The following is a 110,280-nucleotide window of genomic DNA, read 5'->3' as shown; positions in this document are numbered from 1 at the left end:
TCAGCGTTCGGGAAGGCCATCGGCAGCAGCTGCGCGAATGTCGGGGTGAGCGAGTCGGTTCCGACACGTTTGACTGTGGCGGCCCCGGGTAGCGCCTTGAGCACGTCGACGAGCGTCATCGGGTTCCACGCCAGCCCGTAGAGGTGATCGTGGGGGATCTCGTCGGGGATGCCTTCGTCCCAGGTGCTGTTCAGGTAGATCTCCCCGGTCGACCGGATGACCTCGCAGATCGGCCCGAACGGGCGGGTGCCCGCGACCCACAGCTGGGGGGCGCCGGTCACGTACCGCACGTTCGCCTGCCGGCCGAGCACCAGGATGTCGATGTCACCTGCCTCCATTTGAGCCAGCGCGCGCTCGCGGCGGCCCCTGCGCAGATCGGCTGCGTCGGGAAGGATTTGGAGTGCCATCAGTTCCGTCCGTATGGGGTGTAGGGGTAATCGGTGATCGACTGGTACCCGTCGTCGGTGACGACGATGATCTCCTCGCTTCGATAACCGCCGGTGCCGTCCTCCCACACCACCGGTTCGAGCACCAGCAGCATGCCGGCCGGGAACTCAAAGTTGTCGTCGAACTCCTCGCCGAGATCTGTTCCGATCATCGGCATCTCGGCGGCGTTGGTGCCGATGCCATGGCCGAGGTAGAAGTGCGGCAGCCAGGGTTTGTTGCCCCCGTTGGCCGCGATGGCAGCGCGGGCGAGGTCGCCCGACGTCGCACCCGCCTTGGTGACGGCCAGCACCGCGGACAGGATCTCCTTCCACTTGTCGAACTGCGCCTGCTGGCGCTCGGACACCTCGCCACCGACCACCCAGGTGCGGCCGAAGTCGGAGCAGTAGCCCTTGTAGGTGATGCTCATGTCCGTCCACAGCACGTCGCCGCGTTCGAGTCGGCGTTCGGTGGTCAGCAGCGGCAGCGCGAGATCGCCGGTGGTGGTCCAGACCGCACCGCTGGTCCTCGTCGTCGGCATCACCTGCCAGATCGCCTCGAGCATGTTGGTCGTCGCGCCGAGCTCGAAGGCACGCCGGACGAACGCCGCGGACAGGTCGACCTGCCGCACCCCGGGAGCGAGTGCCTGCTGCACGTCGACCATCGCTTCCTCGGTGATGCGGCAGGCTTTCCGCAGGCACGAGATCTGGTCGACGGTCTTGACCAGCTTGGCCGGCCCGACCACCTGGGCAGCGTCCGAGGGCGTGCCCGCGGGGAAGAGCTTGCCCGAGGCGCGGCGCATCGCGCCGGTCAACTCGTCGACCCCGACGGCTCCGCCTGCCGGCAGTAGCTCGGCGAGCACGTCTGCCAATCCCGCAACACCTTCGTCGAATTCGAGGTAGAGCGGGCCGTGCACGTGATCGGCCGGAACCTCGTATTCGGCCGCCGACCCCTCACGCTGGGGCATGTACAGGTGCGGGTGCGGATCGTCGGCGAGCACGATCGCCACCGGCCGCTCGACGTGCGAGAGGCCCGCGTCGAGCAGCGGCCAGCTGACGCCGGTGGCATAGACCACGTTGCCGTTGCCGATCAGGACCAGGGCGTCGACGCCCTTCTCCTTCATCGAGTCGCGCAGTCGGGCACCGCATTCGCGGTACATCCGGGCCCGGTCGGGCAGGTCGGGAATGTCGAGCGTCGACCGGGGCGACGACGGAGCAGTCACGGTCACGAGATCCCCAGGAACTTCTTTACGTTGGTGCTGACGATCTTCGTGGCGGCCTCCTGCCCGACCGCGTCGACGACGGTCTTCAACGACTTCTCCGAGTACCCGAACGTGGACTCGTTGTGCGGGTAGTCCGAGGACCACATCACGTTGTCGACGCCGATCTTGTCGATCAGCTCGAGACCGAGCGGGTCGACCATGAACGAGGCACTCATGTGGTGGTCCCAGTAGTGGCGCACCGGATGCTCGAGCTGATGGTTGAGCATGTGGCGGTAGGAGGCGAGCATGTGCTCGGCGTCCTGCAGAGCCGTTGGCACCCAGGCGATCCCGCCTTCGAACCAGCCGACCTTGAGTTTCGGGTGCCGGTCCAGGATGCCGGAGAAGACGTACTTGGCGAACTGCTCGCGGAACGAGTCGACGTTGACCATCATGCCGACCACGACGCTGTTGTTCTGGCACGGCGTCTTGGGCGGCGTCTCGCCGATGTGGTGGCTGACCGGCAGGCCGGCCTCCTCGATCTCGTCCCAGACCGCATCCATGTCGGTGCTGCCGTAGTCGTAGATGTTGCCGTCGTCGTCCTTGCCCGGATTCAGCGGCAGCAGGAATGTCTTGAGTCCGAGCGACTTCAGTTCCTCAAGGGTACTGCGAGTGCCTTTGGGGTCCCACCAGTTGATCAGCCCGACACCGTAGAAGTGGCCGTGACTGCGCTCCTGGAGGTCGGCCATGAACTCGTTGTAGATGCGGAACACTCGCTCGCGCAACGCCTTGTCCGGGTAGTGGAACAGCGCCAGCACCGCGTTCGGGAACGCCAGTTCTCTGTCGATGCCGTCCTCCTTGAGTTCCCGGATGCGCGCCTCGATGTCGTTCGACGACGCACCCGCCATGTCGTCGTACTGCATCAACACCCGGCCGAAGTCGCCACCTGTCCAGGCCTTGCCCTTCATGCCGACCATGTAGGCGCCGTCCTCGTACCAGATCCGCGGCGCGGCACCCTTGAGGTCCTCAGGGAAGCGCTCGAAGAAGATATCCTCGGCGACCGAGATGTGGTTGTCGGCGGAGAAGATCTCGGTGCCTTTAGGAAGTCCGGTCAAGCCTTCCTCCGTGGCGTGACCATGCCGGTATTTGGGCGCGCCGAAGCCTTCGGGCGGATACAGGACGGTCGGGGGGTGGGCGGGAGACGTTGAAGTTGGGGTGGACATCGTTGGTACTCCAATCGGGCTGTCGGACGGGCGACCTGGCGGCTACCAGGCCACCGGAAGTTCGTAGACGCCGTAGGCCAGGCGATCGTGCTTGAACGGCACGTCCTCGATCGGCACGGCGAGACGCAGCGTGGGGATGCGCCTGAGCAGGGTGTGGAACACGATCTGCAGCTCGGCGCGGGCCAGCTGCTGGCCGACGCACTGGTGGCGCCCGTAGCCGAAGCCCAGCTCCTGGCTGGCGTCGCGGGCCAGGTCCAGCTTGTCCGGTTCGGGATATACGGTCGCGTCCCAGTTCGCTGGCGCGAGGTCGATGATGATGCCCTCGCCCGCGCGGATGGTCTCGCCGGCGATTTCGATGTCCTCGATCGCGACGCGGCGCTGACCGTTCTGGATGATGGACAGATAGCGCATCAGCTCTTCGACCGCGTTGGCGATAAACTTCGGATCGTCGGAGTCACGCAGTGCCGCAGCCTGTTCGGGGTTCTCGAGCAGCGCGCAGACACCAATTCCGATCATGTTGGCGGTGGTCTCGTGGCCCGCGATCAGCAGGCCGGTGCCCAACTGCGCGGCCTCCTTGACGCTGATCTCTCCGGCGTTCACCCGCTCGGCGAGATCGGACACCGCGTCCTCTGGGCCTTCCCCGGGGGGAATCTCCATCTTCTTCTTGACGAGGTCGATCAGGTAGCCGGCCAGCCCCATCGCGCCCTTCTGCCCGTCCTCTGCGGTGGCGTAGCGCGCGAGCCCGACGTTGGCGTGGTGCTGGAAGAACTCGTGGTCCTCGTAAGGGACGCCGAGCATTTCGCTGATCACCCGGGTGGGCACCGGCAGTGCCAGCTTCGAAACGATATCGGCGGGTTGTGGCCCGGCCAGGATCGCATCGATGCACTCGTCGGTGACTTCCTGGATGGCCGGACGCAGCCCCTCGACTCTCTTGAACGTGAACGGCTTCGACAACATCCGGCGGAACCGGGTGTGCTCCTCGGCATCCGAGGTGAACACCGACCGCGGCCGCTTGTTCACGGTGGACAACATGTGCTCGTTCCAGTGCGGGAAGCCTTCGCGCCGGTCGTCGACGCTGACCCGGGAGTCGGCGAACAACTCGCGCGCCACAGCGTGGCCGGTGATCAGCCACGGTGTGCTGCCGTTCCAGATCCGCACGCGCGACAGCGGTTTGACCTCGCCCATCTTGAGCATCTGCGGCGGCGGGGCGAACGGGCAACGCGCGTCGCGCTCCATCGGGTATTCGGGGATGTCCTCGGCGACGTCGGGAGCAGTTGTGGTCAGAGTGTCGGACATGTGCCTCTTTCTCATTCCTCGATGTGGATGGCGAGCGCGGGACAGGCTGCCGCCGCCTTCCGGGCGTCATCGGCACGGCCGTTCGCCGGGCTGTCGTCGAGCAGGACGACGACACCGTCGTCGTCACGTTGATCGAACACGTCGCCGGCATTGAGTACGCACTGTCCGGACGACACGCACTTGTCTTGGTCGACGGTTACTTTCATCTCAGGGTTGCTCCGTCACGGGCGCCCGCCACATCCCGACGATCGCGTCGATCAGGCTGGTGCCCACCGCGCTCCAGGTCATCCTGGGCATCGCCGAGCCCGCGGCGAAGGCGCGTTCGAAGTCGGCGCAGGTGTGCACCATCAGGTTGCGGGCCATGATGTTGCGTTCGGTGACCACCGCGGGTGGCAGATCGGGAAGGCACCGGGTGATGCCGTCGACGACACGTTGCACCGACGGCGACTCGAGCGCGCCCTTGACGACGATCTTGTGGTACTCGGGATCGGCCAGCGCCTGCGCGGCGAAGCGCGCGTACCAGGTGGGGTTGCCGAGCTGGGCGAGGTGCTCAGTGAGTGAGCACACCAGGCAGGCGACCCAGTCACGCAGATCGGTCGAGTCCCCGATCTCGGTCACCATCCGCGACAGCAGGCGCTCGGTCGAGACGCGGTGCTTCTGCTCGATCGCCCGCACCAGATCGGCCTTGGTGCCGAAGTGGTAGCCCACCGCGGCGTTGTTGCCCTGTCCGGCGGCCTCGCTGACCTGGCGGTTCGAGACGGCATAGACGCCGTGCTCGGCGAACAGTCGTTCGGCCGCGGCCAGGATCGCTTCGCGCGTGATGCTGGCGCGCTCGGTGCGCACCGTCCGACTGGCTGTCGTCACAGGATCAGTGAACCCCGTCATACCCGCTTAAGTCAAGCGACTGAATTAAAGCCCGATCGTGTTGGGTCCGCATCTATACGGTCGTATAGCATTGCCGCACGGGCCACTAACGCTCAGGAGGTAGACGAATGTTCGATGACAAGCCTGTCGCCGTCGTCACCGGCGCCAGCCGGGGTGCGGGAGCAGGGATCGCTCACGCACTGGGTAGCCATGGCTGCACCGTCTATGTCACCGGGCGGACGGAAAAGGCTGGAGAGGCCGCGCTGTCGGGAACCATTCACGAGACCGCCGAGCGGGTCACGGCCGCCGGCGGCAACGGCATCGCCGTGCGCGTCGACCACAGCGATGACGAACAGGTGAAGGGACTGTTCGACCGCATCGGTCGAGAGCGGGGCCACATCGACATTCTCGTCAACAACGCCGCTGTCATCCGCGACGAGATGATGGGCCGAACCAAGTTCTGGGAAGAACCCATCAACGTCATCGACACCCTCGACGTGGGGTTGCGCAGCAGCTATGTCGCCACCGTCTACGCCGCGCCGCTGATGCTCCCCCAGCGCCGTGGTCTGGTGGTCTTCACGTCGTCCTCGGGCGCCGTGCACTACGCGTTCGGACCCGCCTACGGCGTCCCGAAGGCCGGTGCCGACAAGATGGCCGCCGACATGGCACGAGATTTCCAAGAGTTCGGCATCGCCGCGGTGTCGATCTGGATGGGTTCTCTGCTGACGCAACGGGTTCGCGACATCATCGCCAGCAACCCCACGAAGTTCGGGCACATCCTTAATACCGCCGAGACGCCCGAACTCACCGGTCACGTCGTCTGGGCGCTCTTCAACGACCCGGACCTGACGCGGCTCAGCGGCCAGACGCTCATCGGCGCGGAATTGGCCGCCGAGTACGGCATCAAGGACGAAGGCGACCGCCAGCCGCCGTCCTACCGTGACCTTTTCGACGTGCACCCGCACCAGCAGTATGCGCACACCATGCGCTAGGCCCGGCCTAGCGGTTGGCGGGCCACGTTGAGCAGGCTGTCGGGGCCCGGTACGTCGGCGAATTCCATTGTCCAAGCCGGTTTCCCGTGTTGAACCACCCAACATGACCCGGTGGTCTCGATGGGCGACGTGGCCGCGGCGACGATGGCGTCGGCGATCGAGTCGGGCTCCATCACCGGCACACCGATGCGCTCGACCAGCGGACGCCGGTTGCCCAGCGCGGCCGTTTCGGTGATCCCCGGGCAGATGGTGTGCACCGCGATCGCCTCCGGCGCGAGGTTGGGCGCGATGGCCCGCATGAAGCCGACCACGCCGTGCTTGCCCAGCGAGTAGACGGGGTCGGGGTGCCAGGGCACCAGCCCAGCGATGGATGCCGTCGCCAGGATGGCGCCCCCACCACTGGGGTCTCGGGACCGCATCGTCTGCACGGCCGCACGGGCGCCGAATACCACCCCGTCGAGATTGACGCTCACCGATCGGCGGTATTCACCCACGTCGAGTGAGCCGATGTCACCGGTCCATCGGATCGTGATGCCGGCGTTAAGCAGGGCGAGGTCGACGCTCCCGAGTTCCTCTGCACAACGGGCGAATACGGAATCCACCTGCCGGGAGTCGGACACGTCACACGCCAGCCCTAGTCCATCGAGCGATGCTGCCACCGCCGCGGCCGCGTCGCCGTCGATGTCGACGACGCAGACTCGCATGCCGTCCGCGGCGAACCGTCGCGCGGCCGCCCAGCCGATGCCGGAGGCGCCGCCGGTGACCAGCGCCACGCGCCCGCGCAGCCTCACGGATTCACCACCGCTCGACCGGTTCGCTCTCCAACGTAAGCGGCCGGACATAGGACGCGTCGGTGCGGTCCCACTTGCCCTTGATGAAGCCCTTGACCGCGCCCGACGCCAGAATCGACGAGTCGCCGCTCATCATCCACTCCACGGTGCAGCGGCGCAGAGCGATCTTCCACACTCCGTCGCGGCGCTCGAGGCGGTCGAGGTAGCGCCCGCCCATCAGAGACACCACCTTGCCGCCCTTGGCCCGCATTGCGCCGATCACGTAACTCTCGCAGTGGGCCTCGTCTCCGTCGATCTCGCAGGTGTGCGTCGTGATGTTGTGCAGGTGGTCCTCGAAAACCGCGCTGTGCACCGCGTTGGCCCAATCGCCGTAGTCGGGGCCGGATTTGACCGTCGGTCCGTGCTCGTCGACGCCGTCCTCGAAGTACACGCTGCCCATCAGTTCCGCGTCGTGCCGGTCGTGGCCGCGGGCCTGCTTCATGACGCAGTCGAGGATCGCCATCCGGTCTTCGACGTACTGCAGGCGCTGGCGCAGCTGTTCGAGTTCATCGATGTCCGTCACGGGAGGTCCTTTCGCATGGGTGTTGTACAAATGTATAGCACAGGTGTCATCCGACGATGACGGGCATCCTGTCCCAGCCCCGCACCGTCGCCGTCGGTGCGCGCACCGCGTTGTCGATGTCGACCGTCCAGTCGGGCCAGCGTTTGAGAATCTCTTCGACGGCGACGCGTCCCTCCAGGCGGGCCAGCGACGCGCCCAGGCAGAAATGAGTCCCGCGCCCGAAGGACAGGTGGTTGGCGTTACGGCGAATGTCGAACCGCTCGGGATCGTCGAACTTCCGTTCGTCGCGGTTCGCCGACCCGGCCATGAGCAGCAGCGCGCTCCCAGCGGGAACCGTCTGCCCGTGATACACAACGTCGTTGGCGACGTATCGGGCGATGTGGTGCACCGGCGGCTCGTAGCGCAGCACCTCCTCGACCGCACCGGGGATCAACGACGGGTCTTCTACCAGCTCCCGTCGCTGATCCGGGTCCTCACCGAGCAACTTACCGAGCCAGCCGAACAACCGTCCCACCGTCTCCGTCCCGGCGTTGGCTATGACGCCGAGGAAGACCAGCAGTTCGTCGGTGCTCAACTTCCGCACGGTGCCCGAGACGTCCTCGAATTCGACGTTCAACAGCTCGGTGACCAGATCGTCGGAGGGGTTGTGCTCGCGCCACGCGACGTAGTCTCGAAACATGTTGCCGTTGAAGTAGTTGTCCTTGCTGACCGGGAGAGGTTCACCGGGCTTGTTGCGCAGCCGACGGCCGGCCACCTTGCGAACCGAGCGCTGCAGTGAGTCCGGGATGCCGACCAGCATGCCGACGACCCGCATCGGCATCTCGGCGCCGAGGTCGAGCGTGAAGTCGAAGTGGTCGCCGTCGGTCAGCGGGTCCAGGCACGCTGCGCAGAACGCTCGCACCTGGTGTTCGATGGCCTTCATCTTCCTGGGCGTGAAGGCCCGCGACACCAGCAGTCGGTGCACGGTGTGCAGCGGCGGATCCTCGTTGATGAAGACTCCCAGCGGCATGACCGGTTCGGCCTTCACCACCTCGAGGATGTCACCCTTGGCCGAGCTGAGATTTTCGACGTCCCGCAGAGCGGCTTCGACGTCGGCGAAGCGGCTCAGACCCCAGAAGTCGAACTTCTCGTTGTAGTACAAAGGCTGCTCGTCTCGGAGCCGCGTGTACACCGGATAAGGCTCGAGGTCGATTTCGACGTCGTACGGGTCGTAGTAAAGCTGGGCTCCCTGCAGTCGGTGCATCCCTCTTCCTCACTCCGTCAATCATGCAGTACGATCGTACAGCACCGGCTTCGTCCCGAAGGAGTATTGATGCACTTGGGATTCGTCTCGTTGAACACCACGCGAGACATCACCCCCGACGTGCTTGCCCCGGAACTCGAAGCACGAGGGTTCGAGTCGATATGGGTCGGCGAGCATCCGCAGATTCCGTTGGCGGCCAAGGATCACTTCCCCGGCGGCTTGCTCGGCGCGCAGAAGCGAATTCGAGACCCGTTCCTGTCGCTGCTGGCGGCGACTCAGGCCACCACTGCGCTTCGCATCGGCACTGCGGTGGCGCTGCCCCTGGAGCGCGAATTATTCACCTTCGCAAAGGAAGTAGCGACGCTCGACCAGTTCAGCGGCGGCCGACTGCGGCTCGGGGTCGGGGTTGGGATGCGCGCCGAGCTGGAGGTGTCAAGTCGCGTCGCCTGGCCCGACCGTTATCGGGCGCTCAGCGACATGGTTGCGGCACTACGTGTGCTGTGGGCCGACGACGAGGCCGAACACCACGGCGAGTTCTATGACTTTGACCCGGTGTGGTCCTACCCAAAACCACACCAGCGCCCGCACCCGCCGGTGCTGGTCGCCGCCACCGGGCCCATTGCAACGCGCGATTGCGCGGCCTGGGCCGACGGCTGGCTGCCCGGGGATGCGGCACTGCGCGACGTGGCGGGCGCGCTGGCCGAGTTCCGCCGAACCGCCGAGGAAGCCGGCCGCGACCCCGCAGCCCTCGACCTGACCATCATGGCGTGGGGCGACCCGTCGGCGAAGCGGCTGGCGACCTACCGCGACCTCGGTTTCCACCGCGTCGTGGTCGGCGGCGGACGCCGCGAGAGCGGCGATCCGTCGACCACGCTGCCGTTCCTCGACCGATACGCAGCGATGGTCGGCGAGCTTCGGTGACAACATGCTATACAGACGTACTGCATCGCGAGAAAGGAAGTGGTTCCGTGTCTGACAGGTTCTCGATGGAGGGCAGGGTCGCTGTCGTCACCGGTGGCGGGACCGGTATCGGCCGAGCGGCGGCAGTAGTGCTGGCCGAGCACGGGGCCGACATCGTGCTCGCCGGGCGGCGGGTGGAACCGCTGAAGTCGACGGTGAACGATATCGAGGCCCTTGGGCGCCGTGCGCTCGCCGTGCCGACCGACGTCACCGGCGCCGACGAGTGCCGGGCATTGGTCGACACGACGCTCGCCGAGTTCGGCCGCCTCGACGTGCTGGTCAACAACGCCGGTGGGGGAGAGACCAAATCGATCATGAAGTGGACCGACGAGGAATGGCAGCAGGTCCTCGACCTGAACCTGTCGAGCGCCTGGTATCTGTCGCGGGCCGCGGCCCAACCGATGATCAAGCAGGGCAAGGGGGCAATCGTCAACATCTCCTCCGGCGCCAGCCTGCTGGCCATGCCCCAGGCCGCGGCCTATGCCGCCGCGAAGGCGGGCCTCAACAACCTGACGGGTTCGATGGCGGCGGCCTGGACCCGCAAGGGGGTGCGGGTGAACTGCATCGCATGCGGCGCCATACGCACCCCGGGTCTCGAATCCGACGCGCAGCGACAGGGTTTCGAAATCGACATGATCGGGCAGACCAACGCCTCGGGGCGCGTCGGGGAGCCCGACGAGATCGGTTATGGGGTTTTGTTTTTCGCCTCTGACGCGTCGAGCTTCTGCTCTGGGCAGACGCTGTACATGCACGGTGGACCCGGACCGGCAGGAGTGTGAGCGTGGACGTCAGTCACGTCGGGCTGCGCGTCCGCGACCTCGACGCCTCGTTACGGTTCTACGGGGCTCTCGGGTTCACCGAGGCGAAGCGGTTGACGCTGCCCGACGAGGTGGCCGGTGGATTGCTCGGCCTCGCTCCTCCCATCGGGTTCGAGGCCGTCTACCTGCGGAACGACGCTTTCGTGCTGCAGTTGCTCACGTTCTCCGGGTATCCCGCGCCTGAGGAACCCGAGCGCGACATGGTCGGCGCGGGACTTACCCACCTCTCGATCGCCGTCGACGACATGGCTGCGGCGCAAGCGGCGGCCACGGCCGCGGGTGGCGCCGTCGTCGCCGATCCGGGCGGGGGATTCGCGTGCTTGCTCCGCGACCCCGGCGGGCAGTTGATCGAGCTGGTGCATTCGACGGTGCGGCCCGCCCCGCCCATCCGCTGAATCTGCGCCGAAACTGCATCCACGCAGTAGAAGTGCGAGTAGCGGCCTGCATGAATGCAGTCTGACGACACCTCGCTACCATTCCGACATCTCGGGCGTAAGGAGTTGACCACACAGATGCCGCATCCCACCGACGATGTCTGGGAGGTGCTGTCCACCGCCCGCTCGATCCGCCGGTTCACCGACGACCCGGTCGACGACGAGACCCTCGACCGCTGCCTCGAAGCTGCGACGTGGGCGCCGAACGGTGCCAATGCCCAACTTTGGCGCTTCATCGTGCTCGACGCACCAGAGCAGCGGGCGGCGGTCGCCGAGGCGGCGCGGCTGGCGCTGCGCATGATCGAGTCGATCTACGGGATGGTCAGGCCGCCGGACGACGACCACAGCCGCGCCGCGCGCAACAACCGCGCCACCTACGAGTTCCACGACCGCGCAGGCGATCACCCCTCGGTGTTGTTCACCGCGTTCAAGAACGAATACGCCTCCGAGTACCTGCAGGGCGGCTCGATCTACCCGGCGATGCAGAACTTCTACCTCGCGGCACGCGCCCAGGGATTGGGCGCATGCTTCACCAGCTGGGCCTCCTACGACGGCGAACAGGTGCTGCGAGACTCCGTCGGCATCCCCAATGAGTGGTTCCTGGCCGGACACGTCGTCGTCGGCTGGCCGCGCGGACACCACGGCCCCTTGCGCCGGCGCCCGATCTCTGACGTGGTGTTCCGCAACCGCTGGGATCCCGACCACGCCGACATCGCCTACGGCGCGGGCGCCCGGCCGAAACGCCGCTGACGCCCGAGACGCCCACACATCCGCATCAGGCACTGATCCAGACGTCCCCGTCGGCTCCTCTTGAACGGGTCGGACACCGCTGATGCATCTCGTGGGTGATGCCGAGGAACGTGTCGCGATAGTCGGCAGCAGGGCGATCGAAGTGGTCATGCGGGGCCGCGATGGAATCGTCCGGAAGAGCGCTCATGTCGCTGCTCCTGTCGGGTCATTGACGATCACGGCGATGGTCTGCTCAGGGCAGGAATCCGCTGCTTCCAGTACCTGTTGACGGAAAACATCGGGCATCTCGCCGATGACCGGGTGCGCATTACCGTCGACGTCATCCAGTTCGAACAACCAAGGGGGATCATGGTGCAGAGCGTGTGGCCTTAGAGCGTGAGGGATCAACCCGGACGTGCACAGTTCCTCCTGAAAGTTGTTGCAGGGGATCTCAGACGACAGCCCCTCCGTTGACACCGATCACCTGTCCGTTGACATAGCCGGCGGCGTCCGAACACAGGAAGGAACACACCGCGGCCACGTCCTCGCCGGCGCCGAGGTGGCCGGCCGGAATGGCCTGCGTGAGAAGTTCCGTGGGAGCCAATTTGCCTTCGGCCTGCTGCTGGCGAAGCATCGGCGAGTCGATCACGAACGGCGGCACCGTGTTGGCCGTGATGCCCTTGCGCGCGTAGTCAAGCGCGAGCGTCTTGGTCATCGCGATGACTCCGCCCTTGCTGGCCGAGTAATGGCCTTGGGCGGGAGCGCCCTGTTGTCCAGCGGCAGACGAGATGGTGACGATGCGCCCCCATTTCGCAGCCACCATGTCCGGCAGCGCGGCGCGGACACACAGGAAGGTCCCGGTGAGGTTGACTGCCAGATACCGATTCCACTCGTCGAGGGTGATCTTGTCGAAGCGAGTGAAGCCGGCGATCGCCGCGCTCGTCACGAGGATCTCGACCGGACCGAAGGTGCCACGGACGGAGGCGAATCCCGCCTCGACGGAGTCCTCGTCCGAGACGTCGACGCCGACGGCCAACGCTTTGCCGCCCGAGGCAGCAAGCTCGGCGGCAACCTTCTCGGCCGCTTCTGCGTTGACGTCCATGACGGCGACGCGGTGGCCGTCGTCGGCGAGCTTGGCGCATATCGACCGACCCACCCCGGATCCTCCGCCGGTCACCACCGCTGTTCGGCCCATCACACCACTCCTCCGCTTGCAGGCATCGCCACCGCATGCTGTACATATGTATAGCTGATGTCGGTGTGCCGCACAACCAAGCTGGTTGCCCGGCGATCACCTATTCTATACAGTCGTACAGCAGACAACCGCTGCCGAGGAGCCGACGTTGACGGATCTCTACTACGACCCATGGGACTTCGACATCGATCTCGATCCCTACCCCACCTACCGTCGTCTGCGCGACGAGTGCCCCGTCTACTACAACGAGCGGCACGACTTCTGGGGTATCAGCCGCTACGACGACGTCGACGCGGCCCTGAAAGACACGGCGCGACTGAGTTCGGCCAAGGGCGACATCCTCGAAGTCGTGATGACCGATCCGGTGATGCCGCCGGGGATCTTCATCAACGAGGACCCGCCGCTGCACACCATTCACCGCGCGATCGTGTCCCGAGCCTTCACGCCGAAGAAGATGCGGGCAATCGAGGACAAGATTCGCGCCTTCTGCGTCGCATGCCTTGATCCGCTTGTCGGCGGAGACCGATTCGACTTCGTCGAAGACCTGGGAGCCGAGCTTCCGATGCGCACCATCGGCATGCTGGCCGGCATTCCCGACGCCGAACAGCCTGCAGTGCGTGAGCACGCCAACCAGGTGCTGCGCAACGAGCCAGGCAAGCCGATGGAAATCAAGAAAGACCGCTACTTCACCGGAGAAATGTTCGGCGACTACGTCCAATGGCGCGAGAAGAACCCCTCCGGCGACCTGATCACCGAGCTGCTCAACGTCGAGTTCGAAGACGAAACCGGATCCACGCGAAAGCTGACCAAACCGGAGCTCATCGTGTTTCTGGCGGTGGTGGCCGGCGCCGGGGTCGAGACGACCGGTCGACTGTTCGGCTGGATGGGCAAGGTCTTGGCCGAACATCCCGACCAGCGCAAGGAATTGGCCGAAGACCATGCGCTGATCCCGTCGGCGATCGAGGAACTGCTGCGCTACGAGCCGCCCGGCCCGCACGTGGCACGTTACGTCGCCACCGACGACGTCAGCTTCCAGGGCCAGGTCATTCCGGCGGGCAAGCCCCTGCTGCTCATGCTGGCATCGGCCAATCGCGATGAGCGTCATTTCGACGAGCCGGACAAGTTCGATATTCACCGCAGGCCCGGCGGCCACCTCACCTTCGGCCGCGGGGCGCACTTCTGCGTCGGCTCGCCACTGGCACGCTTAGAAGGCCGGGTGGCGCTGGAAGAGGTTCTGAAGCGGTGGCCGGAGTGGGAGATCGACATGTCCGGGGCACGGCGCTCGCGCACCTCCACAGTGCGCGGCTGGGACAGAATGCCCGCAATCGTCGGCTGACGCGATTGCCGGCTTACCTGCCGTGCAGGATGAATCCGCGGCGCGCCAGGCCATTGCCATGATCGGGCCGTTGAGGTTACCGGCCACCATGGTGGGCATCACCGAGCAGTCGACTACCCGTAGCCGCTCGATCCCTCGGACACGCAACTGATCGTCGACGACATCGTCGTCGCTCGGCCCCATGGCGCAGCTTCCGGCGGCGCGACACCCGCAATACCCTCCGTCGAGAAAGGTTTCGTGACTGATCCGCTCGGCGATCGGCGACTGTTCGAACACGGCCCGCATCGTGCGCACCAATTTCGCACTGGTCTCACGGTCGTAAGCGGTGCCGAGATAGTTGAGATTGATACGCACCGGTGCAGCCGCATCGGCGGAAGTGATCTCGACCCACCCCTCGGAGGTGGGCCGAAGCACCATGCCCAGGCACGACACCCCGGCCTGGCGCTCGATCGCCACCGGCTCGCCGACGTTGTAGGGCGGAATAGTCCACGGGCCCAGCATGATCTGGCCATCCGGTCGCCCCGTGTCAGGAGCGGCCCGAACGGCGTTGTGGTGTAGTGCCACATGTGCTTCTCGCTGTCGAACAGCTTGCCGACCCCTTCGGGATGCGGAACAACGGGCTGCGATCCGGGCCACCCTCCTCCAGGAGTAGAACGCGCACGTTGGGGTCCTCGGAAAGCCGATTCGCCAACACGCATCCAGCCGACCCCGCTCCGGCGATGACATAGTCGTACTCGCTCTTCTCACTGTCCCTTTTCACACGTCACCGCAGCGCCAACGCGCTGTACGTGCGTATAGTACGCGACGGCAGCTATCGAGCAGAAGTCGACTGCCAGTTTAGGATCGGCGGAACGCCTTTGGTGTCCAGACCGTCTTCGACCTGAAGGTCCCAGCTGTTGAACGCCGTCGCCAGCACATATCGGCGCCGACGATGAACGGGAGTGCGACCAGTTGCCGCTCGTCGAGATGCTCGCGTAGCCGTTTTCAGGACTGGTCGTGGATGCGGTAGTCGTCGAGCAGCTGGTCGGTGGCGGCGACCAAGTCGCGTTCGACTTCGTCCACCGGTCGCGGACGGCGGTATCACGCCGTTCGGATAGTCGCCACTAGCACCTATTCGCATCCGATCGCATCGATCAGGACACCGACTGCGTCGCGCGCGCCGGCAACCAGGTAGCCGTGTTCCCGCGGCGGTTTTCCGTCCAGCGACTTCAGCGGTACCGACAGTTGAACGGTGTCGATCACCGAGGCTCCGGCGATCGCGAACGACTTGCGAGCCTCGTCGTGTGCCCAGACGCCACCGTAGGCCCCCCGGGAGATGCCGACCACCGCCAGCGGTTTTCCCTTCAGCGCACCGCTTCCGTAGGGCCGCGATAGCCAGTCGATTGCGTTCTTGATGACCCCTGGGATGCTGCCGTTGTATTCCGGCGTGACGACCAAAGTCGCATCCGCTCGGGCGGCCGCTTGCCGCAACGCGCTTACCGGCTCGGGCACCGTCTCGTTGTCGATGTCCTCGTTGTAGAACGGCAGTTCACCGAGTCGATCGAACATGATGAGCTGAGCACCGTAGGGCGCGAGATCGACAACGAGTTCGGCGAGCTGGCGGTTGACCGAGGCCGCGCGCAGGCTGCCGAGGAGAACGAGAATGTTGATCATACCGCGCTGAACATGCCGCGGTAGCCGAATGCCGGGTGCCGCGAGCTGATATCGGCGGCGTCGGTGTCGAACAGCTTCTGCCGCAACGTCCCCGGCCGGTACTCCTTCTGCATCAAACCCTTGTCCTGCAGTACGGGAACGACGTGTTCGAAGAACTCGTCATAGCTCTCCGGCATGAAGACGTTCATGACTTGCACACCGTCTACGCCGGCGGCCTGGTACTCGACCAGACGCGTCGCGATGGTCTCCGGCGAGCCGACGACCATCTGCGGCAGCGACAGGGTGGTCAGGAAATCATGGACGGTTGGCTTCGAGCCCGAGGGCCAGGCGTTGATCACCGACCGGAAAGCGCCCTGAATGCCGGGGATTTCGTCGACAAGGTCCTCGAGCGGAGTCTGCGGATCGTAGCGGCCGAGATCAGTGCCGGACAGGCCGGCGAAGTAGGCGATCTGCCCCTCTTGGCTGCGGTACTCCTCGAGTTCCTGCCACTTGCGGTAGGCCTCTTCGTCGGTGGAGCCGACCACGAACATCAGGCCCTGCAGGAACAAGATGTCACCGTCGCGACGACCGTGTTCACGCGCCTTCGTGCGCACGGCGCCGACCTGTGCGGCGATGGTCTCCGGCGAGTAGGCCGACAGGAACATCAGTTCGGCGTGGCGCGCCGCGAAGTCCAGACCGGCCGGTGAACCGCCGGCCTGCGCCAGCACCGGCGTGCGTTGCGGCGAGGGCTCCATGAGGTTGAATCCCTCGACGCGGTACCGGTCCCCTTCATGGTGGATGTCGTGGATCTTGGTCGGATCGATGTACACCCCTCGCGCTGAATCGTCGACGACAGCACCCTCGTCCCAGGAGCCTTCCAACAGCTTGTACACGACATCGACATACTCCTTGGCCCAGGCATAGCGCTCCTCGTGAGTAGGGTTCTCGGGAACTCCCAGGTTGCGAAAGGCCCGTTCGTTAGCCGATGTGACGATGTTCCAGCCGACCCGTCCGCCGCTGAGGTGATCCAGTGTGGACAACTGTCGAGCGAACACGAACGGGTGATGCTGAATAACCGAACTCGTGTACATGAGGCCGATGTCGGAGGTCGCGTGGGCAAGTGCGGGCAGCAGCATGGTGCAGTCGCCGATGGGCACGTTGACGGCCTGTTCGAAGACGACGTCCCGCGACCGGCCGTACTCGCCCTGGATGCCCAGCACGTCGGTGAAGAAGAACGCGTCGATCTTGGCCTGCTCCGCTTTCTTGGCGAGATCCACCCATAGGTCGAATTTCTTGAACTCGCGGTTACGGGCACGCGGATGGCGCCAGCTGCCCTGGAAGTTGTGTCCGACCGCGTCCATCACCAGAAGGGTGAAGATCATACGTTTGCTCACGGAGTCGCGTCTCCTTCACTGTCTCGCCAGGAGTAGGTACGACCATATAGCATGTGCTGTACGGACGTACAGGGGATACTGGGAAACGGACTCGGCGGCACTCTACGTGCGTCCAGCCCGCGGCGGATGCGAAGATCTCAGTAGTCCGACAGTGAGGTGAAAATGGCCGCATCGCCCCGCCGCGTAGGCGCAGAAACGTCGAAGACGCGCGATAGCCTGCTCGACTCCGTCGAAACGATGATGCTCGAGGAGGGGTATGCCAGCGTCACCTACCGGGCGCTGGCGACCAGGGCCAAGGTGACCCCGAGCCTCGTGCAGTACTACTTCCCCTCGCTCGACGACATCTTTCTCGCGGCGATTCGCCGCTACTCCGAACGCAATCTGGAGTTGCTGCGCAGCGCATTGCAGAGCAGGACCGACGACCCACTACATGCCATGTGGGAGTACAGCTGGAGCGAAGCGACCGGGGCGCTGGTCACCGAGTTCATGGCGTTGGGTAACCACCGCAAGTCCATCAGCTCCGAAATCGCCGAAGTGACCGAGCGCATGCGCAGGCTGCAGATCGACGTGCTGACCGAAGCCTTCGGCAAAGGCGCGCGCCTGGCCGGTGACCTGTCTCTGGGCGCGGTAGTCCTGCTGATCACGGGGATCCCGAAGTTCCTCAACCTGGAAGAGGGCGTCGGCGTCAAGACCGCGCACACGGATGTGGTCCGTGCGGTCGAGCGCTACCTGGACGCGATCGAACCACGCGGGGCGAAACGAAAACGGACGCCCTCGAAGAGATCGCCGCGACCACGCGGCTGATCGAACCCTACGCCTTCGGCTTACGCACGATGACCTTGCCTGCGGAGGTGCCCCCGTCGATCGGCAGCACGGTCCCGGTGACGTAGCGCGACCGGTCGCCGGCGAAGTACAGCGCGGCCTCGGCGACGTCGTCGACGGTGCCCTCGCGTTTCAGCGGGCGGTCGTTGCGCATCTGCACGCGAATCTTCTCCTCGAACTCCTCGAGCCGCGCCAAGTCCTCCCCCGTCGCGGACTTTCGCACGATCGCGGTGCGGATGTTGCCCGGCGCGATCGCGTTGACCCGGACCTCGTAGTGCGCCAGATCGATCGCCGCGGACTTGGTGAACTGGATGACGGCGGCCTTCGACGCCCGGTACGTCATCACGCCGCCGCCGGCCTGGATGCCGCCGATCGAGGTGAGGTTGATGATCGATCCGCCACCGTGCTCGGACATGTGCCGGGCGGCGTCACGCGTGCCTGCCATCACAGCGAGCACGTTGACCGCCATCACCTGGTGGAAGTCGGCGAGGTCGTCGTCGAGGAACTTGAGGAACATCTTGCCCGACACCCCGGCGTTGTTGACCATCACGTGCAGTCCGCCGAATTCCTCGACCGCCGTCGCCACCAAGCGGCTCACCTGCTCGATCTGCGACACATCGGTTTCGACGAACCGCGCGCCGGCGCCGAGTTCGGCGGCCAGTTCGGCGCCCCTGTCGGCGTCGATGTCGCCGAACAGCACCTTGGCTCCTTCGGCGTGGAACCGCCGCACCAGGCCCTCACCCAGTCCCGATGCGCCACCGGTGACGACCGCGACCTTGCCCTCGAGTTCGCCCGTCATGTCGACACTCCTTCGTGCACGTCGGCCAGGAAGTCCAGCAGTAGCTCGTTGGTCGCCTCGGGCTGCTCGATCTGCGGACAGTGCCCCGCACCCTCGATCACGGCCGAGCGGCCTCCGGAGATTTGGCCGGCGATCTCGGCCGCCCATCCTTTGGGCAGCAGCTTGTCACCGCCGCCCTCGACGACGAGTGTCGGCACGCCGATGCGCTCGTAGGCCCGCTTGCTCGACGGCAACGGCGGCACGTCCGAGCCGGGCCTTCGAAACCGGGCTGCCGCCAATGCTTCCCACGCACCGGGGGCGATGCTGGCCTGGTATCGACGGGCGACGTAGGCTTCATCGGCTGGATAGGCGGGGTCGCAGAACAGCGCCTCGACGATCCGGCGCATGCCCTCGAGTGTCGCGTCGTAGTCGTAGAGAGCCGCCGAGTGCTCGTTGCGCTGAATTTCGCCGCCCCCGCAGATCGTCACCATGCTGCACATCGGCAGTAGGGGCGAGGAGGACGTGGCGTCGACGAACATGTTGACCGCACCCATGGAATTGCCGACGAAGTGGGCGCTCTCGACGCCGAGGGCCGCGCAGAACCGCGCGATGTGCCGGATCCGCATCCCGCGGCCGTCGGTGAAGTCGATGACCTTGGCCGACTCCCCGAAGCCGAGCATGTCGAGCGCCAGCACGCGGTAGTGCGCGGCCAGTGCGGTGATGTTGCGCTCCCAGCCGATCTCGGCACCCGCGCCGAATTCGCCGCCGTGCAACAGCACCACCGGTTCGCCCTCACCCGCTTCGAGATAACCGGTGACAAGGCCGTCGACGTGGACGGACTTGCGCTCGACCTGTGTCACGCCGTTTCCCATGCGGCCCTGGCGAACGTGAGGAGCTGGCTGGCCAGTAGATCCAGCTGGTTCTGCGTCGTGGTGTCGACCAGTTCCCCCGCCTCGTCCCAGATCTTGTCCGCGGAGTTGATCGCCACACCCAGCGGTGTCGGCCACGCGCGCAACGCATGTCCGATCGAGCGCAACTGCCCGAGCGTGCCGACCGCCGCCTGCCAGCCGTAGGCGCAGCTGATGCACCCCCACGGCGTGTTGTCCAGATACACGCGCGGGTCCTCGCGCAGGTCCTCGATGTAGTCGAGCGCGTTCTTCACCAGGCCGGAGATCGCCCCGTGATAGCCCGGCGACCCGACGACGACCGCGTCGGCGTCCCGCAACGCGCCGACCAGTTCGAGCGCCTTGGGCGTGCGCTCGAGCTCGTGCGGTGCGTACATCGGCAGATCGAGCTCGGGCCCGCTGAAGAACCTGGTCCGCCCGCCTTGACGCTCCACCGCCGAAAGGCAGTAGCGCAGCGCGCGTTCCGTCGACGAGTTGGCCCGCAGTGTGCCGCCGAGTCCCACCACCAGCGGCGTGCCGCCCGTTGTCGTGTCTGCCGTCATTGCCTTCACCTACTTGATCGCTATCGGACTGACCGGGGCTCCCACCGCGCCGACGACCTTCAGCGGCGGCGCGATCAGCTGGAACTCGTACACGCCGTCGGCGGCACAGTCGGCCGCGAGTCCGGTGAGATCCCAGTACTCGCCGAACATCAGGCCCATGTCGCGCAGGCAGATCATGTGCATCGGCAGGAAGGTGCCCTCGACGCCGTTGGCCGGGTCGGGGTCCTCGACCATCAGATTGTCCGCGGCGACCGCGGCCACGTCGTGGTCGTGCAGCCATGAGGCGCACGTCCAGTGCAGACCCGAGCCCGGTTCGGCGCCGTCGCCCGTCTCCAGGAACCTGGTCCACCAGCCGGTGTGCACGACGACGATGTCACCGGCGGTGATGGTGACACCCTGCGCCTTGGCGACGTCGTCGAGTTCTTGTGGTGTGACGGGCTTTCCGGGTTCGAGGAAGACGTCGGCGCCTCGGTGCTTGACCACGTCGAGCAGTACGCCGCGCGAGGTGATGCCCTTGGCGTCGACCTTCTCGATGCCGAGGTGAAAGGCGCCGAAGCTGGTCACCGAGTCCGCGGGGAACCCGTTGTAGAGCTTGTCCTCGTAGTAGACGTGCGAGATCGCATCCCACTGCGTCGCGGCTTGCAGGGGCATGACGATCATGTCGTCGTTGAACCGGAACGGGTTGTCGGCGAAGAAGGCACTGACGTCGGCGGCCACCGCGTTGCGCAGCCACTCGGGGCCGTACTGGACCAGCGTCGCTGCGTCGCCGCCGTCGACGGTCATCGTGTGTACGGGGTTCTGCCGGAACCTGAACGCCCCCTGCGGGCCGCCCGAACCGAAGTCACCACCGAGCGAGATCACCGTGCCCTTCTTGACCAGCGACGCGGCCTCGGCGACCTTCTCGGCCGTGATGAAGTTCAGGGTGCCCAACTCGTCGTCGTCGCCCCAGCGGCCCCAGTTGCGCACGTCGTCGGCGACTCGGCGGAAGTCGCTCATCGAAGATGTGTCAGCCATGATTCGCCTCTCCCCGTCATTGCCGCGGCACCACGTCCGCGAGGTCCGTCTCACCCATGGTCCCGCCGTCGACCCAGATCACCTGTCCGGTGAGGTAACTCGCCGCCCGGCTGTTGAGGAAGACCAGCACGCTGGCCTGCTCGTCCGGTGCGGCGGCCCGGCCCAGCGGCGTGCGGAAGGAGTCGAGGAACTCCTGCCCGTACGCGCTTCGCAGCTGATCGAGGATCGGCGTGTCGGTGACGCCGGGTGCGGTGCAGTTGATCCGGATTCCCCTGGCGCCCAGTGCAGCGACACGGGTCATGCCGTAGAGGATGATCGCCTCCTTGGACAGCCGGTAACCGCCGCCCTGGTTCAGCGCGTCCGGGTTGCGCTCACACCAGTCGATCCCTTCGGCGATGGACGTCGTGTTCACCAGCCCCGCGGTGACCGCGGCGTTCTGCCGGTAGGCCGACGCCGCGAGCGACGAGACGTTCGCGATCGCCGACCCGGCAACCATTTTCGGCACCAGCGCCTCGGTGAACGTGCGGGTGCCGAGGAAGTTGATCCTCACCACCCGCATCGGGTCGCCGATTCCCGACGACACGCCCGCGACGTTGAACAGCGCGTCGACCCGGTCGCCGACCGACTCGGCCGCCCTGTCGATCGACGCCGGGTCGGCCAGGTCGAGCGCGACGAACTCACCGACCTCATCGTCGGGCGGCTTGATGTCGAGGCCGACCACCTCACCGCCGAGGTCGGCGATCTGCCGGGCGACATGGGCGCCGATGCCCGATGCGCATCCCGTGACGACGACACGACGGCCGTCGTAGCGCCACCGCTCCTCAGCTTGGGCCATCGACTACTTCTGGTCGACCGACGTCATTTGGCTCCTTACGTCCGCGGCCGTCATTTGGTGCTCCTCACGTCCGCGGTCGTCATTTGGTGCTCCTCACGTCCGCGGCGGTCATTTGGTGCTCCTCACGTCCGCGGTCGGGTTGCGGCTCGTCCAGCCCTCACCCGACTTCAGTTTCGCGGCCGCCGCCTCGATGCCCTCGGTCATCTCCTCCATCGCCAGCGACACCTCGTTGGCGGTGTAGTTCTCCCGGCCGGTGGGCAGGCCGCCGAACGCGTAGGTCTCGTCGAACAACGGTGCCTGCGACTTCGGCCTGCGCGCTTCGGCCTTCTCGATGACCGGCTCCAGGCGCTTGGCCTTCTCGGCCCGCTGCTTCTCGTCGCGCTCGATGAACTCGGGCAGCACCTCCTTGCCCATCAGCTCGATCGACTCCATCGTCTCCTCGTGGCGACGCGGCGTCAGCAACAGGATCAGCTCGTCGACGCCGCTTTCCTCGTAGCCGCGGAGGAATTCGCGCACGGTGGCCGGGCTGCCGATGGGACCGCGGTCGGGGCCGTAGACGATGCTGGGGTCCTTCTCGATCTCCTCGAGATGCCGCTGCCACACCCCGGTGCGGCCGGGCGTGTGCATACCGGTCATGTAGTAGTGCATGATGCCGAACGCGAAGAACCCGCCGCCCTTGCCGAGGCGTTCGATGGCCTGCTCGTCGGTGGGCGCCACCATCATCGACAGGTCGCCGCCGATCGCCAGGATGTTCGGGTTCATCTGCGGCGTGACGGGCGCACCGTTCTCCTCGAACTCCTTGTAGTAACCGGCCACGCGCTCGGCCAACGGTCCGGGACCGGTGTAGGCGAAGCTCAACGCGCCCAGACCTTTCTGGGCGGCCATCGCCACCGATGCCGGTCGCGTGCAGGCCACCCACACCGGCGGGTGCGGCTTCTGCAGCGGCTTGGGCACGACGTTGCGCGGGGGCATCTCGATGTGCTGGCCCTTGAAGCCGGTGAACGGCTCCTCGGTCATGCATCGGATCGAAACCTCCAGTGCCTCTTCCCACATCGCTCGTTTGTCGGCGGGATCCACACCGAAGCCGCCGAGCTCGCCGACCGATGACGACTCACCGGTGCCGAACTCGACGCGGCCGTTGGAGATCAGGTCGAGCGTGGCGACGCGCTCGGCCACCCGGGCCGGGTGATTGACGACCGGCGGCAGGTGCATGATGCCGAAGCCCAGCCGGATGTTCTGGGTCCGCTGGCTCGCCGCCGACAGGAAGATCTCCGGCGCGGTCGAGTGGCAGTATTCCTCGAGGAAGTGGTGCTCGGTCAACCACACCGTCGAAAAGCCCGCCTTGTCGGCCAACTCGACCTCATCGAGGCCATCCTGGAAGAGCTTGTGCTCGTCGTCTTCGCTCCACGGCCGCGGCAGCGGGAATTCGTAGAACAGCGAGATCTTCATCTGGTTACCTTCCGATGTGTATCGAGTGCCGAATCGGTGTTAGTGCCGGCCTGGCTGTCATGGCCGGACTCATCGGCGATGTGCCTGGCGGCGACATAGCCGAACGTCATTGCGGGCCCGATGGTCGCGCCCGCCCCCGCATAGCTGCGGCCCATCACCGCGGCCGACGTATTGCCCACGGCGTAGAGACCTTTGACGACGGTGTCGTCGCTGCGCAACACGCGGGCGTGCTCGTCGGTGCGCAGGCCGCCCGAGGTGCCGAGATCGCCGAGGATGATCTGGAACGCGTAGTAGGGCGGCTTGCCCAGCGGGTACAGGTTCGGGTTGGGCAGCGTCGGGTCGCCGTAGTAGTTGTCGTAGGCCGAATCGCCGCGGTTGAAGTCGTCGTCGTGGCCCTTGCGGGCCAACTCGTTGAACCGCTCGGCCGTCTGCCGCAGCTGAGCAGGCGGCACGCCGATCTTCGTCGCGAGCTCCTCGAAACTGCCGCCCTCCTGCACCACACTCGATTCCAGCCAGGCCTTCGGCACCTTCCAGCCGGTCGGCACGGGCGCGAACGGCACCTTCGGGATGGGCAGGTGCCCGGCTACGACGTAGCGGTGGAACGACCGGATGTCGGTGATCAGCCAGCACGGGATGTGGGTGACGCCCGCGTTCTGGCCCTCGATCATCGCGTGCGCGAAATCCATGTAGGGCGCGGCCTCGTTGATGAACCGCTTGCCCTGGCCGTTGACGACGAACTGTGAGGGCATCATCCGCTCGTTCAGCATGAACTGCAGCCGGCCGTCGGGCCAGCAGATCGCGGGGAACCACCAGGCCTCGTCGAGCAGCTCGGTCGAGCCGCCGACCTTCTCCCCCGCCCGGATGCCGTCGCCCATGGAGGCGGGATTGCCGAAGCTCCAGTCCTTCTCGAGCACCGGCAGGTGCTGGCGCCGCCATTCCATGTCGTGGTCGAAGCCGCCCGCGGCCAGGATCACCCCGTGCCGCGCACCGATGCGCTGCTGGCGGCCGTCGCGCTCCACGACGGCGCCCGCCACCGTCCCGTCGAGCTCGGTGATGAGCTCGGTCATCGGCGCGTTCAGCCACAGCGGCACCTGCTGTTGTTTGAGCGCCAGCCTCATCCGGGCGGCCAGCGATTGGCCGATGGCGGCCATCCGGTCGCCGAACACCCGGGCCCGCACCATCCGCCAGATCAACTTGAGCAGCACGGCCTTGCCCCGCCAGTTCTGCCGGACCTGGTAGAACAGCCGAAGGTCCTTGGGCGCGAACCAGATTCCCTTGGGCGCGAGCGCCAGCGGCTGCAGCAGGTGCTGCTCCTCGTCGCCAAGCTTGCGCAGGTCGATGGCGGGCACGTTGATGGTGCTGCCGAGCTCCGAGCCGCCCGGCAGCTCGGGGTAGTAATCCGCGTAGCCCGGTTTCCAGACGAACTCGAACCATCCGCTGAGCTCCTCCAGGAACTCCATCATCTCCGGCGCGGCGTCGACGTACTGCCGCAGCCGTGCCTCGCTGACCTGCCCGCCCGTGATCCGGCGCAGGTACTCCACGACGCCGTCGGGATCGGGAACGTGGCCTTCTTTGCGCTGTGCGGGCGCGCCGGGCACCCAGATACCGCCGCCCGACAGCGCGGTGGAACCGCCGAAGTGCGAAGCCTTCTCGACGATCAGCGTGTCGAGGCCGAAAGCGTCGGCGGCGAGCGCCGCGGTCATCCCGCCACCGCCGGAACCGACGACGAGCACGTCCACGGTGTGATCGAACCGATCAGACATCGAGCACCGCCGTCCTGATCGCGAACCCGGCGATCAACTCGGGGGCGGCCCGGTAGAACCGCTGCACGGTCCGGTACCGCCCGTGGGCCGCGAGCGCGGCGAATGCCGCTATCCACGTGCGGATCTCGTGCGCCGAGTGGCCGGCCTCCCGCTCGATCCAGGCGTTCGACCAGCCGTCGACCTCGGCCAGCCGGTTGGTGTCGACCAACTCCAGGAAAGCCGCGTCCCACTCCGGGTTGAGCGGTTGCAGCGGGCTCTCGCCGTGCGCGAACGCCTGCGCCGCGTCGATCACGGCGACCTGGCGGGCCTGGCGCTGCTCCGGCGTCATCGGCACGCCGTGCACGATGCGCTCCAGCGCGGCGGGCGGTGCAGTGGCCAGGGTCGGCACCGGTGGGTCGTGCGACAGACCCCCCGATCCCACGACGAGCACCCGCTTGTCCAGCGTCGCCAGATAGGTGCCCACCGCCGCGCCGAGGGCCCGCACTCGACGCAGGGGCCCCAGCGGCGTGGCCACCGAGTTGACGAAGATCGGGATCACCGGCCGCGCCGTCGCATCACCGAACAGCTTCTGCAGCGGCTGCACGGTGCCGTGGTCGACGTCCATGCTGGCCGAGATCGCGACGTCGATTCCGGACTCGAGAACAGCTCGGGCGCAGTCGGTTGCGGTGTCGGTCGGCACGTCGAGCGGCCCGTCGTGGGTGCCGTAGTCCCCGACGCCCTGGGCACCGGTACCGATGCAGAACGGCGGCATCGTCCGGTAGAAGAACCCGTTGTAGTGGTCCGGCGAGAAAGTGACGACCAGTTCCGGGTCGTAGTCGGCGACGAACTGGCGGGTGAGCGCCAGCGCGGCCTCGACGTCGTCAAGGAGATCCCGTGACGGTCCCGGAAGGTTGAGTAGCGGGCTGTGCGACATGCAGCACAGAGCCAGTTTGCCCATGAGAACCGGAGCCTCCTCCCTGGGTGAGACGGAGAACGTTGAAGAGCGAGTCGCTGGTGTCGGCGGCGCGCTGGGCGATGCAGGCGCCCGCGATGCAGCGGTCGGGACGCAGGAACAGCACGGAATCGGTGTAGACGTCGAACCAGGCCTTGAGCGCACCGGTCTTGTCACCGACGACGACGACGTCGGGGTCGTCGTGGCCGGGCCAGTGCAGTTGGGTCATGGGGCGAGCCTCGACGAACGTGGCCCCCAGCGCCTGCCACCGCTCGAAAGCCTTGTCGCCGAGGATCGCTCGCAAGTTGTTGCTCCAGCACAGCACCGCGAAACCGGGGCCGAGCACGTCGTCGAGCAGGACGTTCTGCCGGTTGCGGGTGTCGACCCGCGGCTGGATGAACAACGTGCCGGTGGGCGACATCTCCGAGGCGGATTCGGCGTGGAAGACCGCACCCTGCTGGTAGCGGGGCATCGGCTTGAACCGCATCTCGAGCACGTAGCGCTTGAGCGAAGGCACGACAGACGCGGCGTGGATGACGCGGTCGCGCAGGGCCGCGACCCGCCGGTTCGTCGGTGAGATGACCCGGCCCACCATGGTCGACAGGTCGATCATGGCCCGGGCATGCTTGCGCCGCTCGAGGTCGTAGGTGTCGAGCAGTGCGTCCTCGGCCCCGCCGGTCACCACCGCCGCGAGCTTCCATCCGAGGTTGGCCGCGTCGCGGATACCGCTGTTGTAACCCTGCCCCTGCCACACCGGCATCAGGTGTGCGGCGTCGCCGGCCAACAGCAGTCGGCCCATGCGGAACGAGCCGGCGATGCGCGAATGGTGGGTGTACACCCGGTGCCTGATCATGTCGACGCGTTCGGGGTGCGGGACACGCTGTGCCAGCATCCTTCTCACGAAGGCCGGATCGTCGGCCTGCTCGTCGGTCTCGTCGGGGTGGATCAAGAACTCGAATCGCCGGATGCCGTGCGCGATCGAGATCGACACATAGGGCCGGTCCGGATCGGCCCCGACCTCGCTGTTCGGATGGCCCAGCGGATCGTTGGCGACGTCGACCACCAGCCAGCGGGTCGACGACGTGGTGCCGTCGAAAGAGACGCCCATCAGCCGTCGGGTCGCGCTGCGGCCACCGTCGCAGCCGACCACGTAGCGGGCCGTCACGGGGTCCTGACCGTCGGCGAATTCCACCGTGACGCCGTCGTCCGTCTCGACGCAGTTCTGCATCCGCGTGCCGAACCGGACCTCGACATGGTCGAAACGCTCGAGCCCGGCGAATAGTTCGGCATCGACCATGGGTTGGACGAAACCGTTGCGCTTCGGCCAGCCGAACCGGGCGTCCGGCGGCGCCATCTCGGCGAGCAACCGGCGCTTGGCGTCGAAGAACCGCAGGATCTGATTGGGCACGGTATGCGGCAGCACCCGCTCGACCAGGCCGATGGATTGGAAGGTGCGCAGCGCCTCGTCGTCGAGGCCGACACCGCGCGGGTAGTCGATCAGCGTGTCGCGCTCCTCCACGACGAGGGTCCGGACACCCTGCAGCCCAAGGATGTTCGCCAGTGTCAGGCCGGCAGGCCCGGCGCCGACGATGACGACATCGGTCTGCTCCGTCACGACCGCCCCAGCAGGAAGTCGAGGTGCAAGCGGTTGAAGGTCTTCGGGTCCTCGTACTGGGGCCAGTGACCGCACCCGGGCATCACCTCGAAGCGGGCACCGGGGATCATCGACGCAATGCGCCTGCCCTCGGCGACGTCGGCCGTCGGATCGTCGCTTGTCCACACCACCAGCGTCGGCGCGGCGATCGAGCCGTACTCGGCGGGCCCGAGTAGGTTCCGGGCGCGGATCTCCGGATCCTGTAGCGCCATGATGTCGCGCATAGCGTCGACGAATCCGGGTTGCCGGTAGACGCGTTGTCTGCTGGCGACGATGTCGTCGTAATCCTTCGTCTTGTCGGCCATCAGCCATTTGATGCGCGCCTGCACGGTCTCCCAGGTGGGGTTCTCAGCCGCGGCCATGGATAGCGTGATGATCCGTTTCATCACCTCGGGATCGGCCTGTGAGCCGCCGGCGGTGTTGAGCACCAGGCGATTCAGCCGATCGGGGTGGTCGATCGCGGCGCGGGCGGCGACCCAGCCGCCGAGCGATTCTCCGCTGATGTGCGCGCGGTCGGCGCCGATGGCGTCGAGGAAGGCAATCAGATGCTCGACGTAGTGACGCACCTCGAGCGGATGTCCGGGCTTGTCGGTGTACCCGTGGCCGAGCATGTCGATCGACCAGGTCGAGAAGTGCTCGGCGTGCGCCTCGAGGTTGCGGACGTACGCCTCGGCATGGCCTCCGGAACCGTGCAGGAACACCAGCACCGGCAAGTCGGTATCGCCCGCGTGCAGATAGCGGGTACGGACTCCCGCAGCGTCGAGGTAACCCTGCGAGAAAGCGACGCCCTGGAGGTCGCTCCAGACGCTCTCGAACCCTGCGGACGCGAGGAGCAATTCAGGATCCGCGGACACACTTGCCTTCCTTGACGGCGAGAATCAAATTCTCGTAATTTGTAAGCACTCTGCTCATTTATCGCACACTCACGTGCACTATAGTCAGAGCATCACTCTCGCGAGTGCGTCTGTCAAGGAAGGGGTGCGATGGCAGCCACGGACACACAGCCGAATGGCGGTGCCGCGCCGAATGGTGCACCCGGCTCGCAGACTCTGGCCAGGGGCCTGGCCGCGTTGCAGTTGGTCGCGGGCTCGCGTAGCGGGTTGACCGCTCAGCAAGTCGCCGACGACATCGGCGTGCACCGCACCATTGCCTACCGGCTGCTCTCCACGTTGTCGCAATTCCGGTTGGTGGCCAAGGGAGAAGACGGCCGCTACCGCTCGGCCGCCGCGCTCGCCGTGCTCGGGGCGTCGTTCGACAACAACGTGCGCCAGCTCAGCCAGCCCACGCTGCGGGCGTTGGCCGACGAGCTGGGCAGCACCGTGTCGCTTCTGGTGGCCGAAGGCGACCAGCAGGTCGCGATAGCGGTCATCGCGCCGACGAACGTCTTCTATCAGATGTCGTTTCACGAGGGCAGCCGCTATCCTCTGGACCGCGGCTCGGCCGGAATCGCGCTGCTGGCGAGCATGCCGCCGCGCCCCGGTGAGCGCGATCTGGTTCCGCTGACCCGCCAGCAGGGCTGGGTGATCACCCACGGCGAGGTCGAGCCGAACACCTACGGCCTGGCGGTGCCGGTGCGCCGCCGCCCGCCGTCGCCGCCCACCTGTATCAACCTCATCTCGCATCGCGAAGACGTGGTGATGCGCGGCAAGGAGGCAGTCATCAAGGCGGCCAACGAATTATCCGCGATCCTCAGCTAGAGGGTCGGCGGGAAGGAGCAGCACGTGACCGACTGGGATCATGACGTCGACGTGGTCGTACTCGGCAGCGGCGGGGCCGGACTGACCTCCGCACTCACCGCGGCGGTCAACGGCGCGACGGTGGAGGTCTACGAGAAGGCCGCCACTGTCGGCGGCACCACGGCGGTGTCCGGCGGCATCATCTGGATTCCCGCGCACGGTAGAGCTGCCGACGGCGAACTGCCCGTCGAGGATGCGATGAGCTACCTGCGAGCGCAGTCACTGGGCTACATGGACGACGACCTCGTCGAGACGTTCGTGCGCACCGGCCCCGAGATGCTGGACTTCGTTGAAGCGCACAGCGATCTGCGCTTCGAGGTCGCCGAGGGCTTCCCCGACTACAAGCCCGAACTGCCCGGTGGCCGCCCGGCGGGCGGACGCTCGCTGAACGCCAAGCCGTTCGACCTCGGCCGCCTCGGCGAGTGGCGGGACCGCATCACGTCGTTCCCTGCGGACTTCAGCAACGTCGGCATCGACGCCGAAACCCGCGCGCGCATCCACGCGTCGGTCGACGACGAGTCCGGCGACTATTGCGTGGCCGGCACGGCGCTGGTCGCGGGCCTGCTGACGGGCCTGCTCGATCTCGGCGTGCAGCCGCGCACGAACGCCCGCGCCGTGGAACTGTTCGCCGACCCGCTGGGCATCACGGGTGTGCGAATCACGCAGGGCAACAGGGAGTTCAACGTGCGAGCCCGCCGCGGCGTGGTGCTGGGCACCGGCGGGTTCGAGTGGGACACCAAGCTGGTGGAGGCATATCTGCGCGGTCCGATGCGGGGCGCCGTGTCACCGCCCAACAACACCGGCGACGGCCTGCGGATGGCCATGGCCCACGGCGCCGACCTGGCCAACATGGGCGAGGCCTGGTGGGTGCCCATCGTCCGATTGCCCGGCGACACCTTCGAGGGCCACCCGCGCAGCCGCAGCGTGCGCCTGGAACGTACCCGGCCGCGCAGCATCATCGTCAACCGGGCAGGCAAGCGATTTCTCAACGAGGCAGGCGAGTACAACTCGATGGCGGGCCCGTTCCACTACCTCGACCCGCGGCACGGGTACGCCAACGACCCGGCATGGATCGTGTTCGACTCGTTGCATCTTAAGAAGTACGGTTTCCTCGGCGTGGATCCGGACGGTCCTGCACCGGACTGGTTCTCGCCGTCGAAGGACCTCGACGAGCTCGGCGAGAAGACCGGCATCGACCCCGAGGGGCTGGCCCGCACGCTGGCGGCGTGGAACGACAGCGTCGGTCACGACACCGATCCCGAGTTCGGCCGCGGTTCGAGCGCCTACGACGGTTACTGGGGAGACGACAAGGCGGCCACGCCGGCCGGTAAGACGCTCGGCCCGATCGACACACCGCCGTACTACGCGGTTCCGGTGGCCATCGGCGCGATGGGCACCAAGGGCGGCCCACGCACCGATGGTGACGGCCGCGTGATGCATGTCAACGGTTCGGCCATCCCCGGCCTGTTCGCGGCCGGCAACGCGATGGCCGGTGCGACCGGTAAGGCCTACGGTGGCGCCGGCGGAACCCTGGGCCCAGCAATGGTTTTCGGCTATCGTGCCGGGGCGGCGGTCTCCGCGCGGTCCTAGCGCGACCTCGACTTACTCGCTGATCTGCACGCCGTCATAGCTTTTCAGCATGTCGGCCGACGGCAGGGCCATCTGCAGATAGACGTCGATGCGGGCGATTTTCCCGGCATCGTTGAACTCGTAGACAGACATCGAGTGCACCGAGTTGGCGAAGTCCCCGACCCGGCTGCGCTCCTCGAGTTCCAGGAATACCACGTTGTCCGCCTCGGTGACCCGCCGAAACGAGCACTCCCAATCCGACGCCGTCGCCCAGTTGGTGAGGAACTCGACGTAGGAACCCCAGTCCATGACCTCCTTGAAATTGCCGACCCGGACAAAGCCCTCGGTGTCGATCAGATCGCCGAGCGGCGTCCAGCTGTCCACGGAGAATCCGGGGCGCTTGGCGGCGTCGACCAGTCGCTTGGTCGTCATGCAATAGTCGAGCACGGCCCGCGACAGGCCCGCATACTCGCCGATGACGTCTTCGACGTCCCGCAGTTCGCTCACGCCGTCACACCCTCCTCCGCCAGCCGTCGTTCCAACGCCTCAACGTACTGCGACGTGCCGTGGAACGGGCCGCGTACGCCGATCGCGACATCGAGGAAGGCGCTGTACTCGTCGTTGACGTGCGTCTCCCAACGCGTCACCAGTCCGTCGTCGTCCGTCTCGACGAAACTGTACGAGTAGAAGCCCATCTCGACGCCGTCAGTGGTGCGGCCCTGCCAACGGGTCTTCATCACGAAACCGTTGTCGGCAGGCCAGTACCTGAAATCGACCGGTTTCCAGTCGGGGAATCGCAGCGAGTACACCTTCGCCTCCATGGTGGAGGCGCGTGCCGACTCCTCCGGGAACTCGCTGAGCTTGTACACCTCGTCGCCGGTGAAGTACGGCGACGCGTAGACGGCGTCGTCGGCGAACTTCCACACGTCGACGAACGCTTCGCCGTCCTGGATCCCCTGACGCGCGTAGGCGTCACCGTAGGCTTTCGCCATCCTGGTGTGCAGCGCGATGCGCTCCTCGAGCTTCACCGTTGTGCTTCCATGAACCGGTCGATCACCGAGTGGTAGTGGCCGATCACGACTTCCTCTTTCACCAACGACATGTGGTCGAGCCGGCTGTTGCGCAGCCCAAGCTGTTGGCGCGGCATCTGAACGTAATCCTGGTGCAGCGCTTCGAAATACTTGTAGCTGCCCGGTTCCTCGACGTCGATCAGGTCGACCTTGAACGAGTCGCGCATCTCCGCCGGCAGGTACATGTAGCTGGCGACGTGCCAGATGCACCGGTTGGGATCCCCGTCGGGATGGGGCACCGCCATGATGACGTGGCACTCGCCGGCGCGGATCGTCATGAAGAAGTTCGGGAACAGCACCCACCCGTGATTGTCGCTCATCTGGGCGTCGGTCAGCCCGCTGACGTCCAGACCCATGCCGGTCAGGGTGTCACGAGTCGCCTGTTGCAGGAGCGATCGCGCACTGACGCCGTCGGGGAAGGTCACCGAACCGTCCTCGGCGCGGTACTCCTTGACGAGTTCCTCGAAGCGCGGCAGCACCGCGACGGTGGACGGAAACGTCTCGGGCAACGCCATGATCCCCTCGACCTGCTTCTCCGGGCTGGCGCCCTGCACTTCGAAGGGAGCCATGGCGACGCTGTGGTTCTCGAAGAACTTGTACCGGCTGGTCGCCGGATCGATCGATATCACGCTGACCAGCTGGGGGTGGATTCCGTTGATGTGGTAGCCCTCCTCGAAAGCGTCCATGACGACTTTCCAGTTGCAGTCCAACGGCTCTCGAACGTTCATCACCGTCACCATCTCGTCGAGGTGATAGGGCGCCAGCATGCTCGCGACCTCGTCCCCGATCCACTCGGCAAGCGGCGCGGCCTCGGGATCCGGATTGAGGAAGATGAAACCGGCGAAGGTGTCGACGGAAACCTGGTGCAGAGAGTTCTCGTCTTTGTTCACCTGGCCTGCCAGGTTCTCGCGCAGCACGCCGCGCAACCGGCCTTCGAGATCGTAGGACCACAGATGGTATTGGCACAGGAAGCCGCGTTTGACGTTGCCCGTTCCTCCGGTGCACAGGACGTTGCCGCGATGCCTGCAGGCGTTGACGAAGCCGCGCAATCTCTCGTCTTTCCCCCGCACGACTACGAACGACTGGTCGAAGATCCGGTACTCCTTCCAGTCCCCCACCTTTGGCAGCTCGTCCACCCGGCCGACGACCTGCCACACCCGCATCCAGATCGCGTCCCGTTCCCGGGCCTGGTACTCGCGCGAGGTGTAGCGGTCGGTCGAAATCTGCATGGTGTAGGTGCCCGCCCCGAAGTCATCGAGGCCGGCCGCTGTACTGACCCAGTCCCCGGGCCGCGTCGCCGCTGTCATCGTGCGTCCTCCTCATCTGCCGGCTGTATGTGGCCGCACTCCCTAATATACAGTACCGTATGTAAGATACAACTCTGAATATTTTCGAGTCACGGGAGGACGATGGCCGGCGGTGAACGCACCACGATCGGGCTGTCACCTTCGCGGGGCGGGCCCAAAGGCGCAGGCCAGTCGGTGTGGAAGAATCACCGCGTGCCGGAGCGCTGGACAAGGGAACGACGTGTCGAGCACACCCGCTCTCTTCTCCTCGACGCTGCAGAGGAGCTTTTTGCGCGCAAGGGCCTCGGCGCGGCCGCGCTCGAGGACATCGCCGACGCCGCCGGCTACACGCGGGGGGCCATCTACGCGCACTTCGGCGGCAAGGAGGAGCTCTTCCTAGCCGTGATCGAGCGCCAGCGCCAGCGCTTTCTCGACGGCTTCGCCGACGTCGTCTCGTCGTTCGAGCGGCTCGAGGATCTCGATCTCGACGAATTGTCGGTCCGCTGGCGGGACCTGATGAGCGGCGATGCCGAGTTGGCCGCCGCGCTGGGCTACGAACTGACCCTGTTCCTCGTCCGAAACCCGGGAGCACGGGAACGTGTGGCCGCTCAACGGCTGGAGACGGTGCGGTGGCTTGCCGACTACATCGCCGCAGGCGCCGCCCGGATCGGTGGCGAGTTGACCATGTCCACGGAGACGCTGGCGCGGGTCATCCTGGCGACCAACGAGGGCGTCACGCTCAACAGCCATATCGACGGCGAGGACCTCTACCGCCCGTTCATGGAGTTGATCATCTCGAGCATCCGGCCGTCGTCCTCCGCGGATTAGCGGGTTACGTCGCGACCGCCAGTCCCACGAAGTAGGTACCGAGCAGAGCCCCGCCGATCAGCACCACCCAAGCGTCGGTGAGGCGGCACAGCAGCGCGGGCGCGTGGCGCACCTCCATGAACTCCCGGAAGATGATGCGCACCTTGACGAGTGCGATGACGATGGCGCCCACCGTCACCACCGTGCTGGCCCGCAGCGTCCCGTTCTCGTCGGCGGTGTGATCCAACCAGACGTACACCAGCGTCATCGCCGTCAGGACGGACCAGACGACTAGCAGTCTCTTGCTGGTGGCGGCGCTCATGAATCACCTCACGACGTAGAGCAGTGCGAAAATCAGGACCCACAGGAAGTCGACGGTGTGCCAGTAGGTTGCGCCGGTCTCGACGAGTTGCTGGGATCGCCGGGCCGGGCTGCGCAACTGATAGACCACGACACCGAGTACGACGAACCCGATCAGCACGTGGATGCAGTGGATGGAGGTCAGGAAGAAATAGTGCTGGAAGAACACGTCGCTGGTGAAGGTGTTCCCGATGCGGACTTCCATGACCCACTCGACGATCTTCGACGTCAGGAACAGGCCGCCAAACGTGACCGTCAGCGACGCGTTGATCAGTGCCGACCGATATGCCCCTTCGCGCGACGCCTGCACGCAGCGGGCAATGGCCCATGAACTCAACAGCAGGGCGACGGTGTTGAACACCCCGAAGCGCAGGTCCAGGTCGGCCTGCGACTGCAGGAACAGGTCCTGATTCTGGGTCCGCTCGAAGAGATAGACCGAGAAGTACCCGGTGAAGAGAAGGGATTCGAAGAGCACGAACACCCACATGTCCGGCTGCCCTGGCACCGATCTCTTCGGCTGCCCGTCGGTGAGTTGCGGCCTGGAACCGGCGAGGTTCGTCATCGAGCAGCCTCCACCGTCGTCGTGTCATCGACAGCTGTCGGAACGTCGGGCAGCGGGCCGGTTCCGAAGTCCTCGCGCTCAATCATCTTGCGCAGCAGCACGATGAAGACGGCGGTGTAGGTCAAGAACACCACCATGTTGATCCACCAGGCGATCGCCCCGTTCCAGGCGAAGACGCCACGTTGGAAGATCCACGCCGGCGCGACGACGACCTCGGTCAGCGCGTTGCACAGACCGAGATAACCGAACCACTTCGGGAACACGCGGTTCTTGTCGAGGAGGATCGCCACCATCCACACCAGCGAGCCGATCAGGAACACCCCCATGGTGCCGCTGAACGACAGGAACGCGAAATCGTAGAGCCACCGGATCAGTTCGGGATCGCGGTCCGGCCGAAGGGCCGCAACAGTCATCGCGATGGCCATCACCAGCATGCCGGGGATGGCGCTGAGCGCGTACATCACCAGGTATGAGTACGCGAAGATGGGGCTGACCGACATGCGCCGCATCGAGTAGGCGAGGATTGCATTCATCGGCCCGCACATGCCCGAGATCAGGAACACCACGGCGAACCCGGCGAGAATGCCCGTGTGGCGGCTCTCGAACCACTGCACGACCACCGGGGTGTCCCACGCGGGGCTCGGCGGCGGCTGCACACGCGTGACGAGGAAGAACAGCACGCCGTACAAATTGTAGAAGACGACCATGACGTACCACGCGAACCACAACTCGCGCTTGGGATGGTGCCGGAAGTTCCAGACCAGCCGACCGAGCGCGGAATCGGCAGGTGTGGCCGATTCCGTCGCCTGCCGCGCTGTCGTATTGCTCATGCTGCGGCCAGGCTCTCGGCACGCTGGCGACGGATGTTCTGTCCGACAACGACTCCCATGACCACGATCCACACCCCGATCGCGATGTTCTTGACCCAGAAGGACAACAGCCCGTCCCAGGCGAGTGGGCCCTCGAACGCCAGCGCCGTGAACGCGGCCGGCGCCAGCGCGACGGCGATGAGGAGGTTGAAGTGCGCCACCCACGGCTTGAAGACCGGCTGCTCCTGTCGATCCCAATAGATCGCCAGCGCCAGCAGCAGGCACTGGGCGATGAGGTAGGGCACCAGAATCGTGAAGGTGATCCAGGCAAGGTCGTTGAACAGTTGCGTCAGCTCCGGAGCGCGCTCGGGGCGGAAGGCGCCGAGCAGCCAGAACATGTTGGCGATGAGAAACAGCGTGGGCGGTCCGGCGGCGCAGACCAGCAAGCTGTAGGACAGAATCGGCGTGCGGTGAGCCATCTTCCGGATCTGCATCACCAGCAGCATCACCAGCGGGATCAACCCCACACCGAACCAGTTGAACAAGATCATGCTGTAGCGGATGCGCGCGGTCTCGTCGCGGTAGAAGGCCGCGACCTCCTCGGCGGACATCGTCGGCGACATCGGGTGCACGAAACCGGGGAACAGGAAGAACGCCGACACCCAGATGACCGCCAGTGCGGGCAGCGTCCAGAAGAGAATCAGTTCGCCGTCAGTTCGTCTCATCGTCGTCGAAACCTTCTCCCAGCACTAGTTGCCGATCGGCTACTCGAACGGTAGCCGATCGGCAACCGGACGGTCAATAGTTCGGTTACGCTCGTCGTGTGGCGATGACCGACGACAGGTTCAGTGCGATCACGCGCACCGCCGCCCAGACGCGGGTGCTGGACGCGGCGCTGAAATTGATTGCCGAACATGGTGTCAGCGGTACGTCGCTGCAGATGATCGCCGATGCGATGGGCGTGACGAAGGCCGCGGTGTACCGCCAGTTCAAGACCAAGGAAGAGATCGTCATCGCGATCACCGAACGGGAGATGAGCAGGCTCGAGGATGCGCTCGAGGCCGCGGAAGCCGAGGGCCACGGCCTGCGGTCGCGCGAGATGCTGCTCGAGCGGATGATCGACCAGGCCATCGAGCGGCGCGGGATCGTCAGCGTGCTGCAGTTCGATCCGGTCATCATCCGCCTGCAGGCCGAGCACGAACCGTTCCAGCGGTTCATCGAACGGCTCTACGCCCTGCTGCTGGGCACCGAGGCCGGCGTGGAGGCACGGGTGCACGCGGCGATGCTCTCGAGCGCGATCAGCGTGGCGGTCATGCACCCGCTGGTCGCCGATCTCGACGCCGAAACCCTTCGCGCGCAGCTGATGCGGATGTCACGCAGAATGCTCGACCTTCCGGATCAGGACTCCGCCGGAACCGCGAACAGCCGCTCGGCGGCACTGTAGGGGTCGTCGCTGCCGTCGGCGACCGCGGCGGCCAGCCGGTCGAGTTCGGGATGGTTGCGCAGCAGCGTCTGGGCCAGCGACAGGATCTGTGACCTGGCGCGTGCGGCGCGTCGGCCGGGGCTGTCCGCTCGGTGGTGCGCCTCGATGACCTCGACCAGTTCGGCGATGCCCTCGCCCTGCGCGGCAACGAGTTTCATGACCGGGGCACTGGTCTCGGCCCGCAGATCGCGCACCGTCTGGTCCGCGCCCTCCCGATCGGCCTTGTTGACCACGACGATGTCGGCGACCTCCAGCAGTCCCGCCTTGGCCGCCTGCACGGCGTCGCCGGCGCCCGGGTTGAGGATGACGACCGTCGGGTCGGCGACGGCGGCGATCTCGATCTCCGACTGCCCGACCCCGACGGTCTCCAACACCACCAAGCCGTACGACAGCGCCGCGAGCACCCGGATCGCCGCGGGTACGGCCGCGGCGAGCCCACCGAGATGCCCACGCGTTGCCACCGACCGGATCAGCACGTCGGGGTCGTTGATGTGGGCCGCCATCCGGATCCGATCCCCCAGCAGCGCGCCACCGCTGTAGGGCGACGACGGGTCGACCGCCAGGACCGCGACCCGCAGGCCGCGCTCGCGGTACGCGCCGACCAACGCTGCGACCGTCGTCGACTTCCCCGCGCCCGGGGGTCCTGTCACACCCACGATGCGAGGAGCGGTGACCGCGCCGAGTGCCTCCAATACCTCGCTGCGCCGGGTACTTTCGACAAGGCTGAGCAACCGGCCGGTCGCCCGCGCGGATCCGCCGCGCGCGGCCTCGAGGAGTTCGTCGATGGTCATCGCTTCCGCAGTCTACGGATCACAGGTCGAACGTCGCCGCCAGCGGCTCAACCGACCTCGATGACCGTGGCCGATCCCATTCCGCCGCCCGCGCACATCGCCGCCACGCCGATTCCGCCGCCGCGCCTGCGCAGTTCGTGCACGAGCGTGACGATCATCCGCGCACCCGTGGCGGCCACCGGATGTCCGAGTGAGCAGCCGCTGCCGCTGACGTTGACGCGGTCGGGGTCGATGTCGAGCAGTTTGATGGTGGCCACGCACATCGCCGCGAATGCCTCGTTGATCTCGAACAGATCGACATCGGCCAACGAAAGACGCGCGCGGTTCAGCGCTTTCGGAATCGCCTCGACCGGCGCCAGGCCCGTCGAGGCCGGGTCCACACCGACCGACGCCCACGACCGGACGGTCGCGAGCGCAGGCAGGCCGAGCCGGTCGCTGGCGATACCGAGCAGTGCAGCGCCGTCGTTGGCGCCGCAGGCGTTGCCCGCCGTGATCGAGAAGCCCTCGATCTCCGGGTGCAGTGGCTTGAGCGAGGCCAGCTTCTCGATGCTGGTGTCGCGCCGCGGGTGTTCATCGACCTCGAACAGGCCGTGCGGTGTCTCGATCGGCACGATCTCGTGCTTGAAGCGGCCTTCGTCGATGGCCTGGATCGCCTTGCGGTGCGACCCGAGCGCCCACTGGTCCATCTCCTCACGGGACACTCCGGCCTTCACGGCGGCGTTCCAGCCGACGGTGATCGACATGTCCATGTTCGGCGCGTCGGGACGGTCCGGATGCGTGGGTGGGAACCAGTCGACCCAGCCTTCTTCGGATCCCCGCCGGCCCTGCCGCGTGAACCGCGGCGACGTCGACGCGGAGTTCACCCCGCCGGCGAGGACGAGCTGGTCCATGCCGGCGCGGATGCTCGCCGCGGCGCCCTGCACGGCGGCCTGTCCCGCGGCGCAGTGCCGGTTCAACGCGAGCCCCGGCACCGACGTCAGCCCCGCGGTGATCGCCGCGTGGCGGGCGACGACACCGCCGCCGTAGAGACCCTCGCCGAGCAGGACATCGTCGATCGGGTGCGAGTCCAGCTCACCGGCCGCCGCCCCGATGACGTGCTCGGCGAGTTCGTAGGCGTCGGTGTCGCGCAGCGTGCCCTTCATGGCGGTGCCGATGGGTGTACGCAGCGCAGAAACGATCACGGCTTCAGGCATAGGTGTCTCCGTCTCGACCAGAATGAGAATGCTATTCTCTCAGCCAGAGAGTGCCAGTTGCAAGAAGGGGAACCATATGCAAATCGCAGGTAGCTCGGCGATCGTCGTCGGGGGCGCCGGTGGCCTGGGCGAGGCGACGGTCCGCCGCCTGCACAGTGCCGGCGCGAAGGTGGTCGTCGCCGACCTCGCCGACGACAAGGGCAAGGAGCTGGAGGGCGAGCTCGGCGTGCGCTACGTGCGCACGGACGCCACCTCCGAGGAGTCGGTGAACGCGGCGATCGCCGAGGCCGAGTCGCTGGCCCCGCTGCGGATCTCGGTCGACACGCACGGCGGACCTGCGAGCGGCGGCCGGCTGATCGGCAAGGACGGCTCGCCGCTGGACCTCGACGGCTTCAAGAAGACAATCGAGTTCTACCTGACCGCGGTCTTCAATGTGATGCGACTGTCGGCGGCGGCGATCGCGAAGTCCGAACCCCTGGACGAAGGCGCTCGCGGCGTCATCATCAACACGGCCTCGATCGCGGGCTACGAGGGTCAGATCGGTCAACTTCCCTACTCCGCGGCCAAGGGCGGCGTGCTCGGCATGACGCTGGTCGCCGCACGCGACCTGTCACCGCTCGGCATCCGCGTGGTGACCATCGCGCCCGGCACCATCAACACCCCGGCGTACGGCAAGGCGGCCGACCAGCTCGAGCAGTACTGGGGTCCGCAGGTGCCGTTCCCGAAGCGGATGGGCCGGTCGACGGAGTACGCGCAGCTCGCGCAGAGCATCGTCGAGAACGACTACCTCAACGGAGAGATCATCCGCCTCGACGGGGCGCTGCGGTTCCCGCCGAAGTGATCCAGAAGTGAGCCTGTCGGGCAAGGTCGCGTTCGTCGCCGGCGCCAGCCGGGGCATCGGTGCGACGGTCGCGGCCGCGCTCGCCGCGCAAGGCGCCGCCGTCGCGGTGGCGGCACGCTCGGAGCGGGAGGGCAAGGTCCCGGGAACCATCGGCTCTGTTGCCGACGGCATCGTCGCCGCGGGCGGTCGCGCGCTGGCCGTGCCGTGCGACGTCACCAGCGAGGAGTCCGTCGAAAGGGCCGTCGCCACAACGGTTGCCGAGCTCGGCGGTATCGACATCCTGATCGCGAACGCGGGCGTGTTGTGGCTGGGGCCGATCGAGTCGACGCCGCTGAAGCGCTGGCAGCTGTGCCTGAACGTCAATCTCACCGGGGTGTTCCTGGTGACGAAGGCGGTCATTCCGCATGTACGGGCGCGCGGCGGCGGATCGTTGATCGCGATCACCACAACCGGCGTGGAGATGATCGAGCAAGGGGCCAACGCCTACTGGGTGTCGAAGGCCGCCGTCGAGCGGTTGTACCTCGGCCTGGCTGCCGATCTCAGAGGCGACAACATCGCGGTGAACTGCCTGAGCCCGTCGCGCGTGGTGCTGACCGAGGGCTGGCAGGCGGGCGGCGGAGGAATGACGATCCCGCCGGAGATGGTCGAACCGCCCGAAGCGATGGCCAACGCCGCCGTCCGCCTGGCTCAGCAGACGGCCGCCGGCGTGACGGGCACCGTCCAGCGCAGCGAGTCGCTGACGCTCTAGGCACCGCGAGCGACCGCAGAATGCACACCTTCAGCGGCGCGTCGGCGTACAGACACGGTCATTCGCGGAAGTAGGGGCGGTTACCTGTTCTTGGCGACCAGGCCGTCGACGATCTTGTTGAAGTCGGGGGTGCCGAACGACACGTACTCGGCAAGGTTGGCGTAGTCGAGCGACGCCATCACCGACTTCTCCAACTGAATGTTCATCAGCCGCTTGGTGGCCTCGACGGCCTGCTGCGGAAGCTCGATGAGCTTCTTCGCGCACGCGATCGCCTCGGTGAGCGGATCCTCGACCACATGGTTGGCCAGGCCGAGTTCGACGGCACGCTGAGCCTTGATCCGCACACCCGTGAGGGCGAACTCCTTGGCCTGCAGCAGGCTGATCTGTGAACCCCAGACCAGCGGGCCGCCGTCGGCCGCAACGAGCCCGATGGACACGTGCGGGTCGGCGAAGAACGCGTTCTCAGCCATGTAGACGACGTCGGACAACGCCGCCAGGCTGCAGCCCAGCCCGACCGCCGGGCCGTTCACCGCGGCAACCACCGGAATACGGCAGCGCACCATGCCGATCACGAGGTCGCGACCGTGCTTGATCGTCTTCTGCCGCAGGGCTTCGTCGCTGCGCAGCTCGTCGAGGTAGTTGAAGTCGCCGCCCGCCGAGAACGCCCGACCCGCGCCCGTGATGACTGCGGCGCGGGCGCCGGCGTCCTCGTTGAGTTCCTCCCAGATCTTGGCGAGCCCGACGTGGAGGTTGTCGTTCACCGCGTTGAGGTCATCGGGCCGGTTCAGCGTGATGATGCGCAGTGCGCCATCGGCCTTGACGTCGATTTCATCTGGCATTCCGTACATTTCAGTTCCTTCTGCTCTTCGCGCAGGCGCTCATCGGTCGCCGAGTCCGAGGATCCGCTGCGCGATGATGTTCTTCTGAATCTGCGAGGTGCCGCCCATGACGCTCTGTGCGCGGCTGTACATGTAGGCGCCGAACAGCTCGGGGTCGCTGGTACCGACGGTCGCCAGCGCGGCGTGGCCGACGGACTGCTCGACCCAGGTCATCAGCAGCTTGTCCAACGAGCCCTGCGGCCCGTGCGTCAACCCGTCGAGTTGCTCCGAGAGCCGCCTGCGCACATGCAGCCGCAGCATCTCGGTCTGCACCCACGCCCAGGACAGCTCCTCGGGTGCCGGGCCGTCGACACGAGAAGCCAACTGCCGCACCAGCTTTCCGTAGCGGGCGGAGAAGCCCAGCGTCGACGGCTCGCGCTCATGACCGACGACCGTCATCGCCAGCTTCCAGCCCTCGCCGGGCGCACCGACCATGTTGTCGGCGGACACCCGCGCCCCGTCGAACAGAACCTGCCCGAACTCCTTGGTCACGCCGCTGATCATCTTCAGCGGTCGCTGCTCGATGCCGTCCTGATGCATCGGCACGATGAAAGCCGAGATGCCCTTGTGCTTGGGCACGTTCTTGTCGGTGCGCGCCAGCAGCAGACACCAGTCGGCGACGTCGGAGTAGCTGGTCCAGATCTTGTGTCCGTGGATGACGTAACAGTTGGGGTCATCGCCGCACTGAACCGCGGTCGTGGTGAGCGACGCGAGGTCCGAGCCCGCCCCGGGTTCGGAGAAGCCCTGACACCACCGCTCGGTTCCGTTGATCATCCCCGGGAGGAACCGCTGCCGCAGCTCCTCGCTGCCGTGATGGGATAGCCCGACGACGAGATAACCCAGGCTGGGCCTCGCCGGCGCACCGGCCTTGGCGATCTCCTCGTCGACGATGACGTCGTACACCGGCGGCAGATCCTGCCCGCCATACTCTTTCGGCCAGGATGTGCCGAAGAAGCCGGCCGCGTAGAGCGCCTGATGCCAGGCACCCTGAGCCGCCCAGTACTCGTCACCCGACGTGGGGAACTTGCCCTTCTGCTCGGTCAGCCAGGCGCGCAACCGGTCCCGGAACGCGGCCTCATCCGGCGAATCACGAAAGTCCAATGGAAAGCTCCTCCAGCTTCACGGGCCACGCCTCGGTAGCGGCCAGCACCCGGCGCAGGTGGACATGCGCCAGGCATTCCCAGGTGTTGCCTATGCCGCCGTGCACCTGGATCGACGTCTCGCAGACCGTCAGTGCGCTTCGCGCACAGTAGATCTTGGCCACCCGCGCGGCCTCCAGCGCCTCAGCGGCGGTTAGTTCGTCGACGGCCCATGCCGCATGTCGTGACACACTCACTGCACCCTCGATCAGTGCGAGGCTCTCGGCGAGCAGGTGACCGACCGCCTGATAGGACCCGATCGACGCCCCGTACTGCTCGCGGACCTTGGCGTAGTCGACCGCCAGAGCCTGGGCGCCACGCGCCGATCCGACCATATCGGCGCACGTGACCGTCAACGCCAGCGCGCGCCAGCGCCCGGCGTCCTCCTGCGACAACTCGGAGAGTTCGGCGGGCGATTCCACCACTCCGGCAAGGCTCCTCGTCAGATCGACGGATTCGAACCCCGCGCCGAGAGCGATCTCCCGGCCGCAGCGCCGCTGCAGGTCGTCCGCCAGTACCGGCCCGATGAACGGGACATCGACCAGGCCGCGCGCGAATTCCTCGGCCACGATGGCCACTTCCACACCCGACGCTTCGTCGGAGCGCAGCGTCCGGAAGCCCGTCGCGTCGACGGCCTTCTCCAGGCGGGCCACCCGACTGGCGTCGTCGAGATCGGCGACGGAGCCGGGACCCAGGTCGTCGGCCAGGCTGGCCGCGGCCTCTCGCAACTGTTGTTGTTCACTCGTCAGACGGACGTCCACAGACGCTCCTTCAACACTCGACGCAAGACCTTTCCCGATGGCAGCCGAGGTATCTCGGGTACGACGACCACCCGACTCGGCCGCTTGTACGAGGCCAGCCGGTCCCCTACCAGCGACACCAATTCCTCGGGGTCCACCGCGGTGTTCGTCTTGACCGCGGCGACGATCGCCTCGCCGTTGGCCGGATCGGGCACCCCGAAGACCGCGCAGTCGTCGACCGCCGCATGTCCGTGCAACACCGCCTCGATCTCCGCAGGCGCCACCTGGAACCCGCGCACCTTGATCATCTCCTTGGACCGGTCGGTGATGCGCAGCCACCCGTCGGCGTCCATCTGGCCGACGTCACCCGTGCGATACCAGCCGTCGGCGAACGCGTCGGCGGTGGCGGACTGCGGAAGATAGCCCGCCATGACCGAATCCGAGCGCACCTGGATCTCGCCGCTCTCCCCTGGACCCGCAGGAGAGCCGTCGTCCAACGACACCACCCGCACGCTCACCCCGGGGACCGGCCGGCCCACCGTGTCCAGATGCCGGCCGTCGGTCTCGTTGCAGGCGATGACCGGCAGCTCGCTGGCCCCGTACGCGGTCACCCACATCACGCCGGTCCGCTCCGTGACGGCCTCGGCTACGCTCTGCGTGACAGGCGTCGCGCACCACATGATGTACCGCAGCGACGACAGGTCGTAGGACTCCAGGTCCGGATGTGCGGCCAGCGCCAAAGCGATCGGGGCGACGGCCATTTCAACGGTGATCCGATCGGTTTCGATGTGTCGCAGCATCAGCTCGATGTCGAAGCGGCGGTGCAGCCGGATCCACGTTCCGGTGTCGAGCGCCATGATGATGTTGAGCAGGCCGAGAATGTGCGACGGCGGCGTCATGATCTGCATGCGGTCGGCCGGGGACAGCCGCAACGCGTCGCGCCAGTGCCGCACGGCGACGGCGAACGATGCGTGGGTGTGGCGTACGGCTTTGGGCATACCGGTGGTGCCGGAACTGAACACGAACAACGCGTCGGCGTCCTGCCGGGGGGCTTCGAACTCCCGCTTGCCCGGTGCAATCGGTTCGTCGAGCGACAGCACGGGCATCAGCTCGGCGAGCACCGGATGGTCGCCGATGGCGTGCGACGGCTTCGTCAGTGCGAGCGCGTGCTCGGCCTCGGCGCGCTTCCACGCCGGGCTCAGCAGTACCGCTGACGCGCCCAGGCTCCAGACGGCCCGCAGCGCGACGACGAACTCCGGGCGGTTCGAGGACATCAGCGCGACACGGTCGCCCGGTCGCACCCCGCGATGCTCCAGTGCCGTGGCCATCCCACTGGTCAGGGCGTCCAGCTGCGACAGTGTGTACTCACGCTCCTCGAAAGCGAGCGCCACCGCCTCACTCACACCCGTGTCCTCACTGGCAGCCGATTCCTGACAATATTGAGAATAGCGTATCGTTTATCGAGAATGATATTCTCTTTCCGATAGAATCTTATACGCCAGGAGAGGTGTCGATGACGGCGGATCCGATGCCTGAGCCACCCGCCGAAGCCGGCGGCGGACAGGTCACGATCGTGCTCGACCGCAAGAAGGTGTCGGTGGCCCTGAAGGCCAACGAGACCCTTCTCGAAAGCGCCCGGCGCGCCGGTCTCTCCCCGCCGTTCTCCTGTGAAGCCGGCAACTGCGGCACCTGCATGGGCAAGCTCATCGAGGGTCGCGCCACCATGCGCGTCAACGATGCGCTCGAGGAGGACGAGATCGAAGAGGGATACATCCTCACCTGCCAGGCGATTCCGGAGACCGATTCGATCAGCGTCACCTACGACGACTGACCCGCTTCGACCGCGAGGTCGCCGTGCTCGTCGATGCCTGGCGCCGGACGGTATTCGGGCTCGTAGCCGGCGATCCTGATGGGGCTGCCGACCAGCCGGAAGTCACCGGCGGTGACGATCACCTCCGGCGTGGCCTCCAGCGCCTCGGGCAGGGTGCGCACGGCGGCCACCGGGATGCCGAGCGGCCGCAACCGCGCCTCCCACCCCGCCGCGGTATCGGTCGCCAACGCGGTCGCCACCACCTCCAGCACCTCGTCGCGGTTGGCCGCGCGCTCGGCCATTGTCGGGAAGCCGTCGATCTTCGCCTCCGCGGCGAACGCCCGCCAGAACGCGTCGTGCGTGATGAACAGCGCGAGATAGCCGTCCGCCGTCGCGAACAGTTGCGCCGGAACGTAATACGAGTGCGCCCCATACGGATAGCGCAGCGGCGCGGCACCGTCGTTGAGGTACGCCGACGCGCGGTAGTTCAACTGAGAGAGCATCACGTCGCGCAACGACACGTCGACCTGGCCGCCGCGCCCCGAGACGATCTGGGCCAGCAGTCCCAGCGCCGCGGCCAGGCCCGTCGAGTTGTCGGCCGACGAATAGCCCGGGAGGGTGGGCGGCTCGTCGGGGTGACCGGTCATGGCGGCGACGCCGGTGGCGGCCTGGATGACGTAGTCGAAGGCCGGGTCGTCGCCACCGTCGAGCCCGAAGCCGGTCATGGCCACGCAGACGATCCGCTCGTTGTACCGGCGTAGCGCCTCGTAGGTCAGGCCCAGCCGCTTGATCGCCGAGGGCTTCATGTTCACCAGCAGCGCATGCGAATCCGCCACCAGCTCGCCGAGACGCTGCCGTCCGGCGTCCGACCGCAGGTCGAGCACCACGCTCTGCTTATTGCGGTTCAGGCTGGCGAAATAGCTGTCGCTCACCTGGCGGGAGATCTCGCCACCGGGCGGTTCGATCTTGATGACTTCGGCGCCGAGGTCGGCGAGCAACATCGTCGCGTACGGGCCGGCCAGCATGACGCCGACCTCGATGATCCGGATGCCCGCGAGCGGTCCCTGCATCATCGGGACTCTCGGCTCTTCGCGCGAGCGCTCATCGCAACTCGGCGGCCAGCTGCGAGATCACCTCGCGCGTCCGGTATTTGGATGCGACCAGCTCGTCGCGGTTCTCGCCGATCGGCAGCAGCCGGACCGAAAGGTCGGTGACACCGGCCTCGGCGAACTTCTGGAATCGCCGCAGGATCGCCTCCTCGTCACCGGCGGCGGTCAGGTCGCCGACGTCACGGGCGTCACCGCGGTCCAGCAGCTTCTGATAGTTCGGTGACGTCTCCGCTTCGGCCAGAATGCGATTCGCACGCTCCTTGGCCTTGTCGATCTCGGAGTTCGCGCACAGGCACACGGGGATGCCCGCGACGATCCGCGGCGCGGGACGCCCGGCATTGTCTGCGGCCTTGGTGATGCGGGGCGCGATGTGGTCGCCGATCGCCCGTTCGTCGGCCATCCACAGCACGGTGCCATCGGCGAGTTCGCCTGCGATCTGCAGCATGACCGGCCCGAGCGCGGCCACCAGCACCGGCATCGGGGAGTCGGCACCCAGCACGGTCGGATTGTGGACGGTGAACGTGTCGTTCTCCACGTCGACGTCACCGGGGCCGGCCAACGCCTTGTTCAGCACCTCGAGATAGTCGCGCGTGTAGGCGGCCGGCTTCTCGTAAGGCAGGCCCAGCATGTCGCGCACGATCCAGTGGTGCGACGGTCCGACCCCGAGCGCGAGCCGGTTCCCGGCGCCGGCGTGCACCGACAGCGCCTGCCGGGCCAGCGCGATGGGATGCTGCGCCTGGAGCGGGACGACAGCCGTGCCGAGTTCGATGCGGCTGGTTCGCGATCCCATCAACGAGACCATCGTCAGACAGTCGAAGTCGTTGGGCACCTGCGGCATCCACGCGGTGTCCATCCCGGCGGCCTCGGCCCACTCGATGTCGTCGAGGAGCTTCTTGACCTTGCGGGCCATATCGCCGCGCTCGGCCCCGATCATCACGCCGAGCCGCATGTCAGTCCGCCCTTCCCGAGACGCCCGCCCCTGCTTCGCCCGCCCGCTCTGATGTCAGTTTGCGTACTTCCTCGACCAGCGTGTCGAGCGGTGTGCCGGTGGGAAACACCGCAGCGGCACCCGCGGACAGCAGCTTCGGCACATCGCCCTGCGGGATGGTGCCGCCCACGACCACCGCGATGTCACCGGCGTCGGCGGCACGCAACGCCTCGACGGTGCGGGTGGTCAGCGCGACGTGCGCACCGGAGAGAATCGACAGTCCGACCAGCGCAACGTCCTCCTGCAGCGCGATCGACACGATGTCCTCGATGCGCCGGCGGATCCCGGTGTAGATGACTTCGAACCCGGCATCGCGCAACGTGCGCGCGACGATCTTCGCGCCGCGGTCATGGCCGTCCAACCCCGGCTTGGCGACGAGAACCCGAACAGCCATCAGAACACCACCGGCTGCTGGAACTCGCCCCACACGGCCTTGAGCGCGGAGACCATCTCTCCCACAGTGCAGTACGCGTTCGCGCAGTCGATCAGCTTGTGCATCAGGTTGTCGTCACCTTCCGCCGCTCGGGCCAGCGCCGCCAGCGACTCCTTGACCGCGGTGTCGTCACGCTCGGCCTTGACCTTGGACAGCCGCTTGAGCTGAAGGTCGCGTCCCTCCGCGTCGAGTTCATAGGTCGCGATCTCCGGCGCCGGCTCGTCGGAGACGAACTTGTTGACGCCGACGACCGGCCGCTCGCCCGACTCGATCTCGTTGTGGATCTTGAACGCCTCGTCGGCGATGAGGCCCTGCAGGTAGCCGTCCTCGATCGCGCGCACCATGCCGCCGTGCGTCTCAAGGTCGTGCATGATCTCGATGATCTTCTGCTCGGTGGCGTCGGTGAGGGCCTCGACGAAATAGGACCCCCCGAGCGGGTCGGCGACCTTCGTCACGCCGGTCTCGTAGGCCAGGATCTGCTGGGTGCGCAGCGCCAGCGTCGCGGACTCCTCGCTGGGCAGGGCGAACGGTTCGTCCCACGCTGCGGTGAACATCGACTGCACCCCGCCGAGCACCGCGGCCATCGCCTCGTAGGCGACACGGACGAGGTTGTTCTGCGCCTGCGGTGCGTACAGCGACGCGCCGCCCGCCACGCATCCGAACCGGAACATCGAGGCCTTGTCCGACGACGCCCCGTAGCGCTCGCGCACGATCGTCGCCCAGCGCCGCCGCCCCGCACGGTACTTGGCGATCTCCTCGAAGAAGTCGCCGTGGGTGTAGAAGAAGAACGAGATCTGCGGCGCGAACTTGTCGATCGTCATGCGCCCGCGCTCGACGACGGTGTCGCAGTAGGTCACCCCGTCGGCCAGTGTGAACGCCATCTCCTGCACGGCGTTGGCGCCGGCGTCGCGGAAGTGCGCTCCGGCGACGGAGATCGCGTTGAACCGCGGCACCTCGGCGGCGCAGAACTCGATGGTGTCGGCGATCAGCCTCAGCGACGGTTCGGGTGGCCAGATCCACGTCCCGCGGGAGGCGTACTCCTTGAGGATGTCGTTCTGGATCGTGCCGGTGAGCTTGTCCCGCGGCACGCCCTTCTTCTCGGCGGCCGCCACATAGAACGCCAACAGGATCGCGGCCGTGCCGTTGATCGTGAAACTGGTGCTGATCCTGTCCAGCGGGATGCCGTCGAAGAGGATCTCGGCGTCGGCGAGCGTGTCCACGGCGACGCCGACGCGCCCGACCTCCTCGCCGTACTCGGGATCGTCGGAGTCATAGCCGCACTGCGTGGGCAGGTCCAGGGCCACCGACAATCCGGTGCCGCCCTGGTCGAGCAGGTATCGGTAGCGACGGTTGGACTCCTCGGCCGTACCGAACCCCGAGTACTGCCGGAACGTCCACGTCTTACCCCGGTAGCCCGACGCGAAGTTGCCGCGGGTGAACGGATACGTGCCGGGGGGTGGTGGGTCCGCCGCCCGATCGCCCGGTCCGTACACGGGCTCGAGCGGGATCCCCGACGGGGTCTCTACTGGCTCGCTCATCAAAGGATAACGTACTTGCAAAAAATGAGAATGCCAATACCGCGTGCCGGAAACGTGCACGGAGCCAGGCATGCGCGCGAACACTCCGGGCCCCCGAAGCCCCGGTACACAGCGATTATGGCACTTGCGTAAAATGAGAACGTGAATACCGACCAGGTCACCGAGTCCGCTAGCATCGAGGGACGGCGCAGGTCGCCCGCCTAAGGAGGTCCATGTCCACCTTCACTGACCGCACGCTCGTCGTCTCCGGCGGCAGTCGCGGTATCGGCTTGGCGATCGCACTCGCCGCGGCCAGGCGCGGCGCCAACGTCGTGCTGCTGGCCAAGACGGCCGAACCGCACCCGAAACTGCCGGGCACCGTGCACACCGCGGTCGCCGAGGTCCAGGAGGCCGGAGGCAAGGGCGTCGCGGTCGTCGGCGACGTGCGCAACGAGGACGACGTGCAGCGCGCGGTCGACGCGGCGGTCGAGAACTTCGGCGGGGTGGACATCGTCATCAACAACGCCAGCGCGATCGCCACCGAACCGACCGAACAACTCGCGGCCAAGAAGTTCGACCTGATGATGGACATCAACGTCCGCGGCACCTTCCTGTTGACCAAGGCGGCGCTGCCTTACCTGCGCAAATCCTCGAACGCCCACGTGATCACATTGGCACCTCCGCTCAACATGAACCCGCACTGGCTGGGCGCGCACCCCGTCTACACGCTCTCTAAATACGGCATGACACTGTTGTCGCTGGGCTGGGCCGCCGAGTACGCCGACGCCGACATCGGCTTCTGCTGCCTGTGGCCGCAGACCTACATCGCGACCTCCGCGGTCGCCAACGCGCCCGGCTTCCAGGAGAGCCTGCAGAGGTCGCGGGACCCGCAGATCATGGGCGACGCGGCGGCGCTGATCCTGTCCCGGCCGGCGGCCGACGTGAACGGCAAATGCTTCATCGACTCCGAGTTGCTGGTCGAGTCCGGCGTCACGGACCTGTCCCGCTATGGCGGTGGGGACGACCCCATCCTTGATATCTTCGTCGACAGATCATGAGCATCTCACTGCTGCTCGAGATGGCGTCGTCGAGCAATCCGGACCGGACCGCGGTGGTCTCCGGTGAAATGCGGCTGACCACAAGTGAACTGAGTGCGCTCGCCGACGGAGGCGCCGGCGTCATCGCGGCGTCGGGCGCCTCCCATGTCGCCTCCGTCGGCCTGGGTGGTGCCATGCTGCCGCTGCTGTTGTTCTCCTCGGCAAGGGCCGGGGTCCCGTTCACGCCGCTGAACTACCGGCTCAGCGGCGACGGGCTTCGTGAGCTCATCGACCGACTGCCCCAACCGCTCGTGGTGGCCGACGCCGAGTATCGCGAGGTCGTCGAGGGCGCGGGGAAGCAGGTGATCAGCTCGGATGAGTTCGTGACCGCCGCCCGCAGCGCGGAACCGGCCGCCGAGTTCGCCGATCCCGATGACGTCGGCGTCGTGCTGTTCACGTCGGGCACCACGTCGCGACCCAAAGCAGTTGAGCTGACGCACAACAATCTGACCAGTTACGTCACCGGAACGGTCGAGTTCGGCGCCGCCGAACCCGACGACGCCGCGCTGATCTGCGTGCCGCCCTATCACATCGCAGGGGTCAGCGCCGCGCTGTCGAATCTGTATGCCGGGCGAAAAATGGTGTATCTGTCGCAGTTCGACGCCAGGGAGTGGGTCCGGTTGGTACGCGACGAGGGCGTCACGTCCGCGACCGTGGTTCCGACGATGCTCGACCGCATCGTGACGGTGCTGGAGTCGGAGCGCGTGTCGCTGCCGACCCTGCGCAGTCTCGCCTACGGCGGCTCGAAGGTGCCGCTTCCTCTGGTGCGCAAGGCACTTGACCTGTTACCCGGTGTGGGCTTCGTGAACGCGTACGGCCTCACCGAGACCAGCTCGACGATCGCGGTGCTCACTCCGGACGACCATCGCGCGGCGATGGACACCACCGAGAACGCGGTCGCACGGCGGTTGGGTTCGGTCGGTCAGCCGGTTCCGGGCATCGAAGTCCAGATCCGCGGCGACGACGGCGAGGTGGTCGGCCCGTGCGAGACCGGTGAGCTGTTCGTTCGCGGTGACCAGGTGTCGGGGCGCTACGCCGAGGTCGGCTCGGTGCTCGACGCCGACGGCTGGTTCCCCACCAAGGACATCGCGATGCAAGACGAGGAGGGCTACCTGTTCATCGGCGGCCGCTCCGACGACACGATCATCCGCGGCGGGGAGAACATCGCCCCTGCAGAGATCGAAGACGTGCTCGTGGAGCATCCGGCGGTGCGCGACTGCGCAGTCGTCGGGCCGGAGGACCCCCAGTGGGGCCAGATCATCGTCGCGGTGGTGGTGCCCGCCGAATCCGCCTCACCCGATCCCGACGAACTGCGCGAACACGTCCGCGCCCATCTGCGCGGATCGCGTACCCCCGACCGCGTGGTGTTCCGGGACGAGCTGCCGACCAACGCGACCGGCAAGGTGCTGCGCCGCGAGCTGCTCGCCGAACTGACAGCCTCGAACAACTAAGGAGCGGAACATGATCAAGAACGGCACGCGCCTGCAGAGCCAGGTATGCGACACCCAGGTGATCGTCGTGCGCAGCGCCGACAGCCTCGACGACCTGCGCGCGGGCGGCGTTCCGATGGTGCCGCTTGATAGCAAGGATGATGAGGCGAAGTCTGCTGACGCCACGCTTGACCCGGCGCTGTCCGACGGCAACGCGATGGGCAAGCGCTACGTCGACGACAACGGCGCCGAGGTCTTGGTGACCAAGGCCGGTGCGGGAACGCTGAGCATCGGCACCACTCCCCTGTCACTCAAAGAAGCCAAGCCGCTGCCCGCCAGCGACTGATACCTTCCACTGCGTGAGGCCACGCAGCCTGCTCGTCCGCTACGCAGCGGGCCTCACGTTCGCCTATGTCCTGACCGTCGCCGAGGTCATCGCGATCGTCCTGTCGCTGACCGGCTGGACGGGATTGACCGCCGAGAACGTCGTCGTGTCGGCGACATTGATCATTGTGGGCACTGCGATGGTGGCCGTCGGGGCGGTCATCATCATTCTCCCGTCGCTGCGTTGGCTGGGCGCCCGCGAGCCCACCGATGCCGAACGCCAGGAGACGCTCAAGATCCTGCGACGCCAGGCGGCGATCACCGTGGCCCCGTGGCTGCTCACCGGGGCGGTGCTGGTCGTCTGGGACCTCGACGCGGGAGTCGAGGCCCAGGCGGTCGTGGCCGCGGCCATGCTCTTCGGCACGATCGCCACGGTCTCCACCGGATTCCTGTTCACACTGCGCACACTGCGCCCCGTCCTGGCCGGGGTCACAACGGATTTCAGTCGGCTCACCGCTCCCGGCGTACGAGCCCGGCTGCTGCTCATGTGGACCACGTGTACCGCTCTGCCGGGCTTGGCGATCGCAGCGCTGCTGGTCATGCGGTCACGTGGCTGGATCATCGAGCGGACCGCCCCGATCGAGTTGGCCCTCCTGGTGCTGGCGCTCGTCGCCGTGATACTCGGCCTGCGGGCCATGATCCTGGTGTCGATCTCGATCTCCGACCCCGTGCACGAGGTCATCGACGGCATGGCGAAGGTCGAGCGAGGACGAATCGACCACCATGTCGATGTGTACGAGTGGTCGGAGATCGGGCTGCTGCAGAAGGGCTTCAACAACATGGTCGCCGGACTGCGGGAACGCGAAAGGCTTCGTGATCTGTTCGGCCGCCATGTCGGCGAGGAGGTGGTGCGCCGAGCGGTCGAGGAGAACGCGTCGCTTTCCGGGGACGAGCGCGATGTCGCCGTGCTGTTCATCGACCTGGTGGGGTCGACGCGATTTGCCACCGACCACGAACCTCACGAGGTCGCCGACGTGCTCAACGCCTTCTTCCGCATCGTCGTGGCCGCGGTGGACGAACAACACGGCCTGGTCAACAAATTCCAGGGTGACGCGGCGCTCGCGGTGTTCGGCGCACCGCTACGCATTGCCGATCCGGCGACCACCGCACTGGTGACAGCCCGGGTGCTGGTGGCCGAATTGCGCGGTCTGGGAGTCGACTTCGGCATCGGCGTCTCGGCGGGGTCGGTGTTCGCCGGGAATATCGGCGCCGAGAACCGGTACGAGTACACCGTGGTCGGCGACCCGGTCAACGAGGCGGCACGGCTTGCCGACCGCGCCAAGGACTTCGACGCGCGGGTGTTGTGCTCCGACGCGGCGCTCGAGCGCGCCACCGAGGCTGAGCGACACCAGTGGGCGGCACAGGGATCGGAAGTCCTGCGGGGTCGGTCGTCGCCGACGGAGTTCTCCACCCCCGCTGAGGCCACGTCCAGGAAACGAGTATGACAAGACCGGAGAATGCCGACCGAGAACGGCGCACGGACACCGTCGTCCTCCGCAAGGCGGTGACCGGCGCGGCGATCGGCAACACCGTCGAATGGTTCGACTTCGCCATCTACGGGTTCCTGGCGACGTACATCGCCGACAAGTTCTTCCCGTCGGGTGACGAGACGGCGGCACTGCTCAACACGTTCGCGGTGTTCGCCGCCGCGTTCTTCATGCGGCCCCTCGGTGGGTTCTTCTTCGGGCCCCTCGCCGACCGGATCGGTCGCCAACGCGTGCTCGCACTGGTGATCCTGCTGATGTCGGCCTCGACCGTCGCGATCGGCTTGGTGCCGAGCTACGACACCATCGGCGTCTTCGCCCCGCTGCTGTTGCTTTTCCTGCGCTGCGTCCAGGGCTTCTCCGCCGGCGGCGAATACGGCAGCGGCGCCTGCTTCCTGGCCGAATACGCGCGTGACGACAACCGCGGATTCATCGTCTCGTTCCTGGTGTGGTCGGTCGTGGTCGGCTTCCTGGTGGGCTCGCTGACGGTCACGGGACTCGAGGCGGCTCTTTCCCCGTCGGCGATGGACTCCTACGGGTGGCGCGTCCCGTTCCTGATCGCCGGTGTGTTGGGCGTCGTGGGGCTGTACATCCGGCTGCGCCTCCGCGACACCCCGAAGTTCGAAAGCCTGCGCGACGAAGGAGAAGTCGCCGCGTCACCGTTGAAGGAGGCGGTCACCACATCCTGGCGGCCGATCCTGCAGATCGCCGGCCTCGTGGTGGTGCACAACGTCGGGTTCTACGTCGTCTTCACGTATCTGCCGACGTATTTCACCACGACGCTGGAATTCTCGAAAGTCAACGCATTCGTGTCGATCACCATTGCCAGTTGCTTGGCGTTGGTGCTCATACCTCCTCTCGGCGCACTGTCCGACCGGATCGGACGCAAACCGCTGCTGATCACCGGAGCGGTCGGATTCGCGGTCTTCGCCTATCCGCTGTTCCTGTTGTTGAACGCCGGTTCGCTGGTGGTGGCCATTGGTGCGCACGCCGCGCTGGCGGCGATCGAGGCGGTCTTCGTTTCGGCGTCACTGGCCGCCGGTGCGGAGCTGTTCGCCACACGCGTGCGCTCCAGCGGCTACTCCATCGGCTACAACGTGTCGGTGGCAATCTTCGGCGGCACGGCGCCGTACGTCGCGACGTGGCTCGTCGATCGGACGGGCAGCGAGATCGCACCGGCGTACTACGTCATCGCGGCAGCAGTGGTCACCTTGGCGACCATCATGACGATGCGCGAGACGGCCGGGCGGCCACTGAAGCATCTGGTGCGCACATAGCGCACATTGATTCGCGCCGAACGCTCGGTGCGCGCCGCACCGCCGGCGCACACTCGAAGCATGTCGACGGTCTCAACGCGAGTCTCGCCGATGCGTGTGGCGACGGCCAGCTTCATCGGCACCACGGTCGAGTTCTACGACTTTCTGATCTACGGCACCGCAGCGGCTTTGGTGTTTCCGAAGTTGTTCTTCCCCGGAGTGTCTCCCGCGACGGGACTGCTGCTGTCGTTCGCGACCTTCGGTGTCGGCTTCGTCGCCCGGCCGCTCGGTGGCGTGGTCTTCGGTCACTTCGGCGACCGCGTCGGTCGCAAGAAGATGCTCGTCTATTCGCTGCTGGTCATGGGCGGTGCGACGGTGCTCATGGGCCTGCTGCCGACGTACAGCCAGATCGGCCTCGCGGCGCCGATCCTGTTGACCCTCTTGCGACTTGCGCAGGGGTTCGCGGTCGGCGGCGAATGGGGCGGTGCCACCTTGATGGCCGTCGAGCACGCGTCCGACGGTCGCAAGGGTCTGTACGGCGCGTTCCCGCAGATGGGTGCGCCCGCTGGGACCGCATGCGCCACTTTGGCGTTCTGGTCCGTGTCCCGTCTGCCCGACGAGCAGTTCCTGGCCTGGGGGTGGCGCCTGCCGTTCGTCGCCAGCGCCGTGCTGATCGTGATCGGGTTGGTGATCCGGTTGTCGGTCTCGGAGAGCCCCGACTTCGTCGCGGTGCAACGGCGCCGGCAGGTCGTGCGCATGCCGATCGCCGAAGCGTTCCGCAAGCACTGGAGGCAGATCCTGCTCGTCGCCGGGGCGTACCTGTCCCAGGGCGTCTTCGCCTACATCTGCGTGGCGTACCTGGTGTCGTACGGGACGACCGTTGCCGGGATCGACCGCACCCAGGCGCTTTTCGCGGTGGCCGTGGCCGCGGTCGTGGCCGTCGTCACCTATCCCCTGTTCGGTGCGCTCTCCGACCGCCTCGGACGCAAACCGGTCTTCCTCGCGGGCGTGATCGTGATGGGCGCCTCGATCGGACCGGCGTTCGCGTTGATCAACACCGGTAGCGCGGTGCTGTTCGGGGTCGCCCTGCTGCTGGTGTTCGGGCTCGCGATGGCGCCCGCGGCCGGCGTCACCGGTTCGCTGTTCAGCCTGGCCTTCGACCCCGACGTCCGATACAGCGGAGTGTCGGTCGGGTACACGCTGTCGCAGGTGGTGGGTTCGGCGTTCGCTCCGACGATTGCCACCGCGCTCTACACGGCGACCAAGACGAGCAATTCGATCGTCGCCTATCTCGTTGCAGTGTCGGTCATCTCGGCGGTCGCGGTATGCTTCCTACCCGGGTCCTGGTCGCGCCCGCCGTCGAACCAACCTGGCGAACTCGACGGTCGATCGGCGGACCGACTCGAACTCCAGTGAGACCAGAAGCGTGTCGACCATCGCGAACGGCAGGGTGGTGGCAACGGCCCCGCGGCCGTACTCGATGTGCCAGGAACCCGGATGGATGGTCAGCCCCCTGGCGTGCCCCTTCTCCAGGCACGTGTGCTCGCCGGGCAGCAGCGTCATCGACGTGGTGTCGTCCGACTCGAGGTCGTAGGAGTCGATGCGACCGGCCATCAGGAACTTGTGGATCTGCACGCGCTTGTAGCGGCCCGAGAATCCTTGTGTGCCGGTCGGAGACCCGAAGATCACGATGTACTCGCGCGGGCTGAAGTACAGGAACCGTACCTTGCCGAGTATTCCGCCCGCCTTGCTGCCTACCCACCGCCCCGGAGTCGGGTCGATGAGGTCGGGGTACTCGGCGGCCAGCAGTTCGATGGCGCGCGCGACGAGCTCGCCGCCCTCCATCGGCAATCCGACGACCCGCTGCGCGATGGCGTGCAGGGCTGCCGGGTCGATCCTGTAGGGCATCAACCGAACTCTACCGGCAGGCTGGTCGGCCCACTCATCCCGAGCAGCGGCCTCCACGGCGCGGATCCGGCAAGGCGTGGATTCGGCATTCGCTCCGCGATGATCTTCAACGCCTCGGACAGTTCCCGCCGGGCCAGGTTCGCGCCCAGGCAGTAATGAGCACCGCCACCGAAGGTGAGGATCGGCGGCGGATCGCCCCGCGTGATGTCGAAACGTGCCGGCTCCTCGTAGACGGCGGGGTCGCGGTTGGCGGCGTAGGTGTTGACGAGAATGAACGTGCCTGCCGGGAAGGCGTAGCCGCCGATCGTCACGTCGTCGGTGGCGCTGCGGACCGTGCTGCACATCGAGGGCGAATGCCGCATGGTCTCCTCGACCGCACGCATCGCCAGTTCGGGCTTATCGCGCAGCCGCCTCCACTGTTCGGGATGGTCGCACAGTACCTGCATCGAGGCGCCCAATTGCGTACGGGTGGTGTCGGTCCCCGCGACCAGGATGCTGAACGCCAACATCCGCAGCTCGCCGGCGTCGAGTCGGTCGCCGTCGTCCTCGATACGGATCAGCTCGCTCAGCAGGTCGTCGGTCAGGTGCCGGCGCCGGTGCGCGATCATGTCGTCGATGTAGTCGTCGAACTCGCCCCACGCGTTCAGGACGGCGGCCTGCTCCTGGGCGAGGTCGCAGTCGAAGCTGACGATCTTGAAGATGTCCTCGGCCCAGCGCGAGAACTGCTGCCAGTCCTCGCGCGGCGCACCGATTAGCGCGCAGATGACCGGTATCGGATACGGCCGAGCGATGTCGGCGACGAATTCGCAACGGCCGGCGGTGGTTACACGGTCGATCAGTTCGTTGATCACCGTGTGGATGGTGCTGTCCATGCGAGCCGTCGCCCGGGGCGTGAACGCCCGCGACACCAGGCCACGCAGCCGCCGGTGTTCCTCGCCTTCCATGTTGAGAATGCTGCGGGTCACCCGGTCCCACAGGGGCCCATCGGTGATGCCGTGCGCCGACAGATGGATACCCGGCGGGATGACGAATCGCGGGTCGCGCAACACGGCTCGAGCAAGGTCGTACGAAAGGATCTCGGGGCCAATCGGTCCCAGCGCTATCGGGGCCTGCTCCTGGGCCGCCAGGAATTGCGGATAGATCTGCTGCGGGGTCGACGTGAAGTCGTAGTCGAGCGTGGGCAGCCCCGCTTCGAAGACGCTGGGTCTGGCGGTGTCGATACTCACGTGACCCCCTCTACGGTGCTGCGTTCGAGGATTCTCAGCGGCAACGCCGGTAACGTGCAGGTCGCCGATGGCCACGTGATCTCGGGGGTGTAGCCGGGCGACACTTCGAACTCCGGGATCCGCGCCAGCCATTCGGTGACGATGAGCTTCAGTTCCATCCGAGCGAGGTGTGAACCGAGGCAGCGGTGCGGACCACCGCCGAATCCCCAGTGTTTATGCAGCTTTCCGTCCAGTACGATGTCGTCGGTCGATGTCGCGTCGCTGCCGTCGCGGTTGACCGCACCCAGGCACAGCCGGACCTGCGCACCGGCGGGCAGGGTGACGCCTGCGAGGGTCACCGGGCGGGTGGTCACCCGCCCGACGATGGGCGCCGCCGGTTCGAGCCGAACCATCTCCTCGACGAAAACGGCTATGCCGTCGGTGTTTCCTCGCAGCGCGCGACGCAACTCGGGGCGCCGGGCCAGCTCCAGCATGCTTGTACCGATGGTCGCGGTGACGGTGTCCAGGCCGGCGAGGACGAAGACCAGCGACAGCCCCGTCGCTTCGGCGTCGTTCAACGGGTCGTCACCGTGCAGAAGTTGCGAGAGCATTCCCTCCTGTGGTTGCCGCCGTTGGCTCTCGACGGCTTCGGTGAGATAGGTGTACAGCTCCACCGCCGGGGTGAGGTCGACGCTGTCGGGATCCGTGGTCAGGCTGAACGCGATGATCGCGTCCTTCCACGCGATGAGGCGCTCCCTGTCCTGCAGCGGCAGACCGAATAATGTGAGGAACACCTGCGAGGGGTACGGCGTTGCCAGGTCGGCCATCACCTCGCACTCGTCGCGGCCCGCGATGCTCTCGATGATGTCGATCGCCTGCGCCTGCAGCGAGGGCAACAGCGAGCCGAGGGTCTGCGGGCTGAAGTAGGGGTGCAGGATCCTGCGATAGCGCGTGTGCTCGGGCGGATCGAACCCGAGGGGCACCAACGGCACCGGGCTGATCATGTCGTCGTAGGCGATCCCGGATGAGAAGGTGTCCGGATCACGCAGTGCCGCAAGCACATCCTCGCGTCTCGTCAGGTAAAACCAACCGTCGCCCTGCAGCACCGGGCCGAGCGCCCGCAGCTTGGCCCACCCCGCGCCGCGGTCCCGTGACATCGGCAGGTCCTCGTAGAGGACGTGCGGCACATTCGTCATCGGTTCGGTCATGAGACGTTCGTCGACAGGAAGGTCAGCGGAATTCCGGACACCGACAACTCGACCTCGTCGAGGTAGGAACCCTCACCCGAGAAGCTCTGCCGGAAGCGCGTCGTCGATCCGTACCGACCGGTCACCGATTCGGCGGCCGACGCCTCGGGGACGCGCAACACCACCGTGTACACCCCGTCGCCGTTGCGGTCGAGGAAGCCGGTGACCGACGTGGCCACCTCGGCGGTCGAGCCCGCGATGGGGCTGATCAGCTCGAGTCCTCCGTCCCAGTCGAGGTACACGTTGACGCCGAGTTCGGTGAGCTCTGTGCTGTTGAAGTGAAAGCCGAGCTCGGTGAACATCTGCGTGACCGTCGCCTGGCGCTCCCGGGCCACCGCGAAGACGACGTGATGCAGCTGCGAACGGTCCTGGGTCATGTGCGCACCAGGCCGCGGGGTCTGACGAGCCCGAGATCCAAGTGGGTGAGCCATCCCGGTGCCGCGTCGCACACGTCGGGGATCGCGTTGATCGCACCCATCGCGGTCCAGTCGTATCCGGGATGGGCCATCGATCCGTCGGGTCGTTCGACGCCCTGCAGTATGAGTTCGGTTGCCGGGTCTCCCTCGATGGCGATCCGGTACCGGGTCTTGCCCAACTCCCACGCCGGTTCGAGCTTGTCGGGTGTCGTGGTCGTGTAGATCGCGTGAAAGACGATGAGCGGTCGGCCGTCGACCCGTGCGGTCCACTCGTGTCGTTGCGCGGCAACGGTGCCGCCGGGGATCACCCCAAGCTCATGCGGAATGTCCTCGGTGGCGACGGCGGCCCTGACCTCCGCGGCGACCACCTCATCGATCGTCACTCCGAGGCCGTCGGCGATCATGTGCATCGACTGCGCGAAGAACGGCACGCCGAGCCCGAGAATGGTTGGCTCGGTGAGGAACGCATCCCTGTCCTTGCCGAAGCCGAGCCAGTCGATGTGGTCCAGAGGTGCGTCGGCGAGCACATTGACGACCTCCTCGACCACGATCTTGTCGATCCTGCTCACCACCCTGGCCAGCGTGAGCGGAAGAATGTCGCCCGCGTAGCCGGGATGGATGCCGCCGGCGTGAAACGATGTGCCGCCGTCTCGGCAGGCGGCGCGGATCTTGTCACCGTCGGCGGCGAAGTCCGGTGTCGGGTAGAAGAATCCGCTTGTCGTCACGACGTTCTTGCCCGAGCGCAGCAACCGGCAGACCGTTTCGGTGTCCATGATGACCGGTGTGTAGAACACGCAGTCGGCGTCGATCGCGACGACGGCCTCGATGTCGTCCGTCGCGATGACACCGGTCGGGGCGATGCCCGCGATCTCCCCGGCGTCCCTACCGACCTTGTCCGTGCTGTGCACCAGCACGCCGACGAGGTCGTACACCGGATTGTCGGCGAAGTGGCGCACTCCGACCTGTCCGACGTCGCCGGTCATCCACTGGATGATGCGGTAGGTCTTCTCGGGCTCAGGCATTGACCACACCTCGGGGCAGTAGCAGCGGCAGGTCGGTGTAGGTCGCGATGCCGGGCGGTGCCGCGACTACGGCCGGTATCGCGGTGATCGCCGGCACGGCGGTGATGGTCAGGCCGAGCAGGATGTAGTCCTCGATGGTCTCGGCAACGAAGTCGGGCGGCGGCTCGAAGCTCAGCGTCGTCTTGATCGTCGGGCGCCCTTCGACAGTGACGGTGTAGCCGAAGTTCATCGTCCACGCGGGCTCCAGCGACTGGCCCTTGGTCCAGATGCCCCGGACCTCCACGATCTGCCGGTCGCCCCGGTAGCCCGTCCACCGCACGTCGATGCCTGCCACGCAACCCTTTTCGATGATCCAGTCGCCGGGCAGCTGCAGGTCTTCGGTGGTCTGCGCGTACTCGGCGGCACACCGTACGTCGTCGAGTTCGACGCCAAGGGCGTCGGCGACGACGAGGACCGCCTCGCGGAAGATTCCCGAACCCTGTTCGGTCACGCCCAGTAGTCCCGGATGATCGATCGGATATCCGAACCCCATGATCTTCTCGGTCTCGGGTGAGTTGTAGATGGTGGTGTCGAACGACTCGACGATCGACACCCGCGTGACCCGATCCGAGATCCCGGCCGTGACGATCGCGAACAGCTCGATGAAGCCCGGGTTGAGGCCGCTGCCGAAGATGGTCGAACCTCCTCGCTCGCAGGCCTCGGCGATTCGGTCGCGCCCGGAGCCGAGGCGGTGGCCGGTGATGAACTCCGAGGTGGTCACCACGTTGACGCCGGCACCCAATATCCGGATTAGGTCGTCGACGTCGGCGAACATCGCGTTGTAGACGACACAGTCCGGTGCGAGCGCCAGCAACGCGTCGACGTCGTCGGTGGCCGTCACCCCGAGCGGCCCGATGCCGCACAGCTCACCGACATCGCGGCCGACCTTGTCCGGCGACCACGCGTAACACCCGACGAGTTCGAGTTGGGAGTTCTCGACGATCGCATGCACCGACTTCGTTCCGACGTTGCCGGTGGTCCATTGAACGATTCGGTAGGTCATGTGCGCCGCTCGCCCGGGGTGAACACCACTGGGATGGTGCGGTATCCGCGCGTGACCGAGTTGCCGTGGAAGGCGGCGTCGGCATCGGGCACCAGCGCGTAGTCGGGCATTCTCGACAACACCCGTTCCAGGCCGACGCTGAACTCGAGGCGGGCCAGATTCGAGCCGAGGCACCGGTGTACGCCCGCTCCGAAGCCGAGGTGCCGATTCGCCTGTCGATCGAGGACGCAGCGGTCGGGGTCGGGAAACTGTTGTGCGTCGCGGTTGGCCGAGGCGTAGTTGACGATTACCGACTCACCGGGGCAGAAGGTGTGCCCGCTCATCTCCACCTCGCCGGCGACCGTGCGGGGGATCCCGTGGATGGAACCGGCGAACCGGATGAACTCCTCCACGGCTCTCGGCAGGATCTCCGGTTCGTCGATGAGCCGGTCGCGGTCACCGGAATGGGCTGCCAGATAGTGGAATGCGAACGACATCGCGCTCGCGGTGGTCTCGAGCCCGGCCTGCACCAACAGCATGGCGTTGGCGACGACCATCTCGAACGGCAGTTTCTCCCCTTCGATCTCGGCGTTGAGCAGCACGTCGATCATGTCGTCGCGCGGGGACCCGGTGGTCCTGGCCGACACGGCGTCGAACAGGTGCGCATACAGCGCACCCCAGGCCCCCATCCGGGCGTCCTCGGTGTCGCCGTTGAGCGCCGTGTCGGTCAGCTCGATGCACAACGGGACATCGTCGATCGGCATACCGAGCAGGTACTTGAAGAAGACGATGCCGGGCTGCCGCCACGCCACCTGGGCGAGATCACCGGCCCCGCGTTCGATGAAGGTGTCGATCAGGCGATCGGTCTCCGCACGGATCTGCGGTCGCAGCGCCTTCATGCGCGCCGGCGAGAAATACGGGTTGAGGACCTTCCGGAAGCTCTGCTGGCGGGGTGGATCCATGGTGATCACCAGATCGCCGGCGAGCTGCTCGGCGCCTTCGGGCGTCGGGTTGCTCGAGAAGTGTTGCCAATCCTGCAATATCCGGTAGCACTCGTCGTACCGCGTCGCCACCCACGCACCGCCGGGGGTGGCGGACAGGAATGGCGAGTCGGTGTGGGCGAACGGCGCCTTTCGCCGCATCACCGAGTAGACGTCGTAGAGGAAGTCGTTGTCACCGAAGTCCTCGTGACGCAGGTCCCAGTTCTGCGCATGCTCCTCGAGTGACTTGGTCACGGGGACTGCGCACCTTGCTGCTGGCCCGTCGCTTCCCGTTCCTCCCTTTCCTCCCTCTCCTGGTGGATGCGGACCAACTCGCGGAACCCGAGGCGGTGGTACTTGGGCACCGGTTGGATGCCCCACTCGTCCTGTGCGGTGTCCTTGCCCTCGGCACCCTCGGGCGGTCCGAGCGGCGGGTACGGGACCTTGCACTCGAGGGTGTCGTCGGAGTAGCGCACCTTGAGTAGTTCGCTGCAGATCTCGGTGAGGCTCAGCGTCGGATAGCCGTAGTACACCGCCATGAACGGCAGCGTGAAGGCCCCCTCGATGACCAGCGCGACCAGACACACCAGCACCGCACGCTTGATGTAGCGGTGCATGCGGGCGTAGTACGGCGTGGTGCCCGGCGGCAGATCTTCGGCCTTCGGTTCTTCAACGGTGTCGGGTGTGGACGTCATGGTCGGGCTCCTTGAACTCGTTCAGTCGGAGAAGATTTCGCGGTTGACCGTGTGGAGATACGGGATGGCGAGGAACGGGGTGATGTAGAAGATGTCGTAGAGCCACCAACCGATGACGGGGAAGACGACGCCGGCGTAACGCACGTCCGCGTACATCGTCATGTTGAACACATACAGGCACCAGATGAGCACGCCCATCCAGCAGGTGACGATCATCCACTGATGGCCCCAGCGCTTCATCTGCAGGAACCCGATCGCCGCGGCGCACCGCATCGCGAAGACCGTGAGGATCATCCCGAACACCATGGATTTCTCTCCGGGCCCGGCGGCGCCCCCGATCCACAGTTCGTTGTAGTGCCAGAAGTAGCCGGCGTCGAACATGGCGCCCCAGCCCACCATCAGTACACGATTGATCAACGTGTGGTTGGCGACGAGATCCAGTGCCCAGCCGAGGCTGTTGAGCATCCCGTCGATCAACACCAGGTAGCCGATCAGGGTGACGATCATCGGGCGGACCGAGAGTCCGGCACGTAATGCTTGACGTTGCAGCCAGACTCCTCGCATGAAGATGGGGAAGCCGATGAGGCCCGGTGCCCACATCCCCATCAAAGCGGCGCCGACGATCATCCACTTGTCTGCCCGGCGTTGCGCGAGACGCGATTCTTCGTGGTGTTCCTCGAGGCCGACCGACGGTCCCAGGGCCGCCTGCTGCCTCGAACGGCGGTGCAGCAGAGGCAGATTCACAACTCCCACCAGCCGCGGGCGAACGACATGTAGAGCTGGATGCCGAACATCGCGAGCAGGTAGCCGTAGATGACGACTTGGAGGATGATGAGCGCCTTCTTGCGCTTCCGCTCTTTCTGATCCATGTCCTGGGCTCCTTCCTAACCGGATGTGCTCGAGCTGTCGGCGGCCAGGCTGGCGACGGCGACTTCACGCAGACCGTCGGTGATCGCACCGTCGGTCGACAGCGGTGCGAGAATGCAGGCCTCGGCGGCCTCCAATTCGGTTGCCCCGGCGACGATCAACTGCGCGGCGGTCACCAGCACGCGGGTGGATGGCGGCTCGAAGTGGAACGCCTCGTCAGCGGTGCGGATCGCGGTGGCGCATTGCACGAGCCGGGTAGCGGTCGCCTCCTCGACACCGGCTTCGGCGACGATCACCTCGGCCTCGCGTTCGGGCGGCAGATATCTCATGGGTAGCGTGACGAAGCGCTGGCGGAAGGACGGTTTGAGTTCCTTGAGCGAGCTTCGGTAGGCGGGGTTGTACGAGCAGACGAGCATGAACGTCTCCGGCGCATGAACGACTTCGCCCGCCCGGTCCAGAAAGAGTGCGCGGCGGTGATCGGTCAGCGAGTGAAGGATGGCCAGCGAGTCGTGGCGTGCCTCCACCACCTCGTCGAGATAACAGATGGCGCCGGCCTTCACAGCCCGGGTGAGTGGCCCGTCGGTCCACACGACGTCGCCGCTCGTGACCATGAACCGGCCGACCAGATCGGAACTCGTCAGGTCGTCGTGGCAGCTGATGGTCACGACCGGCCGCTGCAGCAGGACGCCCATGTGTTCGACGAGGCGGGTCTTGCCGCAGCCCGTCGGTCCGGTGAGCATCACGGGCAGGCGCTGGTGGTACGCCTGCTCGAACAGCTGGACCTCGTTGGCGTTCGCGTAGTAGTCGGAGCCGATCATTCGCTCGCCGGCGTCGCTCATGCGGCCACCAGCTCGCGATGGACATGGGCAAGCACTCGCGGAAGCTCCTCGACTCGTCGGATTCGTTGAGAACGGCGGGGCCCGAACACCTCCGGCAGCGGGTCGACACGGGTGGGCCCCACGCCGACGTAGTAGATGCTCACGCCCGCGTCGTCGGCCTCCTCGACGGCGTGCGCGGCGTCGGCCCAGGCGTAGCGGCCTTCGTAGCCCTCGTCGGAGATCAGGCCGTCGCCGATCACGATGAGCAGTCGGCGCTCGGACGGTTGCGCCAGCAGCCGAGACGTCAGGTGGCGCAACGGTGCGCCGAGCCGGGTGTATCCGCCGGTGGACAGACCGAGGCGGCCGGGGGGCACGAACCGGCGGTCCTCGAAGTCCTTCAGACAGCTGACTTCGACGCGGTGGCGGGTGTTACCGGTGAACACGAAGATGCCGTGCCGCTCACGGGCGAGCGTCATCGCTCGCGAAAGCGCGTCTGCGCAGGCCAATTCGAGCTTGAAGATCCGCCCACCGTGGACGCCGAGCGACGAGCTACCGTCCAGCAGCAGGGCCGTGGTGACGTCCCTGCTGCTCGGCAGGAGGTCACGGAAGATGCGCGGCTCGATCGCCTCGCCGGTGGCGAGGTCGATGTAGTGGTTGACGTACTGATCGACGTCCAGATCGGAGCCGTCCTCCATCCTGTTCCTCATCGCCCGGTGGGTGTGCTCGGAGAACCACTTCCGCAGCTCGGTCGATGCCGATTCGGGCTCCCGGGTGCGCGACGCGTGCGTCTTCTCCAGGACGGCGACGTGGTCGCGCATGAAACTCTTGGTCCATGCGTTCCACTCCGGGTAGGGGACGCCGGGCCGGTGGTCGGGGGTGATGTCGAGATCATTGTCCTGGGGCCGACTCGGCGGCGGCAGGTTGGGATTGCGGATGCCGCCGTCGCCGCCGACAGGGATCGAGTAGGGCCGCGGCATCCGTTTCTGCGATGTCGTCCACGGCATCCTGCCGAGCGTGCGCCTTAGCTTGTCGGCCACGCCCTGCGGAGCGGTATACGCCAGCGGCAGCCCGCCGAACAGGGGATGGACGGTCAGTGGTTGCCCGGTACGCGCCAAGGCGATCGCCTGATCGAGCATCGCCGGCGCATCAAGGTCGCCGTCGAGCACCTCGGGAGCACCCAGGATGCGGCGGATCTCCGACATCAACCCCGGCCAGCGCTCGGCAACCCAACCGAGGGCGACGTGGGCCTCGACGATCGTCAGCGCGCGAAGTTCGCGCGCCGACAACTCGTTCAGCCGGTACTCGACGATCCTGTCCTTCGACGGCGCGCATTGCAGTGCCACACCGCAAGTGAGGGTCCGGCGGGTCCACTCGCGGCCCAACGGGTAGGGCACGTACACGAAGTCCAATGCCGCGCTCAGACTGAACTCGCGATCGGCACCGGTGAGGAGTCGAACGCCCTCGCGCCGTTGCCCGCTCAACGCAACAGCCGTCACCGCGCAACTGCGCTCGACCGCCATAGCGTGTGTATCGGAGAGTTCAGTCATCGATCTCGGGGGCCGCTCAGAAGGTTCCGATGTTGGAGAACATCCAGTACCAGAACCAGATGATCAGGCCCGTCCCGCCCCACGCGGCGACGTATCGAAGGATCTCCCAGATCCAGTCCACTAGTGTGACCTCCTTGCTGGCGGATTGTCGGTCATCGGATCTCGAGACCTCGAACGGCCGACGCGACCAGTTCGGCCAGCATCGTGTTCCGGGTATCGGTGTCGTCGGTGGTGGTCAGCACTCCGTAGATACCCAGAAGGAAGAACGTGGCGCTGTAGAACGCGTCGACTTCCGGGTGGATGGCACCGTCGGACCGGGCCCGCTCGATCTCGCGCACGAGCAACACGATCACGGGGTGGTCGGTCCACTCGTCCCGATGTGGGCGGGTCGGCGAGAAGTGCTGCGCCAGGATCTCCTTGAACAGCAACGGTCCGAACCGCTCCTCCAGGCCCGTCACCAGCCGGACAACCTCCGCCAGCGCGCCGACAAGCTCGTGGGCCGAGACCAGGAACGTCGCGAATTCCGCAGCGACACGGGCCTCTTCGCGGGATTCCAGCTCCAGCAGCACGTGCTCCTTGCTGGGGAAGTGAAAGTAGAACGTCCCGTGCGCAACACCGGCGGCGGTCACGATGGCACCCACGTCGGCACCGGCCATGCCCGCACGCTTGAACTCGGTGATCGCCGCGCCGAGTATGCGTTCCCGCGTCTGTCTCCGGCGTTCTTCGCGCGTTGACGACTTGACCTGAACCGTCATGATGTGACTGTTGTAGCACCATTTACTGACTTCAGTCAATGAGCTAAGTCAGTCGGAGAAGATCTCGCGGTTGACCGTGTGCAGGTAGGGGATGGCCAGGAAAGGCGTGATGTAGAAGATGTCGTAGAGCCACCAGCCGACGACGGGGAAGATGGTGCCGGCATACCGCACGTCGGCGTACATCGTCATGTTGAACACATAGAGGCACCAGATGACCACACCCATCCAGCAGGTGACGATCATCCACTGATGACCCCAGCGCTTCATCTGCAGGAACCCGATGCCCGCGGCGATCCGCATCGTGAAGACGGTGAGGATCATGCCGACCTCCATCGCCTTCTCGCCCGGACCGGCCGCGCCTCCCAACCACAGCTCGTTGTAGTGCCAGAAGTAGCCGGCGTCGAACATCGCGCCCCAGCCGTTCAACAGGATTCGAGCCAGAATGGTGTGGTTGGCGACAAGGTCGAGTGCCCAGCCCACGGTGTTGATCGCGGCGTCGATGATCACCAGATAGCCGATCAGCGTGACGATCATCGGGCGTACCGACAGCCCTTCTCGCTGCGCCTTGCGAAGCAGCCACACCCCCCGCAGGAACAGCGGCAGCCCGAAGATGCCGAGCGCCGCGGTGCCGATGAGTAGGCTGCCGCAGATGAGCCACTTGTCGGCTTGGCGCTGCGCCAGCCGCGAGCGCTCCATGTGATCGTCCAGGCCACTGCCGGCGGCGGGGAACGTGGGCAGAGTCAAGGCACCCTCCTGGGAATCGGCGCCCCGAGCATCCCAAGAAAACTGACCTCAGTCAATCCAGTCAGCGAGCCTCGATGCCGCGCAGTGTCCTGGCGACGTAGTCGTCTAGCATCGTGGGTTGTGTCGGCCAGTTGTGAGTGGTGGTCAACAACGCGTAGAGGCCGAGCAGGAAGAACACCGCGCTGTTCATCGGATTCACGTCCGCGGCGACCTCGCCGCGCTGCTGCGCTCGTTCGATCTCCGCAGCGACTCTGACGATGACCGGATGTTCGGTGCTTTCGTCGACGGGCCGAGTCTGCGAGAAGTGCAACGCGAGGAAATCCTTGAACAGCACGGACCCGAGGCGGCGTTCCAGGCCCAGCACGAGTCGAACCGCCTCCTTGAGAATGGATTCGAGATCACGGGTCTCGTCGACGTATCGACCGAGTTGTTTGGCGATGCGTTCCTCTTCGCGGTGCTCCAACTCCAGCAGCACGTGTTCCTTGGTCGGAAAATGGAAGAAGAACGTACCGTGGGCAACTCCCGCCGCCGTCACGATGGCGCCGACATCGGCCGCCGCGATACCGCCCCGCTTGAACTCGGCGATCGCAGCTCCCATCAGTCGCTCCCGCGTCTGCAAGCGTTTCGTCTCACGCGCCGACGGCTTGTCCACCACTGCCATGTGACCACGATAGCTGGATTGCCGACCACGAGTGTGATTGACTGCAGTCAGTTACCTACGAGGAGAGCCATGGCGTTGGAGCAGTTCAACCTGGACGGGCAGGTCGCAATCGTCACCGGCGCGGGAAAGGGTGTCGGCCAGGGCATTGCGCGAGTTCTCGCCGAAGCCGGCGCGACAGTCGTCGGCACCGCGCGCACCGAGTCCGACATCGTCGGAACGATCTCCGGGATCGAGGAGGCGGGCGGAAAGGGGCTCGCGCTGGTCGCCGACGCGATGAGCCGACCCGACGGTGAGCGGGTCGTCGGCACCGCGATGGACCGCTTCGGCCGCATCGACATCCTGATCAACAACGTCGGCGGGTCGACCTATGCGCGATTCCTCGATATCACCGACGAGGACTTCCGGCACACCTTCGACTGGTGTGTGACATCGGCTTTCATCATGAGCCAGCTCGCCGCGCCGCACATGATCGAGGCCGGCCACGGCTCCATCGTCAACATCTCCTCGGGCTCAGCGCGATTCGGTATTCGCGCACTGACGGCGTACTGCGTCGCCAAAGGCGGCCTCGAGGCGCTCACCCGCGCCATGGCGCAGGAGTTGTCACCCAAGGTCCGCGTCAACGCGATCGCGCTCGGCTCCTTCGCCACCGACGGGCTGCAGGGCAGCCTCGACATGATGCCGGGGTCTCTGGAGAAGATGCTCGAAGCCACTCCCCTGCACCGGCTGGGCAATGTCGAGGACCTCGGGCGACTGTGCGTGTACCTGAGCACTCGAGACTGCTACGCCACCAACGCGATCTTCCACGTCGACGGTGGAATCGACTCGAACAACTCGCCGCTGCCGATCCCCGATTACTGAGGTCTCGATGCGCAAGGTCATCCAATTCTCCACCGGCAATGTCGGACAGCATTCACTGCGGGCGATCATCGGGCGTCCGGATATGGAACTGGTCGGTGTGCACGCCGCCAACCCCGACAAGGTCGGGCGCGACGCGTCCGAACTGTGCGGGCTGACTGAACCGTCGGGGGTCATAGCAACCGACGACATCGACTCGCTGATCGCGCTGAAACCGGATTGCGTCGTCTACACCGCGCTGGGCGAGACGCGGCCGATGGAGGCGATCGAGGAGATGTCGAAGTTCCTCGCCGCGGGGATCAATGTGGTCGGCACGTCGATGGTGTGGCTGGTGACGCCCAGGCAAGCCGACGACTGGCTGCGGGCGCCACTCGAAAAGGCCTGCGCTGCGGGCGGTTCCTCGCTCTACGTCAACGGTATCGACCCGGGCTACTCGGGTGACACCGCGGTGCTCGCCGCGCTCAGCCTGGTGACCCGCGCGAAGTCGATCACCGTCCAGGAGGTTTTCGACTACGGCAACTACGACGACTACGAATACACCGGTACCGCAATGGGGTTCGGCACGGCACCCGACGACGACCTGCCGATGGCGTTCCAGCCCGGTGTCATCACGTCGATGTTCGGCGGTCTGGTGCGCAATCTCGCTCACCATTTGGGCGTCGAACTCGACGAGGTCCGCCAGCGCTACGAGCCGTGGTACACCGACCGGCGCATCGAATGCAGGATGCTGACGGTCGAGCCCGGTCGGCTCGCAGGCGTGCGGTTCGCGGCCGAAGGTATGCGGGGCGGAGTCCCGACCATCACCGTCGAGCACACCACGCGGCTCACGCCCGCGGCCGCGCCGGATTGGGAGTACCCGCCCGAGGGCCATTCGGGTGTACACAAGGTGATCGTCGAGGGCGAGCCGCGCGTCGAGATGAGCACGCTGCTGTCCCATCCGTTGCTGGATGTCACCGAGGCGGGATGTGTCTCGACCGCCGCCCGTGTGGTCAACGCGATCGACTGGGTGTGCCGCGCCCCGGCCGGGCTGATCGCAGTGGAGGACATCCCGCAGGCCGAGATGGTCCGTGGCCTGATGTGGTGAGGTCGCGGACGACGCCGCGAGCCGGCGATCAGGCTTGGGCGAGCTGCTTCTGCTCGTAGAGCCGGGCCCATTCCTTGCGTGGGCGGATGGAGACGTCGACGTCGGTTGCCTTGGCGCGCAACGCCCCGACCGTGGCCTCCGCACGCGGTGTCCGCGCGAACGGGTCCCAGCTGAAAAAGTTGCAGGCGTTGGCCCAGGTGATCTTGTTGATGTCGCTGTCGTCGGCACCGGCAGCGGTGAGTTCGGCCATCACCTGTTCGGGCGCATCGGGCCAGAAGCAGTCGGAGTGCGGGTAGTCGCACTCCCAGGCGATGATGTCGATGCCGATCTCGTGACGCAGTTTCAGCGACGTCTTGTCGGTGACGTAGCAGGCCAGCGAATGTTCGCGGAAGACGTCACTGGGCAGCTTGTCGCCGAAGTCGCGGCGCAACCACCTCTGGTTCGTGTAGTGGCGGTCGCTGCGGTCGAGATAGAACGGGATCCAGCCGATACCACCTTCGGAGAACGCGAATTTCAGGTCCGGGTAGTTGCGCATCGCCGGCCCCCACAACAGGTCCTGTGCGCACATCGCCGACACCTGGGTGGCCAGGATGATCAGGTTGTCGATCGGGGCGTTGGGCGCCATGCTGATCGCGCCGAAGCCCGTACCGATGTGCAGGCACATCACCACGTTCTCCTCCGAGAGCGTGCGGAACACCGGGCCCCAGTACTCGTCGTCGTGGTAGCTCGGAAGCCCCTCCAGATGCGGCAGTTCCGGCATCGTGACCGCGCGGCAGCCCTTGGCGGCGACGCGTCGAATCTCGTGACACATCGCCTCGGGGTTCCAGGTCGGCAGGATCGCGATCGGGATGAAGCGGTCCGGATACGATCCGGCCCATTCGTCGATGTGCCAGTCGTTGTAGGCCGACACCATGACCAGCGTCGCCTCTTCGCGGTGCGTGTTGAGATGCCGCGCGGAGAAACCGGTGAAGGTGGGGAAGCACATCGACGCCAGGATGCCGTTGCGGTTCATGTCGCGGACCCGCTCATGGACGTCGTACACACCGGGCCGCATCTCGGCGAAGCCGGCCGGATCGCGGCCCCACTCCTCGGCCGGCCACGACACCACCGCGTTGAGCCCGCTGACGCCCTGGGGCCTGCCCTGGTACATCCACTGGTCGACGCCCTTGTCGTCGGTGACCACGATCGGCGCCTCGTCCTTGTACTTGCCCGGCACGTGGCGCAGGAACATGTCGGGCGGCTCCACGACATGGTCGTCGATGCTCACGAGGATGAGGTCGTCGATATCCATGTCTCAAGTAGTACCGTCTACAGACGTGACCGGCTCTGCGCTTTCGGACAGAGGTTTAGCCGAATCGGCCAACATCGATCCGTCCCGTTCGGGCCGCGTCATCGAACTGCGCCGCGGCGGACGCGCGCTCGGCGGCAGCTACCTCTACGAGGGCGACGGGTTGATCACCGGCTGGCACTCGCACGAGGTCCATCAGATCGAGTACGCGATCGGCGGCGTGGTGGAGGTCGAGACGGCGTCGGCGCACTACCTGTTGCCCCCGCAGCAGGCCGCGTGGATTCCGGTCGGCCTGGAACATCAAGCCACGATGAACCCGGACGTCAAGACCGTCGCGGTGATGTTCGACCCGCAACTGATCCCGGAGGCCGGCGACCGCGCACGCATCCTCGCGGTCTCGCCCCTGATCCGCGAGATGATGATCTATGCGCTGCGGTGGCCGATCGATCGAGGCGAAGGTGACGCCCAAGACGAGACAGTGTCGGACGCCTTCTTTCGGACGCTGGCCAACCTGGTGTCCGAGGCGCTCGACCATGAGGCGCCGCTGAGCCTGCCGACCTGCGAGCATCCGATTGTCTCCGCTGCGATGGCGTACACCAAGGAGCACCTCGACGGCGTCACGGCCGACGAGGTGAGTCGGGCGGTGGCGGTGTCCGAGCGCACCCTGCGGCGACTGTTTCAGGACAACATCGGATTGCCTTGGCGCACATACCTGTTGCATGCGCGGATGCTGCGGGCGATGGCGTTGCTCGCCGCGCCGGGCCAGTCAGTGCAGGAGACCTCGTCGGCGGTCGGCTTCGACAGCCTCAGTTCGTTCACGCGGGCGTTCACCCAGTTCAGCGGCGAGACGCCGACGACATACCGGAAAAGGGTCGGCGTAGGTCCGTGACCTGGGCGCGTCAGGTATCCCCCGCGTCGCGGCCGGGCCGGTGCCGGAGCTGCCCGTCGCGCACCAGCGCGTCGACCGCGGCTCGCCACCGCTGAAGCTGCGCCGGCGTGGCGAGGGGCTCGGGCAGATGTCGTTCGATGTGCGTCCGCAACACCCAGGTGCCGAGCGCCAACACGAGCGGGTTGAGCACGCCCCAAATCGGATCGAGGTCGGGGCGCGTCAACCCGTGCTTCTCGCGCGCCTTCCAGCGCTGTGCGCCGATCTCAACCAGCTCATCGAACAGCTGGCTGCCCAGCGCACTGCCATCGGTGAGGGCACGCCCGACGTAGCCGACGGCATCGGGGTGCGCGGCGATGAGCCGCGTCACACGGCCGCCGAAGTCGGCGATGGAGTCGGCGGGCGGTTCTGGGATGGGTTGCGCCAGCGTCTCGCTAACCACGGCCAGCACGTAGTCGTCGACGGCTCGGATCAGCCCGGCCTTGGTCGTGAAATGATGCTGCACCATTCCGAGGGAAACCCCCGCTTCGGCGGCCACCATCCGCAACGACGTCGCCGATGCGCCGCGGGACGCGAAGCACCTCAGCGCCGCGTTCCGAATCCGGTCGACGCTCGACGTTGTGCGTCCGTCGGACGGTTCCGGCGGCGTGGCCGCCATCAATTCCCGCAGGTGAAGCTTGACACGATCCCACAGTAGCCAAAAACATCTGTATCGTTAAAAACCGATACAAGCGTATTGTCGAGCTCTCCGGCCGGCGATCGCTTGAGGGCTTGATCGGGAGGAGACGCAGATGGCAGGGGACGGACCACCGAGTCCACGGACGACGCGTCCGGCGCCGACCGGCGCGCGTCGCCGCGATCGGCCGGCCGCCGCAGTCGGCCCGGTACCGGCGCTCCCTCTGGCGCTCGACGAGACGCCACTGGGCGCCTGCACGCAGGACCCGGACCGGTGGGCCGTCACCGCCGACGAAGGCGCCAAGGAACTCTGCCGAGCATGCCCGCGCCGGTGGCTGTGCGCTCAGGAGGCGTGCCAGACGCCAGGCGCCGAAGGCGTATGGGCCGGCATCTTCATTCCGAAGACGGGTCGAGCCCGCCAGTTCGCGCTGCGGCAGTTGCGATCGCTGGCCGAGCGAAACGGCTCCACGATTCGAAAAGTCGGCTAAGTACCCGACGATTTGCGGGGGTGCGTTTCAAGCTCGTCAATAACGGGCAGAAACTGCGCATCAGATTTCCGTCAGCCCGTAGGAGACGTCGATGCGCGAGCAGGCCCTCGCCCCCGCCGAGAACCCGACCACCGAGGCGGTTGCCACGACAGGACTGTTCCTGATCTTCACGGCGATCATCGCCGTCGCGGTGTGCTTGGCCAGCTGGGGTGCGGCCGACGCTGCCCTGGCCGCCGTGTCCGGAGCGGTGGCGACGTTCAGCTTCGTCGCGAGCCTGGTCTGCTTCGGGATGCAGAGCAGGGACCAGTAGCGGCCATTGCTGCAATGATGTCCAGCTATGGCCCGCTGGTATCCGCTCGAACCCGCCGACGCTGACTTCCTGACCACCGCCCCGCACGTCTTCCGCTACGAGAAGCGCTACGCCGCCACACCTGAACAGGTGTGGGACTCACTGACCTCCGATGACTCGCTGGCGGCGTGGGGGCCGTCGATCAAGAAGGTGACGTGGACGTCGCCGCGGCCGTTTGGTGTCGGCACCACCCGCGACGTGGTGGCTCCCGGCGGTGCGACGATGCGCGAGCGCTACTTCCAGTGGGACGAGGGGCGCAGCCACTCTTTCTACGTCTACGAGTCCACGCTGCCGATGTTCAGACGCTTCGCTGAGCAGTACATCGTGGAGCCCGACGGTGAGGCGACGCGGTTCACGTGGGTGTTGGCGATCGAACCGAAGACGGCGATGGCCTTGCCCGTGAAAGTGCTTGCGCCGCTGTTGAAGATGGGCTTCGGCCGAATCCCCGGTGACGGGCAGAAGTACTTCGCGAAGCGCAACTGACCGCGATTTCTGCACCAGGGCTGTTGACTGTCGAGAATCACGACCCTGGTGCAGAAGTCGGCGACTGGAATGAGTGCGCGAGGGGGGATTTGAACCCCCACGTCCATAGGACAATGGCACCTAAAACCATCGCGTCTGCCGTTCCGCCACTCGCGCGTGAGCGTCCCTAGGGTATCGCGGTACCGTTGGATGGTGTCCACTACACGGCGTAGGAGACCGGCGCTCATCGCCCTGGCGATCGTCGGCGCCGCGGGCTGCCTCGCGCTGGCCTGGTGGCAGTGGACCCGCTTCGAATCGGCCTCCGGAAGCTTCCAGAACCTCGGCTACGCCCTGCAGTGGCCGCTGTTCGCCGGCTTCGTCGTGTACGCCTACTACAAGTTCGTCCGCTACGAGGACGCGCCGCCCGAGCCGGTCACGCGCGGCACCGTGACCGAGATCCCCGAAGGCCTCCTGCCCGAAAAGCCGCGCGCTGCAAACCAACCCGATGACGACCCCGCACTACGCGAGTACAACGCCTATCTGGCCGAGCTCGCGGAGAAAGACAAGGAACACCCCGCCCAATGACCGAACCACAGACCACCTCCGCCGAGAACATCCGTAAAGCGCTTCTCGGCTACCGCGTGCTGGCCTGGACGACGGGCATCTGGCTCATCGCGCTGTGCTACGAGATGGTGATGAAGTACGTCTACGGCGTGGAGGGCCTGAACTGGATCGCCGTCGTCCACGGCTGGGTGTACTTCATTTACCTGCTCTTCACCGCCAACCTCGCGGTCAAGGTGCGCTGGCCGATCGGCAAGACGATCGGGGTGCTGCTGGCGGGCACCATCCCGCTCGTCGGCATCATTGTCGAGCAGGTTCAGACCAAGGAGATCAAGGGCCGCTACGACCTGTAGCCAGCGCCAGATCGGCCTCCGGGTCGCCGGCCGCGTCGTCGGCCGCCTTCGGAATGGCCAGCGCGATGAGCGCAGCGACGACGGCGGCGCCCGCCGCGATGAGCAGCGCCGCGCGCAGCCCCGCCAGCGACGGCACCTGCTCACCCGCCACGGTGATCGTCATCGCCGCGAGCACCGCGCCGATCACCGCGCTCGAGATCGACGTGCCCAAGGACCGCGCGAGCGCGTTGATGCCGTTGGCCGCTGCCGTCTCCGACACCGGGACGGCCGCGTTGATCAAGGCGGGCAGCGACGAGAACGCGAACCCGACGCCGACGCTGACCAGGACATTGAACATGCACAACTGCCAGGCGCTGTTCATCAGCCACAGCCCGGCCAGGTAGCCGCCCGCTACCATCGTCGAGCCGACGATCAGTGTGAACCGCGGCCCTCGGACGCCGGCCACCCGCGCCGCTATCGGCGACGACAGCATCATCGCCAGGCCGCCGGGGGCCATCCACAGACCCGTGTGCAGCATCGACTGACCGAGGCCGTACCCCGTCTCGGTGGGCAGTTCGAGGATCTGCGGGGCGATCAACGACATCGCGAACAACGAGAACCCCACCGCGATCGACGCGACGTTCGTCGTCAGCACCGGCCGCCGCACCGTCGTGCGCAGGTCGACCGTCGGCGACGCCACCCGCAGTTGCCACCACCCGAACAACGCGAAGACGATCAGCGACCCGCCGAGCAAGCCCAGCGTGATTCCGCTCGTCCAGCCCCATCCGGAGCCCTTCGAAATCGCCAGCAGCAGCGCGACCAACCCCACCGCCAGCCCCAGCGTGCCGATCGGGTCCAGCCGGTCGGCCGAGCGGGCGGGGATGCTCGGCACCAACAGCGAGAAGACAAGGACCCCCGCGGCGCCCAGGCCCGCCGACACCCAGAACAGCATGTGCCAGTCGAATCTCTCCGCGATGACCGCCGACAGCGGCAGCCCCAGCGCACCGCCGACACCGAGCGACGAGCTCATCAAACCCATTGCGCTGCCGACCTTCTCGGCCGGGATGGCGGAACGGAGCACGCTGATGCCCAGCGGGATGATCGGCAGCCCGAAGCCCTGCAGACCCCGGCCGACGATGAGCGGCAGCAGCGCGCTCGTCGTGGCGGCCAGCAGTGAGCCGAGCGTCAACAGTGCGGCACAGGCGATCAGGATCGGCTTCGGTCCGTACATGTCGCCGAGCCGCCCGAAGACCGGCGTCGCCACCGCGGCGGTGAGCAACGTCGCCGTGATCGTCCACGACGCATTTGCCGAACTGGTGTCCAGCAGGGTGGGCAGCGCAGGGATCAACGGGATGATGAGCGTCTGCATGAGCGAGACGCTGATGCCCGCGGCGGCGAGCACCGCGACGAGCACGGCCGGGTGCCGCGCCACCGCCAGCTCTCGACCTCGCACCCGGGGATAGTACCCATTAGGTTGTCTATCGAAAATTCGCGGAGGTCGGGGGACGCCGTCGCCGAGAGTCGGATCTATGACGGAATCGGGCCGAAAGTCGTCACTTTTCCGACGCTCGGCGCAGCGTCAGGCGAGGGCGCGCAGCGCGGGCAGCAGGGCCGTCAGCGCTCGTCCCCGATGCGACGCCGCGTCCTTCTCGGCGGGGCTGAGCTCGGCGGCCGTGCGCGTCGACCCATCGGGCAGGAACACCGGGTCGTAGCCGAATCCGCGGGAGCCCCGGGGCTCGCGGACGATGCTGCCCGGCCACTCCCCCCGCACGACAACCTCTTTGCGGGCGCCGCCCGCGTCGTACACCAGCGCGCAGGCCGAGACGAACGCCGCCCCGCGCCGTGAGTCGGGCACGTCGCGCAGTTGCGCGAGCAGCAGCGCGGTGTTGGCGGCGTCCTGTCCGTGATACCCCGACCACCGCGCCGAGAGCACACCCGGCATCTTGTTGAGGGCGTCGACCTCGAGTCCGGAGTCGTCGGCCACGACCGCCAACCCGGTGGCCCGGTGCGCGTCCCGCGCCTTGGCCAACGCGTTCTCCTCGAACGTCGCCCCGGTCTCCGGCGCTTCCTCGAACGGCGGCACGTCGTCGAGCGACAGCAACGTCACCCCCGACACGCCTGCGGCGTCGAGCACACGGTGCAACTCGGCCAGCTTCTTGCGGTTGCGGCTGGCCACCAGCAGGTCGGTCACCCTCCTTCGCATTCGACGTGCACGGCTTGGCCGCCGACGGCGTCTGCGAGCTTGGTGGCGAGCTTCTCGGAGGTATCCGAGATGGACCAGCGGTCGCCGGCGACGTAGTCGAGAGTCGAGACGCCGTACCCCTCACCCATCGTGCAGCCGATCTGCTTGCTCGTGTCCGCCCAGTCGTCCTGCTGGCGCTTGTCGCTCCAAATGACCAATTTGGGTGTCTCGTCGTCGATTTCGCACTCACCGACATCAGCGGCAGCGCCCATCCCCGACTCGCGATCTTCCTTGGGCACGGACTGATAGGTGTGGCATGTGATGCCTGCTGCGCCGAGGGCGCGCTGGATCGCCGAGCTGCTGGCGAAACGGGGTACGGAGTCAGCGTCCCCGGAGAACAGTCCGCAGCCGGTGAGCGCCAACGAAAACCCGACGACGAGGAACCTCACCGGTCAGCTTCCGAACGACTTCTTGGGCGGTTCCTTCGGCTCCGGCAGCACGCCGGGATACGGCAACTCCAAAGCCTCGCGCTGGATCTCGAAGATGGTCTCGCAGGCGCCCATGGCGGCGTCGAGCATCTTGTCCAGCGTCGAGCGCGGGAACGTCGCGCCCTCACCGGTGCCCTGAATCTCGACGAGCGTCCCGGTGTCGGTGGCGACGACGTTCATGTCGACCTCGGCACGTGAGTCCTCGGTGTAGGGCAGGTCGACGCGGATGCGGCCGTCGACCACGCCGACGCTCACGGCGGCGATCGCACAGGACAGCGGCCGCGGATCCGACAGCTTGCCCGCGGCCGACAGGTAGGTCACCGCGTCGGCCAGCGCGACATAGGCGCCGGTGATCGCGGCCGTGCGCGTTCCGCCGTCGGCCTGCAGCACGTCGCAGTCGACCGCAATGGTGTTCTCCCCCAGCGCCCCGAGATCGATGCACGCCCGCAGCGACCGGCCGACCAGCCGGCTGATCTCCTGGGTGCGACCGCCCACCCGGCCCTTGACCGACTCGCGGTCGGACCGATCGTGCGTGGCGGCGGGCAGCATCGCGTACTCCGCCGTCAGCCAGCCCTGGCCCGAGCCCTTGCGCCAGCGGGGCACCCCTTCGGTGACGCTGGCGGTGCACATGACCCTGGTCTCGCCGAACTCCACCAGCACGGAGCCGGCGGGATGGGAGGTGAACCCGCGGGTGATGCGGACCGGTCTCAGCTCGTCGTCGAGTCGGCCGTCTTCTCGTGTGGACACGGGCCAACCCTATCGGGTGTTCGGGACACGCCGGCCGAGCCGGCAAATCAGGCGCGGTTCAGGAGCGCGTGACGTCGAACGTCTCGTTGCACACCACCGCGTGCACCGGACCGTCGAACTCGGCCTTGGCCTCGCTGATGACGTCCTCGCGTGAGGTCCACGGCGGGATGTGGGTCAGCAGAAGTTCCTTGACGCCGGCCTGTTTGGCGGCCCGGCCGGCCTCGGTACCCGACAGGTGCAGCCGCGGCGGTCGGTCCGGCGAGTGGGTCCACGATGCCTCGCAGAGGAACACGTCGGCGTCGCGGGCGAGGTCGATCAACGCGTCGCAGTATCCGGTGTCACCGCTGTAGACCAGGGTGGCGCCGTCGGGGTCGGTGATCCGCATGCCGTACGACTCGGTCGGGTGGCAAACGAGTTTCGGGGTGATGGTGAGCGAACCGATATCGACGGCCTCGGTGTCGACCCAGTGCCGGATCTCGAAGATGTCGGAGAAGTCGTCGACCTCCCCGCCCTCGGGGGAGGACGCCGCACCGAGGCGGGCCCACGTGTTGGCGGGCCCGTACATCACCGCGCGGCCTTGGGCCGGCGACGGGTGGTAGCGCCGCCACACGAACAGCCCCGGCAGATCGAGGCAGTGGTCGGCATGCAGATGCGACAGCAACACGTAGACGTCGTTCGGGTCGGCGTGACGCTGCAGTGCGCCCAGCACTCCGCCACCGAAATCGAGCACCAACGGGGGCGTGTCCGGAGCGGTGACCAGGTACCCGGACGCCGGCGAATCCGGCCCGACAACACTGCCGGAGCAACCGAGCACGGTGATTCGCACGCTCACTAGCTTGCCATGCCCGCTATCCCTGTGACGAAAACATCGCACGTTTGCGCCCTCATTCTTGCGGAAATTCACTTCCCCGCGCCGACGTGACGCTGAACAGGTCGAACGCCGTCGAGCGACGGACCGAGGAAGCGGGCCGCGAGTGTGGTGAAGGCCTCAGGATCGCCGGTCGCTTCGAACACCCGCCGCGCCGGTGAACCGTCGTGCGGATGCAGCAGATCAAGTTCGGTGAGCACCCGCAGCAAGTCCTTGGCCGTCTCCTCCGCGCTCGACACCAACGTCACGTGATCGCCCATCGCCAGCTGGATCAGACCCGACAGCATCGGGTAGTGCGTGCAGCCCAGAACCAGCGTGTCGACCTCGGCGCGCTGCAGCGGCTCGAGGTAGCCCTCGGCCAGTCCGAGAACCTGGCGACCGCTGGTCACGCCGCGCTCGACGAAGTCGACGAACCGTGGGCACGCCACGCCGATCACCTCGGTGTCGCGCGCCGCCGCGAACGCGTCCTGGTAGGCGCCCGACGCGATCGTCGCCTCGGTGCCGATGACGCCGATCCTGCCGTTGCGGGTGGTGGCCACGGCCCGGCGCACCGCGGGCAGGATCACCTCGACGACGGGCACCGGCGCGTAGCGTTCGCGCGCGTCGCGCAGGCATGCCGACGAGGCGGAGTTGCAGGCGATCACCAATGCCTTGACGCCGCGCTCGACGAGATCGTCACCGATCGCCAGGGCGTGCCTGCGGATCTCCGGGATGGTCAACGGGCCGTAGGGCCCGTTGCCGGTGTCGCCGACGTAGACGATGTCCTCGTCGGGTAACTGGTCGATGATCGCGCGCGCGACCGTGAGCCCGCCGACCCCGGAATCGAAGATGCCGACGGGGAGGCCGCTGCCTCCGGAAGCCCCCGTCACGATGTGAGATACGGGTTCGGTGCTGCGGCCTTGCGTCGCTCACGCGCCTTGCGCTCCGGCGCGGAGAGCAGGTACGCCGCGATGACGCCCGCGACTGCCCCGCTCAGATGGCCCTGCCACGACACCCCCGGCGTGCCGGGCAGCACGCCGAGCAGAACACTGCCGTACACCAGCAGCACGACGATGCCGACGACGATCTCCCACACCTTGCGGGTGAAGAAACCGAACACGATGAGGAACGCCAGCCATCCGAAGATCAGGCCCGACGCACCGATGTGGTTGGTCTCGCACCGGACGCCGACGTACGGGCAGTGCGCGCCGACGTTGCCGATCAGCCAGGTGCCGAGGCCGCCCAGGATCCAGACGATCGCCGTCGCGAAGATGAACCGCGACAAACCGGCCAACGTCATCAGGAAACCGAGCACGAGCAACGGAACGGTGTTGGCCACCAAGTGATCCCAGTTCGAGTGCAGCAGCGGCGAGAACAACACGCCGATAAGACCGTCGGTCTCCAGCGGCCGGATGCCGTTGTCGTCGAGCCGATGACTCGACAGCGAGTCGACGATCTCGATGACGTACAGCAGCACGACGAACGACAGGACGGTGACGCCGCCGACCATCCACGCGGGCCGCTTCTTCGGCGGTGGGGATCCGGCCACCCCCGGATAGCCCCCCGTGCCCGTCATGCCCATAGCTGGCCTTCCAACGCGTCTTCGGCGTCATCCAGGCTACCGGCGTAGGCGCCGGTCGACAGATACTTCCAACCGGCGTCGCAGACCACGAAGGCGATGTCGGCCTGCTCGCCGGCCTTGACCGCCTTCGCCGCCACACCCAGCGCCGCGTGCAGGATCGCGCCGCTGGAGATTCCGGCGAAGATGCCCTCGACCTGAACCAGTTCGCGGGTGCGCTTGATCGCGTCGTACGAGCCGACGGAATAGCGCGTGGTCAACACGTCCGGGTCGTACAACTCGGGGACGAACCCCTCGTCGAGGTTGCGCAGCGCGTACACGCCCTCGCCGTAGCGCGGCTCGGCGGCGACGATCTGCACGCCCGGTTTGTGCTCGCGCAGATACCGTCCGGTGCCCATCAGGGTGCCGGTGGTGCCGAGGCCCGCGACGAAATGGGTGATCTCCGGTAGATCGGCCAGCAGCTCCGGGCCGGTGCCCTCGTAATGCGCCAGCGCGTTGGCCTCGTTGCCGTACTGATAGAGCATGACCCACGACGGGTTCTGCCGCGCAAGCTCTTTCGCGTGGGCGACGGCGGTGTTCGAGCCACCTTCGGCGGCCGAGTAGATGATGCGCGCGCCGTAGAGCTCGAGCAGCTGTCGTCGCTCGATCGAGGTGTTCTCCGGCATCACGCAGATCATCTGGTAGCCCTTGAGCAGGGCCGCCATCGCGAGCGAGATCCCGGTGTTGCCGCTCGTCGGCTCGAGGATCGTCGCGCCGGGCTGCAGCAGGCCCTGCCGTTCGGCGTCCTCGATCATCCGCAGTGCCGGTCGGTCCTTGATGGAGCCGGTAGGGTTGCGGTCCTCGAGCTTGGCCCACAACCGCACGTGAGGTGCGCCATCGGGAGCGGGGCCGTCGTCCCACCGCGGCGACAGTCGCTGCAGGCCGACCAGCGGGGTGTTGCCGAGGGCCTGCAGAAGCGAGTCGTAACGCGTCATCCGCCGCCCACTCACCCTCCTGCGACGGCGGGAAGGATCGTCACCGAGTCACCTTCGGAGACCGCGGTGTCCAGCCCGCCGGAGAACCGCACGTCCTCGTCGTTGACGTAGATGTTGACGAAGCGGTTCAGCTTGCCCGGATTGTTGGCGTCCATCAGGCGCTCGGAGATGCCGGAGTAGTTCGTCTCCAGGTCGCTGATCACGGCGCCGAGGGTCGCACCATCGGCGGTGACGCGCTTCTCCCCGCCGGTGTGGGTGCGCAGGATGGTCGGGATCGAGACGGTGACTGGCATGGTCTGGGCCTTTCTAGTACTGCTCGACGATCTTGATGGGTTCCTCGGTGACGACGCCGTCGACGATGCGGTAGCTGCGTAGCTCGTGCTCGTCGGGATCGCGCGTCGACACCAGTACGTAGTGGGCGTCCGGCTCGGACGCATACGAGATGTCGGTGCGGCTGGGGTATGCCTCGGTGGCGGTGTGCGAGTGGTAGATCACGACCGGGGCCTCGTCGGCTTGTTCCATCGCCCGCCACACCTTGAGCTGCTCGCCGGAGTCGAAGCGGTAGAACGTCGGCGAGCGCTCGGCGTTGACCATCTCGATGAAGCGCTCCGGACGGTCCGATCCCTCGGGACCGGCAATGATCCCGCACGCCTCATCGGGTTGGTCGGCGCGGGCGTGGGCGACCATCGCGTCGACCAGATCGCCCCGGATCACCAGCACTGCTTCACGCCTCCTCATACCGCGTCGAAACTGTATTCCAGCAGCGAAATGTCGAGTGCACCCCGGCTGGGATGCGGTTTCGCGGGTTCATTCGAACGCTCCGGGCAACATGTAGCGGTAGGTGGGTATTCCGGCCACCGAGTCAGCGGCCAGCACACCCACCATCACGGCGCGGGCCAGGCAGTCCGCGGCGGCGGCGCCGACCTGGGTGATCAGCGGCACCTCCGGCGACATCGACGCCGGTGTCGTCGGGTCCGGCGCGACCTCGACCGCACCGGTGGCCAGCGCGAACACCGTATCGCCGTCGAGCGGGGTGTGGCACGGCCGGATGGTGCGCGCCAGGCCGTCGTGGGCGGCGACCGCGACCCGGCGACAGCCGGCGGGGCTCAGCGCGGCGTCGGTGGCGACCACGGCGATCGTCGTGTTGAGCGGGCTGAACTCGATGTGCCGGTCGGCGTAGGCGGCGATCTGAGCGGCGGGCGGCGGCACCAGGCCGAACTCCTCGATCTGGTAGGCCAGCCACGGCAGCCCGGTCGCGGGGTCGACGGCGTCACCGGCGGCGTTGACGACGACCAGCGCGCCGACCGTCACCCCGCTCGAAAGCATCGTCGACGCCGTCCCGACGCCGCCCTTGAGGACGCCGACGCGCGCGCCGGTGCCCGCACCCACGGTGCCGATCGCCACCTCCGTGCCCGCAGCCTGTGCGGCGATATACCCGAACTCGGCCGTCGGCCGGCACTGCCAGCCGCCGACCGGCAGGTCGTAGACCACCGCGGCGGGCACGATCGGCACCACCCCGCCCTCCAGCGCGACACCGCGGCCCTGCTCCTCGAGCCAGCGCATCACCCCGTCGGCCGCGGCGAGCCCGAACGCGCTGCCTCCGGTCAGCGTCACCGCGTCGACGTGGCGCACCGAGTTGATCGGGTCGAGCAGATCGGTCTCGCGGGTGCCGGGCGCCCCGCCCCTGCCGTCGACGCCGCCCACGGTCCCCGGCGGCGTCAGCACGACCGTGGTGCCGCTCGCCCATCCGGACCCGAGGGCCACGTCGGGGTCGAGGCGGTGGTGTTGGCCGACGCGAATACCGCCGACGTCGGTGATCGAACCCATTTCTTACCGCGACTTTCCCATCAGACCGAGCACCAGGTACTCCTGCAGCACGGTCAGCCACTGGTAGACGTCCAGGTGCCCGGACATCGGATGATCCGGTGGCAGATCGTCGGGCCCGTCCGGGGCGATGCCGAGCATGGTGCCCAGCGCCAACCGCATGTCGTTGACCGAGGCCGCCCATTCGTGCGCGTCGCTCTCGGTCAGCTCGAATTTGCCGCCCTCGGCCGGCATGGTGGCGAGGAGTCGTTGCGCCGCTTCGCGTTTGGCGTCGATGATCGACGGCTCGTGAAGGCTGCGCAGCGCGCTGTTGAGGCTTTCGGCGGTGCCCGACCCCGCCGGATGGTCGGTCTGCGGCCGGTAGAAGTCGGGCAGCAGCCGCTTCAGCGTGTCGTCGTCGGGAGGGCTCGAACTGCCGGTGCGCATACCGGTGATCTGTTCGAGTTCGTCTGCGGGCGTGGACGATTCACGCTCGTCGAGCATTCCCACCAGTGACGTGGCCAGGCTCTGCAGCAGCGCCGCCTCGTGCGGGGCGAGGGCGGACCGAAAACGCGGGCCGTCAGCCGTTTCCACCCGCTTCCACTTACGCACGTGACCGTCAGCGGTCCTGCTGCATGGTCGCCCACAGACCGGCGGCATGGAGTTTCGACACGTCGACCTCCATCGACTCGCGACTGCCCGCGGAGACCACCGCCTTGCCCTCGTTGTGCACCTGGAGCATGAGCTTGGTCGCCTGCGGCTCGCTGTAGCCGAACAGTTTCTGGAAGACGTAGGTCACGTAGGTCATGAGGTTCACCGGGTCGTCCCAGACGATGGTCACCCAGGGCGTGTCCGTGGCGCCAACTTCCTTGACGTCCCGCTCCTCGCGGGTTCCCGGTCGAGTCTTCGCCGGCGTAACCATGTTGTTCAGGATAGCCAACACGTAACCGGGGCTTCGAACTACTACGGTTGCGGTGTGAACGCCGCATCCACGGCCCTGCTCACCGACAAGTACGAGCTGACGATGCTCGCGGCCGCCCTGCGCGACGGCACCGCGCACCGGCGCACCACCTTCGAGGTGTTCGCGCGCCGGCTACCCGACGGCCGCCGATACGGCGTGGTGGCGGGAACCGCGCGGTGTGTGGAAGCGTTGGCGCAGTTCACTTTCGACGATACGATGCTGTCGCTGCTGGCCGGCTTTCTGGACCACGAAACGCTGAGTTACCTGTCCGGATACCGGTTCGGCGGCGATGTCGAGGGTTACGCCGAAGGTGAGCTGTACTTCCCCGGCTCGCCGATCGTCTCCGTTACCGGCACGTTCGCCGAATGTGTGGTGCTGGAGACCCTGGTGTTGTCGATCTTCAACCACGACAGCGCGATCGCCTCGGCGGCCGCCCGCATGGCCTACGCCGCAGAAGGACGGCCGCTGATCGAGATGGGCTCGCGGCGCACGCACGAGCGGGCAGCCGTCGACGCGGCGCGCGCCGCCTACATCGCGGGCTTCACCGGGACGTCGAATCTGGAGGCGCAGCGCCGCTACGGTGTGCCGGCCCTGGGCACCAGCGCGCATGCGTTCACGCTGCTGCACACCACGCAGGACCGTCCGGACGAGAAGGCGGCGTTCCGCGCCCAGGTCGACGCGCTGGGCGTGGACACCACGCTGCTGGTCGACACCTACGACATCACCGCGGGCGTGGCGGCCGCCGTCGAGGTGGCCGGGGCCGACCTCGGTGCGGTCCGCATCGACTCCGGGGATCTCGGCGTGCTCACCCGCGAGGTCCGCGCGCAACTCGACGGTCTGGGCGCGACGAAGACCCGCATCGTGGTGTCCGGCGACCTCGACGAGTACGCCATCGCCGCGCTTCGGGCCGAACCCGTCGACAGCTACGGCGTGGGCACCTCGGTGGTAACCGGCAGCGGCGCGCCGACCGCGGGCATGGTCTACAAGCTGGTCGAGGTCGACGGCGTCCCGGTGGAGAAGCGCAGCAGCCACAAGCAGTCGCACGGCGGTCGCAAGCAGGCGCTGCGGCTGGCCCGCGAATCGGCAGGGACCGGCGGCACCATCGTCGAGGAAGTCGTCCACCCCTACGGCGCGGCGCCCGCCGACCACGACGGCCTGACCGCGCGCCCGCTCATGGTGCCGCTGATCCGCGATGGCGAACCGGTCGACGCCGACGACCTCGACGCCGCCCGCAGGCGCGTCAAGGACGGGCTGACCAGCCTGCCGTGGGACGGCCTGAAACTGTCGCGCGGTGAGCCGGCGATCCCCACGCGGATGATCCCGCCCGGCGCGTAGGGGGCACACCACGTCCGACATCACCCAATTGCTGGCCACGGCGGTCGCCGGGCTCGGCGGCAGCGAGCGCCCCGGTCAGCTCGAGATGGCCGAGGCCGTGGCGCACGCCTTCGACACGCGCGAGCATCTCGCGGTGCAGGCAGGCACCGGGACCGGCAAGTCGCTGGCCTACCTGGTGCCCGCGATCGCGCGGGCCGTCGAGACCGACGAACCCGTCGTGGTGTCCACCGCGACCATCGCGCTGCAACGGCAACTGGTCGACCGCGACCTGCCGCGGCTGGCGCAGTCGCTGACCGACGCGTTACCGCGCAGCCCGGAGTTCGCCCTGTTGAAGGGTCGCGGAAACTACCTGTGCCTAAACAAGATTCACAACGGCAGTTCGGGGGGGACGGCGACCGAACCGGACGACCGGCCACAGGAGGAGCTCTTCGAGCCGGTCGCGGCCAGCGCGCTGGGCCGTGACATTCAGCGGCTCATCGCCTGGTCCTCGGACACCGACTCCGGCGATCGTGACGAGCTGACACCGGGCGTGCCGGACCGGTCCTGGTCTCAGGTGAGCGTCTCGGCGCGCGAGTGCATCGGGGTGTCGCGCTGCCCGTTCGGCACCGACTGTTTCGCGGAGAAGGCCCGCGACAAGGCCGGCCACGCTGATGTCATCGTCACCAACCACGCGCTGCTGGCCATCGACGCGATCTCCGACGCCGCCGTGCTCCCCGAGCACCGCCTGCTCGTGGTCGACGAGGCGCACGAACTGGTCGACCGGGTGACTTCGGTGGCCACCGGTGAGCTCTCGGCGACGTCGTTGGGCGTCGCGCACCGCCGGGCCGCGCGGCTGGTCGACCAGGAACTCGCGCAGCGGCTGGACGCCGCGACGGCGACGTTGTCGTCGGCGATCCACGACACCCGACCCGGCCGGATCGACGTGCTCGACGACGAGCTGGCGACCTACCTGACCGCCGTGCGCGACGCCGCGCACCGCGTCCGCTCGGCCATCGACACCGCGCCCAGCGAACCGAAGGCGGCGTCCGCGCGCGCCGAAGCCGTCACCGCGCTGACCGACGTCGCCGACACCGCGTCGCGCGTCATCGACTCGTTCGTGCCGGCGATCCCGGACCGGACCGACGTCGTCTGGGTCGACCGGGAGGAGACCAGGGGCAACGTCCGCACCGTCCTGCGGGTCGCTCCGCTCGCGGTCGCAGGGTTGTTGCGCACCAGGCTCTTCGAGCGCTCGACGACGGTGCTGACGTCGGCGACGCTGACCATCGGCGGCACGTTCGACGCGATGGCCGCGGCGTGGGGGTTGAAGCGCGAGGACGCGCAGGACGCGACGTCGCCGGCGGAGCGGCCCCGGTGGCGCGGCATCGACGTCGGCTCGCCGTTCGAGCACGCCAAGTCGGGGATCCTCTACGTCGCGTCCCATCTGCCGCCGCCGGGCCGCGACGGAACGGGTTCGGCGGAACAACTCGATGAGATCGCCGCGCTGATCACCGCCGCGGGCGGCCGGACGCTGGGCCTGTTCTCCTCGATGCGCGCGGCCAAGACGGCCACCGAGATCATGCGCGAGCGACTCGACACCCCGGTGCTCTGCCAGGGCGAGGACACCACCTCGGCGTTGGTCAGGCAGTTCGCCGAGGACCCCGAGACGTCGTTGTTCGGCACGCTGTCGCTGTGGCAGGGCGTCGACGTGCCGGGGCCGTCGCTGTCGCTCGTGCTGATCGACCGGATCCCGTTCCCCCGGCCCGACGACCCGTTGCTGACGGCGCGACAACGCGCGGTGGCCGCGCGCGGCGGCAACGGTTTCATGGCCGTCGCCGCCAGCCACGCCGCGCTGCTGCTCGCCCAGGGCGCCGGCCGGTTGCTGCGCGGCGTCGACGACCGCGGAGTCGTCGCGGTGCTGGATTCCCGGATGGCGACCGCGCGCTACGGCGGATACCTGCGCGCCTCGCTTCCCCCGTTCTGGGCGACGACCGATTCACGTCGCGTGCGCCAAGCCCTCGAACGTCTACGCGCGCGTTGATCGTCTTCACTATCCTGGCTGCAATTCCCCGCGTGCCGACCCCGGCCGCGTCTGAAAGGCGGCGTCCATGACCCGACGACACCGTCTCGGCGCGGTGCTCGCCATGTCGTCGGCGGTGCTCATGACCGCCTGCACGACGATGCTGCAGGGCACACCCGTCTCGGTGTTCGCCGATCCGTTTCGCGTCGCCGGAATGCCCGCCACCGACGGGGCGACGGGTTTGCGGCCCGATGCGAAAGATCCGGTGCGGGAGGTGGTGGGCACCGACGGGGGCCAGACCGACGAGTTGGCCCGCCAAGCGATCAGCGACATCGAGGAGTACTGGCGGGGCGCGTTCGGCGAGGCCTTCGGTGGTGAGTTCACAGCCGTCAAGGAACTCATCTCCTGGGACGCCAACGGATTCGACAACGCCGGCTTCTGCGACGGCGACACCTTCGGCGTCGTGAACGCCGGCTACTGCCATGACGACCAGACCATCGGCTGGGACCGCGGCGAGTTGCTCCCGAGCCTGCAACAGGACCACGGGGAGATGGGCGTCACGATGGTGCTGGCTCACGAGTACGGCCATTCGATCTCCGAGCAGGCGGGCCTGGTCGATGACGACACCCCGACGCTGGTGTCCGAGCAGCAGGCCGATTGCATGGCCGGCTCCTACATGCGGTGGGTGGCCGAGGACGAATCGCCGCGCTTCACGCTGTCCACCGGCGACGGGCTCAACAACGTACTCGCCGCGGTCATCGCGTTCCGCGACCCTCTGCTGGCCGCGGATGATCCCGAGGCCGGAGTGGACGAGCACGGCTCGGCCTTCGAGCGGCTGTCGGCCTTCCAATCCGGGTTCACCGACGGCGCGGCCGCATGCGCCGCCATCGACATGCGCGATATCGGCCAGCGCCGCGGCGACCTGCCGGTGTTGTTGGAGGAGAACGAAACCGGGGAATGGCCCGTCACCGAGACGTCGGTACGCGCGGTCGTCGACGCGATGAACATCCTGTTCGAGCCGGCCGACCCGCCGACGTTGAGCCTCGATCCGGTCGACTGTCCGGACGCCAGGCCGAGCCCGCCGGTGTCCTACTGCCCGGCCACCAACACCATCGCCGTCGACCTCGCCGAGCTGGAGGTGATGGGCGCGCCGCCCGACCTCGACGATCCGACCGGCCTGGCCACCGGCGACAACACCGCCTACTCGGTGCTGGTGTCGCGGTACATGCAGGCGATCCAGAACGAACGCGGCGGTGTACTCCTCGACAACGCGGAGGCGGCGCTGCGGACCGCATGCCTGACCGGGGTCGCGACCACCAAGATGTCGCAGAGAGTCGTGACACCGGACGGCAATACGGTCGCGCTGACCGCGGGCGATCTGGACGAGGCGGTGTCCGGGATCCTCATCAACGGTCTGGCGGCCAGCGACGTCAACGGCGAATCCGTCCCGTCGGGTTTCTCCCGCATCGACGCGTTCCGCGTCGGGGTGCTCGGCGACACGGAGCGCTGCTTCAAGCGCTTCGACTGATCAGATCTTCTTGGTCACGCCGTACCAGGCCAGCACGGCATCCGACATCTCGGTGGACCTGCTGAGGAACGCATACGAGCGGATGAACGACTCCCCGACGCAGCCGTCGATCTTCACCCGGAAGTTGCTCACCATCACCCAGGGCTCGGCGCCGGTGTACTCCTTCTTGGTCACCGGGACCACGTTGATGAGACCGGGTTTCAGGCCGACGGTGATGCCGCCGCCGAGGTTGCCGCCGATGCCCGGAAGGATCCCCTCGGGAAGGGGCGAGATGATGTCGGTGCCGATCACCCCGATCGACGGGTTGATGCCCGCGGTGCCGGTCAGCGACACACCGTTCGATGTGCTCATGTCGATGCCGCAGCCGATTTCGTAGCCCACCTCGAGGGTGCCCTGGGGCGGTTCGCCCTCATCGGGTCCGACCAGCGAGCCGTTGTACGTGCCGCCGACCACGTACTCGCGCGACGACAGCGCAGTGGTCAGCGGCGGTATCGGGGCCTGGGTCTCGTCCTTGGCCGACAGCGTCAGCTTCCAGCCGTCGGGCGTGTCGGTGACGGCGGGCGGGGTGGACTCGACGGCGCCGTCGGGCGGAGACGGTGGTGGCGGCGCGCCCTCCGGCAGTGGTGGCACCTCCGCGGGCGCCGCGGGCGCATCGGCGACGACGGGCTCGGGTTCGGGTTGGGCGGCGGCCCGTTCGGCGAGCAGTCCGCTCATCACCACGCCGATCGCGAACACGGTGCCGCCTCGCCGCAGCACACTCCCAACCGTCACCGCCATGCCCTTCCCGGGCGCCACACCTCGTCGACGCACCGAATCGGAACCTACCCCGCGACGATGCGACGCCGTACAGGTGTCCAGAAACTTCTCATTTCGGACACTGCTCACGACGGCATGCGCAACACGTGGCCCGCTTCCAGCGCAACCCAGACGGCACCGTGGGCGTCGACGGCCAGCCCGTGCGGTTCGCTGCCCGCCGGAAGGTCGATCGTCACGATCTCACCGTCGCCGCTGACCCGGGCCAGCTGGCTCGATCCCCACAGGCTCACCCAGACGCCGTCGTCGGGGTCGGCGATCACGGCGTGCGGCTTGCCGGGCAGGTCGATCTCCTGGATCGCGTCGTCCATCGGGATGCGACCCAGCCGTTCGGCCTGGACCTCGGTGAACCAGACCGCGTCGTCGTGGGTCGCGGTGATACCGACGGGACCCGATGCGGGCGTTCCCAATTCACGTATCGTCACGCGCCCCGACGGCGACAGCCTGCCGACCGCGTTGGCCTGATTCAACGTGAACCACAGCGCGTTGTCCGGTCCGGTGGCGATCATCGCCGGCGCTCCGCCGACCGGATGTGTGCCGGACAGCTCGCCGTCGACGGTCATCCTGCCGATCTCCCCGGACGTCATCGCCGTGAACCACAACGCACCGTCCGGCCCCGCGGTGATGCCGTACGGTCCGCTTCCGTCCGGCAGAGCGAAGTCGGTCAACTCTCCCGCCGTGGTGATCCGGCCGATGCGGTCGTCGCCGGTGCGGGTGAACCAGAGCGCTCCGTCGGGACCCGCGGTGATGATGGACGGCCGACAGCCGACGGCCACGGGATAGCGCGTGGCCGCACCCCGGTCGGTGACCCGCGCGATGGCGCCGCTGTGCACCAGCGTTACCCACATCGCACCGTCGGACCCGGCCGCCAGCGCGTACGGTCCCCCGTCCAGCGCGACCTTGAGGGCAGCGCTCACGCGAGCGTCACGAGGCCCAGTTCGTTGTCCCCTGCCAGCAGCGGATGGTGCGGCAACACCCGCACGGTGTAGCCGACCGGACCTGCGATGGGCAGCGGCGCCGTCGCCGAGAAGATCTCGTTGCCGCCGTCGGTCGCTCCGGTGTGCTGCATGGGCACCGTCACCGGGTCGACCAGGCTGTCGCTGGCGTCGACGCGGCCCAGCACGGCCTGGACGGCGACCTGGTCGGGCCGCAGGCCGGCGAGGTACACCGTTGCAGTCAGCGTGAGCTCCGACCCGAGCAGCGGCGTGTCCGGCAGGCCGTAGCTGTCGACGTCGGTGATCTGGATCTTGGGCCACGCTTCGGTGGCCTGCAGCCGGAAGCGCGCCAGTTCGCGGGCCGCGCCGAACGGCTCACCGTCGGCACCGGCTTCGACGGTCCGGCGCAGCGACTGGGCGGCGGGCGCGTAGTACATCTCGGTGTAGTCGCGCACCATCCGTGAGGCCAGCACCTTCGGCCCGAGCGCGATGAGCGTGTGCCGCACCATCTCGACCCAGCGGACCGGGACGTCGTTGTCGTCGCGGTCGTAGAACTTGGGCGCCACCGACTTCTCGACGAGGTCGTACAGGGCCGCGGCCTCCAGATCGTCGCGACGGCTCTCGTCGGCGAGACCGTCGGCGGTCGGGATCTCCCAGCCGTTCTCCCCGTCGTACCACTCGTCCCACCAGCCGTCGCGGATCGACAGGTTCAGACCGCCGTTGAGCGCGCTCTTCATGCCCGAGGTACCGCACGCCTCCAATGGCCGCAACGGGTTGTTGAGCCAGACGTCGCAGCCCCAGTACAGCAGCCGGGCCATCGACATGTCGTAGTCGGGCAGGAAGGCGATGCGGTGCCGCACCTCCGGTTGGTCGGCGAACTTCACGATCTGCTGGATCAGCGCCTTGCCGCCGTCGTCGGCGGGGTGCGACTTGCCCGCCACGATCAACTGAACCGGCCGGTGCTCGTCGAGCAGCAGCTTCTCCAGCCGGTCGGGGTCGCGCAGCATCAGCGTCAGCCGCTTGTAGGTGGGCACCCGGCGGGCGAACCCGATGGTCAGCACCCCCGGATCGAAAGCGGTTGCGATCCAGCCTAATTCGGCTTCGGATGCCCCTCGTTCCACGCAGGACCGCCGCAGTCGGGCGCGCACATCGTCGACCAGCTGTTCGCGCAGCTGCGAGCGGATCCACCACAAGTGACCCGGGTCGACCTCGTGCAACCGCTCCCACACGTCGGCTTCCCGCGCCGTGGTCAGGTCGTCGCTGCCGAGCAGTTCACGCGCCAGCTCCAGCCATTTCGGCGCGGCCCAGGTGGGTGCGTGCACGCCGTTGGTGATCGAGCCGATGGGTACCTCGCCGGGGTCGAAGCCCGGCCACAGCTCGTTGAACATGCGGCGGCTGACCTTGCCGTGCAGCAGCGAGACGCCGTTGGCCCGTTGGGCCAGCCGCAGCCCCATGTGCGCCATGTTGAACTTCGACGGGTCGTCCTCGGCGCCGAAGTCGATGATGCGGTCCAGCGGCAGGCCGGGTAGCAGTCGCGACATCGCGCCCGACGGACCGTCGGTCGCACTGCCGAAGTACCGGCGCACCATCTCCACCGGGAACCGGTCGATTCCCGCGGGCACCGGGGTGTGGGTGGTGAAGACCGTCGATGAGCGCACCACCGTCAGCGCGGTGTCGAAGTCCAGTCCCGCGTCGATGAGTTCGCGGATGCGCTCGACGCCCAGGAAGCCGGCGTGGCCCTCGTTCATGTGGAACACCTCGGGCGACGGCCTGCGCTCCAACTCGATGAACGCCCGGATGGCGCGAACCCCGCCGATGCCGGCCAGGATCTCCTGTTTGATCCGGTGTTCCTGGTCACCGCCGTAGAGGCGGTCGGTCACGCCGCGCAGGTCGTGTCCGTTCTCGGGAACGTCGGAATCCAACAGCAGCAACGGGATTCGGCCCACCTGCGCGATCCAGACGCGCGCGTGCAGCTGCCGGTCCTCCGGCGTCGCCACCTCGACCAGCACCGGCCGGTTCGCGGCGTCGGTGAGCAGTCGAAGCGGCAGGCCCTGTGGGTCCAGCGACGGGTAGCTCTCGCTCTGCCAGCCGTCGGCGGTCAGCGACTGGCGGAAGTACCCCGAGCGGTACAGCAGGCCCACCGCGATCAGCGGCAGGCCCAGATCTGATGCCGCCTTGAGGTGATCGCCCGCGAGGATGCCCAGGCCGCCCGAATAGTTCGGCAGCGACTCGGCCACGCCGAACTCCATCGAGAAGTATGCGATGCCGTTGGGCAGTTGGGCACCGTGATCGATCTCCTGCTGGTACCAGAGCGGACGCCCCAGGTAGTCGTCGAGATCGGCGGCCAGCCCGTCGAGGCGGCGCAGGAACGATTCGTCGGCCGCCAGATCGTCGAGCCGCTTGGGGCTGACCTGGCCGAGCAGGCCGACCGGATCGTGGCCCACCTGTGTCCAGAGGCTCGAATCGATGGCCTCGAACAGATCCTGCGTGGGCTTGTCCCACGACCAGCGCAGGTTGGTCGACAGCCGGTCGAGCGCAATCAGTCGGTCGGGCAGATGTGCGCGGACGGTGAACCGCCTCAAAGCTTTCATAGGGCTTTCACGCGACTCAACCTTACTGACTATCCGCCGTCCCGCAGGGCCGTCGGCGTGCTTCTTCATCTCCACGGGGTTGGGGTGAGCATTACGGTGGGTATAGGGCGCGACGAGGCTTTGACGAACTGACCAAGACGACACAGCGGCTCGCGCAGGCCGCGCCAATGTGAGGAGTGGTAGGTGGCCGGTCGTATCGAAATCGATGACGTCCAGCCCGTCGTCTCCGGCGGACGCTATCCGGCCAAAGCGGTCGTCGGCGAGATCGTGCCGGTGACCGCGACCGTGTGGCGGGAGGGCCACGATGCGGTCGCGGCCACCCTGGTGGTGCGCTTTCACGGTACGTCGTATCCGAAGCTGGCCGACGATCCGCCCGGGCTGCCGACGGTCGTCGAACCGGTGCCGATCGAGGCCGTGGTCTCCGCGGCGCCGCGCAAGAAGCCCCAGCATCTCGCGATGGCGACCGGGCGGACACCCGACGTGTTCCACGGCGCGTTCACGCCCGACTGCGTCGGATTGTGGACGTTCCGGGTGGACGGCTGGGGCGATGCGTTCGCGACCTGGCGCAAGAACGTGACGGCCAAGCTCGACGCCGGCCAGAGCGAGTCCGAGCTGTCCAACGACCTGCTGGTCGGCGCGAAACTGCTGGAACGGGCCGCGACCGGGGTGCCGCGCCAGAACCGCTATCCGTTGATCGACGCGGCCGCGCGGCTGCGGCAGCCGGGCGATCCGTTCACCCGGGCCGGCGCCGCGCTCGCCGAGGACGTCACCGAACTGCTCGATCAGTACCCGCTGCGCGAACTGGTCACCCGCGGCGAGCAGTACGGCGTCTGGGTGGACCGCCCACTGGCCCGGTTCAGCTCCTGGTACGAGTTCTTCCCCCGCTCCACCGGCGGCTGGGACGCGCAGGGCAACCCGGTGCACGGCACGTTCGCCACCGCGACCAAGGCGCTGCCTCGCGTCGCCCGGATGGGCTTCGACGTCGTCTACCTCCCACCGATCCACCCGATCGGCAAGGTGCACCGCAAGGGCCGCAACAACAGCGTCACCGCCGCGCCCAAGGATGTCGGCTCGCCGTGGGCGATCGGTAGCGACGAGGGCGGACACGACGCCGTCCACGCGCAGCTCGGCACCATCGAGGATTTCGACGAATTCGTCGCCGCCGCCCGCGACGACGGCATGGAGGTGGCGCTGGATCTGGCGTTGCAGTGCGCACCCGATCACCCGTGGGCGCGCGAGCACCCGGAGTGGTTCACCGTGCTGCCCGACGGCACCATCGCCTACGCGGAGAACCCGCCGAAGAAGTACCAGGACATCTACCCGCTGAACTTCGACAACGACCCGGCAGGCCTCTACCAGGAGGTGCTGCGAGTGGTGCGGTACTGGATCTCGCACGGCGTCAAGGTGTTTCGCGTGGACAATCCACACACCAAGCCGCCGAACTTCTGGGCGTGGCTGATCGGCGAAGTCAAGCGCGAAGACCCCGACGTGCTGTTCCTGTCCGAGGCGTTCACCCGGCCCGCCCGGCTGTACGGATTGGCCAAACTGGGCTTCACACAGTCGTATACGTACTTCACGTGGCGCACCGCGAAGTGGGAGATCACCGAGTTCGGCGAGCAGATCGCCGAGCACGCCGACTACGCCAGGCCGAACCTGTTCGTCAATACCCCCGACATCCTGCACGAGAGCCTGCAGCACGGCGGCCCGGGCATGTTCGCCGTCCGCGCGGCGCTGGCCTCGACGATGAGCTCGACATGGGGGGTGTACTCCGGCTTCGAACTCTTCGAACACCGGCCGGTCCGAGAGGGCAGCGAGGAGTACCTCAACTCGGAGAAGTACGAACTGCGCCCGCGCGACTTCGACGCCGCGCTGGCCGACGGCGAGTCGCTGGAACCGTTCCTCACTCGGCTCAACGAGATTCGCCGCGTTCATCCCGCGCTGCACGAATTGCGCACGATCAAGTTTCACCACATCGACAACGACGCGTTGATCGCCTACAGCAAGTTCGACCCGGTGTCCGGCGATCAGGTGCTGGTGGTGGTCACCATCAATCCGTTCGGGCCCGAGGAGGCCACCCTCTGGCTGGACATGGGCGCTCTGGGCATGGAGCCCTATGACCGGTTCTGGGTGCGCGACGAGATCACCGGTGAGGAATACCAATGGGGCCAGGCCAATTACGTGCGCATCGATCCCGCCCGCGCGGTGGCGCACATCCTCAACATGCCGCAGGTTCCCGCCGACCAACGACTCAATCTGCTGCGTAGGGAGACATCATGACGCAGACCAAGCAAGCGAGCAGCCCGCATCTGCGGCCGCACACCGCCGACCTGAACCGGTTGCTGGCCGGCGAACACCACGACCCGCATTCGGTCCTGGGCGCCCACGAGTACGACGACCACACCGTGATCCGCGCCTACCGCCCGCACGCGGTCGAGGTGATCGCACTGATCGGCGGTGAACGCTATGTCTTCGCGCACATCGAGGCCGGCTTGTTCGCGGTCGCGGTGCCGATCACCGGCCTGGCGGACTATCGGCTCGAGGTGCACTATCCCGGCGCCAACGGCTCCAACCAGGTGCACACGGTCGCCGACGCGTACCGCTTCCTGCCCACGCTCGGCGAGATGGATCTGCACCTGTTCTCCGAGGGCCGCCACGAGCGGTTGTGGGAGATCCTCGGTGCGCATCCGCGTCGCTACACCACCCCCGACGGGGTCGTCGAGGGCGTCTCGTTCGCGGTGTGGGCGCCGAACGCCAAGGGTGTCAGCCTGATCGGCGAGTTCAACCACTGGGACGGCCACGAGGCGCAGTTGCGGGTGCTGGGGTCGACCGGGGTGTGGGAGGTGTTCTGGCCGGGCTTCGAGATCGGCGGGCTGTACAAGTTCCGGATCCACGGCGCCGACGGATCGGTCACCGAACGCGCCGACCCGATGGCGTTCGCGACCGAGGTGCCGCCGAAGACGGCCTCGAAGGTCACCAGGAGCGACTACACCTGGGAGGACCGGGACTGGATGGCGCAGCGCGCCGCCCAGAACCCGGTGTTCGAGCCGATGAGCACCTACGAGGTGCACCTGATGTCGTGGCGGCCGGGGCTGACCTACCGCGAACTCGCCCAGCAGCTGACGGATTACGTCGTCGAGCATGGGTTCACCCACGTCGAACTGATGCCCGTGGCCGAGCACCCGTTCGGCGGCTCGTGGGGCTACCAGGTGACGTCCTATTTCGCGCCGACGTCGCGGATGGGCTCCCCCGACGAGTTCCGCCATCTGGTCGACACGCTGCACCAGGCGGGCATCGGCGTGATCATGGACTGGGTGCCCGCACACTTCCCGAAGGACGCGTGGGCACTCGGCCGCTTTGACGGCACCGCGCTCTACGAGCACTCCGATCCGCGCCGCGGTGAGCAACTCGACTGGGGCACTTACGTTTTCGACTTCGGCCGCGCCGAGGTGCGTAACTTCCTGGTAGCCAACGCGCTGTACTGGTTGCAGGAGTTCCACATCGACGGCCTACGCGTGGACGCCGTCGCGTCGATGCTCTACCTGGACTACTCGCGGCCGGAGGGCGGCTGGACGCCGAACGTCTACGGCGGCCGCGAGAACCTCGAGGCCGTGCAGTTCCTGCAGGAGATGAACGCGACGGTGCACAAGGCGGCGCCCGGCATCGTGACCATCGCCGAGGAGTCGACGTCTTGGCCGGGTGTCACGCGGCCGACCAACCTTGGCGGACTTGGCTTCTCGATGAAGTGGAATATGGGTTGGATGAACGACACGCTGGAGTTCATCAAGCGCGATCCCATCCACCGCAGTTACCACCACCACGAGATCACGTTCTCGATGCTCTACGCGTTCAGCGAGAACTACGTGCTGCCGATCAGCCACGACGAGGTCGTGCACGGCAAGGGCACGCTGTGGGGCCGGATGCCCGGCGACGACCACATGAAGGCGGCCGGGCTGCGCGGCCTACTGGCCTACCAGTGGGCGCATCCGGGCAAGCAGTTGCTGTTCATGGGCCAGGAGTTCGGCCAGCGCGCCGAATGGTCCGAGGAACGCGGCGTCGACTGGTACCAGCTGGACGAGAACGCCTTCTCAACCGGAGTGCTGCGGATGCTGCGGGACATGAACGGCCTCTACCGGAGCAGGCGCGCACTGTGGTCGCAGGACACCAAGCCGGACGGCTACTCCTGGATCGACGCCAACGACTCGGCCAACAACGTGCTGAGCTTCCTGCGCTACGGAGACGACGGGTCGGTCATGGCGTGCGTGTTCAACTTCTCCGGTTCCGAGCACTCCCGCTACCGTCTCGGCCTGCCGCACGCCGGAACGTGGCGCGAGGTGCTCAACACCGACGCCGACGTCTACAACGGCTCGGGCATCGGCAATTACGGCGCGGTCGAGGCCACCGACGAGCCGTGGCACGGTCGCCCCGCCTCCGCGGTGATGGTGCTGCCGCCGCTGGCCGCGCTGTGGTTCGAGTACGAGCCCGGCGCCTGACTGCCGTTGGTCTGGTGTGCGCTCAGATCGCGATTTCGACCTGAAATCGGCGAAGACGCGATCTGGCTGCACACCAGATTCTCGGTTTTCAATAGAGCGCGTTGGCCAGCTTGCGCCGGCCGGCGATGACCTCGGGCTCGGCGGGGTCGAACAGGTCGAACAATTCGATCAGCCGCGTACGCACCTTGGTGCGGTCGTCGCCCGAGGTCCGCTTGATCAGGCCGATGAGCCGGTCGAAGGCGGCGGCGACGTTCTGCTGAAGGATCTCGACATCGGCTGCGGCGAAGGCGGTTTCGATGTCGTCGGGCTTGGCGTCGGCGGCGACGACCGCGCCGGGGGCACGCGTCGTCGCGCGCTGCAGGAAGGCGATCTGGCGTACGGCGCCCTTGGCCTCCGCGTGATTCGGGTCGGCGTCGAGGATGGCCTGGTATGCCGTGCGCGCCTCGTCGAACTCGCCGGCATCGAGGTGGGCGCGCGCCTGCGCGAGCGCGGGATCGACCTGCTCGGGCTGCTCGGCGTCGCCGCTGCCGGGCAGCTTCCCCGCGACGGCGTTGAGCAGCGAGTCGATCCATCGACGCAGCTGCTCGGGCGGCTGCATGCCCTGGAAGCTGGACAACGGCTGGCCCGCGGCGAGCGCGACGACCGTCGGCACGGCCTGCACGCCGAACATCTGCGCCACCCGCGGCGCGACATCGACGTTGACGGTGGCCAGCGACCACTTGCCGTCGTCGGCGTCGGCGAGCGCGGCGAGCGCATCGCCCAACTGAACGCTGACGTCGCTGCGCGGGGACCAGAGCAGCACGACGACCGGAACCTGGCCGGACCGGACCAGCACCTCGTCTTCGAGGTTGGCCTCGGTGATCTCCACACCGCCGGCCGGCGTCGACGCACCCGCGTCACCGGTCGAGGCCCGCTGCTTGAGGGACGACAGATCAACCGCACCGGCCATCGAGGCCGCAATAGGGGGTCGTGGACGACTCACGCCACTAAGTTTGTCACGTCGTTTCGGGCACTGACCGCCCCGGTTGCGCGACGGCCACGGCGGCCGCCGTCGCGCCCATGCGGCCGGTGCGGTCGGCCCATATGAGGAACATCACACTGCCCAGTGGCACGATGCTCGCCAGCAACGCCAGGGCAACCGTGCCGAGCGTCCACTTGAACGCGATCGCGGCCAGCAGGCCGACGACCACGAAGGCGACGAAGACCAGCCCGTGGGCCATGCCGAAGATCTTGACGCCGATCTCGGTGCGGGGTGTGCCCAGGTACTTGAAGTACATGCCGGTCAGCAGGCCGACCCAGCTGACCGCCTCGAGCAGGGCGACGAGGCGGAACCAGCCGGCGACGGACCGCAGGTCGAAAGCGCGTGTCATGGCCGCCATTGTGCCGGAAACCCGATCCGTTTACTACAAGCCGTCGTAGATCGGCTGCCGGCTCCTAGCTGCGGCGCAGGATCAGCGCGTCGCCCTGACCGCCCGCACCGCACAGCGCCGCAACCGCGTAGCCGGAGCCGCGTCGCGCCAGCTCGAGGGCGGCGTGCAGGGTGATCCGCGCTCCGGACATACCGATCGGATGCCCGATGGCGATCGCGCCGCCGTTGACGTTGACCTTGTCCGCGTCGACGCCGAGCTCCTTGGTGGAGGCCAGCGCGACCGCGGAGAACGCCTCGTTGATCTCGATGACGTCGAGCTGGTCGGTCGAGATGCCCTCGCGTGCAATGGCTTTCTTGATCGCGTTGGCGGGCTGGGACTGCAGTGTCGAGTCCGGGCCCGCGACGACGCCGTGGGCGCCGATCTCGGCCAGCCAGGTCAGCCCCATCTCGACGGCCTTGTCCTTGTTCATCACGACCACCGCGCAGGCGCCGTCGGAGATCTGGGACGCCGAGCCGGCGGTGATGGTGCCGTCCTTGCGGAACGCGGGCTTGAGGCCCGCCAGCGACTCGGCCGTGGTGTTGGCGCGGATGCCTTCGTCCTCGGTGAACTCGATCGGGTCGCCCTTGCGCTGCGGGATGCTGACGGGCACCACCTCGTCGGCGTAGACGCCGTCCTTCCAGGCCGCAGCCGCCTTCCGGTGCGAGCCCGCGGCGAACTGGTCCTGCTCGGCGCGGGTGAACTGGTCGACGTCGTTGCGCTGCTCGGTGAGCGCGCCCATCGGCTGGTCGGTGAACACGTCGTGCAGCCCGTCGTAGGCCAGGTGGTCGAGGACAGTGACGTCGCCGTACTTGTAGCCCGACCGGCTGTTCATCAGCAGGTGCGGTGCCTGGCTCATCGACTCCTGACCGCCTGCGACCACCACGTCGAACTCACCGGCGCGGATCAGCTGGTCGGCGAGCGCGATCGCGTCGATGCCCGACAGGCACATCTTGTTGATGCTCAGCGCGGGCACGTCCCAGCCGATGCCACCGGCCACCGCGGCCTGCCTGGCCGGCATTTGCCCGGCGCCGGCGGTCAGGACCTGGCCCATGATGACGTACTCGACGGCCGAGGCCGGCAGCTTGGCCTTCTCGAGCGCAGCGGCGATCGCGATGCCCCCGAGATCGCTGCCAGAGAAGTCCTTCAGCGAACCCATGAGTTTGCCGACCGGAGTCCGGGCCCCAGCAACAATCACCGACGTCGTCATTTATTTCCTCCCGGGAGTGGGTACTCGGATATGTGGCACATGACACATTCCGCAAACATCTGTCTCAAGGTTACCGTTACGTTATGACCACTGAACACGTAGACGCACGTCCGGCGCTCGCGAGCGCCCTCGTGACGGCGATCGATCACGTGGGAATCGCGGTGCCGGACCTCGACGCCGCCATCAAGTGGTACCACGACCACCTCGGCATGATCGTGCTGCACGAGGAGGTCAACGAGGAGCAGGGAGTCCGCGAGGCCATGCTGTCGGTCCGCGGCGCGCCCGTGGGCAGCGCGCAGATTCAGCTGATGTCCCCGCTGGACGAGACCTCGACGATCGCCAAGTTCCTCGACAAGCGCGGACCCGGTCTCCAGCAGCTGGCCTACCGCACCAGTGACATCGACGCGCTCAGCGAGCGCCTGCGCGCCGACGGCGTGCGCCTGCTCTACGACGCCCCGCGGCGCGGCACTGCGAACTCGCGGATCAACTTCATCCACCCCAAGGACGCCGGCGGGGTCCTCGTCGAGCTCGTCGAGCCGGCCAAAGACGGGCACGGGGCTCCCTAGGACTGCTCACTAGGACCATCTGCGGGTCGGACCGCGCGTGGCGCGGCGCGTCCAGCACGGGGTGTGCCAGTGCCGACGATCGTCGACCGCCCGCTCCCCCAGATCGGCCTCGAACACCACCAGATGCGCTGTGCCCGGTCGGATCTCGTGGTCGCACCCCGGACAGCGGTAGGTTTTGGTGGCACGCGCACCGGCGACTGGGCGGACCTCGTAGTCATAGCCGTCCGGACCGGTCTCGATGCGGCGCGGCGCCGGTAGCGGGGCCGCGCGCTGCGTGGGTTTGCGCCGGCGCGACATGAGTTCCAGTCTAGGGCGCTAGAACAGCCGGAATTCGTCGCTGTCCATCCCGCGCATCTGGTCGTAGTCCAATGTCACGCAGCGGATACCGCGATCGGTGGCCAGCGTCCTGGCCTGGGGCTTGATCTGTTGTGCGGCAAAGATTCCGGCGACCGGAGCAAGCAGCGTGTCGCGGTTGAGCAGCTCGAGATAGCGGGTCAGTTGTTCGACGCCGTCGATCTCGCCGCGCCGCTTGATCTCGACGGCCACCGACCCGCCGTTCTCGTCGCGGCACAGCAGATCCACCGGGCCGATGGCGGTCATGTACTCGCGGCGCACCAGCGTGTAGCCCGCGCCCAGCAGCTCGACGTGCTCGGCGAGCAGCTCCTGCAGGTGCGCCTCGACGCCGTCCTTGACCAGTCCGGGATCGACACCGAGTTCGTGGCTGGAGTCGTGCTCGACGTCCTCGACGGTGATCCGCAGCTGTTCTCCGGCCTTGTTCTCGACCACCCAGACCGACGTCGGCCCGTCGCTGTCCTCGGTGAGCCAGCACGGCGGGCTCATCCAGTTCAACGGCTTGTAGGCGCGGTCGTCGGCGTGCACGCTCACCGAGCCGTCGGCCTTGATCAACAGCAGTCGCCGCGCCGAGGGCAGGTGTGCGGTCAGACGTCCGACGTAGTCGACGGTGCACTGGGCGATCACGAGACGCACCCGACCACCTTAGGCGCCGGGTCGGCTAATTAGGCTTTAGCCACGATGACCGCCAACAAGAGCGTCGCGCATCGGCTGGGCCGCGTCCTGGAGGCCGTGACCAAGCAGAGCGGGCGACTGCCGGCCACCCCGGAGTACGGCTCCTGGCTGCTCGGCAAATCGGCCGAGAGTCAACGGCGCCGACGGATCCGCATCCAGGTGATCCTGACGGTCCTGCTGTTGTTCACGAACCTGCTCGGCATCGGCGTGGCACTGCTGATGGTCGCGGTCGCGATTCCCGTGCCCAGCATCTTCAGCGATGCGCCGGCCTGGCTGACGTGGGGGGTCGCGCCGGGCTACATGGGGCTGGCCCTGATCGTCGGCACCTACTGGATCACGGCGCGCATCGTCGGCTCCCTGCGATGGGCGATCGAGGAGCGCACGCCCACGCGGACCGACCAGCACAACGTCTTCTTCGCACCGTGGCGCGTGGCCAAGATGCTCCTGTTGCTGTGGGGCGTGGCGGCCGCGCTGCTGACGACGCTCTACGGTCTCTACGACACCGCTTTCATCCCCCGCTATCTGCTGGCGGTGGGTTTCAGCGGCGTCGTCGTCGCCACCGCCTGCTACCTCATCACCGAGTTCGCGCTGCGTCCGGTCGCCGCTCAGGCGCTCGAGGCCGGCCGGCCGCCGCGGCGCCTGGCGCACGGGATCATGGGCCGGACGATGACGGTCTGGATGCTGGGTTCGGGTGTCCCGGTGCTCGGCATCCTGTTCCTGGCCCTCTTTGCGCTGACACTACGGAATCTCACGACGACGCAGTTCGCGGTCGCGGTGATGATTCTCGCGGCCGTCACCTTGATCTTCGGGTTCGTGTTGAGCTGGCTGCTGTCGTGGTTGACTGCCACACCGGTGCGTGTGGTCCGCACGGCGCTTCAGCACGTCGAACGCGGCGATCTGAATTGCGATCTGGTGGTGTTCGACGGCACCGAACTCGGCGAACTGCAGCGTGGGTTCAACTCCATGGTGGAAGGCCTCAAGGAACGCGAGCGCGTGCGCGACCTCTTCGGCCGCCACGTCGGCCGCGAGGTCGCCGCCGCCGCGGAGAAGCAGCGGCCCAAGCTCGGAGGCGAGGAACGCCACGTCGCGGTCATCTTCGTCGACATCATCGGTTCGACGCAGCTGGTAACCGGAAGGCGCGCAACCGAGGTCGTGGACCTGTTGAACCGCTTTTTCACGGTGATCGTCGAGGAGGTCGACCGCCACCACGGGTTCGTCAACAAGTTCGAGGGCGACGCGGCGCTGGCCGTGTTCGGCGCGCCCAACCGGCTCGACAGTCCCGAGGATGAAGCTCTGGGTGCCGCCCGCGCCATCGCCCGGCGGATCCACGAGGAGGTGCCCGAGTGCGACGCGGGCATCGGAGTGGCCGCAGGAGAAGCGGTGGCCGGCAACGTCGGTGCCAAGGAGCGTTTCGAGTACACCGTGATCGGCGAACCCGTCAACGAGGCGGCGCGACTGTGCGAGCTGGCCAAGGACAAGCCGGGTCACCTGCTCGCCTCGTCGGACGCGGTCTGCGGCGCCGGCGAGGACGAACGCGAGCAGTGGACGCTCGGCGACAGCGTGACGCTTCGCGGTCACGACGAGCCGACCCGGCTGGCATCACCGGTGTAGCGCTACGCGACGGCCGTGGGCACCCAGTTGCCGTGGAACCCGGCGGGCACGCGGTGGGGCAGCTTGACGGTGGCGACGTCGTCGAGTGTCTGCGCGTCGAGCAGCACGAGTGCGCTGCGGTCGACCGTCTGGTCGTAGACGTAGCCCATCAGCACGCCGTCGTCCTCCGCGGCGTCGGGCGATGACGGCTCGAAGACGAACTCGCCGAGGACTTTTCCGTCGCCGAAGGATCGGCGTTCGGTGCGGCCTCCGACGAAATCGTGCTTGAGCAGGGTGTCGCTGCCGTCGCCGCCGACGGCGGGTGCGTATCCGTAGCGGTGGCGCCGGCCGACGCGGCGCTCGTCGACGCGCGGGAACTCCTGAGGGTTGTCGTCAATGCGCTCTTCGCGGACCTTGCCGTCGGCGAGGTCGACGGTCCAGCGGTCCAACGTCGGCGGCCCTTCGTCGGGCCCCAGCCGGTTGGTGTCGAACATCTTCGGATGGCGGACGACGTCGAGGACGATGGTGTCGCCATCCGAGGGGTCATCGTCGTAGGCGTTCATCGGGTGGAAGACGTAGCACGGCTCGACGTCGAACCACCGCACGTCGGCATTGCCGCCGTCGCGGGGCATGACGCCGACCCGGGCGGGGTACTTCGGGTTCCACGAGTACGGGAAGCGTCGATCGGACGTGGCACCGCTGGGCTGGCGCGCACTGATGGGATCGGGAATGCGCACGCGGCCGATCAACGCGGACAACACAAGTCGAGATGGCAGGCGCAGTCCGCGCGGCACGGTCATCTCCACCGCCTGACGGGCGTCGAAGGTGACCGGCAGGTCGTAGAACACGACGTGCTTCTCGGTCAGCGAAAAGTCGTGCATCATCGGGCTACCCGACACCTCGATGTCGACGGTGTGCCGTGCGCGGCCGTCGACGCCGATCACCGAGTACTGCACCGTGTTACCGCGGTACATGCTGTATGAAACCGCGTGCAGCTCACCGGTTTCCGGATCACGCTTGGGGTGCGCGGTATAGCCTCCGGTTAGCGTCCCGTCGAAGTCATACGCACCGACGGTGTCCAGTTCGTCGGTGAGCTCCATGTTGGTCACGCCGGATTCGATGAGGGCCAGCGTCTTGCCGGCATGGCCGATGACATTGGTGTTCGCGCCGATTCCGGAGATGGCGAAGTTCCCCGGCGGCGACTTCTCTCCCAACGCGCACGCCGTCTGCGGTCCCCGGACCCAGCGGTTGCGGTACCACTCTGCCTTTCCGTCGCGCAGGCGGACGCCGTGGACCATTCCGTCGCCGATGAACCAGTGATACAGCTCGGGGTCGATCTCGCCGACCGGATTCGGTCCGTTACGGAGATACCGCCCGTCGAGGGATTCGGGGATTGTCCCGGTGACCTCGAGGTCGGTCAGCGTGTACTCGTCGTGGATTGGTGCGAATGGGCCTTCCAGATAGCGATTCGCCATGGCGCCTGCTCCCTATAACGGTGTTATGGCCCTTGTATAACACTGTTATGGCAGCATGGCAAGGGTGGACGTTCCTGTCAGGGAGCAGTTGATCGAGGCCGGCATCCGCGTGCTCGAGCGCGATGGGCTACCGGCGCTGAGCGCACGGAAGCTGGCGGCCGAGACCGGGTCATCGACGATGGCGGTCTACACGCACTTCGGCGGCATGACGGGGCTGATCGACGCGATCGCCAGCGAGGCGTTCGCGCGGTTCACCGCCGCGTTGACGGAGACACCGGTGACCGACGACCCGGTGGCGGATTTCTTTGTCATGGGCGCTCGCTACCGCGAGTTCGCGCTCGCCAATCCGCAGCGGTACCAGATGATGTTCGGCACGTCGGCGCAGTCGCTCAATCGCCACCACGCAGATCTGACGGTGACGGGCCGCTCGACCGATCGCGCCGAGTTCGCAGTGTCGTTCGAAGCGTTGCTGAGCGTGGTACGACGGATGATAGAGGCGCGCCGGATTCGTGACGACGGCGTGGCGGTGATGGCGGGCCGGATGTGGAGCATCACACACGGCACCGTATTGCTGGAAATGGCAGGCTTTTTCGGCTACGAAAACCATGGCTTGACGCAGATCCTCGGGCCGCTGACCGTCGACGCCCTGGTCGGTATGGGCGACGATCGCGACAAGACGCTGCAGTCTTTGACCGCGGCGCTGGCTTACCTACCGGAGGCGATTCACTGACCGCCTTCTTCGGCGGGCAGCGGCGGCGGCAGGGACGTCGTCGGAGTCGATGTCTCTGCGGGTGCCGACGAAGGAACTTCCGCTGCCGGTCCCTCGTGGAAGTCGATCATCGGCTCATCGCGAATGACCCGCGTGCCCGCGCTGACCACCAGGGAGCTCTCCGAGACGAAGTAGGTGATCCCGTCGTTCTCGGCGGTGAATTGGCCGCTGGCCTGCGTTGCGGGCACGATCAATCTCGCGCCGTCACGCAGCCGCACCCCGCGATACTCGAACTCACCGTCGGCCGTTTGGCAGATCGCCACGCGCGACGTCGCGGTGCTGCCGAACAGCACTGCCTCGCTGGGCGGGGCGCAGCGAGCGGTGGAGTCGACGTAACCTCGAGCATCCGTCGCCGGCGCGGCAACGGCCGCCGGCGCGCCCAGCAGCGACCCTGCCGTCGCGGCGGCGCACAGGATGAATAGCGCGCGATTTCCCATCGGCTCCCACGACACCACAGGGCCGGCAGGGTTGCATGCTGCGATGCCGGTGGCGTTCTGATCGTTAGCTTCTTGAGATCGACGCGTGAGCAAGGCGCGGGCGAACCCCGTACACGTATGGCTCGGCCGCACCGACGACGATGTCGGTTTTCCGCCAGTGATTGTCGGTGGCCGCGTGTAATCGTTGAGAGATGCACGAGGATTTCGACCGCTGCTACCGAGCCGTTCAGTCCAAGGACGCCCGGTTCGACGGCTGGTTCGTCACCGCCGTGCTGACCACCAGGATCTATTGCAGGCCGAGTTGTCCGGTCCGGCCGCCATACGCCCGCAACATGCGGTTCTACCCCACCGCCGCGGCCGCCCAGAAAGCCGGATTTCGGGCCTGCAAGCGATGCCGACCCGACGCATCGCCGGGTTCCCCGGAGTGGAACGTCCGCAGTGACGTCGTGGCACGGGCCATGCGGTTGATCGCCGACGGAACCGTCGACCGCGAAGGCGTCACCGGACTGGCCGCCCGCATCGGCTACACGACCCGTCAACTCGAACGGCTGCTGCAGGCGGAGGTGGGCGCCAACCCGTTGGCACTCGCGCGCGCCCAACGCTCCCAGACCGCCCGGGTGCTGATCGAGACCACGGAATTGCCGTTCAGCGACGTCGCTTTCGCGGCCGGCTTCTCCAGCATCCGGCAGTTCAACGACACCGTACGTGCAGTGTGCGACCTCACGCCCACGGCCCTGCGTCAGCGCGCCCGAGCACGGTTCGGCCGCAGTGAGGGCGCGGCCGGCGCGCTGTTCTTACGCCTGCCGGTCCGCGCTCCGTTCGCCTGCGAGGGATTGTTCGGACACCTGGCGGCCAGCGCTGTGCCGGGCGTCGAGGAGGTACGCGACGGCGCGTACCGGCGGACGCTGCGGCTGCCGAACGGGAGTGGGATCGTCAGCCTCACACCGCAGCCCGATCACGTGCGGTGCCGTGTGGTGCTCGACGACTTTCGCGATCTCGCAACCGCCATCGCTCGGTGTCGCCGTCTGCTCGACCTCGACGCCGATCCGGAAGCGGTCGTCGACGCGCTGGTCGCCGATCCGCAGCTCGCCGTGCTCGTCGACAAATCACCCGGCCAGCGGATCCCCCGCACCGTCGACGAGCAGGAGCTCGCCCTGCGGGTGGTGCTCGGCCAGCAGGTGTCGGTCAAGGCCGCCCGCACCCATGCCGGACGGATCGTATCCGCCTACGGTCAACCGGTCGCGGACGCCAACGGCGGACTGACTCATGTGTTTCCGGCGATCGAGCACCTCGCTGACATCGACCCGGTGCATCTGGCGTTCCCGAAGGCGCGGCAGCGTTCGCTCAACGCCCTGATCGGCGCCATCGCGGCCGGAGACGTGGTCCTCGACGCCGGCTGTGATTGGAACAGAGCTCGCGAGCAGCTGCTGGCGCTACCCGGCATCGGCCCTTGGACAGCCGAGCTCATCGCGATGCGCGGCCTCGGCGATCCAGATGCCTTCCCCGTCACCGACCTCGGGGTGCAGTTGGCCGCCAAGCACTTGGAGCTGCCCGCCGACCCCCGCGCACTCACCGAGTACAGCACCCGCTGGCGACCGTGGCGTGCCTACGCCACCCAGCACCTGTGGACGGCCCTCGACCATGCCGTCAACGAATGGCCCCCGAAGGAGAAGTGATGACCACTCTGCACTTCCGCGGCATGGACAGCCCGGTCGGGATACTCACCTTGGCCGGAATCGACGGCCGGCTGATGCATCTGCGGATGGTCGACCAGACCTACGAGCCGAGCCGCGACGGCTGGGAACCCGACGACCACGCCTTCCCCGACGCCGTCGAACAACTCGAGGCGTACTTCGCCGGCGACCTCACCGAGTTCGAGCTGACGCTCGACCTGGTCGGCACCGCGTTCCAGCGCAAGGTGTGGGCCGCGCTGCTGACGATCCCCTACGGCGAGACACGGTCGTACGGCGAGATCGCCCGCCAGATCGGGTCACCGGGTGCCTTCCGTGCCGTCGGCTTGGCCAACGGGCATAATCCGATCGGCATCATCGTGCCGTGCCATCGCGTCATCGGTTCGAATGGCAGTCTCACCGGATATGGCGGCGGAATCGATCGGAAAAGGACGTTACTCGAATTCGAAAAAAGCCGATTTTCGCCGATTCCGACATTATTTGATTGAAGCCGACTGACTCCACAAATGCCTGTGGCCCCCAAATCAACGGGGGCCACAGGGCTTTAATTTGTGTTCGGCGGTGTCCTACTTTTCCACCCGTGTTGGGTAGTATCATTGGCGCTGGCAGGCTTAGCTTCCGGGTTCGGGATGGGTCCGGGCGTTTCCCTGTCGCTATTGACCGCCGTAACTC

At 67.0% G+C, this 110,280-nt stretch carries 118 protein-coding genes, 1 tRNA gene, 1 rRNA gene and 2 pseudogenes (1 of these 122 only partly in view); 38 read left to right on the top strand and 84 right to left on the bottom strand.

Features of this window, described 5'->3' with window-relative positions; translation table 11 throughout:
- The 6 genes in view from ABGB19_RS17995 to ABGB19_RS17970 are tightly spaced (at most 42 nt apart) and all read right to left on the bottom strand, a layout consistent with a single transcriptional unit that may run on beyond the window.
- Positions 1-407, bottom strand: partial view of a M24 family metallopeptidase gene (locus ABGB19_RS17995; RefSeq protein WP_347687338.1) — the 5' portion only. The gene continues 736 nt to the left of window position 1, outside the view; 407 of the gene's 1,143 nt are visible here — the first part of the coding sequence; the start codon lies at positions 405-407; its stop codon lies off the left edge, out of view.
- Positions 407-1,645: a Xaa-Pro peptidase family protein gene (locus ABGB19_RS17990; protein WP_347687531.1), complete on the bottom strand. Its 1,239-nt coding sequence runs from the start codon at positions 1,643-1,645 to the stop codon at positions 407-409. The genes ABGB19_RS17995 and ABGB19_RS17990 overlap by 1 nt, the downstream gene beginning before the upstream one ends.
- 2 nt (positions 1,646-1,647) lie before the next feature.
- The gene (locus ABGB19_RS17985; RefSeq protein WP_347687337.1) at positions 1,648-2,844 is read right to left on the bottom strand and encodes an amidohydrolase family protein; all 1,197 of its coding nucleotides are present in this window, start codon (positions 2,842-2,844) and stop codon (positions 1,648-1,650) included.
- Positions 2,845-2,886: 42 nt separating this feature from the next.
- Complete coding sequence (locus ABGB19_RS17980) at positions 2,887-4,140, bottom strand: cytochrome P450 (RefSeq protein ID WP_347687336.1); 1,254 nt, start codon at positions 4,138-4,140, stop codon at positions 2,887-2,889.
- A gap of 11 nt (positions 4,141-4,151) precedes the next feature.
- Positions 4,152-4,346 (bottom strand): ferredoxin, encoded by a 195-nt coding sequence (locus ABGB19_RS17975; RefSeq protein ID WP_347687335.1) that lies wholly within the window; start codon positions 4,344-4,346, stop codon positions 4,152-4,154.
- Position 4,347: 1 nt separating this feature from the next.
- Complete coding sequence (locus tag ABGB19_RS17970) at positions 4,348-5,025, bottom strand: TetR/AcrR family transcriptional regulator (protein ID WP_347687334.1); 678 nt, start codon at positions 5,023-5,025, stop codon at positions 4,348-4,350.
- A gap of 107 nt (positions 5,026-5,132) precedes the next feature.
- On the opposite strand from ABGB19_RS17970, the gene ABGB19_RS17965 reads away from it, so the two are divergent.
- A complete protein-coding gene (locus ABGB19_RS17965; protein WP_347687333.1) occupies positions 5,133-5,996 on the top strand; it encodes an SDR family NAD(P)-dependent oxidoreductase in 864 nt (287 codons plus the stop codon).
- Here the strand turns inward: ABGB19_RS17965 and ABGB19_RS17960 are convergent.
- The 3 genes from ABGB19_RS17960 to ABGB19_RS17950 are packed head-to-tail and all read right to left on the bottom strand — an operon-like array spanning position 5,993 to position 8,592.
- Positions 5,993-6,787 (bottom strand): SDR family NAD(P)-dependent oxidoreductase, encoded by a 795-nt coding sequence (locus ABGB19_RS17960; protein ID WP_347687332.1) that lies wholly within the window; start codon positions 6,785-6,787, stop codon positions 5,993-5,995. The genes ABGB19_RS17965 and ABGB19_RS17960 overlap by 4 nt on opposite strands.
- Before the next feature lie 4 nt (positions 6,788-6,791).
- On the bottom strand, positions 6,792-7,349 hold the full coding sequence (locus ABGB19_RS17955; protein ID WP_347687331.1) for a nuclear transport factor 2 family protein: 558 nt from the start codon (positions 7,347-7,349) through the stop codon (positions 6,792-6,794).
- A gap of 46 nt (positions 7,350-7,395) precedes the next feature.
- The gene (locus ABGB19_RS17950; protein ID WP_347687330.1) at positions 7,396-8,592 is read right to left on the bottom strand and encodes a cytochrome P450; all 1,197 of its coding nucleotides are present in this window, start codon (positions 8,590-8,592) and stop codon (positions 7,396-7,398) included.
- Positions 8,593-8,661: 69 nt separating this feature from the next.
- On the opposite strand from ABGB19_RS17950, the gene ABGB19_RS17945 reads away from it, so the two are divergent.
- The 4 genes from ABGB19_RS17945 (at position 8,662) to ABGB19_RS17930 (ending at position 11,554) form a co-directional block, all read left to right on the top strand.
- The gene (locus ABGB19_RS17945; protein WP_347687329.1) at positions 8,662-9,513 is read left to right on the top strand and encodes a TIGR03619 family F420-dependent LLM class oxidoreductase; all 852 of its coding nucleotides are present in this window, start codon (positions 8,662-8,664) and stop codon (positions 9,511-9,513) included.
- A gap of 47 nt (positions 9,514-9,560) precedes the next feature.
- Positions 9,561-10,331 (top strand): SDR family oxidoreductase, encoded by a 771-nt coding sequence (locus ABGB19_RS17940; protein ID WP_347687328.1) that lies wholly within the window; start codon positions 9,561-9,563, stop codon positions 10,329-10,331.
- A 2-nt stretch (positions 10,332-10,333) separates the two neighbouring features.
- Positions 10,334-10,765, top strand: coding sequence for a VOC family protein (locus ABGB19_RS17935; protein WP_347687327.1), 432 nt, complete (start codon positions 10,334-10,336; stop codon positions 10,763-10,765).
- Positions 10,766-10,882: 117 nt separating this feature from the next.
- Positions 10,883-11,554: a nitroreductase family protein gene (locus ABGB19_RS17930; protein ID WP_347687326.1), complete on the top strand. Its 672-nt coding sequence runs from the start codon at positions 10,883-10,885 to the stop codon at positions 11,552-11,554.
- A 25-nt stretch (positions 11,555-11,579) separates the two neighbouring features.
- On the opposite strand, the gene ABGB19_RS17925 is transcribed toward ABGB19_RS17930, so the two are convergent.
- From ABGB19_RS17925 to ABGB19_RS17915, 3 genes and pseudogenes are all read right to left on the bottom strand, one after another.
- Positions 11,580-11,741 carry a hypothetical protein gene (locus tag ABGB19_RS17925; protein ID WP_347687325.1) on the bottom strand — a complete coding sequence of 54 codons (162 nt, stop codon included), beginning with the start codon at positions 11,739-11,741 and terminating at the stop codon, positions 11,580-11,582.
- A pseudogene (locus ABGB19_RS17920) lies at positions 11,738-11,954 on the bottom strand (ferredoxin). Before ABGB19_RS17920 ends, ABGB19_RS17925 begins: the two are co-directional and overlap by 4 nt.
- A 30-nt stretch (positions 11,955-11,984) precedes the next feature.
- Positions 11,985-12,728 carry an SDR family NAD(P)-dependent oxidoreductase gene (locus ABGB19_RS17915; protein WP_347687324.1) on the bottom strand — a complete coding sequence of 248 codons (744 nt, stop codon included), beginning with the start codon at positions 12,726-12,728 and terminating at the stop codon, positions 11,985-11,987.
- A 148-nt stretch (positions 12,729-12,876) separates the two neighbouring features.
- On the opposite strand from ABGB19_RS17915, the gene ABGB19_RS17910 reads away from it, so the two are divergent.
- Positions 12,877-14,064, top strand: a complete 1,188-nt coding sequence (locus ABGB19_RS17910; protein ID WP_347687323.1) for a cytochrome P450 — start codon at positions 12,877-12,879, stop codon at positions 14,062-14,064.
- A 33-nt stretch (positions 14,065-14,097) separates the two neighbouring features.
- On the opposite strand, the pseudogene ABGB19_RS17905 reads toward ABGB19_RS17910, so the two are convergent.
- The 3 genes and pseudogenes from ABGB19_RS17905 to ABGB19_RS17895 form a co-directional block, all read right to left on the bottom strand.
- Positions 14,098-14,583 (bottom strand): annotated as a pseudogene (locus ABGB19_RS17905) (GMC family oxidoreductase); the annotation flags it as partial.
- Between the two features lie 591 nt (positions 14,584-15,174).
- Positions 15,175-15,717, bottom strand: coding sequence for an NAD(P)H-dependent oxidoreductase (locus ABGB19_RS17900; protein ID WP_347687322.1), 543 nt, complete (start codon positions 15,715-15,717; stop codon positions 15,175-15,177).
- Positions 15,714-17,090, bottom strand: coding sequence for an LLM class flavin-dependent oxidoreductase (locus ABGB19_RS17895; protein ID WP_347687321.1), 1,377 nt, complete (start codon positions 17,088-17,090; stop codon positions 15,714-15,716). The genes ABGB19_RS17900 and ABGB19_RS17895 overlap by 4 nt, the downstream gene beginning before the upstream one ends.
- Positions 17,091-17,252: 162 nt before the next feature.
- On the opposite strand from ABGB19_RS17895, the gene ABGB19_RS17890 reads away from it, so the two are divergent.
- Entirely contained in the window at positions 17,253-17,894 is a 642-nt protein-coding gene (locus ABGB19_RS17890; RefSeq protein ID WP_347687320.1) for a TetR/AcrR family transcriptional regulator, read from the top strand.
- A 7-nt stretch (positions 17,895-17,901) separates the two neighbouring features.
- Here ABGB19_RS17890 and ABGB19_RS17885 read toward each other — a convergent pair whose 3' ends face one another.
- The 10 genes from ABGB19_RS17885 to ABGB19_RS17840 form a co-directional block, all read right to left on the bottom strand.
- Positions 17,902-18,711 carry an SDR family oxidoreductase gene (locus tag ABGB19_RS17885; RefSeq protein WP_347687319.1) on the bottom strand — a complete coding sequence of 270 codons (810 nt, stop codon included), beginning with the start codon at positions 18,709-18,711 and terminating at the stop codon, positions 17,902-17,904.
- Positions 18,708-19,562 carry an alpha/beta fold hydrolase gene (locus ABGB19_RS17880; RefSeq protein ID WP_347687318.1) on the bottom strand — a complete coding sequence of 285 codons (855 nt, stop codon included), beginning with the start codon at positions 19,560-19,562 and terminating at the stop codon, positions 18,708-18,710. Before ABGB19_RS17880 ends, ABGB19_RS17885 begins: the two co-directional genes overlap by 4 nt.
- Positions 19,547-20,137, bottom strand: coding sequence for an NADPH-dependent FMN reductase (locus tag ABGB19_RS17875; protein ID WP_347687317.1), 591 nt, complete (start codon positions 20,135-20,137; stop codon positions 19,547-19,549). The genes ABGB19_RS17880 and ABGB19_RS17875 overlap by 16 nt, the downstream gene beginning before the upstream one ends.
- A 9-nt stretch (positions 20,138-20,146) precedes the next feature.
- The gene (locus ABGB19_RS17870; RefSeq protein ID WP_347687316.1) at positions 20,147-21,151 is read right to left on the bottom strand and encodes a cyclase family protein; all 1,005 of its coding nucleotides are present in this window, start codon (positions 21,149-21,151) and stop codon (positions 20,147-20,149) included.
- A gap of 16 nt (positions 21,152-21,167) precedes the next feature.
- Positions 21,168-21,986 carry a coniferyl-alcohol dehydrogenase gene (locus ABGB19_RS17865; RefSeq protein ID WP_347687315.1) on the bottom strand — a complete coding sequence of 273 codons (819 nt, stop codon included), beginning with the start codon at positions 21,984-21,986 and terminating at the stop codon, positions 21,168-21,170.
- 108 nt (positions 21,987-22,094) lie between these two features.
- A complete protein-coding gene (locus ABGB19_RS17860) occupies positions 22,095-23,435 on the bottom strand; it encodes an LLM class flavin-dependent oxidoreductase (protein WP_347687314.1) in 1,341 nt (446 codons plus the stop codon).
- Positions 23,432-25,198 carry an FAD-binding protein gene (locus tag ABGB19_RS17855; protein ID WP_347687313.1) on the bottom strand — a complete coding sequence of 589 codons (1,767 nt, stop codon included), beginning with the start codon at positions 25,196-25,198 and terminating at the stop codon, positions 23,432-23,434. The genes ABGB19_RS17860 and ABGB19_RS17855 overlap by 4 nt, the downstream gene beginning before the upstream one ends.
- The gene (locus ABGB19_RS17850) at positions 25,191-26,111 is read right to left on the bottom strand and encodes a 3-carboxyethylcatechol 2,3-dioxygenase (RefSeq protein ID WP_347687530.1); all 921 of its coding nucleotides are present in this window, start codon (positions 26,109-26,111) and stop codon (positions 25,191-25,193) included. The genes ABGB19_RS17855 and ABGB19_RS17850 overlap by 8 nt, the downstream gene beginning before the upstream one ends.
- Positions 26,059-27,744, bottom strand: coding sequence for a bifunctional 3-(3-hydroxy-phenyl)propionate/3-hydroxycinnamic acid hydroxylase (locus tag ABGB19_RS17845; protein ID WP_347687312.1), 1,686 nt, complete (start codon positions 27,742-27,744; stop codon positions 26,059-26,061). Before ABGB19_RS17845 ends, ABGB19_RS17850 begins: the two co-directional genes overlap by 53 nt.
- On the bottom strand, positions 27,741-28,637 hold the full coding sequence (locus ABGB19_RS17840; protein ID WP_347687311.1) for an alpha/beta hydrolase: 897 nt from the start codon (positions 28,635-28,637) through the stop codon (positions 27,741-27,743). The genes ABGB19_RS17845 and ABGB19_RS17840 overlap by 4 nt, the downstream gene beginning before the upstream one ends.
- Positions 28,638-28,766: 129 nt before the next feature.
- Here ABGB19_RS17840 and ABGB19_RS17835 point away from each other — a divergent pair, with 129 nt between their 5' ends.
- The gene (locus ABGB19_RS17835) at positions 28,767-29,480 is read left to right on the top strand and encodes a helix-turn-helix domain-containing protein (RefSeq protein WP_347687310.1); all 714 of its coding nucleotides are present in this window, start codon (positions 28,767-28,769) and stop codon (positions 29,478-29,480) included.
- 24 nt (positions 29,481-29,504) lie between these two features.
- Positions 29,505-31,109 carry an FAD-dependent oxidoreductase gene (locus ABGB19_RS17830; protein WP_347687309.1) on the top strand — a complete coding sequence of 535 codons (1,605 nt, stop codon included), beginning with the start codon at positions 29,505-29,507 and terminating at the stop codon, positions 31,107-31,109.
- A 12-nt stretch (positions 31,110-31,121) separates the two neighbouring features.
- Here ABGB19_RS17830 and ABGB19_RS17825 read toward each other — a convergent pair whose 3' ends face one another.
- Genes ABGB19_RS17825 through ABGB19_RS17815 form a run of 3 tightly spaced genes read right to left on the bottom strand, consistent with a single transcriptional unit; the run spans position 31,122 to position 33,465 of the window.
- The gene (locus tag ABGB19_RS17825) at positions 31,122-31,595 is read right to left on the bottom strand and encodes a hypothetical protein (RefSeq protein ID WP_347687308.1); all 474 of its coding nucleotides are present in this window, start codon (positions 31,593-31,595) and stop codon (positions 31,122-31,124) included.
- The gene (locus tag ABGB19_RS17820) at positions 31,592-32,116 is read right to left on the bottom strand and encodes a hypothetical protein (RefSeq protein WP_347687307.1); all 525 of its coding nucleotides are present in this window, start codon (positions 32,114-32,116) and stop codon (positions 31,592-31,594) included. Before ABGB19_RS17820 ends, ABGB19_RS17825 begins: the two co-directional genes overlap by 4 nt.
- Positions 32,113-33,465, bottom strand: coding sequence for an aromatic ring-hydroxylating dioxygenase subunit alpha (locus tag ABGB19_RS17815; RefSeq protein ID WP_347687306.1), 1,353 nt, complete (start codon positions 33,463-33,465; stop codon positions 32,113-32,115). Before ABGB19_RS17815 ends, ABGB19_RS17820 begins: the two co-directional genes overlap by 4 nt.
- Before the next feature lie 192 nt (positions 33,466-33,657).
- Here ABGB19_RS17815 and ABGB19_RS17810 point away from each other — a divergent pair, with 192 nt between their 5' ends.
- Positions 33,658-34,272 carry a TetR family transcriptional regulator gene (locus ABGB19_RS17810; protein ID WP_347687305.1) on the top strand — a complete coding sequence of 205 codons (615 nt, stop codon included), beginning with the start codon at positions 33,658-33,660 and terminating at the stop codon, positions 34,270-34,272.
- A gap of 4 nt (positions 34,273-34,276) precedes the next feature.
- On the opposite strand, the gene ABGB19_RS17805 is transcribed toward ABGB19_RS17810, so the two are convergent.
- Genes ABGB19_RS17805 through ABGB19_RS17790 form a run of 4 tightly spaced genes read right to left on the bottom strand, consistent with a single transcriptional unit; the run spans position 34,277 to position 36,707 of the window.
- On the bottom strand, positions 34,277-34,573 hold the full coding sequence (locus tag ABGB19_RS17805) for a cytochrome C oxidase subunit IV family protein (RefSeq protein ID WP_347687304.1): 297 nt from the start codon (positions 34,571-34,573) through the stop codon (positions 34,277-34,279).
- 3 nt (positions 34,574-34,576) lie between these two features.
- Positions 34,577-35,173: a cytochrome c oxidase subunit 3 gene (locus ABGB19_RS17800; RefSeq protein WP_347687303.1), complete on the bottom strand. Its 597-nt coding sequence runs from the start codon at positions 35,171-35,173 to the stop codon at positions 34,577-34,579.
- Complete coding sequence (locus ABGB19_RS17795; RefSeq protein ID WP_347687302.1) at positions 35,170-36,003, bottom strand: hypothetical protein; 834 nt, start codon at positions 36,001-36,003, stop codon at positions 35,170-35,172. Before ABGB19_RS17795 ends, ABGB19_RS17800 begins: the two co-directional genes overlap by 4 nt.
- Positions 36,000-36,707: a hypothetical protein gene (locus ABGB19_RS17790; protein WP_347687301.1), complete on the bottom strand. Its 708-nt coding sequence runs from the start codon at positions 36,705-36,707 to the stop codon at positions 36,000-36,002. The genes ABGB19_RS17795 and ABGB19_RS17790 overlap by 4 nt, the downstream gene beginning before the upstream one ends.
- Before the next feature lie 104 nt (positions 36,708-36,811).
- Here ABGB19_RS17790 and ABGB19_RS17785 point away from each other — a divergent pair, with 104 nt between their 5' ends.
- Entirely contained in the window at positions 36,812-37,426 is a 615-nt protein-coding gene (locus tag ABGB19_RS17785) for a helix-turn-helix domain-containing protein (RefSeq protein WP_347687529.1), read from the top strand.
- Here the strand turns inward: ABGB19_RS17785 and meaB are convergent.
- Positions 37,381-38,256 (bottom strand): methylmalonyl Co-A mutase-associated GTPase MeaB, encoded by an 876-nt coding sequence (gene meaB / locus ABGB19_RS17780; RefSeq protein ID WP_347687300.1) that lies wholly within the window; start codon positions 38,254-38,256, stop codon positions 37,381-37,383. The genes ABGB19_RS17785 and meaB overlap by 46 nt on opposite strands.
- Before the next feature lie 47 nt (positions 38,257-38,303).
- On the bottom strand, positions 38,304-39,449 hold the full coding sequence (locus tag ABGB19_RS17775; protein WP_347687299.1) for a thiolase family protein: 1,146 nt from the start codon (positions 39,447-39,449) through the stop codon (positions 38,304-38,306).
- A 76-nt stretch (positions 39,450-39,525) separates the two neighbouring features.
- On the opposite strand from ABGB19_RS17775, the gene ABGB19_RS17770 reads away from it, so the two are divergent.
- Both ABGB19_RS17770 and ABGB19_RS17765 read left to right on the top strand, forming a co-directional pair.
- Entirely contained in the window at positions 39,526-40,290 is a 765-nt protein-coding gene (locus ABGB19_RS17770) for an SDR family NAD(P)-dependent oxidoreductase (protein ID WP_347687298.1), read from the top strand.
- Between the two features lie 7 nt (positions 40,291-40,297).
- Positions 40,298-41,038, top strand: a complete 741-nt coding sequence (locus ABGB19_RS17765) for an SDR family NAD(P)-dependent oxidoreductase (protein ID WP_347687297.1) — start codon at positions 40,298-40,300, stop codon at positions 41,036-41,038.
- 80 nt (positions 41,039-41,118) lie between these two features.
- On the opposite strand, the gene ABGB19_RS17760 is transcribed toward ABGB19_RS17765, so the two are convergent.
- Genes ABGB19_RS17760 through ABGB19_RS17745 form a run of 4 tightly spaced genes read right to left on the bottom strand, consistent with a single transcriptional unit; the run spans position 41,119 to position 45,198 of the window.
- On the bottom strand, positions 41,119-41,886 hold the full coding sequence (locus tag ABGB19_RS17760; RefSeq protein ID WP_347687296.1) for an enoyl-CoA hydratase/isomerase family protein: 768 nt from the start codon (positions 41,884-41,886) through the stop codon (positions 41,119-41,121).
- Between the two features lie 30 nt (positions 41,887-41,916).
- Positions 41,917-43,017, bottom strand: a complete 1,101-nt coding sequence (locus ABGB19_RS17755) for an acyl-CoA dehydrogenase family protein (protein ID WP_347687295.1) — start codon at positions 43,015-43,017, stop codon at positions 41,917-41,919.
- A complete protein-coding gene (locus ABGB19_RS17750; protein WP_347687294.1) occupies positions 43,004-43,816 on the bottom strand; it encodes an acyl-CoA dehydrogenase family protein in 813 nt (270 codons plus the stop codon). The genes ABGB19_RS17755 and ABGB19_RS17750 overlap by 14 nt, the downstream gene beginning before the upstream one ends.
- Entirely contained in the window at positions 43,801-45,198 is a 1,398-nt protein-coding gene (locus ABGB19_RS17745) for an AMP-binding protein (protein WP_347687293.1), read from the bottom strand. Before ABGB19_RS17745 ends, ABGB19_RS17750 begins: the two co-directional genes overlap by 16 nt.
- 110 nt (positions 45,199-45,308) lie before the next feature.
- Here ABGB19_RS17745 and ABGB19_RS17740 point away from each other — a divergent pair, with 110 nt between their 5' ends.
- Positions 45,309-45,626: a 2Fe-2S iron-sulfur cluster-binding protein gene (locus ABGB19_RS17740; RefSeq protein ID WP_347687292.1), complete on the top strand. Its 318-nt coding sequence runs from the start codon at positions 45,309-45,311 to the stop codon at positions 45,624-45,626.
- Here the strand turns inward: ABGB19_RS17740 and ABGB19_RS17735 are convergent.
- Genes ABGB19_RS17735 through ABGB19_RS17720 form a run of 4 tightly spaced genes read right to left on the bottom strand, consistent with a single transcriptional unit; the run spans position 45,614 to position 49,673 of the window.
- Positions 45,614-46,678: a CoA transferase gene (locus ABGB19_RS17735; protein WP_347687291.1), complete on the bottom strand. Its 1,065-nt coding sequence runs from the start codon at positions 46,676-46,678 to the stop codon at positions 45,614-45,616. The two genes, ABGB19_RS17740 and ABGB19_RS17735, sit on opposite strands and share 13 nt — an antisense overlap.
- A 28-nt stretch (positions 46,679-46,706) precedes the next feature.
- Entirely contained in the window at positions 46,707-47,663 is a 957-nt protein-coding gene (locus ABGB19_RS17730; RefSeq protein ID WP_347687290.1) for an LLM class F420-dependent oxidoreductase, read from the bottom strand.
- 1 nt (position 47,664) lies between these two features.
- The gene (locus ABGB19_RS17725) at positions 47,665-48,096 is read right to left on the bottom strand and encodes a cobalamin B12-binding domain-containing protein (protein ID WP_347687289.1); all 432 of its coding nucleotides are present in this window, start codon (positions 48,094-48,096) and stop codon (positions 47,665-47,667) included.
- A complete protein-coding gene (locus ABGB19_RS17720; RefSeq protein WP_347687288.1) occupies positions 48,096-49,673 on the bottom strand; it encodes a methylmalonyl-CoA mutase family protein in 1,578 nt (525 codons plus the stop codon). Before ABGB19_RS17720 ends, ABGB19_RS17725 begins: the two co-directional genes overlap by 1 nt.
- 212 nt (positions 49,674-49,885) lie before the next feature.
- Here ABGB19_RS17720 and ABGB19_RS17715 point away from each other — a divergent pair, with 212 nt between their 5' ends.
- The 6 genes from ABGB19_RS17715 to ABGB19_RS17690 all read left to right on the top strand — a co-directional run bounded on the left by ABGB19_RS17715 (position 49,886) and on the right by ABGB19_RS17690 (position 56,719).
- Positions 49,886-50,710: an NAD(P)-dependent oxidoreductase gene (locus tag ABGB19_RS17715; protein WP_347687287.1), complete on the top strand. Its 825-nt coding sequence runs from the start codon at positions 49,886-49,888 to the stop codon at positions 50,708-50,710.
- On the top strand, positions 50,707-52,200 hold the full coding sequence (locus ABGB19_RS17710; RefSeq protein WP_347687286.1) for a fatty acid--CoA ligase family protein: 1,494 nt from the start codon (positions 50,707-50,709) through the stop codon (positions 52,198-52,200). Before ABGB19_RS17715 ends, ABGB19_RS17710 begins: the two co-directional genes overlap by 4 nt.
- A gap of 10 nt (positions 52,201-52,210) precedes the next feature.
- On the top strand, positions 52,211-52,525 hold the full coding sequence (locus ABGB19_RS17705; protein WP_347687285.1) for a hypothetical protein: 315 nt from the start codon (positions 52,211-52,213) through the stop codon (positions 52,523-52,525).
- Between the two features lie 13 nt (positions 52,526-52,538).
- Positions 52,539-54,008, top strand: a complete 1,470-nt coding sequence (locus ABGB19_RS17700; protein ID WP_347687284.1) for an adenylate/guanylate cyclase domain-containing protein — start codon at positions 52,539-52,541, stop codon at positions 54,006-54,008.
- Positions 54,005-55,324 carry an MFS transporter gene (locus ABGB19_RS17695; RefSeq protein ID WP_347687283.1) on the top strand — a complete coding sequence of 440 codons (1,320 nt, stop codon included), beginning with the start codon at positions 54,005-54,007 and terminating at the stop codon, positions 55,322-55,324. Before ABGB19_RS17700 ends, ABGB19_RS17695 begins: the two co-directional genes overlap by 4 nt.
- 90 nt (positions 55,325-55,414) lie before the next feature.
- Entirely contained in the window at positions 55,415-56,719 is a 1,305-nt protein-coding gene (locus ABGB19_RS17690) for an MFS transporter (RefSeq protein ID WP_347687528.1), read from the top strand.
- Here the strand turns inward: ABGB19_RS17690 and ABGB19_RS17685 are convergent.
- The 15 genes from ABGB19_RS17685 to ABGB19_RS17615 form a co-directional block, all read right to left on the bottom strand.
- A complete protein-coding gene (locus ABGB19_RS17685) occupies positions 56,636-57,211 on the bottom strand; it encodes an isomerase (protein ID WP_347687282.1) in 576 nt (191 codons plus the stop codon). The genes ABGB19_RS17690 and ABGB19_RS17685 overlap by 84 nt on opposite strands.
- Positions 57,211-58,437 carry a cytochrome P450 gene (locus ABGB19_RS17680; RefSeq protein ID WP_347687281.1) on the bottom strand — a complete coding sequence of 409 codons (1,227 nt, stop codon included), beginning with the start codon at positions 58,435-58,437 and terminating at the stop codon, positions 57,211-57,213. Before ABGB19_RS17680 ends, ABGB19_RS17685 begins: the two co-directional genes overlap by 1 nt.
- Positions 58,434-59,624 carry a cytochrome P450 gene (locus ABGB19_RS17675; protein WP_347687280.1) on the bottom strand — a complete coding sequence of 397 codons (1,191 nt, stop codon included), beginning with the start codon at positions 59,622-59,624 and terminating at the stop codon, positions 58,434-58,436. The genes ABGB19_RS17680 and ABGB19_RS17675 overlap by 4 nt, the downstream gene beginning before the upstream one ends.
- Positions 59,621-60,040 (bottom strand): hypothetical protein, encoded by a 420-nt coding sequence (locus tag ABGB19_RS17670; protein WP_347687279.1) that lies wholly within the window; start codon positions 60,038-60,040, stop codon positions 59,621-59,623. The genes ABGB19_RS17675 and ABGB19_RS17670 overlap by 4 nt, the downstream gene beginning before the upstream one ends.
- Entirely contained in the window at positions 60,037-61,101 is a 1,065-nt protein-coding gene (locus ABGB19_RS17665) for a dihydrodipicolinate reductase (protein ID WP_347687278.1), read from the bottom strand. Before ABGB19_RS17665 ends, ABGB19_RS17670 begins: the two co-directional genes overlap by 4 nt.
- Complete coding sequence (locus ABGB19_RS17660; RefSeq protein WP_347687277.1) at positions 61,094-62,143, bottom strand: dihydrodipicolinate reductase; 1,050 nt, start codon at positions 62,141-62,143, stop codon at positions 61,094-61,096. The genes ABGB19_RS17665 and ABGB19_RS17660 overlap by 8 nt, the downstream gene beginning before the upstream one ends.
- The gene (locus ABGB19_RS17655; RefSeq protein ID WP_347687276.1) at positions 62,140-63,357 is read right to left on the bottom strand and encodes a cytochrome P450; all 1,218 of its coding nucleotides are present in this window, start codon (positions 63,355-63,357) and stop codon (positions 62,140-62,142) included. Before ABGB19_RS17655 ends, ABGB19_RS17660 begins: the two co-directional genes overlap by 4 nt.
- On the bottom strand, positions 63,354-63,797 hold the full coding sequence (locus tag ABGB19_RS17650) for a hypothetical protein (protein WP_347687275.1): 444 nt from the start codon (positions 63,795-63,797) through the stop codon (positions 63,354-63,356). Before ABGB19_RS17650 ends, ABGB19_RS17655 begins: the two co-directional genes overlap by 4 nt.
- Positions 63,798-63,818: 21 nt before the next feature.
- The gene (locus ABGB19_RS17645; protein WP_347687527.1) at positions 63,819-64,535 is read right to left on the bottom strand and encodes a hypothetical protein; all 717 of its coding nucleotides are present in this window, start codon (positions 64,533-64,535) and stop codon (positions 63,819-63,821) included.
- Positions 64,536-64,537: 2 nt separating this feature from the next.
- Complete coding sequence (locus tag ABGB19_RS17640; protein ID WP_347687274.1) at positions 64,538-64,666, bottom strand: hypothetical protein; 129 nt, start codon at positions 64,664-64,666, stop codon at positions 64,538-64,540.
- 15 nt (positions 64,667-64,681) lie between these two features.
- Positions 64,682-65,503: a CbbQ/NirQ/NorQ/GpvN family protein gene (locus ABGB19_RS17635; protein WP_347687273.1), complete on the bottom strand. Its 822-nt coding sequence runs from the start codon at positions 65,501-65,503 to the stop codon at positions 64,682-64,684.
- Positions 65,500-67,029 (bottom strand): MorD protein, encoded by a 1,530-nt coding sequence (locus ABGB19_RS17630; protein WP_347687272.1) that lies wholly within the window; start codon positions 67,027-67,029, stop codon positions 65,500-65,502. The genes ABGB19_RS17635 and ABGB19_RS17630 overlap by 4 nt, the downstream gene beginning before the upstream one ends.
- A gap of 152 nt (positions 67,030-67,181) precedes the next feature.
- A complete protein-coding gene (locus ABGB19_RS17625; RefSeq protein ID WP_347687271.1) occupies positions 67,182-67,784 on the bottom strand; it encodes a TetR/AcrR family transcriptional regulator in 603 nt (200 codons plus the stop codon).
- A 48-nt stretch (positions 67,785-67,832) separates the two neighbouring features.
- Positions 67,833-68,480, bottom strand: a complete 648-nt coding sequence (locus ABGB19_RS17620) for a hypothetical protein (protein WP_347687526.1) — start codon at positions 68,478-68,480, stop codon at positions 67,833-67,835.
- A 109-nt stretch (positions 68,481-68,589) separates the two neighbouring features.
- Positions 68,590-69,189 (bottom strand): TetR/AcrR family transcriptional regulator, encoded by a 600-nt coding sequence (locus ABGB19_RS17615; protein WP_347687270.1) that lies wholly within the window; start codon positions 69,187-69,189, stop codon positions 68,590-68,592.
- A gap of 69 nt (positions 69,190-69,258) precedes the next feature.
- Between ABGB19_RS17615 and ABGB19_RS17610 the strand changes: the two genes are divergently transcribed.
- Both ABGB19_RS17610 and ABGB19_RS17605 read left to right on the top strand, forming a co-directional pair.
- The gene (locus ABGB19_RS17610; RefSeq protein ID WP_347687269.1) at positions 69,259-70,047 is read left to right on the top strand and encodes an SDR family oxidoreductase; all 789 of its coding nucleotides are present in this window, start codon (positions 69,259-69,261) and stop codon (positions 70,045-70,047) included.
- A gap of 7 nt (positions 70,048-70,054) precedes the next feature.
- Positions 70,055-71,128, top strand: coding sequence for a dihydrodipicolinate reductase (locus tag ABGB19_RS17605; RefSeq protein WP_347687268.1), 1,074 nt, complete (start codon positions 70,055-70,057; stop codon positions 71,126-71,128).
- A gap of 28 nt (positions 71,129-71,156) precedes the next feature.
- Here ABGB19_RS17605 and ABGB19_RS17600 read toward each other — a convergent pair whose 3' ends face one another.
- A complete protein-coding gene (locus ABGB19_RS17600; protein ID WP_347687267.1) occupies positions 71,157-72,419 on the bottom strand; it encodes an amidohydrolase family protein in 1,263 nt (420 codons plus the stop codon).
- A gap of 25 nt (positions 72,420-72,444) precedes the next feature.
- On the opposite strand from ABGB19_RS17600, the gene ABGB19_RS17595 reads away from it, so the two are divergent.
- Positions 72,445-73,305: a helix-turn-helix transcriptional regulator gene (locus ABGB19_RS17595; RefSeq protein ID WP_347687266.1), complete on the top strand. Its 861-nt coding sequence runs from the start codon at positions 72,445-72,447 to the stop codon at positions 73,303-73,305.
- 10 nt (positions 73,306-73,315) lie between these two features.
- Here ABGB19_RS17595 and ABGB19_RS17590 read toward each other — a convergent pair whose 3' ends face one another.
- Positions 73,316-73,960, bottom strand: coding sequence for a TetR/AcrR family transcriptional regulator (locus tag ABGB19_RS17590; RefSeq protein ID WP_347687265.1), 645 nt, complete (start codon positions 73,958-73,960; stop codon positions 73,316-73,318).
- 241 nt (positions 73,961-74,201) lie between these two features.
- Between ABGB19_RS17590 and ABGB19_RS17585 the strand changes: the two genes are divergently transcribed.
- From ABGB19_RS17585 to ABGB19_RS17575, 3 genes are all read left to right on the top strand, one after another.
- Positions 74,202-74,465, top strand: a complete 264-nt coding sequence (locus ABGB19_RS17585) for a WhiB family transcriptional regulator (protein WP_347687525.1) — start codon at positions 74,202-74,204, stop codon at positions 74,463-74,465.
- Between the two features lie 91 nt (positions 74,466-74,556).
- Entirely contained in the window at positions 74,557-74,775 is a 219-nt protein-coding gene (locus tag ABGB19_RS17580; RefSeq protein WP_347687264.1) for a hypothetical protein, read from the top strand.
- Between the two features lie 27 nt (positions 74,776-74,802).
- A complete protein-coding gene (locus ABGB19_RS17575; RefSeq protein ID WP_347687263.1) occupies positions 74,803-75,297 on the top strand; it encodes an SRPBCC family protein in 495 nt (164 codons plus the stop codon).
- A gap of 74 nt (positions 75,298-75,371) precedes the next feature.
- On the opposite strand, the gene ABGB19_RS17570 is transcribed toward ABGB19_RS17575, so the two are convergent.
- Positions 75,372-75,453, bottom strand: a tRNA-Leu gene (locus tag ABGB19_RS17570).
- A gap of 36 nt (positions 75,454-75,489) precedes the next feature.
- On the opposite strand from ABGB19_RS17570, the gene ABGB19_RS17565 reads away from it, so the two are divergent.
- On the top strand, positions 75,490-75,861 hold the full coding sequence (locus tag ABGB19_RS17565; RefSeq protein WP_347687262.1) for a hypothetical protein: 372 nt from the start codon (positions 75,490-75,492) through the stop codon (positions 75,859-75,861).
- On the top strand, positions 75,858-76,190 hold the full coding sequence (locus ABGB19_RS17560) for a DUF3817 domain-containing protein (RefSeq protein ID WP_347687261.1): 333 nt from the start codon (positions 75,858-75,860) through the stop codon (positions 76,188-76,190). Before ABGB19_RS17565 ends, ABGB19_RS17560 begins: the two co-directional genes overlap by 4 nt.
- On the opposite strand, the gene ABGB19_RS17555 is transcribed toward ABGB19_RS17560, so the two are convergent.
- The 13 genes from ABGB19_RS17555 to clpS all read right to left on the bottom strand — a co-directional run bounded on the left by ABGB19_RS17555 (position 76,168) and on the right by clpS (position 85,711).
- The gene (locus ABGB19_RS17555; RefSeq protein WP_347687260.1) at positions 76,168-77,622 is read right to left on the bottom strand and encodes an MFS transporter; all 1,455 of its coding nucleotides are present in this window, start codon (positions 77,620-77,622) and stop codon (positions 76,168-76,170) included. The genes ABGB19_RS17560 and ABGB19_RS17555 overlap by 23 nt on opposite strands.
- Positions 77,623-77,748: 126 nt before the next feature.
- Complete coding sequence (gene rdgB / locus ABGB19_RS17550; protein ID WP_347687259.1) at positions 77,749-78,372, bottom strand: RdgB/HAM1 family non-canonical purine NTP pyrophosphatase; 624 nt, start codon at positions 78,370-78,372, stop codon at positions 77,749-77,751.
- The gene (locus tag ABGB19_RS17545; RefSeq protein ID WP_347687258.1) at positions 78,357-78,800 is read right to left on the bottom strand and encodes a hypothetical protein; all 444 of its coding nucleotides are present in this window, start codon (positions 78,798-78,800) and stop codon (positions 78,357-78,359) included. The genes rdgB and ABGB19_RS17545 overlap by 16 nt, the downstream gene beginning before the upstream one ends.
- A 3-nt stretch (positions 78,801-78,803) precedes the next feature.
- On the bottom strand, positions 78,804-79,586 hold the full coding sequence (gene rph, locus ABGB19_RS17540; RefSeq protein WP_347687257.1) for a ribonuclease PH: 783 nt from the start codon (positions 79,584-79,586) through the stop codon (positions 78,804-78,806).
- Between the two features lie 58 nt (positions 79,587-79,644).
- Positions 79,645-80,418 (bottom strand): cyclic nucleotide-degrading phosphodiesterase, encoded by a 774-nt coding sequence (locus tag ABGB19_RS17535; RefSeq protein WP_347687256.1) that lies wholly within the window; start codon positions 80,416-80,418, stop codon positions 79,645-79,647.
- A 68-nt stretch (positions 80,419-80,486) separates the two neighbouring features.
- Positions 80,487-81,323 carry a glutamate racemase gene (gene murI / locus ABGB19_RS17530; protein WP_347687255.1) on the bottom strand — a complete coding sequence of 279 codons (837 nt, stop codon included), beginning with the start codon at positions 81,321-81,323 and terminating at the stop codon, positions 80,487-80,489.
- Entirely contained in the window at positions 81,320-82,015 is a 696-nt protein-coding gene (locus ABGB19_RS17525) for a rhomboid family intramembrane serine protease (protein ID WP_347687254.1), read from the bottom strand. Before ABGB19_RS17525 ends, murI begins: the two co-directional genes overlap by 4 nt.
- Positions 82,006-82,986 carry a cysteine synthase gene (locus ABGB19_RS17520; RefSeq protein WP_347687253.1) on the bottom strand — a complete coding sequence of 327 codons (981 nt, stop codon included), beginning with the start codon at positions 82,984-82,986 and terminating at the stop codon, positions 82,006-82,008. Before ABGB19_RS17520 ends, ABGB19_RS17525 begins: the two co-directional genes overlap by 10 nt.
- Positions 82,987-82,997: 11 nt before the next feature.
- Positions 82,998-83,279, bottom strand: coding sequence for a MoaD/ThiS family protein (locus ABGB19_RS17515; RefSeq protein ID WP_347687252.1), 282 nt, complete (start codon positions 83,277-83,279; stop codon positions 82,998-83,000).
- A 13-nt stretch (positions 83,280-83,292) separates the two neighbouring features.
- A complete protein-coding gene (locus ABGB19_RS17510; protein ID WP_347687251.1) occupies positions 83,293-83,724 on the bottom strand; it encodes a M67 family metallopeptidase in 432 nt (143 codons plus the stop codon).
- Positions 83,725-83,793: 69 nt separating this feature from the next.
- Positions 83,794-84,813: a P1 family peptidase gene (locus ABGB19_RS17505; protein WP_347687250.1), complete on the bottom strand. Its 1,020-nt coding sequence runs from the start codon at positions 84,811-84,813 to the stop codon at positions 83,794-83,796.
- 3 nt (positions 84,814-84,816) lie between these two features.
- Complete coding sequence (locus ABGB19_RS17500; protein ID WP_347687249.1) at positions 84,817-85,401, bottom strand: DUF2017 domain-containing protein; 585 nt, start codon at positions 85,399-85,401, stop codon at positions 84,817-84,819.
- Positions 85,402-85,408: 7 nt separating this feature from the next.
- Positions 85,409-85,711 (bottom strand): ATP-dependent Clp protease adapter ClpS, encoded by a 303-nt coding sequence (clpS, locus tag ABGB19_RS17495; RefSeq protein WP_347687248.1) that lies wholly within the window; start codon positions 85,709-85,711, stop codon positions 85,409-85,411.
- A 54-nt stretch (positions 85,712-85,765) separates the two neighbouring features.
- Between clpS and ABGB19_RS17490 the strand changes: the two genes are divergently transcribed.
- The 3 genes from ABGB19_RS17490 (at position 85,766) to ABGB19_RS17480 (ending at position 90,609) form a co-directional block, all read left to right on the top strand.
- Complete coding sequence (locus ABGB19_RS17490) at positions 85,766-87,085, top strand: nicotinate phosphoribosyltransferase (protein ID WP_347687247.1); 1,320 nt, start codon at positions 85,766-85,768, stop codon at positions 87,083-87,085.
- 19 nt (positions 87,086-87,104) lie between these two features.
- Positions 87,105-89,102: an ATP-dependent DNA helicase gene (locus ABGB19_RS17485; RefSeq protein WP_347687524.1), complete on the top strand. Its 1,998-nt coding sequence runs from the start codon at positions 87,105-87,107 to the stop codon at positions 89,100-89,102.
- 67 nt (positions 89,103-89,169) lie between these two features.
- Positions 89,170-90,609: a neutral zinc metallopeptidase gene (locus tag ABGB19_RS17480; RefSeq protein WP_347687246.1), complete on the top strand. Its 1,440-nt coding sequence runs from the start codon at positions 89,170-89,172 to the stop codon at positions 90,607-90,609.
- Here ABGB19_RS17480 and ABGB19_RS17475 read toward each other — a convergent pair whose 3' ends face one another.
- From ABGB19_RS17475 to glgP, 3 genes are all read right to left on the bottom strand, one after another.
- Positions 90,610-91,386, bottom strand: a complete 777-nt coding sequence (locus tag ABGB19_RS17475) for an MspA family porin (protein WP_347687523.1) — start codon at positions 91,384-91,386, stop codon at positions 90,610-90,612.
- A gap of 104 nt (positions 91,387-91,490) precedes the next feature.
- Positions 91,491-92,270 (bottom strand): virginiamycin B lyase, encoded by a 780-nt coding sequence (locus tag ABGB19_RS17470; RefSeq protein WP_347687522.1) that lies wholly within the window; start codon positions 92,268-92,270, stop codon positions 91,491-91,493.
- Between the two features lie 65 nt (positions 92,271-92,335).
- Positions 92,336-94,948 carry an alpha-glucan family phosphorylase gene (gene glgP, locus ABGB19_RS17465; RefSeq protein WP_347687245.1) on the bottom strand — a complete coding sequence of 871 codons (2,613 nt, stop codon included), beginning with the start codon at positions 94,946-94,948 and terminating at the stop codon, positions 92,336-92,338.
- Positions 94,949-95,131: 183 nt separating this feature from the next.
- Between glgP and ABGB19_RS17460 the strand changes: the two genes are divergently transcribed.
- The gene (locus tag ABGB19_RS17460; protein WP_347687244.1) at positions 95,132-97,225 is read left to right on the top strand and encodes an alpha-1,4-glucan--maltose-1-phosphate maltosyltransferase; all 2,094 of its coding nucleotides are present in this window, start codon (positions 95,132-95,134) and stop codon (positions 97,223-97,225) included.
- Positions 97,222-99,438 carry a 1,4-alpha-glucan branching protein GlgB gene (gene glgB, locus ABGB19_RS17455; RefSeq protein ID WP_347687243.1) on the top strand — a complete coding sequence of 739 codons (2,217 nt, stop codon included), beginning with the start codon at positions 97,222-97,224 and terminating at the stop codon, positions 99,436-99,438. Before ABGB19_RS17460 ends, glgB begins: the two co-directional genes overlap by 4 nt.
- 88 nt (positions 99,439-99,526) lie before the next feature.
- On the opposite strand, the gene ABGB19_RS17450 is transcribed toward glgB, so the two are convergent.
- The 3 genes from ABGB19_RS17450 to ABGB19_RS17440 are packed head-to-tail and all read right to left on the bottom strand — an operon-like array spanning position 99,527 to position 102,054.
- Positions 99,527-100,420: a tetratricopeptide repeat protein gene (locus tag ABGB19_RS17450; RefSeq protein WP_347687242.1), complete on the bottom strand. Its 894-nt coding sequence runs from the start codon at positions 100,418-100,420 to the stop codon at positions 99,527-99,529.
- Between the two features lie 13 nt (positions 100,421-100,433).
- On the bottom strand, positions 100,434-100,817 hold the full coding sequence (locus tag ABGB19_RS17445) for a DUF3817 domain-containing protein (RefSeq protein ID WP_347687241.1): 384 nt from the start codon (positions 100,815-100,817) through the stop codon (positions 100,434-100,436).
- Between the two features lie 55 nt (positions 100,818-100,872).
- Positions 100,873-102,054: an acetyl-CoA C-acetyltransferase gene (locus ABGB19_RS17440; protein WP_347687240.1), complete on the bottom strand. Its 1,182-nt coding sequence runs from the start codon at positions 102,052-102,054 to the stop codon at positions 100,873-100,875.
- 83 nt (positions 102,055-102,137) lie between these two features.
- Between ABGB19_RS17440 and mce the strand changes: the two genes are divergently transcribed.
- Positions 102,138-102,620 (top strand): methylmalonyl-CoA epimerase, encoded by a 483-nt coding sequence (gene mce / locus ABGB19_RS17435; RefSeq protein WP_347687239.1) that lies wholly within the window; start codon positions 102,138-102,140, stop codon positions 102,618-102,620.
- Between the two features lie 9 nt (positions 102,621-102,629).
- On the opposite strand, the gene ABGB19_RS17430 is transcribed toward mce, so the two are convergent.
- Together ABGB19_RS17430 and nucS are read right to left on the bottom strand one after the other, a co-directional pair.
- Positions 102,630-102,917, bottom strand: a complete 288-nt coding sequence (locus ABGB19_RS17430; protein WP_347687238.1) for a hypothetical protein — start codon at positions 102,915-102,917, stop codon at positions 102,630-102,632.
- Positions 102,918-102,935: 18 nt separating this feature from the next.
- Positions 102,936-103,607: an endonuclease NucS gene (gene nucS, locus ABGB19_RS17425; protein ID WP_347687237.1), complete on the bottom strand. Its 672-nt coding sequence runs from the start codon at positions 103,605-103,607 to the stop codon at positions 102,936-102,938.
- 45 nt (positions 103,608-103,652) lie between these two features.
- Here nucS and ABGB19_RS17420 point away from each other — a divergent pair, with 45 nt between their 5' ends.
- Positions 103,653-105,257 carry an adenylate/guanylate cyclase domain-containing protein gene (locus ABGB19_RS17420; RefSeq protein ID WP_347687236.1) on the top strand — a complete coding sequence of 535 codons (1,605 nt, stop codon included), beginning with the start codon at positions 103,653-103,655 and terminating at the stop codon, positions 105,255-105,257.
- 2 nt (positions 105,258-105,259) lie between these two features.
- Here the strand turns inward: ABGB19_RS17420 and ABGB19_RS17415 are convergent, their stop codons facing one another.
- Positions 105,260-106,711, bottom strand: a complete 1,452-nt coding sequence (locus ABGB19_RS17415) for a carotenoid oxygenase family protein (protein ID WP_347687235.1) — start codon at positions 106,709-106,711, stop codon at positions 105,260-105,262.
- Positions 106,712-106,799: 88 nt separating this feature from the next.
- On the opposite strand from ABGB19_RS17415, the gene ABGB19_RS17410 reads away from it, so the two are divergent.
- A complete protein-coding gene (locus ABGB19_RS17410; protein WP_347687234.1) occupies positions 106,800-107,441 on the top strand; it encodes a TetR/AcrR family transcriptional regulator in 642 nt (213 codons plus the stop codon).
- Here ABGB19_RS17410 and ABGB19_RS17405 read toward each other — a convergent pair.
- Entirely contained in the window at positions 107,435-107,917 is a 483-nt protein-coding gene (locus ABGB19_RS17405) for a hypothetical protein (RefSeq protein WP_347687233.1), read from the bottom strand. The two genes, ABGB19_RS17410 and ABGB19_RS17405, sit on opposite strands and share 7 nt — an antisense overlap.
- Before the next feature lie 191 nt (positions 107,918-108,108).
- On the opposite strand from ABGB19_RS17405, the gene ABGB19_RS17400 reads away from it, so the two are divergent.
- On the top strand, positions 108,109-109,593 hold the full coding sequence (locus ABGB19_RS17400) for a DNA-3-methyladenine glycosylase 2 family protein (RefSeq protein WP_347687232.1): 1,485 nt from the start codon (positions 108,109-108,111) through the stop codon (positions 109,591-109,593).
- Positions 109,593-110,096, top strand: a complete 504-nt coding sequence (locus ABGB19_RS17395; RefSeq protein ID WP_347687231.1) for a methylated-DNA--[protein]-cysteine S-methyltransferase — start codon at positions 109,593-109,595, stop codon at positions 110,094-110,096. The genes ABGB19_RS17400 and ABGB19_RS17395 overlap by 1 nt, the downstream gene beginning before the upstream one ends.
- A gap of 65 nt (positions 110,097-110,161) precedes the next feature.
- Here the strand turns inward: ABGB19_RS17395 and rrf are convergent.
- Positions 110,162-110,276, bottom strand: a 5S ribosomal RNA gene (gene rrf / locus ABGB19_RS17390).
- Positions 110,277-110,280 lie beyond the last annotated feature (4 nt).

This window comes from Mycobacterium sp. B14F4, from assembly GCF_039871645.1.
GTDB lineage: Bacteria > Actinomycetota > Actinomycetes > Mycobacteriales > Mycobacteriaceae > Mycobacterium.
Note: the sequence above shows the minus strand (reverse complement) of the source record. Positions and strands in the feature narration are given on the sequence as shown.

What these genes read in the sequence shown, in the direction of transcription:
- ABGB19_RS17710 (WP_347687286.1), top strand. Translation starts at nt 50,707, where the DNA reads ATGAGCATCTCACTGCTGCTCGAGATGGCGTCGTCGAGCAATCCGGAC.
- ABGB19_RS17760 (WP_347687296.1), bottom strand. Translation starts at nt 41,886, where the DNA reads ATGTACGGAATGCCAGATGAAATCGACGTCAAGGCCGATGGCGCACTG.
- ABGB19_RS17635 (WP_347687273.1), bottom strand. Translation starts at nt 65,503, where the DNA reads ATGAGCGACGCCGGCGAGCGAATGATCGGCTCCGACTACTACGCGAAC.
- ABGB19_RS17675 (WP_347687280.1), bottom strand. Translation starts at nt 59,624, where the DNA reads ATGACCGAACCGATGACGAATGTGCCGCACGTCCTCTACGAGGACCTG.
- ABGB19_RS17395 (WP_347687231.1), top strand. Translation starts at nt 109,593, where the DNA reads ATGACCACTCTGCACTTCCGCGGCATGGACAGCCCGGTCGGGATACTC.
- ABGB19_RS17695 (WP_347687283.1), top strand. Translation starts at nt 54,005, where the DNA reads ATGACAAGACCGGAGAATGCCGACCGAGAACGGCGCACGGACACCGTC.
- ABGB19_RS17795 (WP_347687302.1), bottom strand. Translation starts at nt 36,003, where the DNA reads ATGAGCAATACGACAGCGCGGCAGGCGACGGAATCGGCCACACCTGCC.
- ABGB19_RS17415 (WP_347687235.1), bottom strand. Translation starts at nt 106,711, where the DNA reads ATGGCGAATCGCTATCTGGAAGGCCCATTCGCACCAATCCACGACGAG.
- ABGB19_RS17775 (WP_347687299.1), bottom strand. Translation starts at nt 39,449, where the DNA reads ATGCCTGAAGCCGTGATCGTTTCTGCGCTGCGTACACCCATCGGCACC.
- ABGB19_RS17610 (WP_347687269.1), top strand. Translation starts at nt 69,259, where the DNA reads ATGGCGTTGGAGCAGTTCAACCTGGACGGGCAGGTCGCAATCGTCACC.
- ABGB19_RS17400 (WP_347687232.1), top strand. Translation starts at nt 108,109, where the DNA reads ATGCACGAGGATTTCGACCGCTGCTACCGAGCCGTTCAGTCCAAGGAC.
- ABGB19_RS17985 (WP_347687337.1), bottom strand. Translation starts at nt 2,844, where the DNA reads ATGTCCACCCCAACTTCAACGTCTCCCGCCCACCCCCCGACCGTCCTG.
- ABGB19_RS17430 (WP_347687238.1), bottom strand. Translation starts at nt 102,917, where the DNA reads ATGTCGCGCCGGCGCAAACCCACGCAGCGCGCGGCCCCGCTACCGGCG.
- ABGB19_RS17665 (WP_347687278.1), bottom strand. Translation starts at nt 61,101, where the DNA reads ATGCCTGAGCCCGAGAAGACCTACCGCATCATCCAGTGGATGACCGGC.
- ABGB19_RS17630 (WP_347687272.1), bottom strand. Translation starts at nt 67,029, where the DNA reads ATGACTGAACTCTCCGATACACACGCTATGGCGGTCGAGCGCAGTTGC.
- ABGB19_RS17600 (WP_347687267.1), bottom strand. Translation starts at nt 72,419, where the DNA reads ATGGATATCGACGACCTCATCCTCGTGAGCATCGACGACCATGTCGTG.
- ABGB19_RS17475 (WP_347687523.1), bottom strand. Translation starts at nt 91,386, where the DNA reads ATGGCGGTGACGGTTGGGAGTGTGCTGCGGCGAGGCGGCACCGTGTTC.
- ABGB19_RS17470 (WP_347687522.1), bottom strand. Translation starts at nt 92,270, where the DNA reads ATGTGGGTAACGCTGGTGCACAGCGGCGCCATCGCGCGGGTCACCGAC.
- ABGB19_RS17705 (WP_347687285.1), top strand. Translation starts at nt 52,211, where the DNA reads ATGATCAAGAACGGCACGCGCCTGCAGAGCCAGGTATGCGACACCCAG.
- ABGB19_RS17835 (WP_347687310.1), top strand. Translation starts at nt 28,767, where the DNA reads ATGGCAGCCACGGACACACAGCCGAATGGCGGTGCCGCGCCGAATGGT.
- glgP (WP_347687245.1), bottom strand. Translation starts at nt 94,948, where the DNA reads ATGAAAGCTTTGAGGCGGTTCACCGTCCGCGCACATCTGCCCGACCGA.
- ABGB19_RS17950 (WP_347687330.1), bottom strand. Translation starts at nt 8,592, where the DNA reads ATGCACCGACTGCAGGGAGCCCAGCTTTACTACGACCCGTACGACGTC.
- ABGB19_RS17790 (WP_347687301.1), bottom strand. Translation starts at nt 36,707, where the DNA reads ATGAGACGAACTGACGGCGAACTGATTCTCTTCTGGACGCTGCCCGCA.
- ABGB19_RS17690 (WP_347687528.1), top strand. Translation starts at nt 55,415, where the DNA reads ATGCGTGTGGCGACGGCCAGCTTCATCGGCACCACGGTCGAGTTCTAC.
- ABGB19_RS17730 (WP_347687290.1), bottom strand. Translation starts at nt 47,663, where the DNA reads ATGCGGCTCGGCGTGATGATCGGGGCCGAGCGCGGCGATATGGCCCGC.
- ABGB19_RS17880 (WP_347687318.1), bottom strand. Translation starts at nt 19,562, where the DNA reads ATGGGAAACGGCGTGACACAGGTCGAGCGCAAGTCCGTCCACGTCGAC.
- ABGB19_RS17405 (WP_347687233.1), bottom strand. Translation starts at nt 107,917, where the DNA reads ATGGGAAATCGCGCGCTATTCATCCTGTGCGCCGCCGCGACGGCAGGG.
- ABGB19_RS17855 (WP_347687313.1), bottom strand. Translation starts at nt 25,198, where the DNA reads ATGTCTGATCGGTTCGATCACACCGTGGACGTGCTCGTCGTCGGTTCC.
- ABGB19_RS17505 (WP_347687250.1), bottom strand. Translation starts at nt 84,813, where the DNA reads ATGGGTTCGATCACCGACGTCGGCGGTATTCGCGTCGGCCAACACCAC.
- ABGB19_RS17590 (WP_347687265.1), bottom strand. Translation starts at nt 73,960, where the DNA reads ATGGCGGCCACGCCGCCGGAACCGTCCGACGGACGCACAACGTCGAGC.
- ABGB19_RS17650 (WP_347687275.1), bottom strand. Translation starts at nt 63,797, where the DNA reads ATGACGTCCACACCCGACACCGTTGAAGAACCGAAGGCCGAAGATCTG.
- ABGB19_RS17850 (WP_347687530.1), bottom strand. Translation starts at nt 26,111, where the DNA reads ATGTCGCACAGCCCGCTACTCAACCTTCCGGGACCGTCACGGGATCTC.
- ABGB19_RS17515 (WP_347687252.1), bottom strand. Translation starts at nt 83,279, where the DNA reads ATGCCAGTCACCGTCTCGATCCCGACCATCCTGCGCACCCACACCGGC.
- ABGB19_RS17925 (WP_347687325.1), bottom strand. Translation starts at nt 11,741, where the DNA reads ATGAGCGCTCTTCCGGACGATTCCATCGCGGCCCCGCATGACCACTTC.
- ABGB19_RS17715 (WP_347687287.1), top strand. Translation starts at nt 49,886, where the DNA reads ATGTCCACCTTCACTGACCGCACGCTCGTCGTCTCCGGCGGCAGTCGC.
- ABGB19_RS17685 (WP_347687282.1), bottom strand. Translation starts at nt 57,211, where the DNA reads ATGCCCTACAGGATCGACCCGGCAGCCCTGCACGCCATCGCGCAGCGG.
- ABGB19_RS17615 (WP_347687270.1), bottom strand. Translation starts at nt 69,189, where the DNA reads ATGGCAGTGGTGGACAAGCCGTCGGCGCGTGAGACGAAACGCTTGCAG.
- ABGB19_RS17575 (WP_347687263.1), top strand. Translation starts at nt 74,803, where the DNA reads ATGGCCCGCTGGTATCCGCTCGAACCCGCCGACGCTGACTTCCTGACC.
- ABGB19_RS17510 (WP_347687251.1), bottom strand. Translation starts at nt 83,724, where the DNA reads ATGAGGAGGCGTGAAGCAGTGCTGGTGATCCGGGGCGATCTGGTCGAC.
- ABGB19_RS17870 (WP_347687316.1), bottom strand. Translation starts at nt 21,151, where the DNA reads ATGGCTGACACATCTTCGATGAGCGACTTCCGCCGAGTCGCCGACGAC.
- ABGB19_RS17445 (WP_347687241.1), bottom strand. Translation starts at nt 100,817, where the DNA reads ATGGCGGCCATGACACGCGCTTTCGACCTGCGGTCCGTCGCCGGCTGG.
- ABGB19_RS17975 (WP_347687335.1), bottom strand. Translation starts at nt 4,346, where the DNA reads ATGAAAGTAACCGTCGACCAAGACAAGTGCGTGTCGTCCGGACAGTGC.
- ABGB19_RS17865 (WP_347687315.1), bottom strand. Translation starts at nt 21,986, where the DNA reads ATGGCCCAAGCTGAGGAGCGGTGGCGCTACGACGGCCGTCGTGTCGTC.
- ABGB19_RS17785 (WP_347687529.1), top strand. Translation starts at nt 36,812, where the DNA reads ATGACCGACGACAGGTTCAGTGCGATCACGCGCACCGCCGCCCAGACG.
- ABGB19_RS17420 (WP_347687236.1), top strand. Translation starts at nt 103,653, where the DNA reads ATGACCGCCAACAAGAGCGTCGCGCATCGGCTGGGCCGCGTCCTGGAG.
- ABGB19_RS17480 (WP_347687246.1), top strand. Translation starts at nt 89,170, where the DNA reads ATGACCCGACGACACCGTCTCGGCGCGGTGCTCGCCATGTCGTCGGCG.
- ABGB19_RS17640 (WP_347687274.1), bottom strand. Translation starts at nt 64,666, where the DNA reads ATGGATCAGAAAGAGCGGAAGCGCAAGAAGGCGCTCATCATCCTCCAA.
- ABGB19_RS17945 (WP_347687329.1), top strand. Translation starts at nt 8,662, where the DNA reads ATGCACTTGGGATTCGTCTCGTTGAACACCACGCGAGACATCACCCCC.
- ABGB19_RS17860 (WP_347687314.1), bottom strand. Translation starts at nt 23,435, where the DNA reads ATGAAGATCTCGCTGTTCTACGAATTCCCGCTGCCGCGGCCGTGGAGC.
- ABGB19_RS17605 (WP_347687268.1), top strand. Translation starts at nt 70,055, where the DNA reads ATGCGCAAGGTCATCCAATTCTCCACCGGCAATGTCGGACAGCATTCA.
- meaB (WP_347687300.1), bottom strand. Translation starts at nt 38,256, where the DNA reads ATGACCATCGACGAACTCCTCGAGGCCGCGCGCGGCGGATCCGCGCGG.
- ABGB19_RS17440 (WP_347687240.1), bottom strand. Translation starts at nt 102,054, where the DNA reads ATGACGACGTCGGTGATTGTTGCTGGGGCCCGGACTCCGGTCGGCAAA.
- clpS (WP_347687248.1), bottom strand. Translation starts at nt 85,711, where the DNA reads ATGGTTACGCCGGCGAAGACTCGACCGGGAACCCGCGAGGAGCGGGAC.
- ABGB19_RS17970 (WP_347687334.1), bottom strand. Translation starts at nt 5,025, where the DNA reads ATGACGGGGTTCACTGATCCTGTGACGACAGCCAGTCGGACGGTGCGC.
- ABGB19_RS17930 (WP_347687326.1), top strand. Translation starts at nt 10,883, where the DNA reads ATGCCGCATCCCACCGACGATGTCTGGGAGGTGCTGTCCACCGCCCGC.
- ABGB19_RS17560 (WP_347687261.1), top strand. Translation starts at nt 75,858, where the DNA reads ATGACCGAACCACAGACCACCTCCGCCGAGAACATCCGTAAAGCGCTT.
- ABGB19_RS17520 (WP_347687253.1), bottom strand. Translation starts at nt 82,986, where the DNA reads ATGACGCGTTACGACTCGCTTCTGCAGGCCCTCGGCAACACCCCGCTG.
- ABGB19_RS17670 (WP_347687279.1), bottom strand. Translation starts at nt 60,040, where the DNA reads ATGACCCAGGACCGTTCGCAGCTGCATCACGTCGTCTTCGCGGTGGCC.
- ABGB19_RS17805 (WP_347687304.1), bottom strand. Translation starts at nt 34,573, where the DNA reads ATGAGCGCCGCCACCAGCAAGAGACTGCTAGTCGTCTGGTCCGTCCTG.
- ABGB19_RS17800 (WP_347687303.1), bottom strand. Translation starts at nt 35,173, where the DNA reads ATGACGAACCTCGCCGGTTCCAGGCCGCAACTCACCGACGGGCAGCCG.
- ABGB19_RS17900 (WP_347687322.1), bottom strand. Translation starts at nt 15,717, where the DNA reads ATGATCAACATTCTCGTTCTCCTCGGCAGCCTGCGCGCGGCCTCGGTC.
- rdgB (WP_347687259.1), bottom strand. Translation starts at nt 78,372, where the DNA reads ATGCGAAGGAGGGTGACCGACCTGCTGGTGGCCAGCCGCAACCGCAAG.
- ABGB19_RS17625 (WP_347687271.1), bottom strand. Translation starts at nt 67,784, where the DNA reads ATGACGGTTCAGGTCAAGTCGTCAACGCGCGAAGAACGCCGGAGACAG.
- ABGB19_RS17720 (WP_347687288.1), bottom strand. Translation starts at nt 49,673, where the DNA reads ATGAGCGAGCCAGTAGAGACCCCGTCGGGGATCCCGCTCGAGCCCGTG.
- ABGB19_RS17885 (WP_347687319.1), bottom strand. Translation starts at nt 18,711, where the DNA reads ATGACGGGCGAACTCGAGGGCAAGGTCGCGGTCGTCACCGGTGGCGCA.
- glgB (WP_347687243.1), top strand. Translation starts at nt 97,222, where the DNA reads ATGACGCAGACCAAGCAAGCGAGCAGCCCGCATCTGCGGCCGCACACC.
- ABGB19_RS17580 (WP_347687264.1), top strand. Translation starts at nt 74,557, where the DNA reads ATGCGCGAGCAGGCCCTCGCCCCCGCCGAGAACCCGACCACCGAGGCG.
- ABGB19_RS17620 (WP_347687526.1), bottom strand. Translation starts at nt 68,480, where the DNA reads ATGGAGCGCTCGCGGCTGGCGCAGCGCCAAGCCGACAAGTGGCTCATC.
- ABGB19_RS17735 (WP_347687291.1), bottom strand. Translation starts at nt 46,678, where the DNA reads ATGATGCAGGGACCGCTCGCGGGCATCCGGATCATCGAGGTCGGCGTC.
- ABGB19_RS17980 (WP_347687336.1), bottom strand. Translation starts at nt 4,140, where the DNA reads ATGTCCGACACTCTGACCACAACTGCTCCCGACGTCGCCGAGGACATC.
- ABGB19_RS17915 (WP_347687324.1), bottom strand. Translation starts at nt 12,728, where the DNA reads ATGGGCCGAACAGCGGTGGTGACCGGCGGAGGATCCGGGGTGGGTCGG.
- mce (WP_347687239.1), top strand. Translation starts at nt 102,138, where the DNA reads ATGACCACTGAACACGTAGACGCACGTCCGGCGCTCGCGAGCGCCCTC.
- ABGB19_RS17770 (WP_347687298.1), top strand. Translation starts at nt 39,526, where the DNA reads ATGCAAATCGCAGGTAGCTCGGCGATCGTCGTCGGGGGCGCCGGTGGC.
- ABGB19_RS17875 (WP_347687317.1), bottom strand. Translation starts at nt 20,137, where the DNA reads ATGACGGCAGACACGACAACGGGCGGCACGCCGCTGGTGGTGGGACTC.
- ABGB19_RS17725 (WP_347687289.1), bottom strand. Translation starts at nt 48,096, where the DNA reads ATGGCTGTTCGGGTTCTCGTCGCCAAGCCGGGGTTGGACGGCCATGAC.
- ABGB19_RS17965 (WP_347687333.1), top strand. Translation starts at nt 5,133, where the DNA reads ATGTTCGATGACAAGCCTGTCGCCGTCGTCACCGGCGCCAGCCGGGGT.
- ABGB19_RS17525 (WP_347687254.1), bottom strand. Translation starts at nt 82,015, where the DNA reads ATGGGCATGACGGGCACGGGGGGCTATCCGGGGGTGGCCGGATCCCCA.
- ABGB19_RS17815 (WP_347687306.1), bottom strand. Translation starts at nt 33,465, where the DNA reads ATGACAGCGGCGACGCGGCCCGGGGACTGGGTCAGTACAGCGGCCGGC.
- ABGB19_RS17890 (WP_347687320.1), top strand. Translation starts at nt 17,253, where the DNA reads ATGGCCGCATCGCCCCGCCGCGTAGGCGCAGAAACGTCGAAGACGCGC.
- ABGB19_RS17740 (WP_347687292.1), top strand. Translation starts at nt 45,309, where the DNA reads ATGACGGCGGATCCGATGCCTGAGCCACCCGCCGAAGCCGGCGGCGGA.
- ABGB19_RS17660 (WP_347687277.1), bottom strand. Translation starts at nt 62,143, where the DNA reads ATGACCTACCGAATCGTTCAATGGACCACCGGCAACGTCGGAACGAAG.